Annotated in this window: 124 protein-coding genes (2 of these 124 cut by a window edge); 79 read left to right on the top strand and 45 right to left on the bottom strand. The window is 64.8% G+C overall.

The features are described from left to right. The 5 genes from FIV09_RS13930 to FIV09_RS13910 all read right to left on the bottom strand — a co-directional run. Nucleotides 1-1,047, bottom strand: partial view of a formate dehydrogenase subunit alpha gene (locus tag FIV09_RS13930; RefSeq protein ID WP_152450728.1) — the start only. Its footprint begins 1,929 nt before the window's first position; 1,047 of the gene's 2,976 nt are visible here — the first part of the coding sequence; it begins with the start codon at nt 1,045-1,047; the stop codon falls past the left edge of the window. Between the two features lie 98 nt (nt 1,048-1,145). After that, entirely contained in the window at nt 1,146-1,340 is a 195-nt protein-coding gene (locus tag FIV09_RS13925) for a twin-arginine translocation signal domain-containing protein (RefSeq protein ID WP_152450726.1), read from the bottom strand. Between the two features lie 124 nt (nt 1,341-1,464). Beyond that, nucleotides 1,465-2,076 (bottom strand): molecular chaperone, encoded by a 612-nt coding sequence (locus FIV09_RS13920; protein WP_152450724.1) that lies wholly within the window; start codon nt 2,074-2,076, stop codon nt 1,465-1,467. Next, entirely contained in the window at nt 2,073-2,804 is a 732-nt protein-coding gene (locus tag FIV09_RS13915) for a DUF3306 domain-containing protein (protein WP_152450723.1), read from the bottom strand. The genes FIV09_RS13920 and FIV09_RS13915 overlap by 4 nt, the downstream gene beginning before the upstream one ends. Continuing rightward, nucleotides 2,801-3,385, bottom strand: coding sequence for a DUF3305 domain-containing protein (locus FIV09_RS13910; protein ID WP_254702233.1), 585 nt, complete (start codon nt 3,383-3,385; stop codon nt 2,801-2,803). The genes FIV09_RS13915 and FIV09_RS13910 overlap by 4 nt, the downstream gene beginning before the upstream one ends. 143 nt (nt 3,386-3,528) lie before the next feature. Between FIV09_RS13910 and FIV09_RS13905 the strand changes: the two genes are divergently transcribed. Continuing rightward, nucleotides 3,529-5,493: a 4Fe-4S binding protein gene (locus FIV09_RS13905; protein ID WP_152452611.1), complete on the top strand. Its 1,965-nt coding sequence runs from the start codon at nt 3,529-3,531 to the stop codon at nt 5,491-5,493. Nucleotides 5,494-5,635: 142 nt separating this feature from the next. Here FIV09_RS13905 and FIV09_RS13900 read toward each other — a convergent pair whose 3' ends face one another. Beyond that, nucleotides 5,636-6,370 (bottom strand): hypothetical protein, encoded by a 735-nt coding sequence (locus FIV09_RS13900; protein ID WP_152450721.1) that lies wholly within the window; start codon nt 6,368-6,370, stop codon nt 5,636-5,638. Between the two features lie 88 nt (nt 6,371-6,458). Here FIV09_RS13900 and FIV09_RS13895 point away from each other — a divergent pair, with 88 nt between their 5' ends. The 6 genes from FIV09_RS13895 to FIV09_RS13870 all read left to right on the top strand — a co-directional run bounded on the left by FIV09_RS13895 (nt 6,459) and on the right by FIV09_RS13870 (nt 9,794). Next, nucleotides 6,459-6,647: a DUF6494 family protein gene (locus tag FIV09_RS13895; RefSeq protein ID WP_152450719.1), complete on the top strand. Its 189-nt coding sequence runs from the start codon at nt 6,459-6,461 to the stop codon at nt 6,645-6,647. Between the two features lie 8 nt (nt 6,648-6,655). Next, nucleotides 6,656-7,723: an Mrp/NBP35 family ATP-binding protein gene (locus FIV09_RS13890; RefSeq protein ID WP_152450717.1), complete on the top strand. Its 1,068-nt coding sequence runs from the start codon at nt 6,656-6,658 to the stop codon at nt 7,721-7,723. Next, nucleotides 7,716-8,435, top strand: coding sequence for a biotin/lipoate--protein ligase family protein (locus FIV09_RS13885; RefSeq protein WP_172976581.1), 720 nt, complete (start codon nt 7,716-7,718; stop codon nt 8,433-8,435). The genes FIV09_RS13890 and FIV09_RS13885 overlap by 8 nt, the downstream gene beginning before the upstream one ends. Further along, the gene (locus FIV09_RS13880) at nt 8,435-8,914 is read left to right on the top strand and encodes a DUF6505 family protein (protein WP_152450714.1); all 480 of its coding nucleotides are present in this window, start codon (nt 8,435-8,437) and stop codon (nt 8,912-8,914) included. The genes FIV09_RS13885 and FIV09_RS13880 overlap by 1 nt, the downstream gene beginning before the upstream one ends. 90 nt (nt 8,915-9,004) lie before the next feature. Then, nucleotides 9,005-9,202, top strand: coding sequence for a CsbD family protein (locus FIV09_RS13875; protein ID WP_152450713.1), 198 nt, complete (start codon nt 9,005-9,007; stop codon nt 9,200-9,202). 181 nt (nt 9,203-9,383) lie between these two features. After that, nucleotides 9,384-9,794, top strand: a complete 411-nt coding sequence (locus FIV09_RS13870; protein WP_152450711.1) for a cytochrome c — start codon at nt 9,384-9,386, stop codon at nt 9,792-9,794. 30 nt (nt 9,795-9,824) lie between these two features. On the opposite strand, the gene FIV09_RS13865 is transcribed toward FIV09_RS13870, so the two are convergent. The 4 genes from FIV09_RS13865 to parE form a co-directional block, all read right to left on the bottom strand. Continuing rightward, the gene (locus FIV09_RS13865) at nt 9,825-10,577 is read right to left on the bottom strand and encodes a hypothetical protein (RefSeq protein ID WP_371417707.1); all 753 of its coding nucleotides are present in this window, start codon (nt 10,575-10,577) and stop codon (nt 9,825-9,827) included. After that, nucleotides 10,549-11,247, bottom strand: coding sequence for a DUF1194 domain-containing protein (locus tag FIV09_RS13860; RefSeq protein WP_152450709.1), 699 nt, complete (start codon nt 11,245-11,247; stop codon nt 10,549-10,551). The genes FIV09_RS13865 and FIV09_RS13860 overlap by 29 nt, the downstream gene beginning before the upstream one ends. A gap of 285 nt (nt 11,248-11,532) precedes the next feature. Continuing rightward, nucleotides 11,533-12,027: a transposase gene (locus FIV09_RS13855; RefSeq protein ID WP_152450708.1), complete on the bottom strand. Its 495-nt coding sequence runs from the start codon at nt 12,025-12,027 to the stop codon at nt 11,533-11,535. 92 nt (nt 12,028-12,119) lie between these two features. After that, complete coding sequence (gene parE, locus FIV09_RS13850) at nt 12,120-14,078, bottom strand: DNA topoisomerase IV subunit B (protein WP_152450706.1); 1,959 nt, start codon at nt 14,076-14,078, stop codon at nt 12,120-12,122. A 118-nt stretch (nt 14,079-14,196) separates the two neighbouring features. Here parE and FIV09_RS13845 point away from each other — a divergent pair, with 118 nt between their 5' ends. After that, on the top strand, nt 14,197-15,105 hold the full coding sequence (locus FIV09_RS13845; protein ID WP_152450704.1) for a DMT family transporter: 909 nt from the start codon (nt 14,197-14,199) through the stop codon (nt 15,103-15,105). On the opposite strand, the gene FIV09_RS13840 is transcribed toward FIV09_RS13845, so the two are convergent. After that, nucleotides 15,056-15,868 (bottom strand): glycosyltransferase, encoded by an 813-nt coding sequence (locus FIV09_RS13840; protein WP_152450703.1) that lies wholly within the window; start codon nt 15,866-15,868, stop codon nt 15,056-15,058. The genes FIV09_RS13845 and FIV09_RS13840 overlap by 50 nt on opposite strands. A gap of 475 nt (nt 15,869-16,343) precedes the next feature. On the opposite strand from FIV09_RS13840, the gene rpsL reads away from it, so the two are divergent. The 14 genes from rpsL to rplP all read left to right on the top strand — a co-directional run bounded on the left by rpsL (nt 16,344) and on the right by rplP (nt 26,613). After that, nucleotides 16,344-16,715 (top strand): 30S ribosomal protein S12, encoded by a 372-nt coding sequence (rpsL, locus tag FIV09_RS13835; RefSeq protein ID WP_005621086.1) that lies wholly within the window; start codon nt 16,344-16,346, stop codon nt 16,713-16,715. Between the two features lie 12 nt (nt 16,716-16,727). Then, nucleotides 16,728-17,198, top strand: coding sequence for a 30S ribosomal protein S7 (gene rpsG / locus FIV09_RS13830; RefSeq protein WP_152450701.1), 471 nt, complete (start codon nt 16,728-16,730; stop codon nt 17,196-17,198). Between the two features lie 28 nt (nt 17,199-17,226). Continuing rightward, nucleotides 17,227-19,368 carry an elongation factor G gene (fusA, locus tag FIV09_RS13825; protein ID WP_152450700.1) on the top strand — a complete coding sequence of 714 codons (2,142 nt, stop codon included), beginning with the start codon at nt 17,227-17,229 and terminating at the stop codon, nt 19,366-19,368. A gap of 86 nt (nt 19,369-19,454) precedes the next feature. After that, nucleotides 19,455-20,630 (top strand): elongation factor Tu, encoded by a 1,176-nt coding sequence (gene tuf / locus FIV09_RS13820; RefSeq protein WP_152448454.1) that lies wholly within the window; start codon nt 19,455-19,457, stop codon nt 20,628-20,630. Nucleotides 20,631-20,823: 193 nt separating this feature from the next. Next, nucleotides 20,824-21,132: a 30S ribosomal protein S10 gene (gene rpsJ, locus FIV09_RS13815; protein ID WP_076450108.1), complete on the top strand. Its 309-nt coding sequence runs from the start codon at nt 20,824-20,826 to the stop codon at nt 21,130-21,132. A gap of 12 nt (nt 21,133-21,144) precedes the next feature. Next, nucleotides 21,145-22,002: a 50S ribosomal protein L3 gene (gene rplC, locus FIV09_RS13810; protein ID WP_152450699.1), complete on the top strand. Its 858-nt coding sequence runs from the start codon at nt 21,145-21,147 to the stop codon at nt 22,000-22,002. After that, on the top strand, nt 21,999-22,616 hold the full coding sequence (gene rplD, locus FIV09_RS13805; RefSeq protein WP_152450697.1) for a 50S ribosomal protein L4: 618 nt from the start codon (nt 21,999-22,001) through the stop codon (nt 22,614-22,616). Before rplC ends, rplD begins: the two co-directional genes overlap by 4 nt. After that, nucleotides 22,613-22,909: a 50S ribosomal protein L23 gene (locus FIV09_RS13800; protein ID WP_152450695.1), complete on the top strand. Its 297-nt coding sequence runs from the start codon at nt 22,613-22,615 to the stop codon at nt 22,907-22,909. Before rplD ends, FIV09_RS13800 begins: the two co-directional genes overlap by 4 nt. Nucleotides 22,910-23,084: 175 nt before the next feature. Then, entirely contained in the window at nt 23,085-23,594 is a 510-nt protein-coding gene (locus FIV09_RS13795; protein ID WP_152450693.1) for a hypothetical protein, read from the top strand. Between the two features lie 382 nt (nt 23,595-23,976). Next, nucleotides 23,977-24,819, top strand: coding sequence for a 50S ribosomal protein L2 (gene rplB / locus FIV09_RS13790; protein WP_152450691.1), 843 nt, complete (start codon nt 23,977-23,979; stop codon nt 24,817-24,819). Nucleotides 24,820-24,822: 3 nt separating this feature from the next. After that, the gene (gene rpsS / locus FIV09_RS13785; RefSeq protein WP_152450689.1) at nt 24,823-25,101 is read left to right on the top strand and encodes a 30S ribosomal protein S19; all 279 of its coding nucleotides are present in this window, start codon (nt 24,823-24,825) and stop codon (nt 25,099-25,101) included. A gap of 3 nt (nt 25,102-25,104) precedes the next feature. Continuing rightward, nucleotides 25,105-25,485, top strand: coding sequence for a 50S ribosomal protein L22 (gene rplV, locus FIV09_RS13780; protein WP_152450686.1), 381 nt, complete (start codon nt 25,105-25,107; stop codon nt 25,483-25,485). Next, entirely contained in the window at nt 25,485-26,186 is a 702-nt protein-coding gene (gene rpsC, locus FIV09_RS13775; protein WP_152450684.1) for a 30S ribosomal protein S3, read from the top strand. Before rplV ends, rpsC begins: the two co-directional genes overlap by 1 nt. Nucleotides 26,187-26,199: 13 nt before the next feature. Beyond that, complete coding sequence (gene rplP / locus FIV09_RS13770; RefSeq protein WP_152450682.1) at nt 26,200-26,613, top strand: 50S ribosomal protein L16; 414 nt, start codon at nt 26,200-26,202, stop codon at nt 26,611-26,613. Nucleotides 26,614-26,723: 110 nt separating this feature from the next. On the opposite strand, the gene FIV09_RS13765 is transcribed toward rplP, so the two are convergent. After that, complete coding sequence (locus FIV09_RS13765) at nt 26,724-27,443, bottom strand: hypothetical protein (protein ID WP_254702232.1); 720 nt, start codon at nt 27,441-27,443, stop codon at nt 26,724-26,726. 122 nt (nt 27,444-27,565) lie between these two features. Here FIV09_RS13765 and FIV09_RS13760 point away from each other — a divergent pair, with 122 nt between their 5' ends. The 21 genes from FIV09_RS13760 (at nt 27,566) to FIV09_RS13660 (ending at nt 41,732) form a co-directional block, all read left to right on the top strand. Then, nucleotides 27,566-28,186 (top strand): 2OG-Fe(II) oxygenase family protein, encoded by a 621-nt coding sequence (locus tag FIV09_RS13760; protein WP_152450680.1) that lies wholly within the window; start codon nt 27,566-27,568, stop codon nt 28,184-28,186. Between the two features lie 460 nt (nt 28,187-28,646). Then, the gene (gene rpmC / locus FIV09_RS13755) at nt 28,647-28,853 is read left to right on the top strand and encodes a 50S ribosomal protein L29 (RefSeq protein ID WP_152450678.1); all 207 of its coding nucleotides are present in this window, start codon (nt 28,647-28,649) and stop codon (nt 28,851-28,853) included. A 13-nt stretch (nt 28,854-28,866) separates the two neighbouring features. Beyond that, a complete protein-coding gene (gene rpsQ / locus FIV09_RS13750; protein ID WP_152450676.1) occupies nt 28,867-29,097 on the top strand; it encodes a 30S ribosomal protein S17 in 231 nt (76 codons plus the stop codon). A 76-nt stretch (nt 29,098-29,173) separates the two neighbouring features. After that, entirely contained in the window at nt 29,174-29,542 is a 369-nt protein-coding gene (rplN, locus tag FIV09_RS13745; protein WP_007427594.1) for a 50S ribosomal protein L14, read from the top strand. Further along, nucleotides 29,542-29,847 (top strand): 50S ribosomal protein L24, encoded by a 306-nt coding sequence (gene rplX, locus FIV09_RS13740; RefSeq protein ID WP_152450674.1) that lies wholly within the window; start codon nt 29,542-29,544, stop codon nt 29,845-29,847. The genes rplN and rplX overlap by 1 nt, the downstream gene beginning before the upstream one ends. Further along, nucleotides 29,847-30,407, top strand: coding sequence for a 50S ribosomal protein L5 (rplE, locus tag FIV09_RS13735; RefSeq protein WP_152450672.1), 561 nt, complete (start codon nt 29,847-29,849; stop codon nt 30,405-30,407). Before rplX ends, rplE begins: the two co-directional genes overlap by 1 nt. A gap of 13 nt (nt 30,408-30,420) precedes the next feature. Beyond that, nucleotides 30,421-30,726, top strand: a complete 306-nt coding sequence (gene rpsN / locus FIV09_RS13730; protein WP_152450670.1) for a 30S ribosomal protein S14 — start codon at nt 30,421-30,423, stop codon at nt 30,724-30,726. A 12-nt stretch (nt 30,727-30,738) separates the two neighbouring features. Further along, complete coding sequence (gene rpsH / locus FIV09_RS13725; protein ID WP_152450668.1) at nt 30,739-31,131, top strand: 30S ribosomal protein S8; 393 nt, start codon at nt 30,739-30,741, stop codon at nt 31,129-31,131. 13 nt (nt 31,132-31,144) lie between these two features. Beyond that, nucleotides 31,145-31,678, top strand: coding sequence for a 50S ribosomal protein L6 (gene rplF, locus FIV09_RS13720; protein ID WP_152450666.1), 534 nt, complete (start codon nt 31,145-31,147; stop codon nt 31,676-31,678). Between the two features lie 12 nt (nt 31,679-31,690). Next, nucleotides 31,691-32,050, top strand: a complete 360-nt coding sequence (rplR, locus tag FIV09_RS13715) for a 50S ribosomal protein L18 (RefSeq protein WP_152450664.1) — start codon at nt 31,691-31,693, stop codon at nt 32,048-32,050. 195 nt (nt 32,051-32,245) lie between these two features. Next, on the top strand, nt 32,246-32,824 hold the full coding sequence (gene rpsE, locus FIV09_RS13710; RefSeq protein WP_152450662.1) for a 30S ribosomal protein S5: 579 nt from the start codon (nt 32,246-32,248) through the stop codon (nt 32,822-32,824). 5 nt (nt 32,825-32,829) lie between these two features. Beyond that, nucleotides 32,830-33,018, top strand: a complete 189-nt coding sequence (gene rpmD, locus FIV09_RS13705) for a 50S ribosomal protein L30 (protein ID WP_152450660.1) — start codon at nt 32,830-32,832, stop codon at nt 33,016-33,018. Between the two features lie 434 nt (nt 33,019-33,452). Beyond that, nucleotides 33,453-33,920, top strand: coding sequence for a 50S ribosomal protein L15 (gene rplO, locus FIV09_RS13700; protein ID WP_152450658.1), 468 nt, complete (start codon nt 33,453-33,455; stop codon nt 33,918-33,920). Between the two features lie 106 nt (nt 33,921-34,026). Beyond that, complete coding sequence (secY, locus tag FIV09_RS13695; RefSeq protein WP_152450656.1) at nt 34,027-35,388, top strand: preprotein translocase subunit SecY; 1,362 nt, start codon at nt 34,027-34,029, stop codon at nt 35,386-35,388. After that, nucleotides 35,385-36,032 (top strand): adenylate kinase, encoded by a 648-nt coding sequence (locus FIV09_RS13690; protein ID WP_152450654.1) that lies wholly within the window; start codon nt 35,385-35,387, stop codon nt 36,030-36,032. Before secY ends, FIV09_RS13690 begins: the two co-directional genes overlap by 4 nt. A gap of 265 nt (nt 36,033-36,297) precedes the next feature. Beyond that, complete coding sequence (gene rpsM, locus FIV09_RS13685; protein WP_152450652.1) at nt 36,298-36,666, top strand: 30S ribosomal protein S13; 369 nt, start codon at nt 36,298-36,300, stop codon at nt 36,664-36,666. Nucleotides 36,667-36,681: 15 nt separating this feature from the next. Further along, nucleotides 36,682-37,074, top strand: a complete 393-nt coding sequence (rpsK, locus tag FIV09_RS13680; protein WP_066104130.1) for a 30S ribosomal protein S11 — start codon at nt 36,682-36,684, stop codon at nt 37,072-37,074. A 118-nt stretch (nt 37,075-37,192) separates the two neighbouring features. Next, nucleotides 37,193-38,209, top strand: coding sequence for a DNA-directed RNA polymerase subunit alpha (locus FIV09_RS13675; RefSeq protein ID WP_152450650.1), 1,017 nt, complete (start codon nt 37,193-37,195; stop codon nt 38,207-38,209). A 158-nt stretch (nt 38,210-38,367) separates the two neighbouring features. Continuing rightward, entirely contained in the window at nt 38,368-38,793 is a 426-nt protein-coding gene (gene rplQ, locus FIV09_RS13670; RefSeq protein ID WP_152450648.1) for a 50S ribosomal protein L17, read from the top strand. A 216-nt stretch (nt 38,794-39,009) separates the two neighbouring features. Beyond that, a complete protein-coding gene (locus FIV09_RS13665) occupies nt 39,010-40,407 on the top strand; it encodes a trypsin-like peptidase domain-containing protein (RefSeq protein ID WP_152450646.1) in 1,398 nt (465 codons plus the stop codon). Continuing rightward, on the top strand, nt 40,407-41,732 hold the full coding sequence (locus FIV09_RS13660) for a replication-associated recombination protein A (RefSeq protein WP_152450644.1): 1,326 nt from the start codon (nt 40,407-40,409) through the stop codon (nt 41,730-41,732). Before FIV09_RS13665 ends, FIV09_RS13660 begins: the two co-directional genes overlap by 1 nt. A 187-nt stretch (nt 41,733-41,919) precedes the next feature. On the opposite strand, the gene FIV09_RS13655 is transcribed toward FIV09_RS13660, so the two are convergent. Continuing rightward, nucleotides 41,920-42,876 (bottom strand): L-malyl-CoA/beta-methylmalyl-CoA lyase, encoded by a 957-nt coding sequence (locus tag FIV09_RS13655; protein WP_152450642.1) that lies wholly within the window; start codon nt 42,874-42,876, stop codon nt 41,920-41,922. A 241-nt stretch (nt 42,877-43,117) separates the two neighbouring features. Between FIV09_RS13655 and dgcN the strand changes: the two genes are divergently transcribed. From dgcN to FIV09_RS13640, 3 genes are all read left to right on the top strand, one after another. Continuing rightward, a complete protein-coding gene (dgcN, locus tag FIV09_RS13650) occupies nt 43,118-44,119 on the top strand; it encodes an N-acetyltransferase DgcN (RefSeq protein WP_152450640.1) in 1,002 nt (333 codons plus the stop codon). 51 nt (nt 44,120-44,170) lie between these two features. After that, complete coding sequence (gene dgcA / locus FIV09_RS13645; protein ID WP_152450638.1) at nt 44,171-45,136, top strand: N-acetyl-D-Glu racemase DgcA; 966 nt, start codon at nt 44,171-44,173, stop codon at nt 45,134-45,136. A gap of 97 nt (nt 45,137-45,233) precedes the next feature. Next, nucleotides 45,234-46,097, top strand: a complete 864-nt coding sequence (locus FIV09_RS13640; RefSeq protein WP_172975732.1) for a D-amino-acid transaminase — start codon at nt 45,234-45,236, stop codon at nt 46,095-46,097. A 51-nt stretch (nt 46,098-46,148) separates the two neighbouring features. On the opposite strand, the gene FIV09_RS13635 is transcribed toward FIV09_RS13640, so the two are convergent. From FIV09_RS13635 to FIV09_RS13625, 3 genes are read right to left on the bottom strand one after another with little or no spacing between them, the layout of a single operon-like run. Beyond that, the gene (locus FIV09_RS13635; RefSeq protein WP_152450636.1) at nt 46,149-46,553 is read right to left on the bottom strand and encodes a hypothetical protein; all 405 of its coding nucleotides are present in this window, start codon (nt 46,551-46,553) and stop codon (nt 46,149-46,151) included. Beyond that, on the bottom strand, nt 46,550-47,182 hold the full coding sequence (locus tag FIV09_RS13630; RefSeq protein WP_152450634.1) for a DUF5671 domain-containing protein: 633 nt from the start codon (nt 47,180-47,182) through the stop codon (nt 46,550-46,552). Before FIV09_RS13630 ends, FIV09_RS13635 begins: the two co-directional genes overlap by 4 nt. 7 nt (nt 47,183-47,189) lie before the next feature. Beyond that, entirely contained in the window at nt 47,190-47,504 is a 315-nt protein-coding gene (locus FIV09_RS13625) for a DUF1244 domain-containing protein (protein ID WP_152450632.1), read from the bottom strand. A 211-nt stretch (nt 47,505-47,715) separates the two neighbouring features. Here FIV09_RS13625 and pyk point away from each other — a divergent pair, with 211 nt between their 5' ends. The 4 genes from pyk (at nt 47,716) to rplT (ending at nt 50,156) form a co-directional block, all read left to right on the top strand. Beyond that, nucleotides 47,716-49,161 carry a pyruvate kinase gene (pyk, locus tag FIV09_RS13620; RefSeq protein ID WP_152450630.1) on the top strand — a complete coding sequence of 482 codons (1,446 nt, stop codon included), beginning with the start codon at nt 47,716-47,718 and terminating at the stop codon, nt 49,159-49,161. A gap of 22 nt (nt 49,162-49,183) precedes the next feature. Next, the gene (locus FIV09_RS13615; RefSeq protein ID WP_152450628.1) at nt 49,184-49,405 is read left to right on the top strand and encodes a hypothetical protein; all 222 of its coding nucleotides are present in this window, start codon (nt 49,184-49,186) and stop codon (nt 49,403-49,405) included. 148 nt (nt 49,406-49,553) lie between these two features. Further along, on the top strand, nt 49,554-49,754 hold the full coding sequence (gene rpmI / locus FIV09_RS13610) for a 50S ribosomal protein L35 (RefSeq protein WP_152450626.1): 201 nt from the start codon (nt 49,554-49,556) through the stop codon (nt 49,752-49,754). 36 nt (nt 49,755-49,790) lie between these two features. Continuing rightward, nucleotides 49,791-50,156, top strand: a complete 366-nt coding sequence (gene rplT / locus FIV09_RS13605) for a 50S ribosomal protein L20 (RefSeq protein ID WP_152450624.1) — start codon at nt 49,791-49,793, stop codon at nt 50,154-50,156. A gap of 117 nt (nt 50,157-50,273) precedes the next feature. On the opposite strand, the gene FIV09_RS13600 is transcribed toward rplT, so the two are convergent. Together FIV09_RS13600 and FIV09_RS13595 are read right to left on the bottom strand one after the other, a co-directional pair. Beyond that, complete coding sequence (locus tag FIV09_RS13600) at nt 50,274-50,948, bottom strand: SGNH/GDSL hydrolase family protein (protein WP_152450622.1); 675 nt, start codon at nt 50,946-50,948, stop codon at nt 50,274-50,276. A gap of 140 nt (nt 50,949-51,088) precedes the next feature. Continuing rightward, nucleotides 51,089-51,940: a DUF4394 domain-containing protein gene (locus tag FIV09_RS13595; protein WP_152450620.1), complete on the bottom strand. Its 852-nt coding sequence runs from the start codon at nt 51,938-51,940 to the stop codon at nt 51,089-51,091. Between the two features lie 197 nt (nt 51,941-52,137). Between FIV09_RS13595 and pheS the strand changes: the two genes are divergently transcribed. From pheS to FIV09_RS13565, 6 genes are all read left to right on the top strand, one after another. Next, nucleotides 52,138-53,211, top strand: a complete 1,074-nt coding sequence (gene pheS, locus FIV09_RS13590) for a phenylalanine--tRNA ligase subunit alpha (RefSeq protein ID WP_152450618.1) — start codon at nt 52,138-52,140, stop codon at nt 53,209-53,211. A gap of 395 nt (nt 53,212-53,606) precedes the next feature. Next, complete coding sequence (locus FIV09_RS13585; protein ID WP_152450616.1) at nt 53,607-53,885, top strand: YrhK family protein; 279 nt, start codon at nt 53,607-53,609, stop codon at nt 53,883-53,885. A gap of 77 nt (nt 53,886-53,962) precedes the next feature. Beyond that, nucleotides 53,963-56,359: a phenylalanine--tRNA ligase subunit beta gene (gene pheT, locus FIV09_RS13580; RefSeq protein WP_152450614.1), complete on the top strand. Its 2,397-nt coding sequence runs from the start codon at nt 53,963-53,965 to the stop codon at nt 56,357-56,359. 99 nt (nt 56,360-56,458) lie between these two features. Beyond that, nucleotides 56,459-56,908 (top strand): YtoQ family protein, encoded by a 450-nt coding sequence (locus FIV09_RS13575; protein ID WP_152450612.1) that lies wholly within the window; start codon nt 56,459-56,461, stop codon nt 56,906-56,908. 267 nt (nt 56,909-57,175) lie between these two features. Then, entirely contained in the window at nt 57,176-57,598 is a 423-nt protein-coding gene (gene mscL / locus FIV09_RS13570; RefSeq protein WP_152450610.1) for a large conductance mechanosensitive channel protein MscL, read from the top strand. Nucleotides 57,599-57,739: 141 nt separating this feature from the next. Further along, nucleotides 57,740-58,627: a cation diffusion facilitator family transporter gene (locus tag FIV09_RS13565; protein WP_152450608.1), complete on the top strand. Its 888-nt coding sequence runs from the start codon at nt 57,740-57,742 to the stop codon at nt 58,625-58,627. 231 nt (nt 58,628-58,858) lie between these two features. On the opposite strand, the gene FIV09_RS13560 is transcribed toward FIV09_RS13565, so the two are convergent. Together FIV09_RS13560 and ald are read right to left on the bottom strand one after the other, a co-directional pair. Then, complete coding sequence (locus tag FIV09_RS13560; RefSeq protein WP_152452603.1) at nt 58,859-59,215, bottom strand: YigZ family protein; 357 nt, start codon at nt 59,213-59,215, stop codon at nt 58,859-58,861. Between the two features lie 40 nt (nt 59,216-59,255). Then, a complete protein-coding gene (gene ald / locus FIV09_RS13555; protein ID WP_152450606.1) occupies nt 59,256-60,380 on the bottom strand; it encodes an alanine dehydrogenase in 1,125 nt (374 codons plus the stop codon). A gap of 134 nt (nt 60,381-60,514) precedes the next feature. On the opposite strand from ald, the gene FIV09_RS13550 reads away from it, so the two are divergent. The 3 genes from FIV09_RS13550 to FIV09_RS13540 all read left to right on the top strand — a co-directional run bounded on the left by FIV09_RS13550 (nt 60,515) and on the right by FIV09_RS13540 (nt 64,520). Beyond that, entirely contained in the window at nt 60,515-60,973 is a 459-nt protein-coding gene (locus FIV09_RS13550) for an Lrp/AsnC family transcriptional regulator (protein WP_152450604.1), read from the top strand. 175 nt (nt 60,974-61,148) lie between these two features. Further along, entirely contained in the window at nt 61,149-62,807 is a 1,659-nt protein-coding gene (locus FIV09_RS13545) for a BCCT family transporter (protein ID WP_254702231.1), read from the top strand. A gap of 120 nt (nt 62,808-62,927) precedes the next feature. Next, entirely contained in the window at nt 62,928-64,520 is a 1,593-nt protein-coding gene (locus FIV09_RS13540) for a GMC family oxidoreductase (protein ID WP_172975731.1), read from the top strand. 240 nt (nt 64,521-64,760) lie between these two features. On the opposite strand, the gene rpsU is transcribed toward FIV09_RS13540, so the two are convergent. Further along, nucleotides 64,761-64,967: a 30S ribosomal protein S21 gene (rpsU, locus tag FIV09_RS13535; protein ID WP_049641104.1), complete on the bottom strand. Its 207-nt coding sequence runs from the start codon at nt 64,965-64,967 to the stop codon at nt 64,761-64,763. A 113-nt stretch (nt 64,968-65,080) separates the two neighbouring features. On the opposite strand from rpsU, the gene FIV09_RS13530 reads away from it, so the two are divergent. Beyond that, nucleotides 65,081-65,779 (top strand): COQ9 family protein, encoded by a 699-nt coding sequence (locus tag FIV09_RS13530; RefSeq protein ID WP_152450601.1) that lies wholly within the window; start codon nt 65,081-65,083, stop codon nt 65,777-65,779. Here FIV09_RS13530 and FIV09_RS13525 read toward each other — a convergent pair. After that, nucleotides 65,770-66,105 carry a hypothetical protein gene (locus FIV09_RS13525; RefSeq protein WP_152450599.1) on the bottom strand — a complete coding sequence of 112 codons (336 nt, stop codon included), beginning with the start codon at nt 66,103-66,105 and terminating at the stop codon, nt 65,770-65,772. The two genes, FIV09_RS13530 and FIV09_RS13525, sit on opposite strands and share 10 nt — an antisense overlap. A 105-nt stretch (nt 66,106-66,210) precedes the next feature. Between FIV09_RS13525 and FIV09_RS13520 the strand changes: the two genes are divergently transcribed. The 3 genes from FIV09_RS13520 to FIV09_RS13510 are packed head-to-tail and all read left to right on the top strand — an operon-like array spanning nt 66,211 to nt 68,846. Further along, nucleotides 66,211-67,197: an NAD(P)H-quinone oxidoreductase gene (locus FIV09_RS13520; RefSeq protein ID WP_152450597.1), complete on the top strand. Its 987-nt coding sequence runs from the start codon at nt 66,211-66,213 to the stop codon at nt 67,195-67,197. 1 nt (nt 67,198) lies between these two features. Further along, nucleotides 67,199-67,870, top strand: a complete 672-nt coding sequence (locus FIV09_RS13515; RefSeq protein ID WP_152450595.1) for a TylF/MycF/NovP-related O-methyltransferase — start codon at nt 67,199-67,201, stop codon at nt 67,868-67,870. A gap of 1 nt (nt 67,871) precedes the next feature. Continuing rightward, nucleotides 67,872-68,846, top strand: coding sequence for a quinone oxidoreductase (locus tag FIV09_RS13510; RefSeq protein WP_152450593.1), 975 nt, complete (start codon nt 67,872-67,874; stop codon nt 68,844-68,846). A gap of 206 nt (nt 68,847-69,052) precedes the next feature. Here the strand turns inward: FIV09_RS13510 and purD are convergent, their stop codons facing one another. Next, the gene (gene purD, locus FIV09_RS13505) at nt 69,053-70,330 is read right to left on the bottom strand and encodes a phosphoribosylamine--glycine ligase (protein ID WP_152452597.1); all 1,278 of its coding nucleotides are present in this window, start codon (nt 70,328-70,330) and stop codon (nt 69,053-69,055) included. A gap of 76 nt (nt 70,331-70,406) precedes the next feature. On the opposite strand from purD, the gene xseA reads away from it, so the two are divergent. Continuing rightward, nucleotides 70,407-71,945, top strand: coding sequence for an exodeoxyribonuclease VII large subunit (xseA, locus tag FIV09_RS13500; RefSeq protein ID WP_152450591.1), 1,539 nt, complete (start codon nt 70,407-70,409; stop codon nt 71,943-71,945). Nucleotides 71,946-72,126: 181 nt separating this feature from the next. Here xseA and FIV09_RS13495 read toward each other — a convergent pair whose 3' ends face one another. The 7 genes from FIV09_RS13495 to FIV09_RS13465 all read right to left on the bottom strand — a co-directional run bounded on the left by FIV09_RS13495 (nt 72,127) and on the right by FIV09_RS13465 (nt 79,481). Then, complete coding sequence (locus tag FIV09_RS13495) at nt 72,127-74,325, bottom strand: 3-hydroxyacyl-CoA dehydrogenase NAD-binding domain-containing protein (protein WP_152450589.1); 2,199 nt, start codon at nt 74,323-74,325, stop codon at nt 72,127-72,129. 26 nt (nt 74,326-74,351) lie between these two features. Next, on the bottom strand, nt 74,352-75,563 hold the full coding sequence (locus tag FIV09_RS13490; RefSeq protein ID WP_152450587.1) for an acetyl-CoA C-acetyltransferase: 1,212 nt from the start codon (nt 75,561-75,563) through the stop codon (nt 74,352-74,354). Nucleotides 75,564-75,684: 121 nt separating this feature from the next. Beyond that, a complete protein-coding gene (locus FIV09_RS13485) occupies nt 75,685-76,323 on the bottom strand; it encodes a glutathione S-transferase family protein (protein WP_152450585.1) in 639 nt (212 codons plus the stop codon). Nucleotides 76,324-76,411: 88 nt separating this feature from the next. Then, entirely contained in the window at nt 76,412-76,624 is a 213-nt protein-coding gene (locus FIV09_RS13480) for a hypothetical protein (RefSeq protein ID WP_076449979.1), read from the bottom strand. 50 nt (nt 76,625-76,674) lie between these two features. Beyond that, the gene (locus tag FIV09_RS13475) at nt 76,675-78,456 is read right to left on the bottom strand and encodes an acyl-CoA dehydrogenase C-terminal domain-containing protein (protein ID WP_152450583.1); all 1,782 of its coding nucleotides are present in this window, start codon (nt 78,454-78,456) and stop codon (nt 76,675-76,677) included. Nucleotides 78,457-78,506: 50 nt separating this feature from the next. After that, nucleotides 78,507-78,911 carry a MerR family DNA-binding transcriptional regulator gene (locus tag FIV09_RS13470; RefSeq protein ID WP_152450581.1) on the bottom strand — a complete coding sequence of 135 codons (405 nt, stop codon included), beginning with the start codon at nt 78,909-78,911 and terminating at the stop codon, nt 78,507-78,509. A 198-nt stretch (nt 78,912-79,109) separates the two neighbouring features. Beyond that, on the bottom strand, nt 79,110-79,481 hold the full coding sequence (locus FIV09_RS13465; RefSeq protein WP_152450579.1) for a MerR family DNA-binding transcriptional regulator: 372 nt from the start codon (nt 79,479-79,481) through the stop codon (nt 79,110-79,112). A 244-nt stretch (nt 79,482-79,725) separates the two neighbouring features. On the opposite strand from FIV09_RS13465, the gene FIV09_RS13460 reads away from it, so the two are divergent. From FIV09_RS13460 to FIV09_RS13450, 3 genes are read left to right on the top strand one after another with little or no spacing between them, the layout of a single operon-like run. Further along, nucleotides 79,726-80,088: a PaaI family thioesterase gene (locus tag FIV09_RS13460; RefSeq protein WP_152452595.1), complete on the top strand. Its 363-nt coding sequence runs from the start codon at nt 79,726-79,728 to the stop codon at nt 80,086-80,088. Beyond that, a complete protein-coding gene (locus tag FIV09_RS13455; RefSeq protein WP_152450577.1) occupies nt 80,088-80,600 on the top strand; it encodes a PaaI family thioesterase in 513 nt (170 codons plus the stop codon). Before FIV09_RS13460 ends, FIV09_RS13455 begins: the two co-directional genes overlap by 1 nt. Beyond that, nucleotides 80,593-81,933, top strand: a complete 1,341-nt coding sequence (locus FIV09_RS13450; protein ID WP_152450575.1) for an MATE family efflux transporter — start codon at nt 80,593-80,595, stop codon at nt 81,931-81,933. Before FIV09_RS13455 ends, FIV09_RS13450 begins: the two co-directional genes overlap by 8 nt. Here FIV09_RS13450 and FIV09_RS13445 read toward each other — a convergent pair. The 3 genes from FIV09_RS13445 to FIV09_RS13435 are packed head-to-tail and all read right to left on the bottom strand — an operon-like array spanning nt 81,930 to nt 84,417. After that, on the bottom strand, nt 81,930-82,913 hold the full coding sequence (locus FIV09_RS13445) for a threonine/serine dehydratase (protein WP_152450573.1): 984 nt from the start codon (nt 82,911-82,913) through the stop codon (nt 81,930-81,932). The genes FIV09_RS13450 and FIV09_RS13445 overlap by 4 nt on opposite strands. After that, nucleotides 82,913-83,734 (bottom strand): alpha/beta fold hydrolase, encoded by an 822-nt coding sequence (locus FIV09_RS13440; protein WP_152450570.1) that lies wholly within the window; start codon nt 83,732-83,734, stop codon nt 82,913-82,915. Before FIV09_RS13440 ends, FIV09_RS13445 begins: the two co-directional genes overlap by 1 nt. Continuing rightward, nucleotides 83,734-84,417 carry a haloacid dehalogenase type II gene (locus tag FIV09_RS13435; RefSeq protein WP_152450568.1) on the bottom strand — a complete coding sequence of 228 codons (684 nt, stop codon included), beginning with the start codon at nt 84,415-84,417 and terminating at the stop codon, nt 83,734-83,736. The genes FIV09_RS13440 and FIV09_RS13435 overlap by 1 nt, the downstream gene beginning before the upstream one ends. A gap of 182 nt (nt 84,418-84,599) precedes the next feature. Between FIV09_RS13435 and FIV09_RS13430 the strand changes: the two genes are divergently transcribed. Beyond that, the gene (locus FIV09_RS13430; protein ID WP_152450566.1) at nt 84,600-85,082 is read left to right on the top strand and encodes a hypothetical protein; all 483 of its coding nucleotides are present in this window, start codon (nt 84,600-84,602) and stop codon (nt 85,080-85,082) included. 3 nt (nt 85,083-85,085) lie between these two features. Here FIV09_RS13430 and FIV09_RS13425 read toward each other — a convergent pair whose 3' ends face one another. Genes FIV09_RS13425 through FIV09_RS13415 form a run of 3 tightly spaced genes read right to left on the bottom strand, consistent with a single transcriptional unit; the run spans nt 85,086 to nt 87,812 of the window. Then, a complete protein-coding gene (locus FIV09_RS13425) occupies nt 85,086-85,820 on the bottom strand; it encodes a TadE/TadG family type IV pilus assembly protein (RefSeq protein ID WP_254702230.1) in 735 nt (244 codons plus the stop codon). 10 nt (nt 85,821-85,830) lie between these two features. Continuing rightward, on the bottom strand, nt 85,831-86,379 hold the full coding sequence (locus FIV09_RS13420) for a TadE/TadG family type IV pilus assembly protein (protein WP_152450562.1): 549 nt from the start codon (nt 86,377-86,379) through the stop codon (nt 85,831-85,833). Continuing rightward, entirely contained in the window at nt 86,376-87,812 is a 1,437-nt protein-coding gene (locus FIV09_RS13415) for a TadE/TadG family type IV pilus assembly protein (protein WP_152450561.1), read from the bottom strand. The genes FIV09_RS13420 and FIV09_RS13415 overlap by 4 nt, the downstream gene beginning before the upstream one ends. Nucleotides 87,813-88,154: 342 nt before the next feature. Between FIV09_RS13415 and FIV09_RS13410 the strand changes: the two genes are divergently transcribed. From FIV09_RS13410 to FIV09_RS13385, 6 genes are all read left to right on the top strand, one after another. Beyond that, nucleotides 88,155-89,591, top strand: a complete 1,437-nt coding sequence (locus FIV09_RS13410; RefSeq protein WP_152450559.1) for a Glu/Leu/Phe/Val dehydrogenase — start codon at nt 88,155-88,157, stop codon at nt 89,589-89,591. A 149-nt stretch (nt 89,592-89,740) separates the two neighbouring features. After that, nucleotides 89,741-90,037 (top strand): hypothetical protein, encoded by a 297-nt coding sequence (locus tag FIV09_RS13405; protein ID WP_152450557.1) that lies wholly within the window; start codon nt 89,741-89,743, stop codon nt 90,035-90,037. A 110-nt stretch (nt 90,038-90,147) separates the two neighbouring features. Continuing rightward, nucleotides 90,148-92,118 carry a DNA primase gene (gene dnaG, locus FIV09_RS13400; RefSeq protein WP_152450555.1) on the top strand — a complete coding sequence of 657 codons (1,971 nt, stop codon included), beginning with the start codon at nt 90,148-90,150 and terminating at the stop codon, nt 92,116-92,118. A 117-nt stretch (nt 92,119-92,235) separates the two neighbouring features. Continuing rightward, on the top strand, nt 92,236-94,245 hold the full coding sequence (rpoD, locus tag FIV09_RS13395; RefSeq protein WP_152450553.1) for an RNA polymerase sigma factor RpoD: 2,010 nt from the start codon (nt 92,236-92,238) through the stop codon (nt 94,243-94,245). Between the two features lie 9 nt (nt 94,246-94,254). After that, nucleotides 94,255-94,551: a hypothetical protein gene (locus FIV09_RS13390; protein ID WP_152450551.1), complete on the top strand. Its 297-nt coding sequence runs from the start codon at nt 94,255-94,257 to the stop codon at nt 94,549-94,551. 7 nt (nt 94,552-94,558) lie between these two features. After that, nucleotides 94,559-94,843 carry an HlyU family transcriptional regulator gene (locus FIV09_RS13385; protein WP_152450549.1) on the top strand — a complete coding sequence of 95 codons (285 nt, stop codon included), beginning with the start codon at nt 94,559-94,561 and terminating at the stop codon, nt 94,841-94,843. A 26-nt stretch (nt 94,844-94,869) separates the two neighbouring features. On the opposite strand, the gene FIV09_RS13380 is transcribed toward FIV09_RS13385, so the two are convergent. Next, nucleotides 94,870-95,424 carry a DedA family protein gene (locus FIV09_RS13380; protein ID WP_172975730.1) on the bottom strand — a complete coding sequence of 185 codons (555 nt, stop codon included), beginning with the start codon at nt 95,422-95,424 and terminating at the stop codon, nt 94,870-94,872. Nucleotides 95,425-95,494: 70 nt separating this feature from the next. After that, on the bottom strand, nt 95,495-96,169 hold the full coding sequence (locus FIV09_RS13375) for an SDR family oxidoreductase (protein WP_152450546.1): 675 nt from the start codon (nt 96,167-96,169) through the stop codon (nt 95,495-95,497). 177 nt (nt 96,170-96,346) lie between these two features. Here FIV09_RS13375 and FIV09_RS13370 point away from each other — a divergent pair, with 177 nt between their 5' ends. The 4 genes from FIV09_RS13370 (at nt 96,347) to ribD (ending at nt 98,795) form a co-directional block, all read left to right on the top strand. Further along, a complete protein-coding gene (locus FIV09_RS13370; RefSeq protein WP_152450544.1) occupies nt 96,347-96,601 on the top strand; it encodes a hypothetical protein in 255 nt (84 codons plus the stop codon). Between the two features lie 57 nt (nt 96,602-96,658). Beyond that, a complete protein-coding gene (locus FIV09_RS13365; protein ID WP_152450542.1) occupies nt 96,659-97,078 on the top strand; it encodes a secondary thiamine-phosphate synthase enzyme YjbQ in 420 nt (139 codons plus the stop codon). Nucleotides 97,079-97,233: 155 nt separating this feature from the next. Further along, nucleotides 97,234-97,701, top strand: coding sequence for a transcriptional regulator NrdR (nrdR, locus tag FIV09_RS13360; RefSeq protein WP_152450540.1), 468 nt, complete (start codon nt 97,234-97,236; stop codon nt 97,699-97,701). Nucleotides 97,702-97,721: 20 nt separating this feature from the next. Beyond that, nucleotides 97,722-98,795 carry a bifunctional diaminohydroxyphosphoribosylaminopyrimidine deaminase/5-amino-6-(5-phosphoribosylamino)uracil reductase RibD gene (ribD, locus tag FIV09_RS13355; protein ID WP_152452593.1) on the top strand — a complete coding sequence of 358 codons (1,074 nt, stop codon included), beginning with the start codon at nt 97,722-97,724 and terminating at the stop codon, nt 98,793-98,795. A 24-nt stretch (nt 98,796-98,819) separates the two neighbouring features. On the opposite strand, the gene FIV09_RS13350 is transcribed toward ribD, so the two are convergent. The 3 genes from FIV09_RS13350 to FIV09_RS13340 all read right to left on the bottom strand — a co-directional run bounded on the left by FIV09_RS13350 (nt 98,820) and on the right by FIV09_RS13340 (nt 103,412). Beyond that, entirely contained in the window at nt 98,820-100,853 is a 2,034-nt protein-coding gene (locus tag FIV09_RS13350; protein ID WP_152450538.1) for a capsular polysaccharide biosynthesis protein, read from the bottom strand. A gap of 5 nt (nt 100,854-100,858) precedes the next feature. Continuing rightward, on the bottom strand, nt 100,859-102,019 hold the full coding sequence (locus tag FIV09_RS13345; RefSeq protein ID WP_152450536.1) for a polysaccharide biosynthesis/export family protein: 1,161 nt from the start codon (nt 102,017-102,019) through the stop codon (nt 100,859-100,861). Nucleotides 102,020-102,119: 100 nt separating this feature from the next. After that, nucleotides 102,120-103,412 (bottom strand): capsule biosynthesis protein, encoded by a 1,293-nt coding sequence (locus FIV09_RS13340; protein WP_254702435.1) that lies wholly within the window; start codon nt 103,410-103,412, stop codon nt 102,120-102,122. A 140-nt stretch (nt 103,413-103,552) separates the two neighbouring features. Here FIV09_RS13340 and FIV09_RS13335 point away from each other — a divergent pair, with 140 nt between their 5' ends. Next, complete coding sequence (locus tag FIV09_RS13335; protein WP_152450534.1) at nt 103,553-104,140, top strand: riboflavin synthase; 588 nt, start codon at nt 103,553-103,555, stop codon at nt 104,138-104,140. Here the strand turns inward: FIV09_RS13335 and FIV09_RS13330 are convergent. The 4 genes from FIV09_RS13330 to FIV09_RS13315 form a co-directional block, all read right to left on the bottom strand. Beyond that, on the bottom strand, nt 104,110-105,294 hold the full coding sequence (locus tag FIV09_RS13330) for an MFS transporter (RefSeq protein ID WP_152450532.1): 1,185 nt from the start codon (nt 105,292-105,294) through the stop codon (nt 104,110-104,112). The genes FIV09_RS13335 and FIV09_RS13330 overlap by 31 nt on opposite strands. A gap of 168 nt (nt 105,295-105,462) precedes the next feature. Next, complete coding sequence (locus FIV09_RS13325; RefSeq protein ID WP_152450530.1) at nt 105,463-106,518, bottom strand: YeeE/YedE family protein; 1,056 nt, start codon at nt 106,516-106,518, stop codon at nt 105,463-105,465. A 125-nt stretch (nt 106,519-106,643) separates the two neighbouring features. Continuing rightward, a complete protein-coding gene (locus FIV09_RS13320) occupies nt 106,644-106,985 on the bottom strand; it encodes a helix-turn-helix transcriptional regulator (RefSeq protein ID WP_152450528.1) in 342 nt (113 codons plus the stop codon). Continuing rightward, on the bottom strand, nt 106,982-107,095 hold the end of the coding sequence (locus FIV09_RS13315; RefSeq protein ID WP_152452589.1) for a thioredoxin family protein. 267 nt of this gene lie beyond the right edge of the window; 114 of the gene's 381 nt are visible here — the last part of the coding sequence; its start codon lies beyond the right edge, outside the window — the gene reads right to left on this strand; the stop codon is at nt 106,982-106,984. Before FIV09_RS13315 ends, FIV09_RS13320 begins: the two co-directional genes overlap by 4 nt.

The raw sequence follows: 107,095 nt of genomic DNA, 5'->3' as shown, positions 1-107,095 counted from the left end.
GGGACGGTTGTTGGCCAGCGTGCGGGCCACCCGCTCGAGCTGGGAGCCCGGCGCGCCGGTGATCCGCTCGACTTCCTCGGGGTCGTACTTGGCAACCTCTTCCTTGATCTGGTCCATGCCCCAGACACGGGTGCGGATGAATTCCTCATCCTCCCACTTGTTCTCGAAGATGTGCCACAGGATGCCGTAGACCAGCGCCACGTCGGTACCGGGACGGAAACGGACATACTCGTCCGCATGGGCCGCGGTGCGGGTGAAGCGCGGATCGCAGACGATCATCGGCGCGTTGTTCTGCTCCTTGGCCTTCAGAAGGTGCAGGAGCGAGACCGGGTGCGCCTCGGCGGGGTTGCCGCCAATCACGAAGATCGCCTGGGAATTGTGGATGTCGTTGTAGGAGTTGGTCATGGCGCCGTAGCCCCATGTATTCGCAACGCCTGCAACGGTCGTGGAGTGACAGATCCGCGCCTGGTGATCGATGTTGTTCGTGCCCCAATAGGCCGCGAACTTGCGCATCAGGTAGGCTTGCTCGTTGTTGTGCTTCGCGGAGCCCAGCCAGTAGACCGAATCCGGGCCGCTTTCCTCGCGGATGCGGAGCATCTCGTCGCCGATCTCGTTGATCGCCTGTTCCCAGGAGATCTTGGTCCACTCGCCGTCGACCTTCTTCATCGGGTATTTCAGGCGACGCTCACCATGGGTGTGTTCGCGCACCGATGCACCCTTGGCGCAATGCGCACCGAGGTTGAACGGGCTGTCCCAGCCGGGCTCCTGGCCCGTCCAGACACCGTCCTGGACCTCGGCGACGACCGTGCAGCCGACTGAGCAGTGGGTGCAGACCGACTTCACCGTCTTCACGGCATCGTTCACCGCCTGCTGGGCAGAGGCCTGCGTGACCGATCCGGCTGTCGCGCTGATCGCCGCAAGGCCCCCGATGGCAAGACCAGAGCCGCGCAGGAAGCTGCGGCGGTCGACGGACTTGCCTGAAATTTCCGACAGAAGGCCGGTTCTCTGGGATCGGCGCGCGACCCCGCTTGTCTTTTTCCTGAGCATTGTTCCCTCCGCTATGTACCCGTGTCTTTATGACTTGCGGGCCAGGATCCGGCGTTCGGGCCGCGGCCCTGTCACCGGTTATCAATCAAAACCGTCCGTCAGAAACGGGCGCTGTCGAAATAGGCGCGGGTATGCGCCGTGTCCTGCATGCCGGATTTACCGGTTTCCGCGAGGTCCGCCGCTTCCGCTTCCGTGCCGCTGACCGCCACGGCCGCAAGGGCTGCGGGGGCTGAGGTTCCGGCAAGTTTCAGGAAGTCCCGACGGCCCTTGTCCGCCTTCTCGTCTTTCGACATCCCAGTGTCTCCCTTCTTCTGGTTGCGGGTCGCGTGCGACCCGAGCTGTGCGGTCCCGTCGATCTGCTCCCGGAACCGTTGGAGCGATGAGGCCCGGGCGCGGATGCGCCGGACCCGGGCCGGATCACTCCGGCGACAATCGGAACGCTTCGCGCTCGATTTCCATGAAGGCCCGACCGACCGAGCCCACGGCGGCGTAAAGCATCGCCGACTTCGCCGTTTCGAGATCGGCGAAGAAGTGCCCGGCCCAGGGGCCGATATGTCTGTTGAAGAACGTCTTCTGATCCTCGAGCCGCGCAGGCGCGCCGAAGCGTCCCACGATCAGCGCGCCCATGACCTCCATCAGCGACGCGATATTGTCCTCGGGCTCGAACACGTTCGGCGCCCGGGTAACACCACGGGCGCGCAGGTCCTGCCGCAGGGTGGCCAGCGGCTTTTCGTTGAGGAAACCGGTCAGGTAGTAGCTGGCATAGGGCAGAAGCTCACCCCGGCCGAGACCGATGAAAAGCGCGTTGAATTCGCGCTCCAGATCGCGTGGCTTCGATGTGGCGGCACATTCCGCAAGCCGCGTGACCGCCTGACCGAGATCGCTGTCATCGCCGGAAAGGCCCGCGACCTGCGCGAGCAGCAATTCATCGGGCGGGCCTGCCAGCAGCAGGCCGAGGAAATTGTAAAGGTCCGCGCGCAGGCGGTCCTCTTCGCTTACGATGCCGTCAGCCTTGGCAGCCTGTGTCATCCGGTCTCCTCGAATCGGAATCGCATCCGGCGCGGCCGGTGCGGACTTTCCTCAGTTGTATACGACGGTGTTTCGGAGGTCCCATGGGGAACGTCTGCGACTTTAGTCGTAGCCCGTTCGTTTTCCGCGGGAATTTCAGTGGTTTCTGCAGGTGCAGCATGGCCGGACGGTGGCGCGATGGCTGCCGGATCAGCCTGCGCGCCGACATCGGACATGGCGTCTGCTTCGGACACGGTGCCCGCTTCGGTGAGAGCAACCGCGTCGGGCGCGGTGCCGTCCTCCAAAGCCTCCGGGGGCTTGGCTGCAGCTTTTTGCTTCGCCTCTTCCTCGGCGGCGAGGGCCTCTACATGGGCCTTCATGCCCTTGCCGATCTGGTAGGCCGTCTTCACGCCCGGCATGTCGGTCGCGGCATTGGTGTAATCGTCGTCGTAATCGTTGAGCCCGTCGACACAGGCCAGGACCGGGTTCGACCGCCAGAGCTTGCGCATGGCGCGGCGGCGCAGGCGTTCGGGGATCTCGCGGCGCATGAAGCCCGCAATGCCGTCGCCCGGCACCAGATCGTCGGGATCGGGGAGGCCATATTCGGCGAGGATGTCTTCGTCGCTCTTCTCGGCGAGGTCCTGGGCCACGGCATCGGCGCGCGCCTCCTCCGCCCTGCGGGCGTCTTCGGCCGCTTCGGCTTCGACACGCGCCTTGCGGCGGGCCCAGAAGCTGCCCGGGCGGCTCACGTGTCGCCCCCGTGGCGGCGTTCGGTCGGTGCGCGGTAGATATCGGTGGGTTTCGCGATCCGCGGATCGCCCAGCGGCGTTTCGGCCTCGGGCCCTTCAGCGCGGCGCCGCTTGCGCTTCACGAACCGCTCCTCACGGTAATGCGCCTCGATCCAGCGTCCGGCCCAGCCGATCAGATCGTCGGGCAGGGCGACCTTCTCCACGAGCTCGTCGCCCGATTGCTCGAACAGAGCGGCCTCATGCGGCGATGCGGTGACGAGATGCACATACCAGGGAAACCCATCGCGTGCCGAGGGGCGCATGATGACATAGGCCGCCGGGACCGGTTCGCTGAGCGAGATCCGGTAAGCCTCCGCCTCGCCGCGATAGAGCGTGAGCGGAACGGTCGCGGCGTGGTATTCGATCCGGCCGCCATCCTCGCGCAGCACACGCCAATCGGCGGGCGGCGCGTTCGGCAGCAGGGCGCGCGGCTGCCAGATCTCGCGGACCCAGCGCGTGACGCCCGGACGCCGTTCGACAATCACCCCGACAGGGATGCTTGCCGCCTTGCGGTCGGTGAATGAAATCGAACTCTCTCCCATGGCCCTTGGCTATCGTTCTGTGAGCCTTGCCTTGTTTATACGGCATAAGCCCGCTATCGAAAATCACAATTTCCCCATCATGCGCAAGACAGGCCGGTTGCGTCCGCCTGGCGGGCGATGGGAAGCACGATCAAGGAGGGGATATCGTGAAACAGCTTCTGATCTGCGATTGCCTGGGGTCGCAATCCCTGAACCCCGAAAGCCTGCGCGCCGCGACAGGCCTCGAGGTCAGCCGCGTGCATCGCGCGCTGTGTCAAGATGACGCAGAGGCCGCCGCGAAGGCATTGGCCGGGGGCGACGTGCTGGTCGCCTGCCAACAGGAAAGCGCTTTTTTCGAAATGCTAGCCGAGGAGTTGTGCGTCGACGCGCCGGGCTTTGTTGACCTGCGGGACCGGGCAGGCTGGTCCGACGAGGGCGACCGGGCGGGGCCGAAACAGGCCGCACTTGCCGCCGAGGCGCTGATCGACATGCCGCCGCCGCGCAGCCGCGACGTCACCTCTGAAGGCACCTGCTTCATCCTGGGCTCGGGCGATGCGGCCTTCGAGACCGCGGCCTCGCTGGCCGATCAATTGGCGGTCACGGTTCTGCAGGGCGACGAGACCGCGCCGCCGCTCGACCGGCGCTTCGACGTGATCCGCGGCCGCGTCACCCGCGCGTCGGGCGCGCTTGGCGGCTTCACCGTGCGCATCGACGGGTTCCGGCAGCTCGTGCCCGGCGGTCGTGGCACGTTCAATTTCGGACCGGCGCGCGACGGGGCGACGGCAGAGTGCGATATCATCCTCGATCTGCGTGGCGAGACGCCGCTCTTTCCCGCACCGGAAAAGCGCGAGGGTTACCTGCGGGCCGATCCGGCGCGCCCCGTGGCGCTGGTCGAGGCCGCGGCGCAGGCGGCGCAGATGGTCGGCACCTTCGAAAAGCCGCTCTATATCCGGGCGGAGCCTGCGCTTTGCGCGCATTCGCGGGCGGGGCAGACGGGCTGTTCCAAATGCCTCGATATCTGTCCCACGGGCGCCATCAGCCCCGAGGGCGATCACGTCAGCATCGATCCGATGGTCTGCGCGGGCTGCGGCGCCTGTGCGGCTTTGTGTCCGTCGGGGGCGATCAGCTATGACGCACCGCCGGTCTCGGCGGTGTTTCGCAGGCTCGACGTTCTGGCGCGCACCTACCGCGAGGCGGGCGGCGCGGCCCCGCGCCTTCTGGTACATGATGCCGAGCATGGCGGCGAGATGATCCGCCTGGCCGCACGGTTCGGGCGGGGCCTGCCCGCCGATGTCATCCCCTTTGAAGCCGATGCCATCGCGCGGTTCGGTCATGCGGAGATGGTGGCCGCCCTCGCGGCCGGATTTGCGCGCGTCGACATTCTGTTGGCCCCGCGCACGGAGCGGGACACGCCCGAGGGCGAGGCGGCCCTGGCCAATGCGCTCTCCGGAACCGAGGCGGTGCGGATTCTGGACATCACCGATCCCGATGCGCTGCCCGAGGCCCTTTACGGCGGCGCGGCCGCAGCGCTGGCGGCACCCGCCCTGCCGCTCGGCACACGGCGGCAAGTCACGCGCGTGGCGGCCAAGACGCTGCAGCCCAAGGCCGAGATCATCGATCTGCCGGAAGGCGCGCCCTATGGCGCCGTGCTCGTCGATCAGGACGCCTGCACGCTGTGCCTGTCCTGCGTGTCGCTCTGCCCGTCGGGGGCCCTGGGTGACAATCCGGACAAGCCGCAGCTTCTGTTCCAGGAAGATGCCTGTCTGCAATGCGGGCTCTGTGCGAATATCTGCCCCGAGGACGCCATCGCCCTGCAACCGCGCATGAACGTCACCGATCATGCCTTCAGCCAGGTGGTTCTGAACGAGGAAGAGCCCTTTGCCTGCATCGAATGCGGCGCGCTTTTCGGGGTGAAATCCACCATCGACCGCATCACCGAAAAGCTTGCGGGCAACCACGCGATGTTCTCGAACCCGGATGCCGCGCGGATGATCCAGATGTGCGACGATTGTCGGGTCCGGGCGCAGTTTCATGCGCAGAACAATCCGTTCGCCATGGGCGAGCGGCCGCGGGTGCGCACGACCGACGATTACCTCGGCGAAAGCCCGTCGAAGCGGCGCGATCACTGATCGCGCGGCCTGCGGCGCGGGGGATCGCGGCCAAGGGGCCGCGCTGGAGGCCCTGCCTCCAGACCTCCGGAGGTATTTTTGGTCCGAACGTGAGGGGGTGTTTCGCGTCGGGCCGCCCCGTGGGACGCCAGGCCCGATCCCGTCAGCGTGACTGGACCGGCTCGCCGAGATCGGCGGGGGGAATATCCGCCACGAAGGCCAGGATATCGTCGAGCTCATCGAGCGTCATCTCGATGGGGGCGATGGGCGAGGGCCGCATCGGATCGAAGGGCAATGTCACCTCCTCGATCTGGGTGAAGGCAGGGTGGGGCGCCAGCGCGTAGAACCCCTCGAAGCGGCGGGACCAGTCGGGCAGGGTGCGCAGCATGCCGAAGGACGGGGTGGAGCCGATGGAATTCATGCGGTTGACCTCGCCCACGACGTGGCACCGTCCGCAGAGCGACAGCGACAGGCTGGCGCCGCTGTTCACATCGCCCGAATAGTTGAGCTTGGCCACGGCGACCGGGGCCTTCACTTCCGTCGAGAAGGGCGTTTCGCCATCGCGGCTGAAGGAGGCGACCGTGTCGCGCCCGATCTCGGAGCCCAGCCAATCCGCGAAGGCCTGCGCGTCCGGGTCGTCGCCCACGCGCAGGGCCCAGAGCCCGGTCGGGCCTTCGAAGACCGGGCGGCCGTCGCGCTCGAAGACCGCATCGGCACTGGCGGGATCGGCGCCGCGGGTGATGCGCGTCGCGGTCTTGAGCGCAAAGCGCGGCAGGAGGTAATCGAGCAGGCCGCTTTCCTCGAGCGCGGAGGGCGCCGCGAGAGTGAAGCGCTTGTCGGCCTCTGCCAGGGCCGGGCTTGCGGCCAAGGCTGCACACAGAACGGTGATGAGGCGCATCCGGCCCTCCCTGCCAGCGGTCTCGTGGCTTGCAAGGCTAGTGGGCCTATCCTAGAGAGGTCAACGCTTTGATTGGGGAGGCCAGGCGATGAACGAAGAACTGAACATGTCGATGCGGAAGTTCCTGAAGCAGGTGGGTGTCACCTCGCAGAAGGCCATCGAGGACGCGGTCGCCGCCAAGGGCGGGATCGAGGGAGAGAGCTTCGAGGCCCGCGTGACGCTGACGGTGGACGGGCTGGACCTCACCCATACCGTGACCGGCACAATCAAGGGATAATCACAAAAGTGGCTCTGACACGCGATGCGGTTCTGACCGCACTCAAAGGCATTTCCGATCCCGCGGGCGGCGACATCGTGGCGGCGAACCGGGTCAAGGCGCTGAATGTCGAGGATACGGGCGCGGTGCGCTTCGTGCTCGAGGTTCCGGGCGACAAGGGCGAGGCCTACGGGCCGGTGCGCGAGGCGGCGGAAGCGGCCGTTAAGGCGCTGGACGGGGCCGGGCAGGTCTCGGTCGTGATGACGGCCCATGCAGCTCCGAAGCCGCCGCCGGATCTCAAGCTGGGCGGCAAGCCCAAGCCCCAGGGCCCGCAGAAAGTGCCGGGCATCGACCGCATCCTCGCCGTGGCCTCGGGCAAGGGCGGCGTCGGCAAATCCACCGTGTCGTCGAACCTGGCCTGCGCTTTGGCCGCCGAAGGGCGCCGCGTCGGCCTTCTGGACGCGGATGTCTACGGGCCCTCGCAGCCGCGCATGCTGGGGGTCTCGGGCCGTCCGGCGAGCCCCGATGGCAAGACCATCCTGCCCTTGCGGAATTTCGGCGTCACAATGATGTCCATCGGCCTGATGATGAACGAAGGCCAGGCGGTTGTCTGGCGCGGGCCGATGCTGATGGGCGCGCTGCAGCAGATGATGAACCAGGTGCAATGGGGCGCGCTTGACGTGCTGATCGTCGATTTGCCGCCAGGCACGGGCGACGTGCAGATGACGCTGAGCCAGAAATTCGAGGTGGATGGCGCCATCGTCGTTTCGACCCCGCAGGACGTGGCGCTTCTCGACGCGCGCAAGGGGATCGACATGTTCACCCAGCTCAAGGTGCCGATTGTCGGCATGATCGAGAACATGTCGACGCATATCTGCTCCAATTGCGGACATGAGGAGCATATCTTCGGCCACGGCGGCGTCGCCAAGGAAGCCGAGAAACTGGGCGCGCCTTTGCTGGCCGAGATCCCGCTGCATCTCGACATCCGCACCGCCTCGGATGGGGGCGCGCCGATTGTCGTCTCGAAGCCGGATAGCCCGCAGGCGCATGCCTTCCGGGACGTGGCGCGCGACCTCGTCAAGAACGGGCATGCGTGACGGCATGAGCGGGGGCGCGCCGGATTTTCCGCCGCTTCTGACCGGCCGCGCCGTTGCGGGCGAGGCGCCGCGCGCGGCTGCGATCCGCGCGGCGCAGGAAGGTGCCGATCCGGGGCTCGTGCTCTACGATCCGCTCTCCGAAGATCTGCATGTGGCGATGGTCTTCGCCCCGGATCGCCCGCGTGCCGAGGCGGCAGTGGTTCTGCCGCTTTGCGGTGTTGCGTTGCAGAACGCGCTGGGATCGGTGGCGCCACCCGAAGTGGCGCTGCATCTGGGCTGGGAAGGGGCCGTCCATATCAATGGCGGTCAGGCGGGACGCATCGCGATGATCGCGCCGCCTTGCGCCGAAGACGACGTGCCGGACTGGATGGTGGTCACCATCGATCTGCATTTCGTGCCCCGCAGCGCCGATGGGGGTGAAACACCCGGCGAGACCAGCCTTTATGCCGAGGGCTGCGGCGATCTGACGCCCATGCCGCTTCTGGAAAGCTACGCGCGGCACCTGTTGCACTGGTTGCATGACTGGGAGACCGACGGCTTGTCCGCCCTGCACCGGGATTATTCCGGCCTTGTCTGGCAACTGGGCGAGGACGTGACGCTGGCCGGTCGATCGGGGCATTTCCTGGGTCTCGACGAGACGCTTGGCGCCCTTGTGAAACAGGACGGCACGACGCATCTTCTTCCCCTGTCCCTCATGATGGAGCAGCCCTGATGAACCTCGCCCGCGCGATCCATTTCGACGAAAGCGACACCCGCGTCTTTGCCAGCCCGGCGCGCACCGGCGAATGGTGCATCTCGGGCGGGTTCGAGTTCTCCAACTGGGGCGAGGGCGACCTCGAAGGCAAGGCGCGGCAGGCTTTCGCCAATGGCTGGCTCGGCCTTGAGACCTTCGGGCGCGTGACCTTCGTGGCCGTCACCCGGATCGAAGAGGCGGAGCGCGTGACACTTGTCGAGGGGCTCGCGCAGCATTTCGTGGCAATCTACGGCGCGCCGTCGCTGGAGGATGCCCGCTCCGTCGCGGAGGCGGAAATCGCCGAAATGGCTGAAATGTGCGCCGATTTCACGCCCAACACCATCCTGACCGTCAGCCGCGAGCTGACGGATGCGGGCGTGCGCGAAGCCTACCGCGTGATCGAACCGCAGGATGCCGAGCTCGAAGCCTTCGCCGTGCATGGCGACATGGATCATTAAGGTAAGTTCGAAACACATATTTCTATGTGTCTCCGGAACCGTGCCTGCGGCCGGCTCGTTGTGTGGATAGGCAACGCAAGGAGAGACGACATGAATATGGACGAACTCAAAGGCCGTTTCACCGAGATGAAGGGCCATATCCGCGAGCAATGGGGCGAGCTGACCGAAGACGAGGTCGCCGAGACCCGGGGCGAGCGCGAACAGCTGATCGGCAAGATCCAGGCCAAGTACGGCAAGACCCGTGAAGAAGCCGAGCGCGAATTCGACGAATTTGTCGCGAAGCTCTGATCGGCGGCGCAAGGCCCGAACATGCGAAAAGAGGCGGCCTACGGGTCGCCTTTTTGCTGTAGATCGTCCTTTTTCCATTCCGGGCAATCCGTGCCGGTTCCGGGTGGTTCCTTGACCGGGATCAACGACGCAGAGCCACCGGCATTGCAGGATGTGGGCATCTTCGCGAGCGAGGTTGCCCATGCGTGTCGTCTTCCGTCTCCCCCTTCTTCCGCTTTTTCTGGCCGTCTTGCCGTTCTCAGCCGCCGGGCAGGATGTCGGCGTGGGCAAATCCCTCTATGAGCGGCATTGCGCGACCTGCCATGGCCTTTCGGCCAAGGGCGACGGTCCGATGGCGCCCGCCCTTCTGATCCAGCCGACCGATCTGACGCTGCTGTCGTCCGGCGAGGATGGACGCTTTCCGCTGATGCGAGTGATCATGCGCATCGACGGGCGGGATCCGCTGGTCAGCCACGGCTCTCCCATGCCGGTCTACGGCGATTTCTTCGAAGGGGTGCAGTCGGTCGCGCTCAAGACCGGTGCGGGGCAGCCGGTGATGATGTCCGAGCCGGTCGCGGATCTGGTGACCTATCTGAAAAGCCTGCAGGAGTAAGAGGCCCGCGCGGCGCGGACGCGACGGCGATCATTCCGCGCGGCAGATATTCTCCGTCTCGGCCCCCGCCCAGGGAATGCGGATCTGCGGCGCGGTCAGCACGGTGTCGAGCCGCGAGATGTCCATCGCCCCCGCAATCATCCGGTGCAGCCGCGCGGTTCTGGGCGCCTCGGGGTCGAGCAGGCGACAGCAGACATATTCCTCCACGATGGAGCCCTGTTGCTCGTATCCGTAATCGAGGAAATCGCCCTGATCGGTCTCGAAGAGATAGGGATCGGCGGAGGCCGTATGCTCCAGCGCCGCACGCCATGGGGTGAAGCCCGTGCGGTCGCGGTTCTGCCATTGCCAGACATGCGTCATCTCATGTGCGAAGAGCATCGCGTCGAAGAGGTCGATCACCTCGGGCAATTCCGCAAGATAGTCGTCGCGGTAGAGATCCTCGCGGTAGAGCACGCGGTTGAAAAAGGCGGTGGCGCCGGGGGAGACGGTCACGCGTCCCGATCGCGGCGGGAAGATCCGCTCCTGGCAGGTCACGCGGGGCCGTGCCGGCCGGGTGTAGCTGTAGGAGCCCGCGAAATGCCCGTCATGGAAGCGCACGGCGCGTGTGTCGATGGCGTCCCCGTGGAGCGCGCGGGCGAACGCCGTCTCGTTTTCGGTCAGCGGACGTCCGCAGGCGGCAAGCAGGACGAGGGCGAGGATCAGGATCTGGCGCATGGCGGCACCGAAGCGCAAACCGGCGCGCGCGGCAAGCCCGTCAGGGGCCTGCATGTCGCGGCAGGGCATGGGTGCCGGAGATTTCGAGGATCAGCTTGCGTTTCACAGCCTCGGCAAAGCTCGCGCGGTTTTCGGCGGTGACGACGAAGGCCCCCATCCCGCCGATGATCTGGTTGGCATAGGCCGCCTCCAGCCCGCCATGGGCGCGGCCGGGATCATCGGGCCGCAGGATCGGCAGGGCGTTGATCGTCACACCCTCGGCCAGGACGCGGGCGCGGGCATCGGCGATGGATGGCCCGCCGTAATTGTTCACGCTGTCGCCCGAGAAATCGATGACGCGGCGCCAGCCCTCGATGTCGTTCGTCTCCATCAATTCGAGGCCCGCGAGAAGGGCTGCGCCGATGGCGTTGCGTCCGTAGGCCTGGCGCGGTTTCGACAGCAGTTCTGCGGCGAAGCGTTCGGCCTGATCGGCGGTCGCGATACGGGTCCAGGGGGCGACGACCGCCTGGTTCGCGGCCCATTCAACATATGTGACGGCGATGGAGCCGTAGGCCGTGTCGGCGATGGCGGCGAGCACGTCGGGATCGGTGATGGCCTGCGCGTAGCCTTCGCGTTGGAAGGCAATCTCGGAGGCGTCGATGGAGCCCGAGGCGTCGGCGAGGAGCACCAGTTCGAGATCGGTGTCCTGCGCTGCGGCGGGTGTGGCGAGGAGGGCGAGTATAAGGAGGAGGTGGCGCATGGCGTGAGGTTAGCAGCCGCTGCGCGCTTTGGGCTCACGTTTTGGTGGGTGAGAGGTTGGGCGGTTCGGTTTTGTGGGGATCGGTTTGTTTGGGTCTAGGGCCCCGGATCCGGTCCGGGGCAGTGAAGAAAGGCTGCCTAGGCAGAACGCGGGATCAAGGCTGGGTGTAAGAACGCGCAGTGGGGTTCATGCCCAGACCTTGCGACCTAAAGGCCTCAGCCTCACCAGCTTGCACGTTCAGCCGTAGGGTGGGTGAAAACCCACCGCCACGGGCCAAGGTCCTCGTCACAGACCCGGAAGCGGTAGACGCGCGCGGGCGATGTCGCGGTGGATGGAGGAGTAGGGCCAATCCCGGGCGACGCTTACCAGACCATGTTTGACCGGGTTGCAAAGCACGTATTGCAGATGCGCATGGAAATCCTCCGGATCGCGCAGACAATGTTCCCAATACCGCCGCTGCCAGAGACCGCGCTCTCCCTTGCGATGCTTGCTGGGCGAACGAGGGTGCGAAATGGAAAGGCTGCGGCTGAACCCTGCCTTGATCCTTCGCCAGCGGGTGGAAAAGTCGGCATCCCCTTCAGGCAGCGTCCAGATCGCATGGATATGGTCCGGCAGGACGACAATGGCGTCGGTCCGAAACGGTGTATCCGTGACGCAGCGTGCGTAGCACCGCCTAAGCTCCGCGACATGGTCCGTCAGAAGCGCACCGCCCCGATGCGCGAGATTGACCGTGAAGAAATATGAGGCGCCGGGCCTTTTGAGACGCAGATAATTCGACATATCCGGAGGGTTGCCGGAGGTCGGTTAGGTTTTGGTTAACGGGGTTGGGCGTTTGGTGGGTTTTCACCCACCCTACGGAATGGCGTTCTCACTCACACATCCAACTCCTCGACGAACCGCGCGTTCTCCTGGATGTACTGGAACCGCAGCTCGGGCTTCTTGCCCATAAGACGCTCCACGAGATCGCCGGTCTCGCCCGGTTCGTCCTCGTCGATGGTCACGCGGATGAGTTTCCGGGTCGCGGGATCCATCGTCGTCTCCTTGAGGTCCTTCGCGTCCATCTCGCCCAGACCCTTGAAGCGCTGCAGGTCGATCTTGCCCTTCCCGCCGAGGCCCTTCTCCATCCACATCTCTTTCTCGGCATCATCAGCCACGTAGACGCGCTTGGCCCCTTGGGTCAGGCGATAGAGCGGCGGGCAGGCGAGGTAGAGATGCCCGTTATCGATCAAGGGCCGCATCTGCGAGAAGAAAAACGTCATCAGGAGCGAGGCGATATGCGCGCCGTCCACGTCGGCGTCAGTCATGATGATGATCTTCTCGTAGCGCAGATCGTCGATGTTGAATTTCGACCCCAAACCGACACCCAAAGCCTCGCAGAGATCGGAAATCTCGGCGTTCGAGCCCAGCTTCGACGACGCAGCGCCCAGCACGTTCAGGATCTTGCCCTTGAGCGGCAAAAGCGCCTGCGTCTCGCGGAACCGTGCGCCCTTGGCCGAGCCGCCCGCGGAATCGCCCTCGACGATGAAGAGCTCCGTGCCCTCGCGGGTCTTCGAGGTGCAGTCCGTCAGCTTGCCCGGCAGGCGCAGCTTCTTCGTCGCGGATTTCCGCGCCGTCTCCTTCTCCTTGCGCCGCCGCATCCGTTCCTCGGCGCGCAGGACGAGGAAATCGAGGATCGCACCGGCGGACTTGGTGTCCGAGGCCAGCCAATTGTCGAAGTGATCGCGCACGGCGCCCTCGACGAGCTTCGCGGCCTCGACAGTAGCCAGCCGGTCCTTGGTCTGGCCCACGAATTCCGGCTCGCGGATGAAGCAGGACACGAGCGCGCAGCCCCCTGTCACCAGATCCTCGCGCGTGATGCTCGCGGCCTTCTTGTTGCCCGCAAGCTCGCCGTAGGCCCGGATGCCCTTCAGGATCGCGGCCCAGAAGCCCGCCTCATGGGTGCCGCCTTCGGGCGTGGGCACGGTGTTACAATAGCTTTGCAGGAAACCATCGCGCGAGGGCGTCCAGTTGATCGCCCATTCCACTTTACCCGGCTTGCCGAAGCGTTCCTGGAAGCTGACCGTGCCCGCGAAGGGGGCGCTTGCATAGGTGGCCGCACTGCCCAGCGTCTCTGTCAGGTAATCCGACAGGCCGCCCGGGAAGTGGAACGTGGCCTCCGTGGGCGTGTCGCCATCGTCGATGGCGGACTTCCAGCGGATCTCCACGCCGGAGAACAGATACGCCTTGGAGCGGACCATCTGAAAGAGCCGCGCGGGCTTGAGCTTGTGCGTGCCGAAGATCTCCGCATCGGCATGGAAGGTGATCGTGGTGCCGCGCCGGTTGGGCGCCTGGCCGATCTTCTCGACCGGGCCCTGCGGCAGACCGCGCGAGAAGCGCTGCTCGTAAAGTTCGCGGTTGCGAGCGACCTCGACCACCATCAGGTCGGACAGCGCGTTGACCACGGAGGCGCCAACCCCGTGCAGGCCGCCCGAGGTCTCGTAGGCCTTGCCCGAGAACTTGCCGCCCGCATGGAGCGTGCACAGGATCACCTCCAGCGCGGATTTGCCCGGAAATTTCGGATGCGGGTCGATCGGGATGCCGCGCCCGTTGTCGCGAATACGGCAGGACCCGTCCTCCAGCAGGTCCACCTCGATGCGGTTCGCATGACCCGCCACGGCCTCGTCCATCGAGTTGTCGAGGATTTCCGCCACCATGTGATGCAGCGCGCGCTCATCCGTGCCGCCGATATACATGCCGGGGCGTTTGCGAACGGGCTCCAGCCCCTCCAGCACCTCGATGGAGGAGGCGTCGTAATCGGTGGGCTCCTGCCCTGCGAGGAGGTCTTCGGCCATGCGCTGCTCGTCCCGGATTCTGTGGTTGGGTTAGCCGTGGATTAGACCATCTGGCAGGCCGGGGAGCAAGCGTCGCAATATCTGGCGGGGGACAATGCAGGGTGATAGCACCGGCAGGATGACCGATGACGCAGACAATCGTCGCGGGGCGGGGCTGATGATGGCCTCGATGGCCGCATTCACCATCAACGACGTCTTCGTAAAGGCGGCGTCGGCGGAGCTGTCGCTGGGGCAGATCCTGCTGTTGCGGGGCGTGATCGCGATTGCGGTTCTCTTCGGGCTCGCGCGGCACTTCCGGGCGTTCCGCCGAATCCCCGGCCGGGATGCGCGGTTGATCGCGCTGCGCTGCGCGGCCGAGATCGGTGCTGCGTACTTCTTTCTCACGGCGCTTCTGGCGCTGCCCATCGCAAATGTGACCGCGATCCTGCAATCGGTGCCGCTGACCGTGACGCTCTGCGCGGCGCTGTTTCTGGGCGAGGCGGTGGGCTGGCGGCGCTGGTCGGCGATTGTCGCGGGCTTCGTGGGCATGCTGCTCATCACACGGCCGGGGACCGGGGATTTCACCGCCGCCTCGGCCTACGTGCTGATTGCCGTCTGTTTCGTCACCCTGCGCGATCTCGTCACGCGGCGCATGTCGGTTGAGGTGCCGTCGCTTCTCGTCACGCTGTCGGCGGCGATCGCCGTGACGCTTTTCGCGGTTGGGCTGACAGCGGTGCAGGGCTGGGCGCCGGTGACCGCGCGGGCCTCTGGCATGGTCGTGGGCTCTGCGCTGTTTGTCACGGCGGGCTATTTCCTGTCCGTCGCGGCGATGCGGGTGGGTGATGTTGGCGCGGTTTCGCCGTTCCGCTACACCTCGCTGATCTGGGCGCTGGTGCTGGGCTGGGCGGTCTTCGGCGAATGGCCCGAGCCGCTGACCTTCCTTGGCGCCGCGATCATCGTGAGTGCGGGGGTCTTCACGTTAAGGCGCGGGCGCAGGGTCAGGGCCCGGAGCGAAACACAGCCCGCACGCGCTCCGCGTCCACGTTGAAGCGCGCCTTGATCGCGTCTTCGCCCGCCGCGTCGAGGCGGGGCAGGGGATGCGGCTTCACATGGTTCTTCTGCCGCGAGTCGTTGAAGCCGTTATGGCCGCGCAGATACATCTCGGGCGCGTTGAAGGTCACGGTCGGCATGTGCAGGTTGATCTTCTGGTGGCCGAAATTCATCACGCTCTGCCGCACGCCGCCTTGCACATAAAGCGCCTGCGCGACGCCCCAATAAGGATGAGTGACGGGCTCCGCACAGAGGCCACGCGCGTCGGCGCTGACCAGATAGCCACGGTTCCAGTCGAAGCCCACGAGCCGGTTGGCCGCACAAAGGGCCGCGCAATCCGTCGCCGCCTGCCGCAGCGACGCGACGAAATCCACCGCCACCGCGTCGTCGTCGTCATGGCGGAATTGCAGGCAGGGTTCCGCGATGTCGTGCCGCGCGGCGTTGATGGCATCCTGACAGACCTTGCGGTGTGGGCCGGGCGGACGCGCTTCGATCACCGCCTGCGGCACATCGGCGATCAGCGCGTCAAGCGTCGCGCGGGTCGCGTCCGGCAGGCTGTCGCCGGTCAATATTACGAAGGTGAAGTCGGGATCGGTCTGGGCGGCAATGGAGGGGAGGCAGATCGTCTCGAAGAGGCGCAGCCTTTCCTCGAGGCGGGCGGGCGCATAGAGATAGGCCATGCGCTCTGCGAGGTCGTCATGTTCGACCTGGAAGCCCCCCTCGGCGGGATAGGAGAAGCGGCAGAATCCGATCACCTGCATGTCGATTGTGCCTCGCGCGAAACCATGCTTTTCCGCGCTAGGCTGACATTGGGCGGCGATGCGGACAAGAGCCGTGCATGCTTGGCCGAAACACGCCCCGAATGTGTGCTCCCGCGGCTGTTGACAAGCTATCCGACTCCCCATATACGCCGCCCATCCTGACCGGACCCGCATCCATGCGCCCGGTCTGAACACACAGACGAGAAGCGGTCATGATCCGGGCCCAGTTGCCCCGATCCTCTGGTATCTCCCGCGTCGTTCCCGAGATGAGGGAACGAATGCGGCTTTTTGCGTCGGGCTATCGTGGCCCCGGCGGGGACCAGACCGGAGACGGCGGCGCGGCCATTCAGGCGCCCCGGAGGCCCTCTCAGAGAGACAGCAGGTATTCCCGCGGACGCGCGGGCATGCCGAACGATTGAACCGCGCCGGGCCCGGGCCTTGCGCACCCATATGTGAGCTATACGGGGAATCCGGAATGCCAACGATCCAGCAGCTGATCCGCAAGCCGCGGCAGCCCAAAGTCAAGCGCTCGAAGTCGATGCACCTCGAGCAGTGCCCCCAGAAGCGGGGCGTTTGCACGCGCGTCTACACCACCACACCGAAGAAGCCGAACTCGGCGATGCGGAAAGTGGCCAAGGTGCGTCTGACCAACGGCTTCGAAGTCATCAGCTACATTCCGGGCGAAAGCCACAACCTGCAGGAGCACTCGGTCGTGCTCATCCGCGGCGGTCGTGTGAAAGACCTTCCGGGTGTGCGCTACCACATCCTGCGCGGTGTGCTTGATACCCAGGGCGTCAAGGACCGTAAGCAGCGCCGTTCGAAGTATGGCGCCAAGCGTCCGAAGTAAGAGGATTACACCATGTCCCGTCGTCACTCTGCTGAAAAGCGCGAGATTCTGCCCGACGCCAAATTTGGCGATACGGTTCTGACCAAGTTCATGAACAACCTGATGGTGGACGGCAAGAAATCCGTCGCCGAGCGGATCGTCTACAACGCGCTCGATCGCGTCGAAGGCAAGATCAAGCGCGCGCCCATCGAGGTGTTCCACGAGGCGCTCGACAACATCAAGCCCGCCGTCGAGGTTCGCTCGCGCCGCGTCGGTGGTGCCACCTACCAGGTGCCCGTCGAAGTCCGCCCCGAGCGCCGCGAAGCGCTGGCGATCCGTTGGCTGATCACCGCATCGCGCGGCCGCAACGAGAACACCATGGAAGAGCGCCTTGCCGGTGAACTTCTGGACGCTGTTCAGTCCCGTGGCTCGGCCGTGAAGAAGCGCGAAGACACGCACAAGATGGCCGATGCCAACAAGGCATTCAGCCACTACCGCTGGTAATATCACTTTAGCCTGAGGACCATTCCCAATGGCACGCGAATATACTCTCGACCGCTACCGGAACTTCGGGATCATGGCGCATATCGATGCAGGCAAGACCACCTGCACCGAGCGCATCCTGTTCTACACCGGCAAGTCGCACAAGATCGGCGAAGTCCATGATGGCGCCGCCACCATGGACTGGATGGAGCAGGAGCAGGAGCGCGGGATCACCATCACCTCCGCTGCGACCACGACCTTCTGGTTCCGCACCGAGGATGGCGAGAACCCGACCGGCATTTACGGTGACACGCCGCAGGAAGCCAAGTTCCGCTTCAACATCATCGACACGCCCGGACACGTGGACTTCACCATCGAGGTCGAGCGTTCGCTCGCCGTGCTCGACGGTGCCGTTGCCGTTCTGGACGCGAACGCAGGCGTCGAGCCGCAGACCGAAACGGTGTGGCGTCAGGCCGACCGCTACAAGGTCCCGCGCATCGTCTTCGTCAACAAGATGGATAAGATCGGCGCGGACTTCTACAACTGCGTCCACATGATCAAGGACCGCACCGGTGCCATCCCCGCGCCGATCCAGCTGCCCATCGGGGCCGAGGATCAGCTCGAGGGCATCATCGACCTCGTGACCATGAAGGAATGGGTCTGGAAGGGCGAAGATCTCGGCGCATCCTGGGTCATCCAGGACATCCGCGACGACATGAAGGCGAAGGCCGAAGAGTATCGTGCCAACCTCGTCGAGCTTGCCGTCGAGATGGATGACGACGCGATGGAAGCGTACCTCGAAGGCGAAGAGCCCGATCTGCCGACCCTGCGGTCGCTGATCCGCAAGGGCACGCTGTCGATGTCCTTCGTTCCGGTGCTTGCAGGCTCCGCGTTCAAGAACAAGGGCGTGCAGCCCCTCCTGAACGCCGTGATCGACTACCTGCCGGGTCCGCTCGACGTGCCGCCCTACATGGGCTTCGCACCCGATGACGAGACCGAAACGCGCAACATCGAGCGTCGCCCCGGTGACGAGCAGCCCTTCGCGGGCCTCGCGTTCAAGATCATGAACGACCCGTTCGTCGGCTCGCTGACCTTCACCCGGATCTATTCGGGCTTGCTGGAGAAGGGCGGTTCCGTCTTCAACTCCACCAAGGGCAAGAAAGAGCGCATCGGCCGTATGATGATGATGCACTCGAACTCGCGCGAAGAGATCGATTGGGCCGGTTCCGGCGACATCATCGCCATCGCGGGCCTGAAGGACACGACCACGGGCGACACGCTCTGCGACAGCCAGAAGCAGGTTGTTCTGGAAACGATGACCTTCCCCGATCCGGTGATCGAGATCGCGGTCGAGCCCAAGACGAAGGCCGACCAGGAGAAGATGTCCGCCGGTCTGCAGCGCCTCGCCGCCGAAGATCCGTCCTTCAAGGTCGAAACCGATCTCGAATCGGGCCAGACCATCATGAAGGGCATGGGCGAACTTCACCTCGACATCCTCGTCGACCGCCTCAAGCGGGAGTTCAAGGTCGAGGCGAATATCGGTGCGCCGCAGGTGGCTTACCGCGAGACGATCTCGCAGCCGATCGAGCATACCTACACCCACAAGAAGCAGTCGGGTGGTTCGGGTCAGTTCGCGGAAGTGAAGCTCGAGATCTCCCCGACAGAGCCGGGCGAAGGTTACTCCTTCGAAAGCCGGATCGTCGGTGGCGCGGTGCCGAAGGAATACATCCCCGGTGTCGAAAAGGGCATCAAGTCGGTGATGGATTCCGGTCCGCTCGCAGGCTTCCCGGTGATCGACTTCAAGGTCGCTCTGGTCGACGGCAAGTTCCACGACGTGGACTCCTCGGTCCTCGCGTTCGAAATCGCGGCCCGCATGGGCATGCGTGAAGGTCTGCGCCGCGCCGGTGCAAAGCTTCTCGAGCCGATGATGAAGGTCGAGGTGGTGACGCCCGAGGATTACACCGGCAACGTGATCGGTGACCTCACGTCCCGTCGCGGTCAGGTGACCGGTCAGGAACCGCGCGGCAATGCCGTGGCGATCCACGCCATGGTGCCGCTGGCCAACATGTTCGGCTACATCAACAACCTGCGCTCGATGTCCTCGGGCCGCGCGCAGTTCACGATGCAGTTCGACCATTACGACCCGGTTCCGCAGAACATCTCTGACGAGATCCAGTCGAAATACGCATAAGCCGGGTGGCGGGGGAGACCCCGCCCTACCCATCACCGTAGGGTGGGCCATGGCCCACCATCCGCTAGAGAACAGGAGGCCATATCATGGCAAAGGAAAAGTTCGATCGCTCGAAGCCGCACTGCAACATCGGCACGATCGGTCACGTTGACCACGGCAAGACCACGCTGACGGCGGCGATCACCAAGTATTTCGGCGACTTCCAGGCGTATGACCAGATCGACGGCGCGCCCGAGGAGAAGGCCCGCGGCATCACGATCTCGACCGCACACGTGGAATACGAGACCGAGAACCGTCACTACGCACACGTCGACTGCCCCGGCCACGCCGACTACGTGAAGAACATGATCACGGGTGCGGCGCAGATGGACGGCGCGATCCTCGTTGTGAACGCGGCCGACGGCCCGATGCCCCAGACCCGCGAGCACATCCTGCTCGGCCGTCAGGTGGGCATCCCCGCCATGGTCGTCTTCCTCAACAAGGTCGACCAGGTCGATGACGAGGAGCTCCTCGAGCTCGTCGAGATGGAAGTTCGCGAGCTTCTGTCCGCCTACGATTTCCCGGGCGACGACATTCCGATCGTGGCAGGCTCGGCGCTCGCTGCGATGGAAGGCCGCGATCCCGAGATCGGCGAGAACAAGATCAAGGAACTGATGGCTGCCGTGGACGAGTACATCCCGCAGCCGCCGCGTGCGACCGACCAGCCGTTCCTGATGCCGATCGAGGACGTCTTCTCGATCTCCGGCCGCGGCACCGTCGTGACCGGCCGCGTCGAGCGTGGCGTGATCAACGTGGGCGACGAGATCGAGATCGTCGGCATCCGCGACACCAAGAAGACGACCTGCACGGGCGTCGAGATGTTCCGCAAGCTGCTCGACCGCGGTGAAGCGGGCGACAACATCGGCGCGCTGCTGCGCGGTGTCGACCGTGAGGGCGTCGAGCGTGGCCAGGTGCTCTGCAAGCCGGGCTCCGTGACCCCGCACACCGAGTTCGAAGCCGAGGTCTACATCCTGACCAAGGAAGAGGGCGGCCGCCACACGCCGTTCTTCGCGAACTACCGCCCGCAGTTCTACTTCCGCACGACGGACGTGACCGGCACCGTGACGCTGCCCGAGGGCACCGAGATGGTCATGCCCGGTGACAACCTGAAGTTCGGCGTCGAGCTGATCGCGCCGATCGCGATGGAAGACGGCCTCCGCTTCGCCATCCGCGAAGGCGGCCGGACCGTCGGCTCGGGCGTCGTCTCGAAGATCATCAAGTAATCGGCTCTTGGCGTCCCGTGCCTGCGCGCGGGACGTCGGATCACCGTTGAAAAAAATTGGATCAAAGTTCCTCTCGGACGCCGGATGATATCCGGACCGGGCCAGGGCGATGGTCCAGCTGGGGTTCGAAGAAGCGGCAGGGTGGTCCTGCCTCTTCCTCTCAACTCAAACGCGCCAAGATAAGGCCAGACTTATGCAAAGCCAGAACATTCGCATTCGGCTCAAGGCGTTCGATTACCGCGTGCTGGATGCCAGCACCCAGGAAATCGTCAACACCGCCAAGCGGACCGGCGCCGATGTGCGCGGTCCCATCCCGCTGCCGAACAAGATCGAGCGCTTCACCGTTCTGCGTGGTCCCCACGTGAACAAGAAGTCCCGTGACCAGTTCGAGATCCGCACCCACAAGCGGCTTCTCGACATCGTCGATCCCACCCCGCAGACCGTCGACGCGCTGATGAAGCTCGACCTCGCGGCCGGTGTGGACGTCGAGATCAAGGTTTAAGGAGGGCAGATCATGATGCGCTCTGGAGTGATCGCAAAGAAGGTCGGCATGACCCGGCTCTTCATGGAAGACGGCAAGCAGATTCCCGTCACCGTTCTGCAACTGGACAAGTTGCAGGTCGTGGCGCAGCGGACCGTCGAAAATCATGGCTATGCGGCTGTCCAACTCGGCAGCGGCACAGTCAAAGCCAAGAACGTCTCGAAGCCGATGCGCGGCCATTTCGCCGCCGCGAAGGTGGAGCCCAAGCGCAAGATCGCGGAATTCCGCGTGGCGCCCGAGAACCTCATCGAGGTCGGCGAAGAGATCACGGCGGACCATTACTTCGAAGGTCAGTTCGTGGACATCTCCGGCACCTCGATCGGTAAGGGTTTCGCCGGTGCGATGAAGCGTCACAACTTCGGTGGTCTGCGCGCTTCGCACGGTGTCTCGATTTCGCACCGTTCGCACGGCTCGACCGGCCAGTGTCAGGACCCCGGCAAGGTGTTCAAGGGCAAGAAGATGGCGGGCCACATGGGCGCCGTGCGCGTGACCACGCAGAACCTGCAGGTCGTCAAGACCGACGCCGACCGTGGCCTGATCATGGTCAAGGGCGCGGTTCCGGGCGCCAAGGGTGGCTGGGTCACCGTCAAGGACGCCGTCAAGAAGCCCACGCCGGAGAACATCATTCTCCCCGCGGCGCTGAAGTCGGCTGCCGACGAAGCCAAGCGTCTTGCCGAGGAAGCCGCCAAGGCCGCTGAAGAGGAGGCGAAAGCCGCCGAAGAAGCGCGTCTGGCAGAGGAAGCCGCTCAGCAGGAAGAGGCCCTGAAAGAGGCGGAAGCCGACATCGCGGCCGATGCCGAGGGCACCGAGAAGAAGGACGGTGAGGAATGAAACTCGACGTGATCAAACTCGACGGCGGCGCAGCCGGGTCGGTCGAGCTCGGTGACGAGGTCTTCGGCCTCGAACCCCGCGCCGACATCCTGCACCGCGTCGTCCGCTGGCAGCGCAACAAGGCGCAGCAGGGCACCCACTCCACGCTGGGTCGCTCGGAGGTCAGCTACTCGACCAAGAAGATCTATCGCCAGAAGGGCACCGGCGGCGCACGCCACGGCTCCCGCAAGGCGCCGATCTTCCGCTCGGGTGGCATCTACAAGGGCCCGACGCCCCGCAGCCACGCCCATGAGCTGCCCAAGAAGGTGCGCGCGCTTGGTCTGAAAATGGCCCTGTCGTCGAAGCTGAAGGACGGCTCGCTGGTCGTGATCGACACCGCGGATGCCGATGGCAAGACCAAGACGCTCGCCAAGATGGTCGCGGATCGCGGCTGGAAACGCGCGCTCGTCATCGACGGCGCCGAGGTGAACGAGAACTTCGCTCGTGCCGCGGCCAACATCGATGGCCTCGACGTGCTGCCGTCCATGGGCGCAAACGTCTATGACATCCTCAAGCGTGACACGCTGGTGCTCACCAAGGCGGGTGTCGAAGCACTGGAGGCTCGTCTGAAATGAGCGCGAATGCTGAACATTACGATGTGATCCGCAAGCCGATCATCACCGAGAAGTCCACGATGGCGTCTGAAAACAACGCCGTGGTCTTCGAAGTGGCCATCGACAGCTCCAAGCCGCAGATCAAGGATGCGGTCGAGGCGCTGTTCGGTGTGAAGGTCAAGGCCGTAAACACCTCGATCACCAAGGGCAAGACCAAGCGGTTCCGCGGTCGCCCCGGTCGTCGGTCGGACGTGAAGAAGGCCTACGTGACGCTCGAAGAGGGCAACACGATCGACGTGACCACCGGTCTCTGATCGGATCACGGGGCCGGACTTCGGCCTCGCAGAAAAATGGCGAAACCCCGGCTGCAGACGCGGTCGGGGTTTTTGCTTTTCACGCGAAGGTTCGCGCATGTGGGACGTTCGCCCATGGCAGTTCCCGTGCGACCTGCATAGGGTCCGGCTTGGCAGCCATCGAGAGTGAACCCGTATGAGACAACTGGCCCGATTCCTGGTGGCGCTTTTGTTCCTGGCGCTGGCCGCCTGTTCTGCGCCGCCGCCGGACGGGCAGGGCGGTCCGGAGGCGCTGGCGCGGGCGCTCGTGGCCCTTGGTCCGGAGGTCGATCCGGAGGAGGCCCGGCGCGCGGCAGAGATCGCCTATGCCTATCCTTTGCAGTTGAAGGAGGAGTGGCAGGTCACGGATCCGCCGCTCGTCCATAACTTCAAGGTGCTGGAGGGCATCCGTGAAAAGGGCCTCTGCAACGACTGGGCGCGCGCGATGCTGGAGCGCCTGCGGGAGGAGCAGTTCGAGACGCTGTCGCTGCATTGGTCGACATCGCCGCCCGAGGGCTTCCGGGTGATCCATCATTCCGCGGTGATCTCAGCGCGCGGCGGAACGCTCTATGACGGGATCGTGCTCGATCCCTGGCGGTGGGGCGGGGTGCTCTACTGGTCGGCGGATGAGGACGACCCGCGCTATGAATGGGGACCGCCGATCTGAAGGTCTGGGCATGGATTGGGCATTGGACGTTGTGGTGTGCGGCAGGGGCTTTCGGGCGCGCTGGAGGCCTTTGGATCGGGAATGGTGGGTTTTCACCTACCCCACGTGTCAGCCCGAGATACACCGCCCCGTAGGGTGGGTGAAAACCCACCATTCCCTACACCCTGCATCACCGCTTGACCCTCGGGACATCCTTCCTTAAACGCCACCCAACCGCACCGCCCCGGATTCGTCCGGGGCTTTGCGTTTGCTCGCAAGAGCCATACCACCGGGCACCTAAGGGGGCCTATATCCGAAGGAGGGCACCACGCCTTCCCTCATCACATAAGCGCGGTGCTCCCGATCGGGGAGAGCCGGGCTGCATATACGGAAGACAGAAAGCATGGCACTCAAGTCGTACAAGCCGACGACGCCGGGCCAGCGCGGGCTGGTGCTGATCGACCGTTCGGAGCTGTGGAAAGGACGTCCCGTCAAAGCCCTCACCGAGGGTCTGACGAAATCGGGCGGCCGTAACAACACCGGACGTATCACGGCACGACGCCGCGGTGGCGGGGCGAAACGCCTCTACCGGATCGTCGATTTCAAGCGGAACAAGTTCGACGTCGGCGCAACCGTCGCGCGCATCGAATACGATCCCAACCGGACCGCCTTCATCGCCCTCATCCAGTATGACGATGGCGAGCAGGCCTACATCCTGGCACCCCAGCGCCTCGCCATCGGCGACCGCGTGATCGCCAGCGCGAAGGCCGACATCAAGCCCGGTAACGCGATGCCCTTCTCGGGCATGCCGATCGGTACGATCGTCCACAACATCGAGCTGAAGCCCGGCAAAGGTGGTCAGATCGCACGCGCCGCAGGCACCTACGCCCAGTTCGTCGGCCGTGACGGTGGCTACGCGCAGATCCGCCTCTCCTCGGGTGAACTTCGCCTCGTGCGTCAGGAATGCCTGGCCACGGTCGGTGCGGTGTCGAACCCCGACAACTCGAACCAGAACCTCGGCAAGGCCGGCCGCGTGCGCCACATGGGCAAGCGTCCCTCGGTCCGCGGTGTGGTCATGAACCCGATCGACCACCCGCACGGTGGTGGTGAAGGCCGGACCTCGGGTGGTCGTCACCCCGTGACCCCGTGGGGCAAGCCCACCAAGGGCGCGCGCACCCGCAACACCAACAAGGCGTCGCAGAAGCTCATCCTGCGTTCGCGCCACGCTCGCAAGAAGAGGCGCTAAGTCATGACACGTTCCGTATGGAAAGGCCCCTTCGTGGATGCCTACGTCCTCAAGAAGGCCGAGGCGTCGCGCGAATCCGGGCGCAATGAAGTCATCAAGATCTGGTCGCGCCGCTCGACGATCCTGCCCCAGTTCGTGGGCCTGACGTTCGGCGTCTACAACGGTCGCAAGCACGTTCCCGTCAACGTGACCGAGGACATGATCGGCCAGAAGTTCGGGGAATACTCCCCCACCCGCACCTATTACGGGCATGCGGCGGACAAGAAAGCCAAGAGGAAGTAAGCCATGGGCAAGGATAAGAATCCCCGCCGCGTGGCGGACAATGAGGCGATGGCCAAGCTGCGCATGCTGCGCACCAGCCCGCAGAAGCTGAACCTCGTCGCTGCCATGATCCGCGGCAAGAAGGTCGAGAAGGCGCTGACCGATCTGACCTTCTCGAACAAGCGCGTCGCCATTGACGTGCGCAAATGCCTGCAATCGGCGATCGCCAATGCCGAGAACAACCACGGTCTCGATGTCGACGAACTCGTCGTCGCAGAAGCCTGGGTCGGCAAGAACCTCGTGATGAAGCGCGGGCGTCCCCGTGCCCGTGGTCGCTTCGGCCGCATCATGAAGCCGTTCTCGGAAATCACCATCAAGGTGCGTCAGATCGAGGAGCAAGTCTAATGGGTAACAAGACCAATCCGATCGGCATGCGCCTCCAGGTCAACCGCACCTGGGATAGCCGCTGGTACGCCGATACCAAGGACTATGGTGATCTCCTCCTGGAAGACATCGCAATGCGCGAGTTCATCCACGAAGAGTGCAAGCAGGCCGGCGTCGCCCGCATCATCATCGAGCGTCCGCACAAGAAGTGCCGTGTCACGATCCATGCCGCCCGTCCGGGTGTCATCATCGGCAAGAAGGGCGCGGATATCGAGGTGCTGCGCAAGAAGCTCGCGGGCATGACCGACAGCGAGTTGCACCTCAACATCGTGGAAGTGCGCAAGCCCGAGCTTGATGCGCGTCTCGTGGGCGAGAACATCGCTCAGCAGCTCGAGCGTCGTGTCTCGTTCCGTCGTGCCATGAAGCGCGCGGTGCAGAACGCGATGCGCATGGGCGCACTCGGCATCAAGGTGAACGTCGCGGGCCGCCTCGGCGGCGCCGAGATCGCCCGGACCGAGCATTACCACGAGGGCTCCGTTCCGCTGCACACCCTGCGCGCGGATATCGACCACGCCATCGTCGAGGCGCAAACGCCTTACGGCATCATCGGGATCAAGGTCTGGATCTTCAAAGGCGAGATCATGGAGCACGATCCCCAGGCACGTGACCGCAAGGCGCAGGAGCTGCAAGACGGCCCCGCACCCCGCGGCCCGCGTCGCTGAGGAGGTTTGACAGATGCTTCAACCGAAGAGAACGAAGTACCGCAAGCAGCAGAAGGGCCGGATCAAGGGCGTCGCCAAGGGCGGCTCTGATCTCAACTTCGGCACCTACGGTCTGAAATCGATCGAGCCTGAGCGCGTCACCGCGCGCCAGATCGAGGCTGCCCGCCGGGCCATGACGCGTCACATGAAGCGTCAGGGCCGGGTCTGGATCCGGATCTTCCCGGATACCCCGGTGACCTCGAAGCCCACCGAAGTGCGGATGGGTAAAGGTAAGGGCTCCGTCGATTTCTGGGCCTGCAAGGTCAAGCCGGGCCGCGTCATGTTCGAGATCGACGGCGTCGCCGAAGATATCGCGCGCGAAGCGCTGCGCCTTGCGTCGATGAAGCTGCCGGTCAAGACCCGCGTCGTGGTGCGCGAGGACTGGTAAGCGCCGGTCCTGCCGAGATGCTTTGAAAATCGAAGCGCCCCTGCCGATATGTCGGTGGGGGCGTTTTCCGTTCCGGGAGGCTTGCCGCGTGGGTGTTGCGGAGGCGTCGTCTAGCCGGGAAAGATCTGATCCATCCTCGTGCGGAACACATCCCAGGTCATCGTGGCGCTGTTGCCCGCATAGCCGTCATAATAGCTGCGTCCATTCGCGGTGGGCAGGCCCGCCCATATCTTCGCGAGATTGTGCATGAAGGCTTCGGTACTTGTCGCGCCGCGTCGCATGTCGGAAAACCCCGCCTCTTCCAGAAGTTGATCCGCCAGTCGGTCCTGCACAGACGCGGAAAATCGCGTCGCGGGGTCAATCCCGAGCTTGCGTACCAATCGGCGCAGGGTGGCGGGAATGAACTGATACCGACCGATTGCGTGCGGCTGCCCGGGCGTCCGGTCGATCCAGGCATATATCTCCGCGATGGTCATCTGTGTGGGTGGGTGTTTGGGCCGGATCCGGGCGCCGTGCTGCACGGCGTCGTAGCCCATCGGCCCGGCCTCCGCATCGGCGATCAGGTGGCGCAGATGCGTGGCGGCCGTGTCGCCAAAAGCGGCAAGCGGGGCCGCATGGATCACCTGCCGAAAGAGCGTCGTACCTTCGCGCCCCGCAAAGAGCGAGCTGGGATTGCGCGTGTCCGGCGCGGCGGCCCTGTCCACACCCTCGAAAAGTGGGGCCCGCGCGGCGAACAATCCGCCCGACAGGGCCAGGCTGCCGGCCGAGGCCACAGCGCCGATCAGCAGGAATACCATGGTCAGGAAAACGCGGAGATAAGCGGTGATCATGCGGTCCTTCCCGGAAGCGGCGACGCGGGAGAGCTACCAGCACGGAGTTGAGATTTCCTTTATTCCGGATCGCTCGGCGCAGGGGGACTCGCCTCGGCCGCGCGGCTGATCTAGAAGGCGCCATGGCCCAGATCAGATCGCTCTTCCCAACCCGTCTCTATCAAGCGCCCCTGTCCGCGCACGGCCCCGCCGTCGATGCCGCGGAAATGGAGGCGTCGTGCTATTCCATCGCCGAGGATGACGAGGCGGGGCAGGACTGGTGCGAGGCCAATGATTACCCGGGCTACACCTCCTATGCTTCGCTGACCGACCTGCCGTGGCGGTTTCCGATCTTTGCGGATGTGGTGAAGGCGCTCGACGCCCATGTCGCGGCCTTTGCGGAGGATCTGGGCTTTGATCTGGGCGACAAGGCCCTCGTGCTGGAGGATCTGTGGATCAACATCCTGCCCGAGGGCGGTTTTCATTCCAGCCATATCCACCCGCATTCGGTGATTTCCGGCACGACCTACGTGGCGATGCCCGAGGGGACCTCTGCGCTGAAGCTCGAGGATCCGCGCCTGCCGATGATGATGGCCGCACCGGTTCGGAAAAAAGACGTGCGCGAGGAGCTGAAGAGCTTCGTCTATGTCGCCCCCGCGGTGGGCGATGTGCTGCTTTGGGAAAGCTGGCTCAGGCACGAGGTGCCGATGAATGCCAGCGAGGACGAGCGGATTTCGGTGAGCTTCAATTACAAGTGGGAGTGAGCGCGGCGCGCGGTGGGTTTTCACCCACCCTACGGCTCCTCAGTCCTCCGCGCGCTTTGACGCGGTTTGTAAACGCGTCGAGAGGGTCTTCGATTGAGCAGTGCATCCCGAGCGCGGAGTCGAGGCTCCTTTGGCAACCGCCGCGCTCCAGCGCCTGCCTAGCCCCGGGTGCTGCCGATTTGGTAAAGCCTGGACTTGCGTTCGACAGGCGTGCGAATTTGGCAGGGGTAAGGTGCCTGCGTTCGGCGGGCGGGGCGCCATCCCACTGGGCAGGCGCTCAATCGTTTCGCGATGTGGCCCAACGAACGGTTTCCAATCGAAACAGCCTTGCCCAAATCAACCCTTGCGCCAAAGCCGCTTCCCTTGTATGCGGCGCACTCATCCACGGACTCCACCGGAATCAGGGTGACCCTGTACGCACAGGCAGGGGCTCTCCGGTGATGTTGAAGAAAGGGGCGACATGAACGCCAGCGACCTCCGTGACAAGACCCCGGACGAACTCCGGGACCAGCTTGTCCAGCTCAAGAAAGAGGCTTTCAACCTGCGCTTCCAGCAGGCGACCGGCCAGATGGAAAACACCGCGCGCATGAAGATCGTGCGTCGCGATGCCGCACGGGTCAAGACCGTGCTCAACGAGAAGGCCGCCGCTGCGGCCTCCGCAGAATAAGAGGGACGGACACATGCCCAAGCGTATCCTTACTGGCACCGTGACCTCGACGGCGAATGCCCAGACCGTGACGGTCTCGGTCGAGCGTCGCTTCAAGCACCCCGTGCTGCAGAAGACGATCCGGAAGTCGAAGAAGTACCGTGCTCACGACGAGGCGGAAAAATTCACGGTCGGCGACAGCGTGCGCATCATCGAATGCGCGCCCAAGTCGAAATCCAAACGCTGGGAAGTGATTGCCGAATAAGGCGGTCACAGACCCGGTTTTAGCGAAACCCTGGGGGAGCTAACGAGAACAGCCCCCAAAGGTCGGGAGAAACCACATGATCCAGATGCAGACCAATCTGGATGTCGCTGACAACTCCGGCGCACGCCGAGTTCAGTGCATCAAGGTCCTGGGTGGTTCCAAGCGTAAATACGCCTCCGTCGGCGACATCATTGTCGTCTCGGTGAAGGAAGCCATCCCGCGCGGCCGCGTGAAGAAAGGGGACGTCCGCAAGGCCGTCGTCGTGCGCACCGCCAAGGAAGTTCGTCGCGAAGATGGCACCGCCATCCGCTTCGACCGCAACGCCGCCGTCATCCTGAACAACGCGGGCGAGCCTGTCGGCACCCGTATCTTCGGGCCCGTCGTGCGCGAGCTGCGGGCGAAGAACTTCATGAAGATCATCTCGCTTGCTCCGGAGGTGCTGTAATGGCTGCGAAACTCCGCAAAGGTGACAAGGTCGTCGTGCTTGCCGGCAAGGACAAGGGCAAGGAAGGTGAAATCACCTCCGTCGACCCGAAATCCGGCAAGGCCGTTGTCGATGGCGTGAACATGGCCATCCGCCACGTGCGCCAGAGCCAGATGAACCAGGGCGGCCGCCAGCCCAAGGCGATGCCCGTCGATTTGTCGAACCTCGCCATCGTCGACAAGAACGGCAAGGCAACCCGCGTCGGCTTCCGTGAGGAAGACGGCAAGAAGGTCCGCTTCGCCAAGACCACGGGGGACGTGATCTGATGCTCGATACCGCGAATTACACCCCGCGCCTCCGCGCGCTCTTCGATGCCGAGATCAAGGCGAAGATGAAGGAAGAGTTCGGTTACACGAACGACCTCATGATCCCGCGTCTCGACAAGATCGTCCTGAACATAGGCTGTGGTGCCGAGGCTGTTCGTGACAGCAAGAAGGCGAAATCGGCTCAGGAAGACCTGACCAAGATCGCCGGTCAGCTGGCCGTCGTCACCAAGGCGAAGAAGTCCATCGCGGGCTTTCGCGTCCGTGAGGACATGCCGCTCGGTGCCAAGGTCACGCTGCGTCAGGCCAAGATGTACGAATTCCTGGATCGTCTCGTGACGATCGCAATGCCCCGCATCCGCGACTTCCGCGGCCTGAAGCCCAGCTTCGACGGTCGTGGCAACTTCGCCATGGGCATCAAGGAACACATCGTCTTCCCCGAAATCGATTTCGACAAGGTCGACGAGGTCTGGGGCATGGACATCAACATCACCACGACCGCGAAGACCGACGCGGAAGCCAAGGCGCTGTTGAAGCATTTCAACATGCCGTTCAACGCGTAAGGAGATTTGACCAATGGCTAAGAAATCCATGGTTGAACGCGAAAAGAAGCGCCAGCGCCTCGTGGCCAAGTATGCCGAGAAGCGCGCCGCGCTGAAAGAAATCGCGAACGACGAATCGAAGCCCATGGAAGAGCGTTTCAAGGCGCGGCTGAAGCTTGCTGAGCTTCCCCGCAACAGCTCGCCCACCCGGCTTCACAACCGCTGCCAGCTGACGGGGCGTCCGCACGCCTATTACCGCAAGCTGAAGATCAGCCGGATCATGCTCCGCGAGCTCGGCTCGCAGGGCCTGCTTCCCGGCATGGTCAAGTCGAGCTGGTAAGGAGGGCATGAGATGAACGATCCTATCGGCGATATGCTGACCCGCATCCGCAATGCGCAGATGCGTGGCAAGTCCACCGTCTCGACGCCTGCCTCCAAGCTGCGCGCCTGGGTCCTCGATGTCCTTTCGGACGAGGGCTATATCCGCGGCTACGAGACCGGCACCGATGCCAATGGCCACGGTACGCTCGAGATCAGCCTCAAGTACTACGAAGGCACGCCCGTCATCCGCGAATTGCAGCGGGTCTCGAAGCCGGGCCGTCGCGTGTACATGGGCGTCTCGGACATCCCGCAGGTCCGTCAGGGCCTCGGCGTTTCCATCGTCTCCACCCCCAAGGGTGTGATGTCGGATGCAAATGCACGCGCAGCCAATGTCGGCGGCGAAGTGCTTTGCACCGTATTCTAAGGAGGACCTGAGCATGTCTCGTATTGGTAAGGCACCGGTCGAACTGCCCTCGGGGGTCTCCGCGTCCCTGTCGGGTCAGACGATCGAAGTGAAGGGCCCCAAGGGCACGCAGAGCTTCACCGCGACGGATGACGTCACCATCACCATCGGCGACGATGCCGTGACGGTGACGCCGCGCGGCAAGTCCAAGCGTGCGCGTCAGCAGTGGGGGATGACCCGCACCATCGTGGCGAACCTCGTCCACGGTGTGCAGAACACCTTCAAGAAAGAGCTGGAAATCCAGGGCGTGGGTTACCGCGCGCAGGTTCAGGGCAATGTCCTGAAGCTGAACCTGGGCCTGTCTCACGACGTCAACTTCCCCATTCCGGACGGTGTGACCGTCACTGCGGCCAAACCCACGGAGATCACGGTCGAAGGCCACGATCTCCAGCAGGTCGGCCAGGTGGCAGCCAACATTCGCGACTGGCGGCGTCCCGAGCCCTACAAGGGCAAGGGCATCCGCTATAAGGGCGAATACATCTTCCAGAAGGAAGGCAAGAAGAAGTAAGGAACGCAGGAAATGGCAAACAGCAAAAGAGATCTGTTCCAGAAGCGCCGCCTGCGCGTCCGGAGCAAACTTCGCAAGTCGAATGCCGGGCGTGCGCGCCTCTCGGTGCATCGCTCGAACAAGAACATCAGCGTTCAGCTGATCGACGATGTGCAGGGCGTGACCCTGGCCTCGGCCTCCAGCCTCGAGAAGGATCTGGGCGTCGTCGGCAAGAACAACGTCGAGGCGGCCGCCAAGATCGGCACTGCCATTGCAGAGCGCGCCAAGAAGGCGGGCGTCGAGCAGGCCTATTTCGACCGCGGTGGTTTCCTCTACCACGGTCGCGTCAAGGCGCTGGCTGACGCAGCACGCGAAGCAGGTCTGAAGATCTGATCGGGGGGGTGGGTTTTCACCCACCCCACGATCGTCGCGCCTGTGTGTAGGGTGGGTGAAAACCCACCATCCACCGGGACACAATGATAGGCGAGGGGCGGCATCGCCCCTCCGATGATCCGGGCACCGGGCCGCGTTCCGGGCACTTGGATTGGATAGATTGGCGCCCATGCGCCGCAGGAAAGGATTTGCCACATGGCAGAACGTGACAACCGCCGGGGCAACCGTCGCGACCGCGACGAGACACCGGAATTCGCAGATCGCCTGGTTGCGATCAACCGCGTCTCCAAGACCGTGAAGGGCGGCAAGCGCTTCGGCTTTGCGGCACTCGTGGTCGTGGGCGACCAGAAGGGCCGCGTGGGCTTCGGCAAGGGTAAGGCCAAGGAGGTCCCCGAGGCCATCCGCAAGGCCACCGAGCAGGCCAAGCGCAACATGATGCGCGTGCCGCTGCGCGAAGGCCGCACCCTGCACCACGACATCGAGGGCCGTCACGGCGCCGGTAAAGTCGTGATGCGGACCGCACCGCAGGGTACCGGCATCATCGCCGGTGGTCCGATGCGTGCCGTCTTCGAAATGCTGGGTGTTCAGGACGTCGTCGCCAAGTCGAACGGCTCGCAGAACCCCTACAACATGATCCGTGCCACGCTCGAAGGTCTGACCCGGCTGTCCAGCCCCCGTCAGGTCGCACAGCGTCGCGGCAAGAAAGTGGCTGACATCCTGCCCAAGCGCGACGAAGCGCCGGCCGAGTCCAGCCAAGTGGCTGAGGAGGCCTGATCCCCATGGCAAAGACCATCGTCGTGAAGCAGATCGGCAGCCCGATCCGTCGCCCCGAGAAGCAGCGCCAGACGCTGATCGGCCTCGGGCTCAACAAGATGCACAAGACCCGCGAGCTGGAGGATACCCCCTCGGTCCGCGGCATGATCCGCAAGATCCCGCATCTCGTCGAGATCGTCGAAGAGCGCGGCTGATCCCGCCCTCGAACACATTCGAAACGCCCGCCCTCATCGGCGGGCGTTCTGCGTTTCGGCGGGCTGTCCGACGAGAAGGCGTTGGTTCGCGGCCCCGCGTCCAAACATGCAACACGCTGTCCGACAGGGCAGGGCTGGGCAGGGCAGGGCGCACGCGCGCGCACAGCAATTCCGGGTCGTCGGTAAAAAACATACCCGGAGCGTCATGGTCCGCCCGCGGTAACGTGCTCTCTATCACCTCGCCTATCAGGACTCACTCTGGCAAATGGGCGGCCCGCCGAACACATGGGGCAGTGTGACCCGACGGGGCCTTGATCCGCCGACTGCAACCTCCTATACGCCGCGGGTGGCCTCAGGCCGCAGAATCAAAATCAACCATGCCGCGTTCGGTCCATTTCGCTTCGGGGACCGTATCCGGCTTAAGGAGAAGCGAAATGAAACTGCATGAATTGCGCGATAACGAAGGCGCCACGAAACGCAAGAAGCGCGTGGGCCGTGGCCCGGGTTCCGGCCTCGGCAAGATGGGTGGCCGCGGTATCAAGGGTCAGAAGTCCCGCTCGGGTGTGGCCATCAATGGCTACGAGGGTGGCCAGATGCCGCTCTACCAGCGTCTTCCCAAGCGCGGCTTCAACAAGCCGAACCGCAAGTCCTTTGCTGTCGTGAACCTCGGCATGATCGAGAAGTTCATCGAGGCAGGCAAGCTCGACGCCTCCGCCACGATCGACGAGGACACGCTGGTCGCATCGGGCCTCGTGCGCCGCAAGCTTGACGGCATCCGTGTTCTCGCGAAGGGCGACATCTCCTCGAAGGTAACGCTGGACGTGACCGGTGCGTCGAAGTCCGCGGTCGCTGCGGTCGAAAAGGCCGGCGGCGCGCTCAAGACGGCTCAGGCGGCCGAATAAGGTTGTAGGCGGCCCGCGCGCCAACTACATCTTCCCAGAGTTTTCGACGCCGCCTCCAGCCGGACATGGCTCGGGGCGGCGTTCGTCTGAAAAGAGAGACCGCTTCATGGCATCTGCTGTCGAACAAATGGCTGCGAATACGAGCTGGTCCGCGCTCGCATCCGCCACCGATCTTCGCAAACGCATCTTCTACGCGCTGATGCTGCTCTGCATCTTTCGGCTCGGGACCTTCATCCCGGTTCCGGGGATCGACGGGCAGGCGCTGCGCGAATTCATGGAGGGCGCGCAATCCGGCATCGGCGGCATCCTGACCATGTTCACCGGTGGTGCGCTCGGACGGATGGGGATCTTCGCCCTCGGCATCATGCCCTATATCTCGGCCTCGATCATCGTGCAGCTTCTGGCCTCGATGGTGCCCGCGCTTGAGCAGATCAAGAAAGAGGGCGAGCAGGGCCGCAAGAAGATCAATCAATATACCCGCTACGGCACGGTCGTTCTGGCCACGTTCCAGGCTTACGGCCTGGCCGTGTCGCTCGAGGCGGGCGATCTGGTGACCAATCCGGGCCTTTATTTCCAGGCCTCCACGGTCATCACGCTGGTGGGCGGCACCATGTTCCTGATGTGGCTCGGTGAGCAGATCACCGCGCGCGGCATCGGCAACGGCATCTCGCTCATCATCTTCGTGGGCATCATCGCCGAGGTTCCGGCAGCGCTTGCGCAGTTCTTTGCCTCGGGCCGTTCGGGTGCGATCAGCCCCGCCGTCATCATCGGCGTGATCGTCATGGTCATCGCGGTCATCACCTTCGTGGTGTTCATGGAGCGCGCGCTCCGCAAGATCACGATCCAGTATCCGCGCCGCCAGGTCGGCATGAAGATGACCGAAGCGCAGAACAGCCACCTGCCGGTGAAGGTGAACCCCGCGGGCGTGATCCCGGCGATCTTCGCCTCCTCGCTGCTGCTGCTGCCGGTCACGATCTCGACCTTCTCGGGCAGCGAGACCGGGCCGATCATGTCGACGATCCTGGCCTATTTCGGACCGGGTCAGCCGCTCTACCTGCTGTTCTTCGCAGCGATGATCGTCTTCTTCGCGTATTTCTACACGTTCAACGTGTCGTTCAAACCCGATGACGTGGCCGACAACCTGAAGAACCAGAACGGCTTCGTGCCGGGCATCCGTCCGGGCAAGCGGACCGCGGAATACCTCGAATACGTGGTGAACCGGGTGCTGGTGCTGGGTGCGGCTTACCTCACATTCGTCTGCCTCCTGCCGGAGATCATCCGCAGCCAGTTCGCGATCCCGTTCTATTTCGGCGGCACGTCCGTGCTGATCGTCGTGAGCGTCACGATGGACACGATCCAGCAAGTGCAAAGCCACCTGCTTGCCCATCAATACGAAGGTCTCATCCAGAAATCGCAGCTGCGTGGTAAGGGTAAGGGCCGCAAGAACAGGGGGCCGCAGCGCCGATGAACATCATTCTTCTAGGACCGCCGGGCGCCGGCAAAGGCACGCAGGCCCGTCACCTGGTCGAAGCGCGGGGCATGACCCAGCTGTCGACCGGCGACATGCTGCGCGAAGCCAAGGACTCGGGCACCGAGATGGGCAAGATCGTCGCCGACGTCATGGCCAAGGGCCAGCTCGTCACCGACGAGATCGTGATCGGCCTGATCCGCGAAAAGCTCGAAGGCGAGAAGACCGAAGGCTTCATCTTCGACGGCTTCCCGCGCACGCTGGCCCAGGCCGACGCGCTTGCGGATCTGCTGAAGGAGCAGGGCGAAAGCCTCGATGCGGTGATCGAGATGCGCGTCGATGACAGCGCGCTCGTCCAGCGGATCACGGCACGCTCGACCTGCGGGAATTGCGGTGAGGTCTACAACGACGTCACGAAGCCGATCCCCGAGGACGGCGTCTGCACGAGCTGCGGTCAGAAGGCGGAGTTCAAGCGCCGCGCCGACGACAACGAGGACAGCCTCAAGCAGCGGCTTCTGGAATACTACAAGAAGACCTCGCCGCTGATCGGGTATTACTACGCGAAAGAGCAGCTTTCGGTTGTCGATGGTCTGGGCGAAATCGATGAGGTCCGGGCCGCAATCGCAGGTGTTCTCGACGCCTGATCGCGGGCAAGTGTCCGCGCTACGAGAAGGGGCCGGACGGGCCCCTTTTTGCTGCCTGCAGAAAGCCGGGCGCTCTGCCCTTGACCCACTGATCAATTCGCACTAACCACCGGCATCTCTGCTGAAGAGATTCGTTTCTGCACGCCCATTTTTCGGTCGTGCGACCACCTGATCGACCTTTGGCCCGCCTGCCGCGGCATACCGGGCCCGAAGTTGTGAAAAAAGGTTCTGGTGCTACGGAACCGCAACGAAAAGGAATATGGACTTGGCACGTATTGCCGGCGTCAACATCCCGACCAACAAGCGAGTGCCGATCGCACTCACCTACATCCACGGTATCGGCGACACTTCCGCAAAGGAAATCTGCGCCGCTGTCAACATCGACGAGACCCGTCGCGTCAACGAGCTGAGCGATGCCGAAGTCGTCGCCATGCGCGAGCATATCGACGCGAACTACACCGTCGAAGGCGACCTGCGCCGTGAGCGTCAGATCAACGTAAAGCGCCTGATGGACCTCGGCTGCTACCGTGGCCTGCGTCATCGTCGCAACCTCCCCGTTCGCGGTCAGCGGACCCACACCAATGCGCGCACGCGCAAAGGTCCGGCGAAAGCCATCGCCGGCAAAAAGAAGTAAGGGAGGGCACGAGCAATGGCACGAGATACCCGTCGCGGAGGCAAGAAGAAGGTCTCCAAGAACATCGCAGCTGGCGTCGCGCATGTGAATTCCAGCTTCAACAACACCAAGATCCTGATCTCGGATGTGCAGGGCAACGCGATCTCCTGGTCGTCTGCCGGCACGATGGGCTTCAAGGGTTCGCGCAAGTCGACGCCTTACGCCGCTCAGCTCGCCGCTGAGGATGCAGGCCGCAAGGCGCAGGAGCACGGCGTCAAGACCCTTGAGGTCGAGGTGCAGGGCCCCGGTTCCGGCCGCGAAAGCGCGCTGCGTGCTCTGGCTGCCGCAGGCTTCAACATCACGTCGATCCGTGACGTGACGCCCATCGCGCATAACGGATGCCGCCCGCCCAAGCGTCGCCGCGTCTGAGACTTGACTATTACGCCCGGGGTCGTGTCACGCGCACGGCCCCGGTCCGCCGTTTTACTTCACCTCGGGCGTCTTGGACCTTTCGGACATGGGGCCAGGACAGGAATGGAGGTCATACATGATCCATAAGAATTGGGCCGAGCTCATCAAGCCGACGCAGCTTGACGTCAAGCCGGGCAACGATCCGGCCAAGACGGCCACGCTCGTCGCCGAACCGCTGGAGCGGGGCTTCGGCCTCACGCTCGGCAACGCGCTTCGCCGTGTGCTGCTGTCCTCGCTTCAGGGCGCGGCTATCACCAGCGTCCAGATCGACAACGTCCTGCACGAGTTCTCCTCGGTTGCGGGCGTGCGCGAAGACGTCACAGATATCGTGCTGAACCTCAAGGCCGTCTCCCTGAAAATGGAAGTCGAGGGGCCGAAGCGCGTCTCGATCTCCAAGAAGGGCCCGGGCGTTGTCACCGCAGGCGACATCTCCGAGACCAACGGCATCGAGGTTCTGAACCGCGATCACGTGATCTGCCACCTCGACGACGGTGCAGATCTCTACATGGAGCTGACGGTCAATACCGGCAAGGGCTATGTTTCGGCAGACAAGAACAAGCCCGAAGATGCGCCCATCGGCCTCATCCCGATCGACGCGATCTACTCGCCCGTGAAGCGCGCCTCCTATGACGTGCAGCCCACGCGCGAAGGCCAGGTTCTGGACTACGACAAGCTGACGATGAAGATCGACACTGACGGCTCCGTCACGCCCGAGGACGCCATCGCTTATGCGGCGCGCATCCTGCAGGACCAGCTGTCCGTCTTCGTCAACTTCGACGAGCCGGAAAGCGCCCAGCGTCAGGACGACGACGATGGTCTCGAGTTCAATCCGCTTCTGCTGAAGAAGGTCGACGAGCTGGAACTGTCGGTCCGTTCGGCCAACTGCCTGAAGAATGACAACATCGTCTATATCGGCGATCTCATCCAGAAGACCGAAGCAGAGATGCTGCGCACGCCGAACTTCGGCCGCAAGTCGCTGAACGAGATCAAGGAAGTGCTCTCGGGCATGGGTCTGCACCTTGGCATGGATGTCGAGGATTGGCCGCCGGAGAACATCGAGGACCTCTCGAAGAAGATGGAAGACCAGTTCTGAGAACGGTCGCCGCGCGCATGATGCGCGCCTGCGAATTTGCCCGGGCGGCCCACCCGGCCGGGCAAAACGACCGGGCATAAGCCCCAAGGTGAGGGCCTGACACGCATCGGGTCCCGGACAAAGCAAAACCGCCCGTAGAGGGCAAAAGGAGAAAGACCATGCGTCACGCAAAAGGCTACCGCCGCCTGAACCGCACCCATGAGCACCGCAAGGCGCTCTTTGCGAACATGGCCGGCTCGCTCATCGAACATGAGCAGATCAAGACGACCCTGCCCAAGGCCAAGGAACTGCGCCCGGTGATCGAGAAGCTCGTCACCCTCGGCAAGCGCGGCGATCTGCACGCCCGCCGTCAGGCCGCATCGCAGCTCAAGCAGGACATCCACGTCGCCAAGCTGTTCGAAATCCTCGGCCCGCGCTACGCCGAGCGTCAGGGCGGCTATGTTCGCATCCTGAAGGCCGGTTTCCGCTACGGCGACATGGCGCCCATGGCGATCATCGAATTCGTGGACCGCGATCCCGAGGCGAAAGGTGCCGCCGACAAGGCGCGCGTCGCAGCTGAGGAAGCGGCGGCCGACGCGGAATAATCCGCGCGTCCAACCGAACTTAGAAAGCCCCGTCGGTTGGCCCGGCGGGGTTTTTTCTTGCCCGGCGCATTTCCTTTACTGACCGGCGAAGATCGCACGCGCGGCTCTGGCCTGTGCGACCGCCTCTCGCGATGCGATGCGCGCGACCCCCGCGCCTCGCTTGCAATCGCGCGGACGGGCGGACATATCCGGGATATTGCGAATGAAAGCCGTCTCATGCCTCTGCCCGGTCTCCATCGTCTCAGCCTGTGCCTGCTTGTCGGTCTTGTGATGGCCATGCCGGTCCGCGCCGAGGAGCGCGTGCCGCAAAGCGCCTCCGAGATCACCCTGTCCTTCGCGCCCCTGGTCCGCGAAGCGGCCCCCGCGGTCGTCAACATCTATGCAAGCCGCATCATTGAGCGCCGCTCGCCATTCGCGGACGATCCGTTCTTCGGCAACTTTTTCCGCGACTTCGCTCCCTCCCGTCCGCGCGTGCAGAACTCACTCGGATCGGGAGTGATCCTGTCGGCGGACGGGATCGTCGTGTCGAATTATCACGTGGTCGGCGAGGCGCAGGATATCCGCGTGGTGCTGAACGATCGCCGTGAATTTCGTGCGCGCGTCCTGCTCGGAGACGAGGAATCGGATCTCGCCATCCTGAAGCTCGAGGAGGCCACGGACATGCCGTTCCTGCCCTTGCGCAGCGGCGATCCCGTGGAAGTGGGCGAATTGGTGCTCGCCATCGGCAACCCGTTCGGTGTCGGGCAGACGGTGTCGTCTGGTATCGTCTCGGGGCTGGCGCGGTCGGGGACGGCCACGGGCAATGCGCGGGGCTATTTCATCCAGACCGACGCACCGATCAACCCCGGCAATTCCGGGGGCGCACTGATCGACACGCGCGGTCGCCTGATTGGGGTGAACACCTCGATCCTCAGCCGCTCCGGCGGGTCGAACGGCATCGGGTTCGCGATCCCCGCAGCGCTCGTGGCGCAATTCGTGCGCCAGGCGGAGGCGGGAGCCGATCGCTTCACGCGCCCCTGGGCCGGGCTGACGGGGCAGCCCGTGGATCAGGACCTCTCCGACAGTCTGGGGCGCAGCCGTCCGAGCGGTATCCTGATTGCGGATGTGCATCCGCTGTCGCCCTTCGCCGCAGCGGGGATCGAGGTCGGGGACGTGATCGAGGCCGCCGATGGCGCGCCGGTGAACACGCCCTCCGAGATGATCTACCACATGTCGGTGCGGGGCATCGGCGCCGAGATGCAGGTCCGTGTCATGCGCGGCGAGACCGTGCGCGATGTGCCGGTGACGCTGATCGCCGCGCCGGAAACGCCGCCACGGGACACGGTGTCGCTTGGCGAGATGAGCGTGCTGCCGGGGCTTGTCGTCTCGCGCATCAATCCCGCATTGGGCGAGGAGATGTCGCTTGATCCGCGCGCGGAGGGGATGATCGTCGTCGATCCTGGACCATGGGGGGCGCGGGCCGGGCTGCGCCGCGGCGATATCCTGCGGGCGATCAACGGGCGCGCGCCGGAGCGTCCGGCGGATGTGGCGCCGCTTCTGCAACGGGCAGCGCCGGGCATCCAGATAGATATTTTGCGCGGCACGCGCCGCCTTGCCGTGAGGTTCCGCGCCTGATGGCTGATCTTTTCGATAGTGCCACGGATGACGGCGAGCGCGACAACCAGGGCCGGGCACCGCGCCCGCTGGCCGACCGCATTCGCCCGCGCAATCTGTCGGAGGTGATCGGGCAGGGCCAGCTCCTCGGCCCGGACGGGCCTCTTCGCGTGATGCTCGATGCGGGCGCGCTTGGCTCCATCGTGTTCTGGGGGCCGCCGGGGGTCGGCAAGACCACGATTGCGCGGCTGCTGGCCCATGAAACGGATCTGGAATTCGTGCAGATCAGCGCGATCTTTTCGGGTGTTGCAGAGCTGAAGAAGGTGTTCGAGGCCGCCAAGCTGCGCCGCAGATCCGGGCAGGGCACGCTGCTTTTCGTCGACGAGATCCACCGCTTCAACAAGGCCCAGCAGGACAGCTTCCTGCCGCATATGGAGGATGGCACGATCCTCCTTGTCGGGGCGACCACGGAGAACCCGAGCTTCGAGCTCAATGCCGCTCTTCTCAGCCGGGCGCAGGTCATGGTGCTCGAGCGGCTTTCCGAGGCCGATCTCGCGGCGCTCATCGCGCGTGCCGAGGCGGAGCTGGATGCCGCCTTGCCGCTCGATCCGGAGGCTCGTGCGGCCCTGATCGAGATGGCCGATGGCGATGGCCGCGCGCTTCTGAACCTCGTGGAGCAGATCGCGGCCTGGCGCGTTGCGGCCCCGCTTGACCGCACCGCCTTGTCGCAGCGACTGATGCGGCGCGCGGCGCAATACGACAAATCCGGCGATGGGCATTACAACCTGATCTCCGCACTGCACAAATCGGTCCGCGGCTCCGACCCCGATGCGGCGCTCTACTGGTTCGCGCGCATGCTCGAAGGTGGTGAGGATCCGCGCTACCTCGCGCGGCGGATCACCCGCATGGCCGTGGAGGATATCGGCCTTGCCGATCCCGAGGCGCAGGCGCGTTGCCTCGAAGCGTGGCAGATCTTCGAACGGCTAGGCTCACCCGAAGGCGAGTTGGCGCTGGCGCAAGCGGTCACCTATATCGCCCTCGCACCGAAATCGAACGCGGGCTACGCGGCCTATAAAGCCGCGCGGCGGGCAGCAAAGAAGACAGGCTCTGCACCGCCGCCCAAACACATCCTGAACGCGCCCACGAAGCTGATGGAAGAGCAGGGATACGGCGCGGGCTATGCCTATGATCACGATCAGGAGGATGCGTTTTCGGGGCAGAACTACTTTCCCGACGGCATGGAGCGGCCGGATTTCTACCAACCGGTGGAGCGCGGCTTCGAGCGGGAGCTGAAAAAACGCACCCAGTATTTCAATCGCCTGCGGAAAGAACGCGGCGCCAAATAACCCCCCCACAGAGCGTCCCACTCCAACGCATCAAGCGCCACACCCTGTCACGTTCGGACCCAAAATACCTCCGGGGGTCGCTATTGTTGCGCCATTGGTCCGAGCGACAATGGCGACGAGGCAGAGCCCCCAACGGATCCGATGCCAAGGGCATCGGATCCCGTCTCAAAAAGAAACCAGACCAGGCTCAGAGCCCGATCATCTCCGCCTGGCGCACGATCACCTCTGCCTGCTTGATCGAGGCGATGTCGACCAGCCGCCCCTTGTAGACGGTCGCACCTTCGCCGCGGGCCTTGGCCTCTTCCATGGCCGACAGGATCTCGCGCGCCTCGCCCACGGCCTCATCGGACGGCGTGAAGACCTCGTTTGCGAGCGCCACCTGCTTGGGGTGGATGGCCCATTTCCCGACCATGCCCAGCGTGGCGGAGCGGCGTGCCTGGGCTCGGAAACCCTCGTCATCGGAGAAATCGCCGAAGGGGCCGTCGACGGGCAGGACGCCATGGGTGCGGCAGGCGGCGACGATGGCGGCCTGCGCCCAATGCCAGGGGTCGGACCAGTAATTCACGCCCTCGTGGTGCATGTAATACCATTTCTGGGTGCCGCCGATGCCCGTGGTGGCCATGCCCATGGAGGCCGCGAAATCGGCAGCCCCGAGGCTCATGGCCTCAAGGCGCGGTGTGGCGGCGGCGATTTCCTCGACATGGGAGATGCCGGCGGCCGATTCGATGATGACCTCGAAGGCGATCCGCTTCTTGCGGGCTTTCGCAGCCTCCACGGCGGTGACGAGCGCATCCACCGCGTAAAGATCGGCGGCATTGCCCACTTTGGGGATCATGATCTGGTCGAGCCGGTCCGAGGCCTGTTCCAGAAGGTCCACCACGTCGCGATACCAGTAGGGCGTATCGAGCCCGTTGATGCGTACCGACAGGGTCTTGTCGCCCCAATCCACGTCGCCGATGGCCTGAATGATATTGGCGCGCGCGCTGTCCTTGTCATCGGGCGAGACCGAATCCTCGAGGTCGAGATTGATGACATCGGCGGCGGAGGCGGCCATCTTCTCGAAGATCGCGGGGCGGGAGCCGGGCCCGAACAGCTGGCAGCGATTGGGGCGTGCGACGGGCGCGGGCTGGATGCGGAAGGACATGGAGAGCGAGCCTCCTTGGGCTAAGGAAATTTCAAAGTTGATCACTGGATCGGTATAAAATTGCTGCAACGCGCGCAAGGTTATTTTGCAGCTGCAGCATTCCCTGTGCCAATTGGTGAATTCTTCGTCAAATCCCCCGTGTTTCGCGACTTTCTTGCGGGGCGGGCGCATTTTCCGCCCAAGACGCGCAGGACATTCCGTCACATCCTGTTAGGTTCTGCCAAAATATCTGGAGGATGCGATGATCGAGACCCCATATCTGCTGTTTCTGGGCGACGCGCCTGACCCGCTGGCGGCCAAGGTGGCCCAGGGCATCAAGGATTGGCGACCGGAGAATTGCGTGGGCCAATTGCGTCTCGACGGGTGCAATGCCGATATGGGCCTCACCGACATGACGCTCGAAGAGGCCAAGGCGGCGGGCGCCAAGACGCTTGTGATCGGCGTGGCCAACCGGGGCGGCAAGATCTCGGCCAAGTGGAAAGAGGTGCTGCTTGCCGCCTTGGATCACGGCTTCGATATCGCCAGCGGTCTGCACAATCTGCTGCGCAAGGAGGCCGACCTTGCCGCAAAAGCCGCCGAGACCGGCCGCACTCTGCATGACGTGCGGATCCCGGAGGTGGAATATCCCATTGCGGACGGCAAAAAGCGCACCGGCAAGCGCGTGCTCGCCGTGGGCACGGATTGCTCCATCGGGAAGATGTACACGGCACTCGCGCTTGATCGCGAGATGAAGGAGCGGGGCATGAAATCCTCGTTCCGGGCCACCGGACAGACGGGCATCCTGATCACCGGCGAAGGCGTGCCGCTCGACGCGGTGATCGCGGATTTCATGGCCGGTGCCGTCGAGTGGCTGACACCCGACAACGATCCCGACCATTGGGACGTGATCGAGGGGCAGGGGAGCCTCTACCATGTCTCCTATTCCGGGGTGACCATGGCGCTGATCCATGGTGGCCAGCCCGATGCGCTGATCCTCTGCCACGAGCCGACGCGCACGCATATGCGTGGTCTGCCCGACTACAGCCTGCCCTCGCTCGAGGAACTGCGCGACCTTGCGCTGACGCTGGCCCGCGTGGCCAATCCCGACTGCGCGGTGGTGGGGATTTCGGTCAACACGAAGGCGCTCGGCGACGACGAGGCAAATGCGTATCTCACGGATCTCGAGGCGAAGTTGGGATTGCCGGCCGTCGATCCCTATCGTCACGGGGCGGGCAAGCTCGTCGATGCACTGGCGGCCCACTGAGGGGCGGCAGCTTTTCAAGCCCGGGCGGGCTTTCATCGCGGGAGAGACGACATGACCATCACCGTTACGCCGGATATCTTCAAGCTGGCCGAGGCCTTCACGATCAGCCGGGGCTCGCGCACCGAGGCCAAGGTGCTGACCGTGCGCATCACGCGCGACGGCGTCACGGGCTGGGGCGAATGCGTGCCTTATGCGCGTTACGACGAGACGCTCGACAGCGTGACCGCCCAGATCGAGGGGCTGCCCGAGGGCATCGACCGGACCGCCCTGCAGGATGCGCTGCCCGCCGGTGCCGCGCGGAACGCCGTCGATTGCGCGCTTTGGGACCTTGAGGCCAAAGCGGCAGGGTGCCGCGTCTGGGAACTGGCGGGTCTGCCCGCACCCAAGCCCGAGGTCACGGCCTTCACCCTGTCGCTCGACACTCCTGAAAAGATGGAGGCCGCGGCCCGCAAACACGCGCACCGCCCGCTTCTGAAGATCAAGCTCGGCACGCCCGAGGACATGCCCCGGCTCGAGGCCGTGCGGCGTGGCGCGCCCGAGGCGCGGATCATCATCGATGCCAATGAGGGCTGGTCGGCGGAGGTCTATGCCGATCTCGCGCCGCATCTCGTGAAGCTCGGCGTCAGCCTCGTGGAGCAGCCGCTGCCCGCAGGCGAGGATGACGCGCTTCTGGGCATCGACCGGCCTGTGCCGCTTTGCGCGGACGAAAGCTGTCACGATCGCGCCTCGCTGCCGGCACTCAAGGGCAAGTATGACGTGGCCAATATCAAGCTCGACAAGACCGGCGGGCTGACCGAGGCGCTGGCCCTGCGCGATCAGGCGCTGGCCGAAGGCTATGATGTCATGACGGGCTGCATGGTCGGCTCGTCGCTGGCCATGGCCCCGGCCACGCTGGTGGCGCAGGGCGCGCTTGTCACCGATCTCGACGGGCCGCTTCTGCTGGCCGAGGACCGGGAGGTGCCGCTTCTGTTCGACGCGGCGGGCGTGCACCCGCCCGAGCGCGGGCTTTGGGGCTAGGGGGCAGCGCACCCGCCATTCCGCATGACAGATCGTCCTATTGACGGCATGCGCGAAGCCGTGGAAACCATCGCGCGGATTTACAAGGAGCTCGATCATGACCCGCACCGTCTACGTCAACGGAGAGTACCTGCCCGAGCACGAGGCGAAGATCTCGATCTTCGACCGCGCCTTCCTGATGGCCGATGGCGTCTACGAAGTGACGAGCGTTCTCGACGGCAAGCTCATTGATTTCGAAGGCCATGCGAAGCGGCTGGAGCGGTCGCTGTCGGAGCTGGAGATGCGCAGCCCGGTCACCATGGACGCGCTTCTGGATATCCACCGCCAGCTTGTGACCCGGAACGAAATCCATGAGGGGCTGGTCTATTTGCAGATCACCCGCGGCGCGCCCGGGGATCGCGATTTCGTCTTTCCCGACCCCGAGACGACCGAGCCCACGATCGTGCTGTTCACCCAGAACAAGCCGGGACTGGCGGACAGCCCCGCCGCCAAGAAGGGCATGCGGGTCATCTCCATCGAGGATCAGCGCTGGGGCCGCCGCGACATCAAGACCGTGCAGCTTCTCTACCCGTCGATGGGCAAGATGATGGCCAAGAAGGCCGGTGCGGATGACGCCTGGATGGTCGAGGATGGCTTTGTGACCGAGGGCACCTCGAACAACGCCTATATTATCAAGGGCAACACCATCGTCACGCGCGCGCTGTCGAACGACATCCTGCATGGCATCACCCGCGCGGCCGTCCTGCGCTTTGCCGCCGAAGCGCAGATGAAGGTCGAGGAGCGGAACTACTCCATCGACGAGGCGAAGGAGGCCGACGAGGCGTTCATCACCTCCGCCTCGGCCTTCGTGATGCCGGTCGTGGAAATCGACGGCGTCAAGCTGGGTGACGGCACACCCGGTGCCCGCGCAGCCCGGTTGCGCGAGATCTACCTGGAAGAAAGCCGCAAGGCCGCGATCTGACCGGCGGCTCTTCCACCCGCTGCCAAGGCGAGGCACCGTGCCTCGCCTTTTTCATTGCGCGGGATCGAGGCTGATCTGCTGATAGAGACACCCGGTTTCGGGATCGAAACTGCCCGCACGGCGCGACAGGCGGGCGGCATCCTCGAAATCGGCGCAGAGGCGGTATTCCTCGCGATCCACCACCTCGTAGCGGTAGGGCGCGCCGGTATAGGGGTCTTCGCGGCGCGCGTCGTAATAGCAGGACGTGCTGGCGCTCAGATCCTCGGGCAGGACATTGCCTTCGGTCGTGGCCTTGCAGGTGACGACGGAGGTCAGGGCCAGCAGATCGTCGAAGCGGGCGGCGTCCCGCGCCTCCATCCGCCCGGCCTGCGGGCCGCCCACCTGCACCAGCGCCAGCGCGACAAGCCCGATGCCGAGGACGCTCACGCCCCAGACGGCGATGCGGTCGGGTCTCATGGCGCGGCCTCCTCGGACATGACGCCCCGGATGTACAGAAACACGAGCCCGGCGGCGACCGCGACCAACGCGGCCTTGGCGATGAAGCGCATCGTCAGATCGCCCGACAGAAACGCGTAGAGCACCGCGACCGCATCGCAGATCAGCGTGGCCGCGGCGAGAAACAGCAGCACATGGCCGAGCCAGGCGCGCGTGGCCGAGCGACCGCCCGCGGGATCGTTGCTGCGGTTCTGAACCATGCGTCGGTCGAGCAGGAGAAAGAGCGGCAGGAAGATCAGCAGGTTCGCAATGGACCAGCGCATCACGCCGTTGAAGCCCCTATAGGGCCGGTCGCCGGGATCGGGCAACCAGGCATCAATGAGGTTGAAGCCAAGGGCGACGCTGTAGCCGATGATCGCGGCCAGCGACAGGAACATCACGGCGTAAAGGAAGGCATCGCGCGCGCCCAGGACGGCACGGGGGCGCGGCACGGGCAGGGGCCCGTCGCCCTTCGCCCATTGCGCAAGAGCTGCCCGGGTTTCGCCCTCGGACCAGCCTGCTGCGATCAATTGCCGGGATATCGCCGCGTCGCTTTGCCCGGCGTGCAGCGCCTCGCGCACGAAGTCGTCCCGCCGGTCCTCCGGCCGCATGGCAGGCTCAGCCCTTCGAGCCGACGTTTTCCTCGAACGCCTTCTGGAACGCGGCCTGTTTCTCGCCCGAGGCGTCGGTCTGGTAGTTCGCTTTCCATTCGGACATGGGCATGCCGTAGAAGATCTCGCGCGCTTCTTCCTTGCCCATCTCGATGCCCTTTTCGTTGGCCGCTTCCTGATACCAGCGCGACAGGCAATTCCGGCAGAAGCCCGCAAGGTTCATCATGTCGATGTTCTGCACGTCCGTCCGGTCCTGCATCAGGTGCTGGCGCAGGCGGCGGAAGGCGGCGGCTTCGAGCTCGATCCGGGTCTGGTCGTCCATAATGTCCTCCTGAACTTTCATCGTAACGTCGTGTCTTTCAGTATCATGTGCAAGTGGCTCGGCATCCGGACACGGACCGGCGAAAGGGGCTTTGACATTCGGGTCCGGTCGCGGTTCAGGTTGAGCACACCGAAAATATGCGCCATAAGCGCGACAACTGGTAGCGGTAACGGCAGCCCTTCGGGTTGCGAGAAACGAACAGGATTCTGCGATGAGACGGATGCGAAATGTGAAGATCGTGGCCACTTTGGGCCCGGCCTCCTCGTCCTACGAGATGATCCGTGCGCTGCATGAGGCGGGCGCGGATGTCTTTCGCCTGAACATGAGCCACGGCACCCACGAAGAGATCGCCGAGCGTCATGCGATCATCCGGCAGGTGGAAAAGGACCTTTCATCGACCATCGGGATCCTCGCGGATCTGCAGGGCCCCAAGCTGCGCGTCGGCGCCTTCGCGAAGGGCGAAGAGGAGTTGGCCGAGGGCCAGAGCTTCCGCCTCGACCTCGACCCCGCCGAGGGGGACGCCACCCGCGTGAACCTGCCGCATGCCGAGATTTTCGAGGTGCTGGAGCCCGGCGCGTCGCTTTTGGTCAATGACGGCAAGATCCGCCTCAAGGTCGAAAAGTGCGGCGCGGATTTCGCCGATTGCACCGTGACCGTGGGCGGCACGATTTCGAACCGCAAGGGCGTGAACGTGCCCGACGTGGTGCTGCCGCTTGCTGCCCTGTCGGAGAAGGACCGCAAGGATCTGGCTTTCGTGGCAGATCTGGGCGTCGATTGGCTGGCGCTGTCCTTCGTGCAGCGTGCCGCCGACGTGGAAGAGGCGCGCGAGCTTGCAGGCGGGCGTGCCGCGATCCTGTCGAAAATCGAGAAACCCGCGGCGGTGAAGGCCTTCGACGAAATCCTTGCCGTGTCCGACGGCATCATGGTTGCCCGGGGCGATCTGGGTGTCGAATTGCCGGTGCAAAACGTGCCGCCCATTCAGAAGCGCCTGATCCGCAAGTGTCGCGCGGCGGCGAAGCCCGTGATCGTCGCCACGCAGATGCTGGAATCGATGATCGAAAGCCCGATGCCCACCCGTGCGGAGGTCTCGGACGTGGCCACCGCGATCTACGAAGGCTCAGACGCGATCATGCTCTCGGCGGAATCGGCGGCGGGGGATTACCCGATCGAAGCCGTGACCACGATGAACAACGTGGCCCAGGAGGTCGAAAGCGATCCGACCTATACCGACATCATCGAGGCGTCGCGGTCCTCCAACCAGGGCACCGTCGCCGATGGCATCGTGGCTGCCGCCCGTGAGATTGCCGAAAGCGCGCAGGTGAAGGCCATCTGCTGCTACACGCAATCGGGGACAACGGCGCTCCTGGTCGCGCGCGAGCGTCCGCGCGTTCCGATCCTGGCACTGTCTTCGTCGCCCAACACCGCGCGTCGGCTGGCGCTGAGCTGGGGCACCGAATGCGTCATCACCGGGCCGCTCGACCGGTTCAAGATGGCGGTGGTCAACGCGGCGAAGGCTGCGCGCTCGATGGAATATGCCACGCCGGAGGATCTGATCGTGGTCACTGCAGGTGTGCCGTTCAACACATCCGGGACCACGAACATCCTGCGCGTCGCACCCTGCGATGAGCGTTTGATCTACGCGACCGACCCCGAATAAGCTCTCCCGAAAGGGAGGGGACATGGCACCTGATATTGCGCTTGCGTTGGGGCTGTTTCTGGCAGCCCTGGCGATCACGTCCGCACTTGCGGCCTTCGCCGAAAAGCGGCGTCCGGTCATGGCGCTGATCCTCGGGATCGGGGCAGGCGGGGCGATCTATTTCGCCTGGCAAAACTCCGAAGACGGCTACCGGCTGGCCGATATCCCCATGGTCTTCTACGAGGTGATCGGCGCGCTGCGCTAGCCGCGCGCCACGCCTCGCAGAAAGCCATGCAGGCCGGGCTTGCAATCCCATGGAGCCTTGTCTAAAGGGGCGGCTCTGACGTCGCGCGTCCGGCCAAGTGGCATTGCCGAGTCGCGCGTTTTCGACGCTCAAGCAGATGGAGATGGAAATGCCCAAGATGAAGACGAAGTCGAGCGCCAAGAAGCGTTTCAAGGTCTCTGCCAGCGGTAAGGTTATCGCGGGCCAGGCCGGCAAGCGCCATGGCATGATCAAACGCACCAAGAAGTTCATCCGGGATGCACGCGGCACGACGACCCTGTCGGAGCCCGATGCAAAGATCATCAAGGGCTTCATGCCCTACGACCGCTGATCCCACCCGAGAGACACCAGAATTAGGAGCTAGATCATGGCGCGAGTCAAAGGTGGGACCGTTACCCACGCCCGTCACAAGAAGATCACCAAGGCAGCCAAAGGCTATTACGGCCGCCGCAAGAACACCTTCAAGGTCGCCACGCAGGCGGTCGACAAGGCCAACCAGTACGCCACGCGCGACCGCAAGAACCGCAAGCGGAACTTCCGCTCGCTGTGGATCCAGCGGATCAACGCCGCCGTGCGCGCGCATGACGAGGCGCTGAGCTATTCGCGCTTCATCAACGGCCTGGCACTGGCCGGGATCGAAGTGGACCGCAAGGTTCTGGCCGATCTCGCCGTGCACGAGCCCGAAGCCTTCGGCGCGATCGTCGAGCAGGCGAAGGGCGCGCTGGCCGCGTAACACGCGCAAGCCAAGCCAATCAGAAAAGACCCCGGATCGCAGGCGCGGCCGGGGTCTTTTTCTGTTCGGGCAATGTGCTGTCGTGCAGGCGCGCCCCTGACCTCTGGCGCTCCCTGCCTAGCGCGCCAGTGCAGGGTCCGCCGCGCGCAGGGCCTCCGCGATCAACCCGGCAATGCGGTCCGATCCCGCGGCCGAGGGGTGGATCCGGTCGCGCGCAAAAAGCGAGAGGTTCGAGAAGGGCACCACATCGCCCATATCGACAAAGACGATCCCGGTATCCCTGTCGGCCATGCGCGCGACGCGCGCCCCCATCAGGTCATAGATCTGCCCACAGGACGTGCCCGCGAAATTTGGCGAGGTGTAGTAATCCGCCCAGAGAACCCGAACGCCCCGCGCGCGCAGCCCGGACACCATGCGCGGTATCGCGCCGGACGCGCCATCGACCGAGACGAGTTGGTCGAGGATGGCGTTCGTCTCGGCCCCCGAACAGCCGACGCGCAGATCGTTTGCGCCGCCATTCATCACCACCCAGCGGGGCGACAGGTCGCGCACCTGCCGAGAGATATTGAGCGGCCCGCCACCGGTCGATCCGGTCACGCTGGCAAAGGGCAGGGACACATCGCCCACGGGCAGCGAGAGGCGGCGCGACAGCCCATCCGCGACCGAGCCGCCCTGGCTGCGGTTCCAGGCCATCACGGAATCGCCCGCGACGACGATCTGCGCATCATTGGGTACGCCGCGTCCGCATGCCGAGACGAGGGCGAGCAGCAGAAGCGCGATGAGAAGACGCATGGTGGCGGTCCTTTTACGAGGGTGCGGGCAGCTTATCGCGGCGGTGGTGCCTCGCAAGCCGCATCCGACAACGGGCATCGGGCAAAAAGAAGGGGCGGCTGAACACAGCCGCCCCATCATATTCACTTGGAAACGATGGCTTACATGCCCATCGACGCGGCAAAGCCGGTAAAGCCACCCATGCCGAGATCGCTCAGCAGGGTCGCAGCGCCCGTCTCGAGATCGATGGTGTAAAGGCCCGCCGTCTCGGCGCCTTCCATCTGCAGGATGGCGTAGGCTGCATTCTCGCCCTCGGAGGCCGAGATGATGTCGAAGCCGCCCATCGGGGCGAGGTCGACCGCTTCACCGTCGACCATGATCGCGCCGATCGTCTCGAGCGTGCCTGCATTGTTGGCGACGCTGACCAGCGCATCGGTTTCTGCGTCGAGCCCGTATTGGAAAGTCTCGGAGGCCGTCTCGCCGTTGATCGCGTTGGTATAGGCGTTGGCGAAGACCATCGGTGTGGTGTCCGCATTGTCGTCGCCCTCTGCATAGGCGAGGTCGGTCATGCGCACGACAGAGTTGGCGCGCTCGTCATTGTCGCCGAAGCCCACGGGGAAATAGACGAGGTTGTCGCCCGTGGTCGTCACCGCGCGCACGGCGTCGATGGCGTTGTTGAAGTCGAAGGCCACCATGGCGCCGTCGCCGATGGTCGCGTCCTCGCCGAAGCTCGCCTCGAGGTCGGTCAGCGCGCCCGATGTGGGATCCACGGTGTAGATGGCATCCGCCGTGATGCCGACGATGTCGCCGGTGACGGGACGGTACGCGATGGCGGAGAGGGCGGTGTCGAGCTCATAGGTCTGGGCTTCGCCCGGAGCTGCGATATCGGCCATGACGACCAGTGTGCCGCCGTCATTGGCGAGGGCATAGCCCGAATTGCCGGCATGGGCGGCGGCATTGGCCGCGCCTGCGGAGAGGGCAAGAATGGAGGTGGCTGCGAGAGTGCGGATCATCTGTCGTACTTCCGTGTTGTTGGGTCGACGGCATGGCTTGTCCGTGCCGTATGCCTCCATTCACGAAGGCCCGTGTCGGAAAGTTTCAAACGCTCTTCACAAGGATCTTCACGCAGGCGCGCGCGCTCCAGTTGCGCCCCTCGTGACCTGCCTGTAGCAAGGCGCTCGAAATCAGGGCCGAGCTGGGCGAGGACGACATGGACGATCTGCGCGACAAGTACATTCAGGCGATTGCCGGGGCGGGGGACGAAGCCGCGCTCGAGGCGCTGCGCGTCGAGGCGCTGGGCAAGAAGGGCGAGATCAGCCTGAAGATGCGCGAACTGGGCAAGATGACGCCCGAGGAGCGCCAGACCGCAGGGCCCGCGCTCAACGCGCTCAAGGACGAGATCAATTCGGCCCTGTCGGCAAAGCGCGAGGCGCTGGCGGATGCCGCCCTCGATGCGCGGCTGAAGGACGAATGGCTCGACGTGACCCTGCCGGGGCGGGGACGCCGCGCGGGCAGCATCCACCCGATCAGCCAAGTGATGGAGGAGGTCAGCGCGATCTTCGCCGATCTGGGCTTTGCCGTCGCCGAAGGTCCGCAGATCGACACCGACTGGTACAATTTCGACGCGCTGAACATTCCCGGCCACCACCCCGCGCGGGCCGAGATGGACACGTTCTACATGCACCGCGCCGAGGGCGACGACCGCCCGCCGCATGTACTGCGCACGCATACCTCGCCGGTGCAGATCCGGCACATGGAAAAGCACGGCGCGCCCTGCCGCATCATCGCGCCGGGTCGGGTCTACCGTGCCGATTATGACCAGACGCACACGCCGATGTTCCACCAGGTCGAGGGGCTGGCCATCGATCGCGATATCTCCATGGCGAACCTGAAATGGGTGCTGGAGGAGTTCTTCGCCGCCTTCTTCGAGGTGGACGGCATCAAGACCCGCTTCCGCGCCTCGCATTTCCCGTTCACGGAGCCGTCGGCCGAGGTCGACATCCAGTGCACCTGGGAAGACGGGCAGCTGAAGATCGGGCAGGGCGATGGCTGGATGGAAGTGCTGGGCTCCGGCATGGTGCATCCGAAGGTGCTGTCCGCCGCGGGCGTGGACCCGTCGGAATGGCAGGGCTTTGCCTTCGGCATGGGGATCGACCGGATCGCGATGCTGAAATACGGGATTCCGGATCTGCGTGCGTTCTTCGATTCAGACCTGCGTTGGCTGCGGCATTACGGCTTTGCAAGCCTGGACGTGCCGACGCTGCATGGGGGGCTGTCGCGGTAGTGCCGCGATGTTGTTGCGCAGCGTGACGCGCCGTTACGCTTTGCGTTCAAAGGTTTTTGCGCGTCGAGTTGAGTTCATCAAGGGCCCGGAACAAGGCTGCCTTTGGCAGCCGCCGGGCCAGCGGTCATGCCGGAGGCATGCGTCCCGCATGACCCGGCCCGACCGGTCTGGCGCTTTGGGGACGAAAGCGCGCGGATCGCATGGCGCGATGATCTGACGAGATAAAGCGCTTAGCACAATCGTGGTTGCGCCAGCCCGCCGGTCCGGCGCTGGCCCGGCGACGCCGCGCAGCTCCGTAGGGTGGGCGAAAGCCCACCACCCACCCTGACCCCTGAAGGCTGGACCTGAAGCCTCGCGCGCCTAGGCTCCAGGGTTCCCAAAACTGGAGACCCGCCATGCCGCTCTTCCACCACGAAAACCGCGACCGCAACGACCGCACCCGCGCGCTCTATGCGCTTTACGAGATCGCCCATACGGTCGTCGATTTCGCCGCTGCGATGCTCTTTCTCGTGGGCTCCATCCTGTTCTTCTGGGCCGAATACGAAACGCAGGCGATCTGGTGTTTCGTCTGGGGCTCGGTCTTCTTCGCGGTCAAGCCGACCCTGCGGCTGATCCGGGAAATCCACCTTCTGCGCATTGGCGCGACCGAGAAGCTGGCCCGCGCGCAGGACTAGCCCGCACCGGCCCCTTTCCCCCCGGCGGGCGATCCGCTAACACCCCGGCCAACACCGCACCAAAGGGCTCTGACGCGATGAAATTCACCCTCTCCTGGCTGAAAAGCCATCTCGACACGAATGCCTCCGTCGATGAGATCGCCGAGGCGCTGACCGATCTGGGCCTCGAGGTCGAAGGCGTGGAAAACCCCGCCGAGAAACTGCGCGACTTCACCATCGGTCGCGTCGTCGCCGCCGAGAAGCATCCCGATGCGGACAAGCTCAAGGTCTGCCGGGTCGAGACCGATGAGGGCGAGAAACAGATCATCTGCGGCGCGCCCAATGCCCGGACCGGCATCACCGTCGTCGTGGCCAAACCCGGCACCTACGTGCCCGGCATCGACACCACGATCCAGGTGGGCAAGATCCGCGGGATCGAGAGCCACGGCATGATGGCCTCCGAGCGCGAGATGGAGCTGTCGGACGAGCATTCCGGCATCATCGAACTGCCCTCGGGCGAGGTCGGCCAGAGCTTCGCCGATTGGCTGGCCGAGAACGATCCCGCCAAGGTCGATCCGGTGATCGAGATCGCCATCACGCCCAATCGCCCCGATGCGCTGGGCGTGCGCGGCATCGCGCGGGATCTCGCGGCCCGCGGGCTCGGCACGATGATCGCGCGGGACGCCGATCCGGTGCCGGGCGCCTTCCCGAGCCCGATCAACGTCACCATCGACGAGGATGCGCGCGAGGCCTGCCCGGTCTTCTATGGCCGCGTGATCCGGGGCGTGAAGAACGGACCCAGCCCCGACTGGCTCCAGGCGCAACTGAAGGCCATCGGCCTGCGTCCGATTTCGTTCCTCGTCGATGTGACCAACTTCTTCACCTTCGACCGCAACCGCCCGCTGCACGTCTTCGATGCAGGCAAGGTGCAGGGCGATCTGCGTGTGCATCTGTCGAAGGGCGGCGAGGAACTGCTCGCGCTCGATGAGAAGACCTACACGCTGGGTCCCGGCATGACCGTCATTTCCGACGACAACGGCGTCGAAAGCTTGGGCGGCATCATGGGCGGCGAGGCGTCGGGCGTGACCGAAGAGACGACGGATGTCTTCCTCGAGGCCGCGTTCTTCGATCCGGTGCGCACCGCCTATACGGGCCGCGCGCTGAAGATCAATTCCGATGCGCGTTACCGCTTCGAGCGGGGGATCGATCCGGCTTGGACGCCCGAGGGTATCGAGCACGCGACGCGGATGATCCTCGATCATGCGGGCGGTGAGGCCTCCGAAGTCGTGGTGGCCGGTGCGGTGCCGGACCATGCGCGCGCCTACCGGCTCGATACCGACCGCGTCGTCAGCCTTGTGGGCATGGAGATCGCGGCGGAGACGCAGCGCGCCAGGCTGGAAGCCCTGGGCTTCACGATGGAGGGCGACATGGCGCATGTGCCCTCCTGGCGGCCCGACGTGCAGGGCGAGGCGGATCTTGTCGAGGAGGTCGCGCGCGTGGCTTCGCTCACCAAGCTCGAGGGCAAGCCGCTCCTGCGCAGCACGCCCGGCGTGCCGCAGCCGATCCTGTCGCCCGCGCAGATCCGCGAACGGGCAGGGCGGCGCACGGCGGCAGCGCTCGGTTACAACGAATGTGTGACCTACAGTTTCATCGATCAGGCAGCGGCGACGCTGTTCGGCGGGGGCGATGATGCCACGATGCTCGCCAATCCGATCTCGTCAGAGATGAGCCATATGCGTCCGTCGCTTCTGCCGGGCCTGTTGCAGGCGGCGGCGCGCAATCAGGCGCGCGGCATGTCGGACCTGGCGCTTTTCGAGATGGGCCATGTCTTCGCGGGCGGCGAGCCTGGTGAACAGGCGCTGATGCTGGCGGGTCTTCTCGTGGGCAAGACCGGTCCGAAAGACGTTCATGGCGCATCGCGCGCGGTCGATCTTTACGATGCCAAAGCCGATGCGGAGGCCTGCCTTGCGGCAATGAACGCGCCTGCCAAGATGCAGATCCTGCGCGGCGCCTCCGAATGGTGGCATCCGGGGCGGCACGGAATGCTTTGCCTCGGACCGAAAAAAGTGCTCGGCGTTTTCGGGGAATTGCACCCTAAGGTGCTGCGCGCGCTTGATGTGAAGGGTCCCGCAGTGGCCTTCACGATCTGGCCCGCAGAGATCCCGATGCCGAAATCGCGCACGACGACTCGGCCTGCGCTGCATCTCAACGACCTGCAGCCGGTCGAGCGGGACTTTGCCTTCGTCGTGGATGCGGATGTGCAGGCGCTCGACCTGGTGAACGCAGCGGCAGGGGCCGACAAGGCGCTGATCGAAGAGGTGCGCGTCTTCGACGAATTCATCGGCGGCAGCCTGGGCGAGGGCAAGAAGAGCCTTGCGATCACCGTGCGCATGCAGCCGACGGACAAGACGCTGAAGGAAAAGGATATCGAGACGGTCGGTGCGAAGATCGTCGAGAAGGTTCAGAAAGCCACGGGCGGCACGCTTCGGGGCTGAGACTTGGCGCGCGGGCTGCGCCCACTAGGTTGACATCAAAGCGGGCGCTGCGGCGCCCGTTTCCATGCGAACGAAAAACATCAAAACGGGAGCGAGACTATGGGCCTCAACGTGTATCTGGCAGGCGAAATCCACACCGATTGGCGGGATCAGATCATCGAAGGCGCGCAGGGCCTCGACGTGACCTTTTCGGGCCCGGTGACCGATCACGCCGCCTCTGATGATTGCGGGGTGGAGATCCTGGGCGCGGAGGATCAGAAATTCTGGCATGATCGCAAGGGCGCGCTCGTCAACGGCATCCGCACCCGCAAGGATCTGCACGATGCGGATGTCGTCGTCGTGCGCTTCGGCGACAAGTACAAGCAGTGGAACGCGGCGTTTGATGCGGGCCAAGCGGCGGCGCTGGGCAAGTCCATGATCATCCTGCAGCCCGAAGAGCATGACCACGCGCTGAAAGAGGTGAACGCCGCAGCAGACGCTGTGGCGCGCACGCCCGAACAGGTGGTGCAGATCCTGCGCTACGTGCTGACCGACAAGTTGCCGGGCTGACCCCGCTACGCGCGGCCCCGGAGCATGTCCGGGGCCAACCCGCGTGCGAAATTGCGACAGCGCGCGACAATCGGCATGGAAACGCGCACTGGCCCAAACCTGCCTGACCCATTTCGTTTCAACGGGTTGCATCATGCTCCGTGTTTCAGAGCATCTGCATCTCCCCATATTTCTCAGACTTCCTGATTTTTTTCTCGCCCGCGGCAGGATGTCGCGCTATGAGCGGCGTCGCCTCCAGAATGTCGGGGCGCTACTGGGAAATGGGACATGATTAACGAATTCAAGGATTTTATCGCCAAGGGCAATGTCATGGACATGGCCGTCGGCATCATCATCGGTGCGGCCTTCACCGCCATCGTCACTTCGCTCGTGGGCGACCTGATCAACCCGATCATCGCGCTCTTTACCGGCGGGATCGACTTCTCGGGCTGGTTCTACACGCTCGACGGGTCCGAGCAATCCTCGCTCGAGGCGGCGCGTGAAGCCGGTGTGCCCGTCTTCGCGATCGGCTCGTTCCTGATGGCCGTGATCAACTTCCTGATCATCGCCTTCGTGGTCTTCATGCTGGTCAAGATGGTGAACCGCGTGAAAGCGGCAGCCGAGACGCCCGACGAGGTGGCCCCCGAGGTCGAGACCGGGCCGTCGGAGCTCGATATCCTGATCGAGATCCGCGACGCACTGAAGAAGTAATTGACGCCGATCCGGCCGCCCGCGCGCCCTTGCTGCGCGGGTGGCGCGCTTTGCCCCGCGTAACCCGACCGAAAGGTTGAGTGCGCGGGCTTCGTCTTTTAAGACCTGCGCGACTCCGGCGCAGGACAGGATCCAGTCCCCATGACGAAAACCGCCCGCATCGCCGCGATCTCGGTCCTCGTGGGAATCGTCGTACTTGCCGTGAAGACGCTGGCCTGGTGGGTGACCGGATCGGTGGCCCTTCTGTCGGACGCCCTGGAAAGCATCGTGAATGTTGCGACCGCACTGGCAGCACTGATCGCGGTGCGCATCGCGGATCGCCCGCCCGACGCAGATCATCCTTACGGACATCACAAGGCGGAACTGTTCTCGGCCATCATCGAGGGCGTGCTGATCATCCTCGCAGCGCTCTTCATCCTGCGTGAGGCTTGGGACGCCTTCTTCGATCCGCGCGAGATCGCGGCCCCCTGGACCGGCCTTGCGATCAACCTCGCGGCCAGCGTGCTGAACGGCATCTGGGCCTTCGTGCTGATCCGGCAGGGGCGCGCGCTGCGCTCACCGGCGCTGGCGGCGGACGGGCGGCATCTTCTGACCGATATCGTCTCTTCCATCGGGGTGGCGTTCGGGATCGCGGCGGCGACGCTGACGGGGTGGCTCTGGCTCGACCCGGCGCTTGCGGCCTTCGTGGCGCTGAACATCCTCTGGGCCGGATATCACGTCATCTCGGGCTCGGTCGGGGGGCTGATGGACAAGGCGGTGCCGGAAGAGCATCTGAACGCGCTGCGCGAGCTGATCTCGGAACATGCAGAGGGCGCGATCGAGGCCCATGACCTGCGGACCCGCCATGCCGGGCGGCACACCTTCATCGAGTTTCACCTGATCGTGCCGGGCGAGATGAGCGTGCATGACGCGCACCAGATCTGCGACCGGATCGAGGCGGCCCTGCGTCAGGTCGTGCCCGACTGCACCGTGAACATTCACGTGGAGCCCGAGCACAAGGCCAAGCATAGCGGGATCGTGGTGCTTTAGGCCTCGGGTTGTCCGTTGTGTCGGCGGCAGAAGCGAGGGGGCTGTCTGCCCCACCGCCATTTCGCTTGAGAAATGGCGCGCTTAGAAAGGCGAGGGGGCTGTCTGCCCCCTCGCGCTCCCCCGAGAGGTATTTCTGGTCCGGTCGTGACAGGGGCGGCGCATCCATTCGCGGCGTGGGACGCAGGGATGATGAGCGGGGCCGGGGCGAGACGGGTGCGCGGCAGGCGCGGATCAGCCGAGCGCGATGTGATCGAGATAGGTCTGGGTCGCGGTCTTCACATGGCGGAAGCGGTCGCCACCCAGATGCGTGCCGCCGAACCAGCGGGTGACGATGACCACATGGTTTTCGATGCCTGCGCCTTCGAGGCAGTTCAGGATGACCATGCCCGCGCCGCCTTCGCCATCATCCTGTTTCACCGGGCCGTCGGGCAGGAGGGCGGCCCAGGTATTATGCGTGGCCTTGGCGAATTTCTTGCGGCGCTTGAGCTCGGTCACCAGCGCCTCGGCTTCGGCGCGGCTGGCGGCAGGCCCGCCCGCGACCGCGTATTTCGATCCGCGATCGCTGAGCACGTTGGGAAGGATCGTCAGGCGGGGCATATCCCCCGCCTGAGCGATTTGGCGCGAGGCGTCAAGCGCCCTCCTTCAGGATCACCTGCGGTGATGTGACATCGATGCCGAGCGCGCGGCCCACGGCATAATAGGTCAATTTGCCGTCATGCACGTTGAGCCCGTTGAGGAGGTTCGGATCGTCCGCGCAGGCCTGCCGCCAGCCCTTGTCGGCCAGTGCCAGCATGTAGGGCATGGTCGCATTGCCAAGCGCCAGGGTCGAGGAGCGCGCAACGGCGCCGGGCATGTTGGCCACGCAGTAATGCATGATGCCGTCCACCTCGTAGATCGGGTCCTGGTGCGTGGTCGCCTTTGAGGTCTCGAAACAACCGCCCTGGTCGATGGCCACGTCCACCAGCGCGGCACCGGGCTTCATGCCCGAAAGCTGGTCGCGGCTGACGAGTTTCGGGGCGGCGGCCCCGGGGACCAGAACCGCGCCGATCACCATGTCGGCCTCGGCCACCAGCTCCGCCGTGGCGGCGCGGCTCGCATAGACGGTCTTGAACGTGCCGGTATAGACCTCGTCGAGATGGCGCAGGCGCGCGATCGAACGGTCGAGCACGGCCACATCGGCGCCCATGCCCGCGGCCACGCGCGCCGCGTTGGTGCCGACGATGCCGCCGCCGATCACGACGACGCGGGCGGGAAAGACGCCCGGCACGCCGCCCATCAGCACGCCGCGTCCGCCATTGGCCTTCTGCAGCGTCCAGGCGCCCATCTGAGGCGCAAGGCGACCCGCTACCTCGGACATCGGCGCGAGGAGCGGCAGGCCGCCCCGATCATCCGTGACCGTCTCATAGGCGATGCAGGTCGCCCCCGAGGCGATCAGGTCATGCGTCTGCTCCGGGTCGGGCGCGAGGTGCAGATAGGTGAAAAGGATCTGGCCTTTCCGCAGCATCTTGCGCTCGGAGGCCTGCGGCTCCTTCACCTTCACGATCATGTCCGCCTCGGCGAAGACGCTTTGCGCGTCGGGCAGGATGCGCGCGCCCTGTGCGGTGTAATCGTCGTCCGTAAAGCCCGCGCCGTCGCCCGCGCCCGCCTGGATCAGGACCTCGTGGCCATGCGCGACCGCTTCGGCGGCGGCTTCGGGCGTGATGCCGACGCGAAATTCCTGCGCCTTGATTTCCGTGGGACAACCGATCTTCATCTCATCCTCCTTGGTGCTTTTCCCGACTGTCGCGCGCTTTCCCGGAAATGTCTGCGTCGAATCTCTGGAAAAACCGGCGGGCTTACGCAATGATCCACCGCTGAAAGCCAATTGGGAGGGAGATTTTTCGAAAGATGTCCATCGATACGATAGATCGTCGCCTTCTCGGCATCCTCCAGAAGCGCGGGCGCATCTCGAATGCGGATCTGGCCGAGGAGGCGGGGCTGTCCCCTTCGGCATGTCACCGCCGCGTCGCGCGACTGGAGCAGGAGGGCATCGTGGACAAATACGTGGCCCTGCTCGATCCCCGAACCCTGGGCCTGCCTGCGACAATCTTCGTGGAGATCACCCTGTCGCGGCAATCGGACGACATCCTCGACAGTTTCGAGACGGCGGTGCGGCGGATCCCGAACGTGCTGGAATGCCATCTGATGGCCGGCACGGCGGATTACCTGCTGAAGGTGGTGGCCGAGGACACGGAGGATTTCGCCCGTATCCACCGCCGCTACCTGACCCGTCTGCCGGGCGTGGCGCAGATGCATTCCTCCTTCTCGCTGCGCACCGTCTCGCAGACCACGGCGATGCCGCTGTAAGTTTTTTCGGAACCCTGCAACCGCGCAGGCGTTTGAACAGCTAAGCCACAGTCAAAGTTGCCATCGCCGGGCGCGACGCCTCTCGCACCGCAGATCACGCGGGCAGGGCGCACAGCGTTTGAGCGAGCGGGCCGGATCAACCGGCCTTGGCCAACAGATACAGGGAGAGTGCGCAATGAGCGACCACATGGACAAGATGCGGCAGGAGCCGCTTTTGTTTTTCCCCAAGGTCAACAAGCGGGTATTTTCCGTCTCCGCCATACTGATCCTGGGCTTCATCATCTTCGGCGCGGCCTTCAACGAGACGGCGGGCGCGATTTTCTCCGCGATGCAAAGCTGGCTCGCGGGCAATCTGGGCTGGGCGATGATCGCGCTGGTCAACATCCTGCTGATCGCCGTCCTCTACCTGGCCTTCGGGCGCTTCGGCGACATCCGCCTCGGGCGCATGACCGAAGAGCCTGCCTATGACCTGTTCTCATGGGTTGCGATGCTGTTCTCGGCAGGTATCGGCATCGGCCTCATCTACTGGGGCGCGGCAGAGCCGATCTATCATTATTTAGCGCCGCCTTTCGGTGATCCCGAGACGGAGGAAGCAGCCAAGCAGGCAATGACCATCTCCTTCCTGCATTGGGGATTTCACGCTTGGGCCATCTACGCCATCGTCGCGTTGAGCCTTGCCTATTTCCACTTCCGCAAGGGCCTGCCGCTGACGATCCGCTCGGCGCTCTATCCGCTTCTGGGCGACAAGATCTTCGGGTTCTGGGGTGATGTTGTCGACATCCTTGCGGTCTTCGGCACGATGTTCGGCATCGTCACCTCGCTTGGGCTTGGCGCGATGCAGATCAATTCCGGCCTCGGCACGGTCTTCGGGATCGAGCAGAGCGTCACGGTGCAGATTCTCGTCATCGCCTTCATCACCGCGATGGCGACGATCTCGGTGGTGGCGGGTCTTGATGGCGGCATCAAGCGGCTGTCGTCGATCAACATCCTGCTGAGCCTTCTGTTTCTGGTCTTCATGGTAATCGTCGGGCCCACGCTCTTCATCTTCGACACATTCGTGCAGAGCTACGGCGCTTACGTGCGCGATCTCGTGTTCTGGGGCACCTGGTCGGAGGCCTGGACCGATGGCGGCACTTGGCAAAATGGCTGGACCATCTTCTACTGGGCCTGGTGGGTCAGTTGGGCGCCCTTCGTCGGCGTCTTCGTGGCGCGCATCAGCCGCGGGCGCACGATCCGGGAGTTCCTCGTGGGGGTCATGTTGATCCCGGCCTCGATCATGTTCTTCTGGTTCTGCGCCTTCGGCGGCACCGCGTTGTCGATCTCGCTTTCGGGCGATCCCGCGCTGGTCGAAGCCACACGCAACTCCTATGGCGACGCGATGTTCGTGCTCCTGGACTATTTCCCGATGGCCGAACTGACCTCGGGCTTCGCGATCGTCCTGATCGTGCTGTGGTTCGTCACCTCGTCGGACTCGGGCTCCTTCGTGATCGACATGCTGACCGCGGGCGGCGATCCCAACCCGCCCAAGGTGCAGCGGATCTTCTGGGCGATCTCCGAAGGTGCCGTGGCCTCGGTGCTCCTGCTGGCAGGCGGCCTGTCCGCTTTGCAAGCCGCGGCAGTCGTTGCGGGCTTTCCCTTCGCGATCATCGTCTTCCTGATCCTGATCGGACTCGTGAAGGCGCTGCGCTGGGATCCCCTGATCGTCTACCGGCACAACAAGCAGTACCGGAACGACGACGAGGCGGATCACGCCATGCCGAACGAATTGCCGGGTGAGCTTTACGGCGCGGATCCGACGCCTCCACCCTCGGCCCAGGCGGCACCCGCCGAGTAACGCCCAAGGCAAAAGCACCCTCTAGCGCCCCGTCTGGTCCACCGGGCGGGGCGTTTTTCTGTCTGCCTGCCTTGTTCGCCACGCGCCGATCCGGCACATCTCTATGCCGGGAGGATCGTTATGCGGATTGAAACGGATTACGTGGTCGTCGGGGCCGGGAGTGCGGGCTGTGTCGTGGCGCGCAGGCTGGCGGATGCAGGCCACCGGGTGACGCTTCTGGAAGCGGGCGGGCGCGACAATTATCACTGGGTGCATATCCCGATGGGATACCTTTATTGCATCGGCAATCCGCGCACCGACTGGATGTTCAAGACCCGGGAAGAGCCGGGCCTGAACGGCCGCGCGCTCCTCTATCCGCGGGGGCGCATCCTGGGCGGCTGCTCGGCGATCAACGGCATGCTCTATCTGCGCGGGCAGGCGGCCGATTATGACGGCTGGCGCCAGATGGGCCTTGCCGGCTGGGGCTGGGACGACGTGCTGCCCTATTTCAAACGCAGCGAGGATTACGTCGACGGCGAAAGCGAACATCACGGTGCAGGCGGGCCCTGGCGGATCGAGAACCAGCGCCTGTCCTGGACCGTGCTCGACGATTGGATGGAGGCCGCGGCCGAGGCAGGCATCCCGAAAGTGGCCGATTTCAACACCGGCAACAACGAGGGCGTCGGCTATTTCCGCGTGAGCCAGAAGCGCGGCTGGCGGGTCTCCATGGCCAAGGCCTTCCTGAAAGGCGCGCCCGAGGGGCGGCTCCGGGTGGAAACGGACGCGCAGGTCAAGCGGCTGGTGATCGAGGAGGGCCGCGCGACCGGCGTTGTCTTCGAGCAGAACGGCACAGACTGCACCGCGACGGCGCGGGCCGAGGTCATCCTATGCGCCGGTGCCATCGGCTCGCCGCATATCCTGCAACTCTCTGGGCTGGGGCCTGCGGCGCATCTGGCGGATCACGGCATCGACGTGCTGCGCGATATCCCGGCGATCGGTGGCAATCTGCAGGACCATCTGCAGATCCGCTGTTCCTGGCGGCTGACCGGCGCCAAGACGCTGAACACGCTGGCCAGCACGCTGCTGGGCAAGGCCCGGATCGGGCTGGAATACGCGCTGACCCGCTCGGGGCCGATGTCGATGGCGCCTTCGCAGTTGGGCGCATTTGCCAAGTCCCGACCGGATCTCGCAACGCCGGATCTGGAATATCACGTGCAACCCCTGTCGCTCGGAGCCTTCGGGGAGCCCTTGCACGATTTTCCCGCCATGACCGCGAGCGTCTGCAATCTCAGGCCCGAAAGCCGGGGCGCGGTGCGGCTGACCTCGCCGGATTTCCGCGCCTCTCCAGATATCGCGCCGAATTACCTCTCGACCGAGGGGGACCGCCGCGTGGCTGCCGACGCGATCCGGCTCACCCGCCGGATCATGGCGCAGCCTGCGCTTGCGCACTACGCGCCCGAGGAGATGAAACCGGGCACGGGCTTCGAGACCGACGCGGAGCTCGCGCGCGCGGCAGGCGATATCGGCACGACGATCTTCCACCCGGTGGGCACGGTACGCATGGGCAGCGATGACGCGGCCCCTGTGGATGGCGCGCTGCGGCTCCGCGGGATCGGCGGTTTGCGCGTCGTGGATGCGAGCGTGATGCCGACGATCACCTCGGGCAACACCAACGCGCCCACGGTGATGATCGCCGAGAAGGCCTCCGACATGATCCTCGAGCACGCACGCTGAGGACGTCGCACCGCGCCCCTGTCTCGACCGGACCATAAATACCTCCGGAGGTCTGGAGGCAGAGCCTCCAGCGGGTCGCCGCGGCACGCGGCGATCCGATCACGGGGTCCCACACGCGCAAACCCCTTTGCGGAGCACGGCGTGCCCAAATGCCAGGCCTCAAAAACGACAAACCCCCGACCGGTTTTACCGACGGGGGTCGTCTGAACCGGCAGCTTGCGCTGCCAAGTGTCCAAAAGCTTACATCATGCCTTCGCGCTGCGCCTTCTTGCGCGCCAGCTTGCGCGCACGGCGGATCGCTTCAGCCTTCTCGCGCGCTTTCTTCTCGGACGGTTTCTCGAAATGCTGCCGAAGCTTCATTTCACGGAACACGCCCTCGCGCTGCAGCTTCTTTTTCAGGGCACGAAGCGCCTGATCGACGTTGTTGTCGCGAACACTAACCTGCATGTGGTTGTCACCACCTTCCTAGATTGAGTTGCAATATTTGCAGGAGGTGGCCGTATAGCAAAGCGCTCCTATCTTGTCCATAGGACACCGAACCAGCCCCGGAGGCCCCGATCATGCAAGACAATCTGCAAGACGATCCGACCGAAAAACTGATCGACGCGGCATTGATGCATGTGCCGTTCGATGGCTGGACGGAGACCACCTTTCGCGCGGCGATTGCCGACGCCGATGTCTCGCCGACCGTTGCCAAGGCGCTCTTCCCGCGCGGCGCGGTCGATCTGGCGCTGGCCTTTCACCGCCGGGGCGACGCGCAAATGGTGGAAAAGCTGAAGGAAGCGGACCTGTCGAACATCCGCTTCCGCGACAGGGTGGCCTTTGCCGTGCGCACCCGGATCGAGGTTGCGGAGGATCGCGAGGCAGTGCGCCGGGGCACCACGCTCTTCTCGCTGCCGCCCTATGCGCCGGACGGGGCGCGCGCGATCTGGGGCACCGCGGATGCGATCTGGACCGCGCTTGGCGACAATTCCGACGATCTGAACTGGTATACGAAGCGCGCGACGCTCTCGGGTGTTTATTCGGCCACCGTGCTCTTCTGGCTGGGCGACGATTCGATCGACAACCAGGCGACCTGGGAATTCCTCGACCGGCGGATCAACGACGTGATGCAGATCGAGAAGGCCAAATCGGTCTTCCGCGACAATCCGCTTCTGTCGAAGCTGATGGCGGGGCCTGCGCAGCTGGCCTCCGCGATCAAGGCGCCGAAGCGTCGGGACGACGTGCCGGGCCAGCGCGAGAGCGACGCTCAGCTGTAAAGCGTCACCATCGTCACGAGGTGAAGAAGGGCCAATGCGCCCGCGATCTGCGCGGCCCGCGCCTTGAGGCCCAGTAGCGGCAGCGCGATCAGCGTCGCGAGGATCTGCAGCGGGAAAAGCGTATGGGCGATTTCAGCGGCCTTGTCGGGCCGTCCGAGCCCTGCGATCGAGGCGCAGACCAGCGTGGCGAGGATCGCCGCCAGGAGCCGCCGCGACGGGCTGTCCGGGCCAAGCGCACCGCGCATGTCCGGCACGCCGCGCCACAGGCCCCAAAGTGCCAGAAGGCCAATTGCGAGGTTCGCCGCGAAGGAAAGCATCATCATCATGCTTGCCGTTCTAGCGGATGCGCGGCCAAGGGCAATCGCCGGATGGGCGGCTTGTCTCCGGCGCGGGCAAAGGCCAAGGTCGGCCGACACCGACGGGAGATGACGATGACAGAGACGATGCGCGCGGTTGAGATCGCAAAGGCCGGCGGCCCAGAGGTCCTGACCCCGGTCACGCGGCCCCGGCCCGAGCCGGGCCATGGTCAGGTGCTTCTGAAGATCGCCTATGCCGGGGTGAACCGGCCCGATGCGTTGCAGCGTGCGGGCATGTATGACCCGCCGCCCGATGCGTCCGACCTGCCAGGACTCGAGGCCTCGGGCGAGGTCGTGGCGATGGGCCCGGGCGCCGAGGGCGTGGCCTTGGGCGATCAGGTCTGTGCGCTTCTGCCCGGCGGCGGATATGCCGAATATGCCGTGACGCAGGCCGCGCATTGCCTGCCCGTGCCTGAAGGGCTCGGGTTGAAGGAAGCGGCCTGCCTGCCGGAGACATATTTCACCGTCTGGTCGAACGTGTTCCAGCGCGGCAACCTCCAGGGCGGGGAACGCTTCCTCGTTCATGGCGGATCGTCCGGCATCGGCACCACGGCCATTCAGCTTGCCCGCCAGATGGGCGCGCGGGTCTTTGCCACCGCAGGCTCTGCCGACAAGTGCCAGGCCTGTCTCGATCTCGGGGCCGAGCGCGCGATCAATTATCGCGAAGAGGATTTCGTGCAAGTGCTGCGCGCGGAGGGCGGCGCGGATCTGATCCTCGACATGGTCGGCGGCGATTACATCCCGCGCAACATCAAGGCGCTCGCGGATGACGGTCGGCTTGTGCAGATCGCCTTTCTGGGAGGCCCCAAGGTCGAGATGAACTTCGCGCAGGTCATGACCCGGCGGCTGACGATCACGGGCTCGACCCTGCGCCCGCAATCGGATCTCGCCAAGGCGCGGATCGCAGAGGCGCTCAGCCGCGAGGTCTGGCCGCTTCTCGACGCAGGCCGGATCGGACCGGTGATGGATTCGGAGTTTCCGCTGGCGGAGGCCGTAGCGGCCCATGCGCGGATGGAGGGCTCGGGTCATATCGGGAAGATCGTCCTGAAGGTCGGCGGCTGACATGGGCGAGGAGGGGCCGCAGCGGAGCCCGCTCGATCTTCTGGTCGAGTGGTCCGTGCAGGACAGTTTCGAGACCTTCCGCGAGGCCATGTCGGGCGCGATGCTGTTTTCCGAAAAGCGGCAAATCCGGAAATATTGCCTCGCACAGGCCGTGGCGCGGCGTGGCGCGGACGGGCTTTTCGCCGAGTTCGGCGTCTGGCGCGGGCACGGCGTGAACCTCTTTGCCAAGCAATTGCCGGACGCCATCATCTGGGGCTTCGACAGTTTCGAGGGGCTGGAAGAGGACTGGACCGGTCACGCCAAGGGCGGGCAAGCGGGGCGCTTCACGCTGCGTGGTCAATTGCCGGAAGTGGCCGCCAATGTTCGGCTGGTGAAGGGCTGGGTGCAGGACACCGTGCCGGGCTGGCTTGCGGATCAGGGGAGCGCCCCGATCCTCTTCGCGCATCTCGATCTCGACACCTACACGCCCACGCGCTTCGTGCTGGAGGCGCTGCGTCCGCGGCTCGTGCGCGGGACCGTCTTGTTGTTCGACGAGCTTTACGGCTATCCGGGCTGGCGACATCACGAATGGAAAGCGCTGCAGGAGGTGCTACCTGACGGCGCATACAGGTTCCTGGCCTTTTCCGAACAGGCGGTCGGGATCGAAATTCTGAAAGACAAAGGGGAGACGTGACATGGCGCGGACAGTGATCATCGAGGAACATGGGGGCCCCGAGGTCTTCAAGGTCGTGGACCGCGAGGTGGGCGATCCCGGTCCGGGCGAGGTGCGGATCCGACACGAGGCGGCGGGCCTCAACTTCATCGATGTCTATCAGCGCACCGGGCTCTACCCGATGCAGCTGCCGCAGGCGCTGGGCATGGAAGCCGCAGGCGTGATCGAGGCGGTGGGCGAGGGTGTGACGCATCTGAAAGAGGGCGACCGCGCGGCCTATGCAGCACAGCCGCCGGGCGCCTATTGCGAAGCGCGCGTCATGCCCGCGGCACAGGTCTGCAAGCTGCCCGACGGCATCGATTTCGACACCGGTGCCGCGATGATGTTGCAGGGGCTGACCACGCAATACCTGTTTCATCGCACCACCCCGATTGCGAAAGGCGACACCGTGCTCTTTCACGCGGCGGCAGGCGGCGTGGGCCTCATCGCCTGCCAATGGGCCAAGTCCGAGGGCATCCGCCTGATCGGCACGGCGGGCACGGATGAAAAGTGCCAGCTTGCGCTCGATCACGGCGCGGATGCCTGCATCAATTACCGCGATGGCGACTGGGCGGCCAAGGTGCAGGAGCTGACGGACGGCAAGGGTGTGCATGTGGTCATGGATGCGGTGGGCGCCGACACGTTCGAAGGCTCTCTGAACTCGCTGCGCCCCTTGGGCATGATGATCTCCTTCGGCAATGCCTCGGGTCCGGTCCCGCCGTTCAATATCGGCGAGCTGGGCCCCAAGGGTTCGCTCAAGATCACACGCCCGACGCTCTTCACGCATATCGCCGATCACGCAACCTGCCAGGAGATGGCGGCCATGCTCTTCGACAAGGTGGAAAGCGGCGCGGTGAAGATCCGCATCGATCAACGCTTCGCGCTCGAGGATGTGGCGGATGCGCATCGGACGCTCGAGGCGCGAAAGACCACAGGCTCTACGATCCTGACCCTCTGATCCAGCGGTGCAAGGCCCCTTGGGGCCTTGCGCATGTCTGGCCCGCTGATCGTTCCGATCATCAGGCAGTTGGGGGCTTTTTGCCCCCAAACCCCTGCGCGTGTTTCCGGAAAGGTGAAGCGCAAGAGGGGGCGCTTTTGATGAAAAGCAGGGCGGGGCCTGAATGCGGGGTCCGCTAAAGCGTCGGAAGGACGCCGCGCCGCGCCTTAGCCGTCGCTGTCTGCAAGCGCGCGCCAGCCGATATCGCGGCGGCAGAACCCGTCTTCCCAATCGATCGCGTCGACAAGCGCATAGGCACGGTCCCGCGCCTCCGACAGGGTCGCGCCGCGGGCTGTCGCGTTCAGGACGCGGCCGCCTGATGCCACGGTTTTCCCGTCCTTCCTTGCGGTGCCCGCATGAAAGGTCATGTGGAAGCTGTCCTCGGGCAGGGCTTCGAGCCCGCCGATGGCCGTGCCTTTCGTGTAGGCGCCGGGATAGCCTTTCGCCGCGAGGACCACCGTCATCGCGTGATCGTCGGCCCAGGTCACATCGTGATCGGACAGGCGGCCCTCCGCACAGGCCTGCATGACATCGAGCGCCTGCGCGCCGAGCCGCATCATCAGGACCTGCGTTTCGGGATCGCCGAAGCGGACATTGTATTCGACCAATCGCGGCTGGCCGTCCGAGATCATCAGGCCGGCATATAGCACGCCATGATAGGGCGTGCCGCGACGGGCCATTTCCGCCACCGTGGGGCGGATGATCCGCTCAAGCGCGGCTTCGGTCACGTCGGGGGTCATGATCGGGGCCGGGGAATAGGCGCCCATCCCGCCCGTATTGGGGCCGGTATCGCCTTCGCCGACGCGCTTGTGGTCCTGCGCCGTGCCGATGGGCAGCACATCCGTGCCATCGACCAGCACGAAGAAGGAGGCTTCCTCGCCCTGCATGAATTCCTCGATCACGACTTCGGCGCCCGCCTCCCCAAAGGCCCCGCCGAACATGTCATCAAGGGCGGCTTCGGCCTCGGGCAGGGTCTCTGCAATCACCACCCCCTTGCCTGCGGCCAGGCCGTCCGCCTTGATCACGATGGGCAGGGTTTGCGCCTGAACGTAGGCACGCGCGGCGTCATGGTCGCTGAAATGCGCATAGGCGGCGGTTGGGGCTCCGCAGGAATCGCAGATGGCCTTGGTGAACGCTTTCGACGCCTCGAGTTCCGCTGCTGCCCGGCCTGGCCCGAAGACCGGAATGCGCGCCTCGCGCAGGGCATCCGCGACGCCCGCGGCCAGGGGCGCTTCGGGTCCGATGATCACGAGATCGATCGCGTTCTCGCCCGCAAATTCGCACACCGCGCCGCCATCCTCGATGTCGAGCGTGGCGCAGGTGGCGATCTCGGCGATTCCGGCATTGCCCGGCGCCACGATCAGCTTGTCGCATTTGGGGTTCTGCATCACGGCCCAGGCCAGCGCATGCTCGCGTCCGCCGCCGCCCAAGATAAGGATGTTCACGATCCGGCCCTTCCGATTGTCCCGCGCTGCCCCGCGTTCTAGGATCGTGCCGGGCAAGACACAAGCGAGGCAGGCGATGGATCTGATCGAGGGCGACGAGACCGGCAACACACCCGAATTCACCGTCTCGGAGATCTCGGGCGCGGTGAAGCGCGTCATCGAGGGCGAGTTCGGCCATGTGCGCATCCGGGGCGAGGTCGGGCGCGTCTCGCGGCCGCGCTCGGGGCATGTCTATCTCGATCTCAAGGACGACCGCTCGGTCATTTCGGGCGTGATGTGGAAAGGGGTCGCCGCGCGCCAGGACACCCAGCCCGAGGAAGGCATGGAGGTGATCGCCATCGGTCGTCTGACGACCTTCCCGGGCCAGTCGAAGTACCAGGTGGTGATCGAGGAGATCCGACCTGCAGGCATGGGCGCGCTGATGGCGATGCTGGAGAAGCGGCGCAAGATGCTCGCGGGCGAGGGGCTCTTCGACGAGGGGCGAAAGCAGCCCATTCCCTTCCTGCCCGAGGTGATCGGCGTTGTGACTTCGCCCTCGGGTGCCGTGATCCGCGACATCCTGCACCGGCTGCGCGACCGGTTTCCGCGCAAGGTGCTGATCTGGCCGGTGGCGGTGCAGGGCCAGGCCTGTGCGCCCGAGGTGGCGCGTGCGATCCAGGGCTTCAACGCGCTCACACCCGGCGGCGCGCTGCCCCGGCCCGATGTTCTGATCGTGGCGCGGGGCGGCGGCTCGGTCGAGGATCTGTGGGGCTTCAACGAGGAAGCGGTGGTGCGCGCGGCGGCGGCGTCCGACATCCCGCTCATTTCGGCCGTGGGGCACGAGACGGACACGACGCTCATCGATTTCGCCGCTGACCGGCGCGCGCCCACACCCACGGCGGCGGCCGAGATGGCGGTGCCGGTGCGGCGCGATCTTCTGGTCTGGTCGGACGAGATGCAGGCGCGCCTCAGCCGGGCGGTGAGTCAGCGGCTGGAACTCAGGGCGCAGCGTGTGGGCGATCTGGCCCGGGCTCTGCCGCGCCCCGAGACCCTTCTGGAGACGGCGCGCCAGCGGCTTGATACGGCCTCGGACCGGCTGCCTGCCGCGCTCATACGCGGGGTGCAGACGCGGCGCGTGACATTGTCCGAGACGGCTGGCGCGCTGCGCCCGTCGAGCCTGCGCGCGCGCAGTGCCGAGGCGCGGCGCATGCTGGAGAGCTGGGGCGCGCGGCTCGATCCGGCCTTGGCGCGCTTGACCACGACAAAGCGCGAGGCGCTGGGCCGCCGCACGGACCGGCTCAGGATCGATCCCATCGCGGCTCGCGTGTCGGAGGCGCGCACCCGCCTCGACGCGCTCACCGCCCAGCTTGAGACCACGCAAAAGACGCGCCTCAGGACGGAGCGCGACCGGCTCGACGCGGTGGCGCGGCTCAACGAGACGCTGAGCTACAAGGCGACGCTCGCGCGCGGCTACGCGGTTGTGCGCGGAGACGGCCAGGTGACGACGACCAAGGCCGCCGCAGAAGCCGCAAGCGGGCTCGAGATCGAGTTCCAGGACGGGACGCTGCGCCTTGGCGGCACGGCCCCGAAATCGAAACCAAAGGCGAAACCGCCCGAACAAGGCAGCCTCTTCTGATCCGCGTGACGTCCTTTGCCTCATAGCGGACCCCGCAGCCGGGGCCCGCGCCGCCCTCTCCATGGCAGGCGCTCCACTTGCGCTTCACCTTTCCGATAAAACGCAAAAAACAGCCCGGTGATCCAAGGGATCACCGGGCCAGACATGCGCAGCCAAAGGCTGCACATTCAGATCACGCGGTTTAGGCCGCCTCCGCCGCCGGGGCGAAGCGTCCGTAGAAGCTCTGGTTCTTCTCCGCCATCTCGCGCAGCAGCGCGGGGCAGGCAAAGCGATCACCGAAGGCTTCGGTCAGCTGATCGCAGCGCTCTGCCGCGTAAGGCGCGCCCAGGATGTCGAGCCAGGAGAGCGGGCCGCCCGACCAGGGCGCAAAGCCCCAGCCCAGGATCGCGCCCACATCGCCTTCGCGGATGTCCATCAGAACTCCGTCCTCCAGCGCACGCACCGCTTCCAGCGCCTGCGCGAAGAGAAGCCGGTGCTGCACATCGGCCAGCTCGGGCTGGTCTTCGACCACCGGGTACTTGGCGGCGAGGCCGTCCCAGAAGCCCTGGCGTTTGCCCTTCTCGTCATAGGCGTAGAAGCCCGCGTTTGCCTTTCGACCCAGACGCCCTTCGCCTTCCATCCAGAAGATGACCTCGTCCACCGCCTCATCGGGGTACTCGTCGCCCATGGCGGCCTTCGTCGCGCGTGCGATCTTGGCGCCGAGATCGATGGAGGTCTCGTCCACCAGCTGCAGCGGCCCCAAGGGCATCCCCACCATCTTCGCGGCATTCTCGATAAGCGCGGGTGCTACGCCCTCGGACACCATGCGGATGCCTTCGTTGATGTAGGGAATGATGCAGCGATTGGCGTAGAAGAAGCGCGCGTCGTTCACCACGATGGGCGTCTTGCGGATCTGGCGCACGTAATCGAGCGACTTGGCCACCGCGCGGTCGCCGGTTTCCTTGCCCTTGATGATCTCCACCAGCATCATCTTCTCGACGGGCGAGAAGAAGTGGATGCCGATGAACTGCTCAGGCCGCTTCGAGGCCTTCGCGAGGTCCGAGATCGGCAGGGTGGAGGTGTTGGTGGCAAAGATGCAGTCTTCCCCGATCACCGCTTCGACCTTCGCGGTCACTTCGGCCTTGATCTTCGGGTCCTCGAAGACGGCCTCGATGATCAGATCACAGCCCTCAAGGGCGGCGTAATCCGTGGTCGCATTGATCAAGCCCAGAACCTTTTCCTTCTTGGCCTCGTCGACCTTCTTCTTCTTGATGCCCTGATCGAGATAGGCCTCGGTATAGGCCTTGCCCTTGTCCGCGGCCTCCTGCTTCTGGTCGATCAGCACGACCTCGATCCCGGCCATGGCCGAGACGAGGGAAATGCCCGCACCCATCATGCCGGCACCCAAGACGCCCACTTTCTTCACCGACTGGTCGTCGACGCCCTCAGGCCGGACAGCCCCCTTCTCGAGCGCGCCCTTGTTGATGAAGAGCGACCGGATCATCGCGGACGACGACGGGTTCATCAGCACGTTGGTGAACCAGCGCGCCTCGATCTTGAGCGCGGTGTCGAAGGGCACGAGCGCGCCTTCATAGACCGCCGACAGCAGCGCCTTGGCCGCCGGATAGACGCCCTTGGTCTTGCCGTGCACCATCGCGGAGGCGCCGACGAAGGTCATGAAGCCCGCGGGATGATAGGGCGCGCCGCCGGGCATCTTGTAGCCCTTGGCGTCCCAGGGTTTCACGATATCCGCATCGCCCGCCTGCAGAACCCATTCCTTCGCCGCCGCGACCGGATCGGCCACGACTTCGTCCACGAGACCTGCGGCCTTGGCCTTCATCGGATCGGAAAGCTTGCCTTCCAGCAGGAAGGGCGAGGCCGCCATCGCGCCCATCTTGCGCACGAGGCGCGTGGTGCCGCCGGCGCCCGGGAAGATGCCGACCATGATCTCGGGCAGGCCGATCTTGGCCTTGGGATCGGGCGTAACGAAGATGCGGTGACACGCCAGCGGAAGCTCGAGCCCGATGCCAAGCGCGGTGCCGGGCAGGGCCGCCGCGATGGGCTTGCCACCCTTCTGGGTCTTGGGGTCCATGCCCGCCAGTTCGATCTTTCGCAGCGCCTTGTGCAGCGACATGATGCCGTTGAAGAGGCCCTCGGCGGCATTGTCCCCGGCCTCGGCCTTCATCGCGGCGATGACGTTCAGGTCCATGCCCGCGGCGAAGCTGTCCTTGCCGGAGGTGATGACGATGCCCTTCACGGCATCATCCGCGAGCGCGTCGTCGATCAGGCTTTCGAGATGCAGGGCGGCATCGATGGAAAGCACGTTCATGGTCTTGCCCGGGCAGTCCCAGGTGATGAGAGCGACGCCGTCGGCGCCTTTGTCCATCGTGAAATCGGTCATATCTCAGGTCTCCTGTCGGGCCGCGCTTACACGCGCTCGATGATCGTGGCCGCACCCATTCCGGATGCGATGCAAAGCGTGGCGAGGCCGGTTTCCTTGTCCGAACGCTCCAGCTCATCGAGCAGCGTGCCGATGATGATCGCGCCGGTGGCCCCCAGCGGGTGGCCCATGGCGATGGAGCCGCCGTTCACGTTCAGCTTGGAGTGGTCTACATCGAAGGCCTGCATGAAGCGCAGCACCACGGACGAGAACGCCTCGTTCACCTCGAAGAGGTCGATATCGCCAATCTCCATGCCGTGATCCTTGAGGATCTTCTCGGTCACCGGGACGGGACCCGTCAGCATGATGGTCGGATCGGTGCCGATCTTCGCGGTGGCGCGGATGCGCGCGCGGGGCTTCAGGCCGTGCTTCTCACCCCATTCCTTGGACGCGATCAGAACGCCCGCAGCCCCGTCCACGATGCCGGATGAATTGCCCGCGTGGTGGATGTGGTTGATCTTCTCGAGATGGGGGTACTTCAGGAGCGCCACCTTGTCGAAGCCCGGCATCATCTCGCCCATATCCTTGAACGATGCCTTGAGCCCGCCCAGCGACTGCATGTCGGTGCCGGGGCGCATGTATTCGTCATGGTCGAGGATCGGCAGGCCATTCTGGTCGCGCACGGTCACGATGGACTTGGCGAACCGGCCGTCTTCCCAAGCCGCCGCAGCACGTTTCTGGCTTTCGACCGCGAAGGCATCGGCATCGTCGCGCGAGAAGCCGTATTCGGTGGCGATGATATCGGCAGAAATGCCCTGCGGCACGAAATAGCTTTCCATCGCGATGGAGGGATCGACGGCGATGGCCGCCCCGTCCGAACCCATCGCCACGCGGCCCATCATCTCGACGCCGCCCGCGATATAGGCCTCGCCTGCGCCGCCACGGACCTGGTTTGCCGCGAGGTTCACCGCTTCCATGCCGGAGGCGCAGAAGCGGTTGATCGCAAGGCCCGGGATCGACTCGTCGAGATCCGACGCCAGAACGGCGGTGCGCGCCAGGCAGCCGCCCTGTTCGCCCACTTGCGTGACGTTGCCCCAGATCACGTCCTCGACCGCATGGCCTTCGAGGTTGTTGCGCTCCTTGAGGTTGTTCAGCACCTGCGCCGACAGGCGGGCAGAGGTCACCTCGTGCAGGGCGCCGTCCTTGCGGCCTTTGCCACGCGGTGTGCGGATCGCGTCATAGATATAAGCGTCGGTCATGGGTCGTCCTTTGACAAACTTTTTCGGATCTTGCCCCTGATGTGGAGGGGCAGGGGGGATGTCTTCAAGAGTGACGTGACGGCGGTTTACGTAAACGTCGCGACGTCAGGGGCGGATCGGATCACACCCGGTCGGCAGGGCTGCCGGGCATCAATTCATATGGCGACTTCCAGCCGGGCTGCTGCGACAGGCGCGTGAGCCAGGCGTCGATATTGGGCCAATCCTTGCGGTCGAAGCCGAAGGGTTCGGGGTAGTAGAGATAGCCGCAGCAGCTCAGATCGGCATTGGTGACGCCGTCGCCCACGATCCAGTCGCGCCCCGAAAGATGCGCATCGAGCGTCGCATAGGCGGCCTTGAGCCTGCCTTGCATGAAGTCGATCACCGGCTGCGGGCGCTTCTCCTCGGGCAGGAAGTTCATCAGGAACCGCGTCATGCCCGCCTGGGATGACAGCTTGTGATTGTCCCAGAACACCCAGCGCATGACCTCACGGGCCTGGTTTGGCGTCGCACCGCCGAACTTGCCGGTCTTTTCGGTCACATACATCTGGATCACGCCCGATTGGGTCAGCTTGACGTCGCCGTCCACCATCACGGGGGCCTCGCCCATCGGGTTCAGGTCGCGGCGGTAATCCTCGCTGCGGGTCGCGCCGCCGAAGAAATCGACGAAGACCGGCTCCCAGTCGAGGCCGGAAAGTTCGAGGGCGAGGGCCGCCTTGTAGGCATTGCCGCTCTCGCCGAAGCAGTGAAGCTGAATGGTCATGTCGCCGCTCCGTTCCGCGTCTTGGCGGTCCGCGCGGGGCTGTGATCGGGGGTCATGGTCATCATTCCTCCTCCCAAAGGTCAGATGGTCAGCGCTTGCGGGCGTCGAGCTCCGCATTGAAAAGGCGCAGCCGGTGGGGCAGCGCCTCGTCGTCGGTGATGCTGTCGAAATTCTCGAATAGGAAGCTCAGGGCTTCGCCTTCGTCGAGCCCCGCCTCGGAGGCGAACCGCTTCAGCCTGCGGTAGCCGTCCTCCGTCATGGCGACGGGGAAGCGGCGGGTCAGGCGGAAGCGTTTCGGCATCGGGTCCTCCGGGCAGGTGAATGCGGTGGGCGTTTCCGCCCACCGTCGCCTCAGAAGTTCGCCGCGTCCAGTTCCATGACCGTCTCGGCGCCGGATTCGATCCGGGCGAGGTGGGTCGCGGTCGCGGGCAGCTGGCGCGCCATGTAGTAGCGGCCCGTGGCGATCTTGGTCTTGTAGAAGGCCTCGTCGGAGGCGCCTTCCGCGAGCGCCGTCTTGGCCGCGAGACCCATGCGTGCCCACATCAGGCCAAGGCAGACATGGCCGAAGAGGTGCATGAAGTCATAGGAGCCCGACAGTGCGTTGTTGGGGTTCTTCATGCCGTTCTGCATGAAGTACATGCCCGCCTGCTGCAGGTCCTTCGACGCCTTCTTCAGGGGCTCGATGAAGTCCCGATCGAACGCCTCGTCCTGGCCCTTGTTTTCCTTGATGAAGTCCTTGACCATCTCGAAGAACGCCATGACGTGCTTGCCGCCATCCTGGCCCAGCTTCCGACCCACGAGGTCGAGCGACTGGATGCCGTTCGTGCCTTCGTAGATCATGGTGATGCGCGCGTCGCGGACGAACTGCTCAAGACCCCATTCCTTGGTGAAGCCCGAGCCGCCGAGCGTCTGCTGCGCCAGGACCGTGGTCTCGAAGCCCTTGTCGGTCAGGAAGCCCTTCAGCACCGGCGTCAGGAGCGAGATCAGGCCTTCGGCGGCGGCATCGTCGTTGCGATGCGCGCGGTCGATCAGCAAAGCGCCCCAAAAGGTGAAGGCGCGCGCGCCCTCGACGAAGCTTTTCTGGTGCAACAAGTTCCGGCGCACATCGGGGTGCACGATGATCGGATCGGCGGGCTTGTCGGGCGCCTCGACGCCGGTGACGGCACGGCCCTGCAGACGGTCCTGCGCGAAGGCGAGCGCGTTCTGGTAGGCCACGGCGCCCTGCGCGTAACCCTGCAGGCCCACGCCGAGACGCGCTTCGTTCATCATGGTGAACATCGCGCGCATGCCCTTGTGCATCTCACCGATCAAGAAGCCCTTCGCACCGTCATAGTTCATGACGCAGGTGGCGTTGCCGTGGATGCCCATCTTCTCTTCGAGGCCACCACAGGAAAGCGAATTGCGATCACCAAGGCTGCCATCCTCGTTCACCAGGAACTTCGGCACGATGAAGAGCGAGATGCCCTTCACGCCCTCGGGGCCGCCGGGGATCTTGGCCAGCACGAGGTGGATGATGTTGTCCGTCAGGTCATGCTCGCCCGCCGAGATCCAGATCTTCTGGCCGGTGATCGCGTAGCTGCCGTCGTCCTGCGGTTCCGCCTTGGTGCGGATGAGGCCCAGATCGGTGCCGCAATGGGGCTCGGTGAGGTTCATGGTGCCGGACCACGACCCTTCGACCATCTTCGGCAGATAGGTCGCCTTCTGCTCGTCCGAACCATGGGTGTGGATGGCGTTGTAGGCGCCGTGGCTCAGGCCCTGATACATGTTGAAGGCCATGTTCGAGGACACCCACATCTCGCCCACGGCGGAGTTGATGAGGTAGGGCATGCCCTGTCCGCCATATTCGGGGTCGCAATCGAGCCCGATCCAGCCGCCTTCGCGCATCTGGTCATAGGCGTCCTTGAAGCCCTTGGGCGTGCGCACGACGCCGTTTTCCAGCGTGCAGCCTTCCTCGTCGCCGACGCGGTTCAGGGGCGCGAGCACGTTCTCGGCAAGCTTGCCTGCTTCCTCGAGGATGGCCTGCAGCGTGTCGCGGTCGAGATCCTCGTAGCCGGGGATGCCGGCCTCGGAGGTCTTCAGGACCTCGTCGAGCACGAAGATCATGTCTTTGGTCGGAGCGGAATAGACAGGCATGAGATGTCTCCCTTGTCGGTAGTCTGTCGGTCTCTGGTCTGCCGAACGCGTTATTCGGCGGCTTTTTTCGACTGGCCCATGGAGGCCAGCATCTTTTCGCCCCAGCGCATCTGATCCTCGAGCTCGGCGATGGCCTCGTTCAGCTCGTCGCGCTGCGAGATCATGTCGTTCAGGCGGTCCTGCGCGATCTCGTAGGTGCGGGCGAGCTGGGTGCGCTGCTGATCGCCCATGTCGTAGAGGTCCAGAAGCTGGCGGATTTCCTCGAGGCTGAAGCCGAAGCGCTTGCCGCGCAGGATCAGCTTGAGCCGCGCGCGGTCGCGCCGGGTAAAGAGCCGTTTCTGCCCTTCACGGATCGGGTAGAGGAGTTCCTTGGCCTCGTAGAAGCGCAGTGTGCGGGGCGTCACATCGAACGCGTCACACATCTCGCGGATCGTCATGGTACGGTCTTCGGTCATGTCATCGTCAATCTCTGCCGGTTCGGATACGGCGGATTAAGGGTGGATGATCGATTCCTACAACAGTGCTTGACGTTGACGTAATGTGTACGTCACGTCACTTTTTGCCTGACGTAAGATCAGGCAATATTTACCTAGGGTCAGGGTAATTTTTGCAATCGGCTTCGGGGTGCGATCCGCGTGCCGCGCGGGGCTGTCTTAGCCCTTCAGCGCCGCTTCGGTATCGTCGCGCAGCCCCTTCAGCTCCGCCATGGCCTCATCGAGCTGCTCGCGCTGTTCGGCCAACTCGCCCAGCTGGCGGTCGGCCATCTCGATCCAGGTGCGCATCTGCGCCTCGGTGCCTTCCTTCTCGTAGATCAGCAGCCACTGGCGAATGTCTTCCAACTGGAAGCCGAATTTCCGCCCCCGCAGGATCAGCGTCATGCGCGCCACTTCCCGCGGGCCGTAGAACCGCGACCGGCCTTCGCGGTCGGGCGTGAGAAGCTCGATATATTCGTAATAGCGCAGCGTCCGCGGCGTGACGTCGAACTTGGCGCACATTTCTTTGAAAGTCAGACGGGTGTCGGCCATACGGATCTCCTCGCGCGCACTTTAGGGGAGGGGCGGGGGCCCTGCAAACCAGAACCCCGGGCGCAGACACGAAGATGTGCATCACGCCCCGTCCGAGACAGCAACGCGGGACAAGGGGCCTTGTTCCGGGCGGCGCGAACCCCGATAACGCAGGCAGAATGACCATTTTGAAAGGCCGGGCCCCGTGGTTGCAGACAAAGCGAAAATCGCCAGGCACTTCATCGCCAGCATCCCGCATGCGCAGATGCTCGGCATGGAGATCGAGGAAATCGACGACGGCTATGCCCGCATCATCATGCCTTACCACGCGCGGCTCGTAGGTGATCCGCAAACCGGCGTGATCCATGGCGGCGCGGTCTCGGCGCTGATGGATACCTGCGGCGGCGCCGCCGTGATGAGCCATCCCGCGGCCCCCGGCGGCACGGCCACGATCGATCTGCGCATCGATTACATGCGCGCGGCCAAGCCCGGCGACACGATCACCGCAGAGGCGCATTGCACCCATATCACCCGCAACGTGGCCTTCGTGCGCGCCACGGCCGTCGATGGCGATGCGGACAATCCCGTGGCCACCGCCACCGGCGCCTTCACCGTGGAGGGCAAGTGATGGCCGCGCGACGCCCCCCCGAACCTGTCCAGCAGATCAAGCAGCGCCGGGATGCCGCGCTGCACGCGCTTGCGGGCGGCGTGCCCTATATCCAGACGCTGGGCATCCGGTTCGACCGGCGTGGGGATGAGCTGACGGGCATCCTGCCCTTCAAGGACGATCTCATCGGCAATCCGTTCCTGCCCGCCATTCATGGCGGGGTCACGGCGGCCTTCCTCGAGATGACGGCGATCATCACGCTCAGTTATCAATGGCTGTGGGAGGATGTGGAATCGGGGGCCATCGAGGTCGAGGAGCTGGAGCGGGGCGAGCTGCCGCGCCTACCCAAGACCATCGATTTCACCGTGGATTACCTGCGCTCGGGCCTGCCGCGGGATGCCTATGCGCGGGCGCGCGTGACCCGCTCTGGGCGGCGCTATTCCTCGGTCATGGCGGAGGCGTGGCAGGACAACCGCGACAGGCCCATCGCCATGGCAACCGCACATTTCCTGATGCCCCGCCGCGATGGCTGAGGCCGCAGACGCGCCCGCGCCCCAAAGCATCACCCACGCCCGCGTCCTGAAGATTGCGGGTCCCATCGTTCTGTCGAACGCCACGATCCCCATCCTGGGAGCTGTCGACACGGGCGTCGTGGGGCAGCTCGGCGCAGCGGCCCCCATCGGCGCGGTGGGCCTCGGCGCGATTATCCTGCAGGCGATCTACTGGATCTTCGGCTTTCTGCGGATGGGCACGACGGGCCTTGCGGCGCAGGCGGCGGGGGCGGGCAATCGCGCCGAGGTGGCGGCCCTTCTGACGCGGGTTCTGATGATCGGCTTTGCCGCGGGCACGGTGATGATCCTCGCGCAATCGCTGCTTTTTGCGGGCGCGTTCCGCATCGCGCCTGCCTCCGCAGAGGTCGAGGCGCTGGCCCGCGATTATATGGGCCTGCGGATCTGGTCGGCGCCCGCCGCCATCGCGATCTACGGCATCACCGGCTGGTTGATCGCGGCGGAGCGGACCCGCGGGGTGCTCGTCCTTCAGGTCAGCATGAACCTTCTCAACATGGCGCTGACCGCCTGGCTGGTCCTCGGGCTCGACTTTGGCGTCAGGGGCGCGGCCCTCGGGACGGTGATCGCCGAGTGGACGGGTCTCGCCCTGGGCCTCTGGCTTTGCCGCGGCGCGTTCCGGGTGCCCGCCTGGCGCGACTGGGCGCGGGTCTTCGACGTGGTGAAGCTCAAGCGGATGGCGCAGGTCAATGGCGATATCCTGATCCGCTCGGCGCTCTTGCAATCGATCTTCGTCTCCTTCCTGTTTCTCGCCTCGGGCATGGGGGATGTGACGCTCGCGGCCAACCAGGTGCTGCTGCAATTTCTCTACATCACCGCCTATGCGCTCGACGGGTTCGCTTTCGCGGCCGAAGCGATGGTGGGGCAGGCCGCAGGCGCGGGCGCCGTGGCCACGCTGCGCCGCGCCTCGATCCTGTCGGCGCTCTGGGGGGCTGTGGCCACGCTGGCGCTCGCCGCCTGTTTCGCGCTGGGCGGGGCCGCGCTGATCGATCTGATGGCCGAGGCGCCCGAGGTCGTGGCCGAGGCCCGTCGCTATCTGCCCTGGATGGTGATCGCGCCGGTGCTGGGCCTTGCCTCATACATGTACGACGGGATCTATATCGGGGCGACGCGCACCGCCGACATGCGCAACCTGATGGCCATTTCGGCGGCGGGCTATTTCGCCTGTGCGGCGCTCCTGATCCCGGCTTACGGCAATCACGGGCTCTGGGCCGCGCTGATGGCGTCCTTCGTGTTCCGGGGGCTGACGATGGCGCTCCGCTATCCGGCGCTGGAGCGCGCGGTGGCCAGGGGCGCTTAACCCGCCACCGTTTCGAGCGCGCAGGTAAACACGGCAGGGTCGACGTTCCCGCCCGAGATCGTGACGATCACCGCATCGCCTTCAAGCTGCCCCGGGTGATACAGCGCCGCCGCCAGCGCCACGGCTCCGCCCGGTTCGGCGACGAGTTTCAGCCGCAGGAAGGCTGCCGCCATGGCGCGCAGCGCGTCGTTCTCCGACACCACGATCCCCGGCCCGCAGAGCCGTTGCATGATCGGAAAGGTGATCTCACCGGGCATGGGCGTGACGATGGCATCGCAGAGCCCGCCCGCGCTGGAGGCGTTCTGCTCCCGCTGGCCGGAGATCAGCGAACGGGTCACGTCGTCGAAGCCCTCGGGCTCCACGGGGCGCACGCGCAAGTCCGGCGCTTCGGCTTCCAGCGCCAGTGCGATGCCGGATGTGAAGCCACCGCCGCCGCAGCAGACCAGCACATCCGCCGCGTCGATGCCGAGCGCCCGCGCATCCTCGGCAATCTCGAGCCCGGTCGTGCCCTGGCCCGCGATCACCTCGGGCTCGTCGAAGGGGCGGATCAGCGTCAGGCCGCGGTCTGCGGCGATGGCCTCGCCGATGGCGTTCCGATCCTCGGTTGCGCGATCGTACAGCACCACTTCGGCGCCAAGCGCCCGGGTATTCGCGATCTTGAGCTGCGGCGCGTCGGCGGGCATCACGATCACCGCCGGCGCGCCATGCGACCGCGCGGCAAGTGCGACGCCCTGCGCATGGTTGCCCGAGGAATAGGCGATGACGCCCGCGGCGCGGTCCTCCGCGGCGAGGGCGGACAGAGCGGCCCAGGCGCCGCGGAACTTGAAACTGCCCGTATGCTGCAGGCATTCCGGTTTGACGAAGACGCGGCGCCCTGCGATCTCGTCCAGAAACGCCGACGACAGGAGCGGCGTGCGTCTCGCATGGCCTTCTAGGCGCCGGGCCGCGGCGCGGATGCGCGCGATATCCACGCGGGCCATCAGCGCATCGTCCCGAGCCAGCGATTGAGCGCATCGAGCGACTCCGCCTCGTCGAGAAACGGGATATGCCCCCGATCCGGCACGGTCACGGCGATCATGTCGGGCCGCCGTCTTTGCATCTCCGCGAAGGTCTCCGCGGCCAGAAGGTTCGACCCGGCCCCGCGTATCGCGCAAAGCGGCAGGCCCGCCAGCGCATCGAAGAGCGGCCAGAGGTCGGGCGCGGGCTGCGCGCCGCTTTCGAGCACCGCCTCGCGCAGCTTCGGATCATAGGGAATGGTCAGCCCGTCCGGGCCTTCGCGGAACAGCACGCGCACCTCGTTGTCCCAGCGCTCCTGCGGCACGTTGGCAAAGCCTGCCAGCCTTTGACCGATGACCTTGGCGGCCTCGTCATAGGTCTTCCAGACCGGGTTGCGGCCCAGATAGTCGCTGATCGTCTGCAGCCCCTCTGCCGCAATCTCCGGCCCGATATCGTTGAGCGCGACGCCCAGAAGCCGCTCCTTCGCGGTCGCCGCCAGCATCATCGCGATCAGCCCGCCGCGCGACGTGCCGAGAATGGCCGCCCGCGAGATGCCGAGATGGTCCAGAAGCTCCAGCGCATCGCGCCCTTCGACGGGGATCGTGTAGGTGGCGGGATCGCCCCAATCGGATTTGCCGCGCCCGCGGTAATCGAGCCGGATCAGACGCTCGCCCGCGAGATGCGGGGCAACGTAGTCGAAATCATGCACGTCCCGCGTGAGCCCCGCGAGGCAGAGAAGCGGCAGGCCCTCGCTTTCATCGGTGTAATGCAGCGACAATCCATCAGAGGTGGTGAAGGTGGGCATCAGCTTGCAAGCTCCGGCAGGGTGGTCAGATCGGTCAGGACATGATGCGGCCTGGCAGGCAGGCGGTCCACCGGTTCGCCCTTGCGGTTCACCCAGGCGGTGTTGAAGCCGTAGCCTGCAGCCCCCGCCGCGTCCCAGCCATTCGACGAGACGAACAGCACCTCGTCCCGGGCGCAGCCGAAGCGCGCCTCGACCATGTCATAGACCTTCGAGGCGGGCTTGAAGATGCCCACATCCTCGACCGACAGGACCGCGTCGAGATATTCGCCGATGCCCGCGCTGTCCACGGCGCCTTCGAGCATGTCCGGGCTGCCGTTGGACAGGATCGCGCAGGTCTTGCCCGCGGCTTTCAGGCGGGCGAGCATCATCGGTACCTCGCGGAACGGTGCCAGTTCCCAGTAAAGCGCCAGAAGCCGTTCGCGCAGTTCGGGATCGCCGTCGAGGCCCCGCCGCTCCATCGCCCAGTCGAGCCCGTCGCAGGTGACCTGCCAGAAGGTGCAATGATCCCCGGTGATGGCCCGCAGCCATGTATATTGAAGCTGCTTCTGCCGCCAATCCTCGGCCAGATCGGTCCAGACCGCGGCCAGCGCATCGCGGCCCGGCTCCTCGGCGGCGGTGCGGGCGGCGGCGGCCACGTCGAACAGCGTGCCGTAGGCGTCAAAGATGCAGGTGGTGATGGCCATGTCGCGTCCTTTCCTTCGGCGTCCCGCAAGGCGGCACGTCCCCCATGCGCCGCCCGGTCGGGTGCGCGGTCTGTGCGCGACGTTGCCACGCAGGCGCGGAGAGGGAAAGGGCGCGCTGTTTCCATTGGTCCGGCAAAGCTCTATTGGCAGGCCGACACGGCTTGGCACAAGGAAGCGCATACATGTCCGATCAGGTTCTCGCCCGGCTTTCAGCCTCCCCCTTTCGGCGTTGGTTCGGCATTGTCAGCCTGGTGTTTCTGGGCGGTTTGCTGCTTTACGTGACGGTCGCGACGCCGCCTGCACCGGTCTGGCAGCTTCTGCTGATCGCGCTCGGGGCCGGGGCAATGATGCTGGCCCATGCGATGTACCGGGCCACTGCGCTGAGCCTGACGCTGACGCGGGATGCGCTGGTCGACAGCGAAGGGACGGAGATTGCGAAGATCTCGGAGATCCGCAGCGTCGAGCGGGGCGCCTTCGCGATGAAGCCGTCCAATGGCTTCGTGCTGAACATGCACCGGCCGCAAGCGAGACGCTGGCGGCCGGGTCTTTACTGGTCTTTGGGAACGCGGGTCGCGGTGGGCGGTGTGACGCCCGGCCATCAGGCAAAGCCGATGGCCGATGCGATCGCGATCCTTCTGGCCGAGCGGGGCCGGGACGAGGCGTAAAGCTTACGCCTTGCCCTTGCCTTTCTTGGACTTGCCGTTGCCCTGGTTTTCCTTGCCGTCGGCATTGTCCTGGCATTCATCGGCAGCCGCGCCTTCATCTGCGTTCTCGGCGTTGTTGTTGCAGAGCGACCCGCCGGGGGCGTCCTGGTCGCCATTGCCCCAACCATTGTTCTGGTTGAAGGTCTTGCCGGCGAATAGGATCTGCGGCGCGAAACGCGGACGAGTGAAGGAGTAGGTTTCGATCTCGAAATCGGACAGGCCCACATTGGCAGCTGGCGCGTAATCTTCCCACGTCTCGACCAGGATGACCTGATCCCCGTTCGACATGATCGGGAGGCGATGCTCCATGCCGTTGAGATCGTTGTTCTTGAGCGCGGGATAGCCGCCCCGTGCTTCCGACCAGAGCAGCTCGTAGCCGCCGCCGCCCTTGTTGTTGTACTCGACGACCGAGATCCGGAGGTCCATCTCAGCCGCGCTCGAGCGGGTAAGGCTCTGTGCAAGCGCGTAGGAGGAGTCGATATAGGTGTTGTCGAGCGGCTCCGTCTCACGCGAGATCGCGTCGCCAATCGTGTAATTGGCCTTCTGGTTGACGGATTGCTGGCGCGACACGTCGAACCAGACCCAGGTGACGAAGAACAACATCATCATGGCCGGAAGAACAATCGCGGCTTCGACGGAGATGGAGCCCGTATCCTCGCGGCGGAACCGGGACAGGGTTTGTTTGATTGCATTCAACATTGTCATGTCCTCACAGCGGTTCCTGCACGAAGGCAGATGACGAGACGATCGCGGAATAGCCGTCGGTATCCGTCACGATTGCTTCGGAGAAGTACGACGTCGGCGCGACAGGTTCGAATTTGTAGCAGGCGCGCAGGAACATGAGCTGGTTGTCGCGGCCATATTCGAAGTCGACGACAGGCATGACGGCCGTTCCGTTCTCCGTCACCTCGACGCATTGCACGTCGGAGGGCGGATTGGTCCAGTCGCGCATGTCCAACGATACCATCTCGAGTTGCAGCGTGTTCATGCAATTGGGCAGGATCTCCGCGCGTTCGCAGACCGAGGTCTTGAGGGACGTGTGATCGTAAAGCGTCCCTGTCCCGAGGCGCACGTCCCGGACGGTTTCGTCAAGCGCGCGTTCCAGGGCCGTGTGCCGCGCGGTCAGCGCCGACAATTCCAGGCCGGATATGATCACGCCGACAAAGATCGGTACCGTGAGGGCGAAGGGGACGACCTGTGTCGCACCGTCTTCGGACTGCCAGAAGTGGCGGGCGGAATTCAGAAGAGAACGCATCATTGTGTGAGCCTCAGCTGGTTGATCGCACGAGCGATTGAGTGGAAGGCTTCTTCGATCTCGACCCCCTCGACGTCAAAGAAATGGGCGGGTGAGGATGCGCAGTTCTGCATCACGGAGCTGCCGTGTTCGCTGGTCTCGAAGCCCACGGTCCAGATCACGATGTCCTTGGCCTTGGCGGCATCGCAGATATCGTCGAGCAACTCGTCGCCAAGCCCGGCATTGTATTTCTGGTAGTAGAAGTTGGACCATTTGCGCGACGACACATGGCGCTGCAGGTAGTACCACAGGTTGTTGCGCGCCCAGACCGACCGGTCATTCGAGCTGTCATAGGCCCAGTTCGAGATCCGGTAGGATTTGTCGTGCTGGCCGTCGGTCATGAGGACCACGGTCTTCAGCGTGTCCGCGCGTCCGTAATCGAACGGTCGACCGGCGAAGCTCGCGTTGCCCTTGCCCTTCGCGATGACGTTGTTGTTCACCGCACGGGTCGACGGATCGAGCAGGGCTGTGCCCCACTTCATCCCGAGGAAGATCGAGGTTCCGGCCCTGGGCTCCAGCTTGGCGATCTGGTTCTTCAGCGACGCCTCGTTCGAGGTGAAGGGCTGAATGCGCTCGTAGCTGTATTGCGGACAGATCGTGTCGATGACCTCGTTCCAGCCGTAGAAGTTCCACTGGAAGTGCTGCATCTGCTCATAGGTCCGCGACGTATCGAGCGCGACCGAGTCGAATTGCGAGTTGGGAAATTCAAGGCAGTGCGAATAGCCGTGTTCCCAATCAACATTCAACGTGTCGGTGATGAGCGGGCCCGCATTGACCTGTTCCGAATAGGGCACCAGCGAGATCGAGACGAGGCCTTCATTGTCCTCGCCAAGCACGGTTTCGACGAAGGTGTTGGCGGCACTGCGCAGCTGCGACATCTTCTGGCCATCGCCCATCGACCCCGAGATATCGAGAACGAGCGAGATTTCGACGTTCTGGATGTATTCCTCGGCGGTCGAGACACCGTCGACCTTCATGCTCTCGATCCCAAGGAACTTGGTGAAGTTCGAGGGCGTGGTTTCTTCGGCGGTGCCGGTCACGGTCCGGTAGTTGATCCCGCCGCCGATATTCACCGATGTCAGCGCGTCGGGGATCAGCATCTTGTCGAAGTAATCGCGAACCACCGCCTCGGAATCGAGCTGCTGGTCGAGGTCGGCCGCAGCGAGCACCGCGCGGTCGAGCGTGTTCTGGATTTTGGTGCGCTTCAATTCGGCATGCATGAGGTCGATGCCGACGCCACCCATCGTGATGAAGGCGAGGGAGCCGAAGATCGCCATGATGGACATGTTGCCATCTTCAGCGCGCAGGAAACGCCCGATCGCGGTCGAGGTTTCCCCGGTCGCGATGCGCAGCCCCGACAGGACGCGGGTCGCTCCTCTATCGTTGGTTTTGCACATTCCGTACCTTTCTGCCCAAGTTTTGGGTCGTTCAGTCACTTGGTTTTTTGTTGCAGGACGCACTTTGTCCCTTGAGCGATTTTTCTCCGACCAAAGGGGCCGTTTTATGGCTTTGCGCCGGGTTGATTGAGGCGGTTCACCAAGATCTGTCGACAATCGCGCAAGCGGCGGTCGCACCGTTTCCGGACCGGAAATCCAGCGCCGCAATTCCGCCTTTTTGCTGAAATCGCAGGCAGAATGTGGACGGGGCGCCCGGCAGGGCTAAGGTGTTTTCATAACTCGGGGAATCGGGCGCGGATGCGGCGGACCCCGGCCTGTTTTACGATGTGAAGGACGGATTTGATGGTATCTCACGCACAGTCGGAGCCCACCTTTCGCGAAAGCGTGGACCATATGTACAACCGTGCAGCCGATCTGATGGAGTTAAGCCCCGGATTGCGCGAGAAGATACGCGTTTGCAACTCGACCTATACCGTGCGCTTCGGGGTGCGCCTCCGGGGCGAGATCAAGACTTTCGTGGGCTACCGCTCGGTGCATTCCGAACATATGGAGCCCGTGAAGGGCGGCATCCGCTTCGACATGTCGGTCAGCCAGGACGAGGTCGAGGCGCTGGCGTCGCTGATGACGTTCAAATGCGCGCTGGTGGAGGCGCCCTTCGGCGGCTCCAAGGGTGGGCTCTGCGTCGATCCGCGCGAATATGACGAGCGCGAGATGGAGATGATCACCCGCCGCTTCGCCTATGAGCTTATCAAGCGCGACCTCATCAACCCGTCGCAGAATGTGCCCGCGCCCGACATGGGCACGTCGGAGCGCGAGATGGCCTGGATGGCCGACCAATATGCGCGCATGGCCACGACCGATATCAATTCGCGCGCCTGCGTCACCGGCAAGCCGCTTAATGCGGGCGGCATTCACGGCCGGGTGGAAGCGACGGGCCGGGGCGTGCAATACGCCCTGCGCGAATTCTTCCGCCACGATGAGGACAAGCGCCGCGCGGGGCTCGAAGGCGATCTCGATTGCAAGCGCATCGTCATCCAGGGGCTGGGCAATGTGGGCTATCACGCTGCGAAGTTCCTGGCGCAGGAGGATGGCGCGCGGATCGTGGGCGTGGTGGAACGCGACGGGGCGATCTGGAACGAGACCGGCATCGCCGTCGATCACCTCCGCGAGCACATGACGGAGACGGGCGGCGTGAAGGATTACCCCCACGCGACCTTCGTGGAAGTCGGTGCGAAGGTGCTGGAAGAGGAATGCGATATCCTGATCCCCGCCGCGCTCGAGGGGGTCATCAACCTCGACAACGTGGACCGGATCAAGGCCAAGCTCATCATCGAGGCGGCCAACGGGCCGATCACCTCGGGGGCCGACGACAAGCTGCGCGAGCGTGGCGTCGTGGTGATCCCGGATCTTTATGCCAATGCGGGCGGCGTGACCGTGTCCTATTTCGAATGGGTCAAGAACCTGAGCCATATCCGCTTCGGACGCCTGCAGCGCCGCCTCGATGAGCGACGTCACGAACTGGTCGTGGGCGAGCTGGAGCGGCTGTCCGAGGCGCTGGGCGACAAGTGGTCCGTCTCCGAAAGCTTCAAGGAGAAGTACATCCACGGCGCGACGGAGCTGGAACTGGTGCTGTCGGGCCTCGATGACACCATGCGCGAGGCCTACCAATCCATGCGCAAGCCCTGGATCGAGCGGGACGATGTGACCGACCTGCGCACCGCGGCCTACATGGTGGCGATCGAACGAGTGGCGGGGGCCTACCGCGCCAAGGGGCTCTAAGGGAGGGCACGCCCAGGGCGGCCCCTGCGCCATCGATGCCGCGGCATGTCGGCGGGATAACGCATATGAGACGTGACACCCGCCGCGCGCTTGCCTAGGTCTGGCACGAGACGGCGGACAATCCACGACAGACGACAACGGAGACCCTGATGAAATATCTCACCCTTGCGACCCTATGCCTCGGGCTGGCAGGCCCCGCGCTTGCGCAATCGGGCGGCGACGAATGCGGCCTTCAGGCCGATATTGTCATGCGCGTGGTCGAGGCACGCCAGGACGGGGCCGAGGCCAACGCGGCGCTGAACACCGTTGCGGGCTCGCTGTCCGGGGAGGCCGAGAAATACATGCAGGTGGTGCCCGCCATTGCCGAATGGGTCTATTCGCTGCCCGCCGACCAGCTTGGCGCAGAGGTCGGGGAAAGCTGGCGCGCGCAATGCGCAAAGATGTGATCCGAACCTGCGCATCATACCCGTCTGGATAATCCGTTGGCCCGGCGCGCGTTGCGAGACGCAGGCCGGGCCTTCTGGACTCTGGGCACCGGGAGGCCGATATTCGGGGCATGAGTCTGCCCCCAGGTTTCCTCGACGAATTGCGCACCCGCACGTCCCTTGTTCAGGTCGTGGGCCGCAAGGTCATGTGGGACAAGCACAAGTCGAACCAGGCCAAGGGCGACATGTGGGCGCCGTGTCCCTTCCACCAGGAAAAATCCGCCTCCTTCCACGTCGATGACCGCAAGGGCTTCTTCTATTGCTTCGGCTGTCAGGCGAAGGGGGATGCGATAACCTTCGTGAAGGACAGCGAGAATGTGGGCTTCATGGAGGCGGTCGAGATCCTCGCCACCGAGGCCGGGATGCAGATGCCCGCGCGGGATCCACGCGCGCAGGAAAAGGCCGATCGGCGCACGGAATTGGCGCGCGTCATGGAAGATGCGGTGCGCTTCTACCGGATGCAGCTCAAGACCGGGGCCGCCGCGGCAGCGCGGGATTATCTGGCGGGCCGGGCCCTCGATGCCGCGGCGCTGGAACGGTTCGAGATCGGGTTTGCGCCGGAGGGGTGGCAGACGCTCTGGGATCATCTGACGGGCAAGGGCATCGCGCCCGACCTGATCCTGGGGGCGGGCCTTGCCAAGCCCTCAAACAAGGGCGGGAAGCCCTATGACGTCTTCCGCAACCGCATCCTGTTTCCCATCCGCGACGGGCGTGGGCGCGCCATCGCCTTCGGCGGGCGGGCGATGGATCCCGAAGACAAGGCCAAGTATCTCAACTCGCCGGAGACGGATCTCTTCGACAAGGGCCGCAACCTCTACAACCTGGCGCCTGCGCGCGAGGCCGCAGGCAAGGGCCAGCCCCTGATCGTGGCCGAGGGCTACATGGACGTGATAGCGCTCAGCCGGGCGGGCTTCGAGGCGTCGGTTGCGCCCTTGGGCACCGCCGTGACCGAGACGCAGCTGCAGCTTCTGTGGCGCGTGTCGGACGAGCCGATCATCGCGCTCGATGGGGACAAGGCGGGACTGCGCGCGGCCCACAGGGTGATCGATCTGGCGCTGCCGCTTTTGGAAGCGGGCAAGAGCCTGCGCTTTGCGCTGATGCCCGAGGGACAGGACCCCGACGATCTTCTGCGCGCGGACGGCCCCGAGGCGGTCGCACGTGTGCTGGAGCAGGCGCTGCCGATGGTGCAGCTTTTGTGGCGGCGCGAAACCGAGGGCCGCGTCTTCGACAGCCCCGAGCGCAAGGCCGCGCTCGATCGCGCGCTGCGCGAGAAGATCGCGCAGATCCAGGACCCGTCGCTGCGGCACCATTATGGGGCCGAGATCAAGGAATTGCGCTACCAGCTTTTCCGCCCTCAGCGGGCGTCATCGCCGCAGGGTGGTGGCGGCGGGGCGGGGCGCGTCTGGCGTGCGAAGGGCGCGCCTGAGCCGCCATCGGCGGCAACCAAGGCGTCGCTTCTGGTCGCCGCGGGCCCCGAGGGCGAGCGCCGTATCCGCGAAGCCGTGATCCTGGCCACGCTCATTTCCTCGCCCGCGATCATCGAGGAGTTCGATGCTGCACTGGAAGTGCTTGATTTCGCGGATGCCGATCACGCGGCCCTCTGCGCGGCGCTTCTGCGCGCGGAGCCCCAAAGCCGGGAGGCCGCGCGCGACGCGGCGGCGGCGGCAATCGGGGGGGCGGCTCTTGAAACCATGTTGGCGGCACGCCATGTCGCGATCACACCATGTCTGCGCAAGCCAGAGGATCTGGAGCTTGCACGGCTGACCGTGGCCGAGGAGCTTGCCAAGCTCGACGCGGCGCGGGGCCTTGCCGCCGAAATCGCCGAGGCCGTCGAAGAGGCGCAGGAGACCGGCAGCGAGACGCGCACCTGGCGTTTGGGCCAGGCCGCGGCGGTCCGAGCACAGGCCGAACGCGCGGTGCAGGAGGACGACACAGATTACGAGACGGGCGCCAATGGTGCCCTGATCGACCGGGCCGAGCGGAAATCTTTCGCGGAGCTTCTCGACAACATCACGTTCGCAAAAGGCCGCAATAGCGGCTAATGCGCACAAACCGAAGAAAGAATGCGGTGGGACGGGTGTGCGAATCAGTTGTTCGCGCTATTGATTCGGATTAGCGAATCGCCCAGACCGGGTCCCGCCCTCGATATGGAGCACTGAATGGCCGCCAAAGACAACGACGACGCCAAGCAGGACAGCCCGGACGACGACGTCTCCTTCGACATGAGCCAGGCCGCGGTCAAGAAGATGATCGCGGAGGCCCGTGAACGCGGCTACATCACATACGATCAGCTGAACGAGGTTCTGCCGCAGGACCAGGTGTCCTCGGACCAGATCGAAGACGTGATGTCGATGCTTTCCGAAATGGGCATCCAGGTCACCGAACATGACGAGGAAGCCGAGGAGGAAGAGGAGCAGAAGGGCTCGACCGAGGTGGTCGATGCCTCGAAATCCCGCGGCGATGTGGCGGTCTCCTCCGGCGGCAGCGAGAAGCTGGACCGCACCGACGATCCGGTGCGCATGTACCTGCGGGAGATGGGCTCCGTCGAGCTGCTGAGCCGCGAGGGCGAAATCGCCATCGCCAAGCGGATCGAGGCCGGCCGCAACACCATGATCGCGGGGCTCTGCGAAAGCCCGCTCACATTCCAGGCCATCACGATCTGGCGCGAGGAACTCCTCTCAGAGGACATTCTTCTGCGCGACGTGATCGACCTCGAGACGACCTTCTCGGGCCAGATGGGCGACGACGAGGATGGCGTGGCCGAGCCGGTGGTCGACCCGACCGTCGCCGCCGCGGCACCTGCGGCCAAGACCGAGAAGAAGGACGAGCCCGAGCTTGACGCGGACGGCAACCCGATCCGCAGCAATGACGACGACGAGGATGATGACGAGCAGGCGAACATGTCGCTTGCCGCGATGGAGGCGGCGCTGAAGCCCCGCGTCCTCGAAACGCTCGACCGGATCGCGCAGGATTACGAACAGCTTGCGGCGATGCAGGACAACCGGATCTCGGCCACCCTGAACGAGGACAATTCGTTCTCCGAAGGCGACGAGACCATGTATCAGAAGCTGCGCTCCGAGATCGTCGAACTGGTCAACGAGCTGCACCTGCACAACAACCGCATCGAGGCGCTGATCGACCAGCTTTACGGCATCAACCGCCGGATCATGTCGATCGACAGCTCCATGGTGAAGCTGGCGGACCACGCGCGGATCAACCGCCGCGAGTTCATCGACGAATATCGCGGCTACGAGCTCGATCCCAACTGGCTCGAGCGGATGGGCGAGAAGCAAGGCCGCGGCTGGCAGACCTTCATCGAGAAATCGACCGACAAGGTCGAAGAGTTGCGCTCCGACATGGCGCAGGTCGGCCAGTATGTCGGTCTCGACATCTCGGAATTCCGCCGCATCGTGCAGCAGGTCCAGAAGGGCGAGAAGGAAGCCCGGCAGGCCAAGAAGGAAATGGTCGAGGCGAACCTGCGTCTCGTGATTTCCATCGCGAAGAAGTACACCAATCGCGGCCTGCAATTCCTGGATCTCATCCAGGAGGGCAATATCGGCCTGATGAAGGCCGTCGACAAGTTCGAGTATCGCCGCGGCTACAAGTTCTCGACCTATGCGACCTGGTGGATCCGTCAGGCGATCACCCGCTCCATCGCGGATCAGGCGCGCACCATCCGTATCCCGGTGCACATGATCGAGACGATCAACAAGCTGGTGCGCACGGGCCGCCAGATGCTGCACGAGATCGGTCGCGAACCGACGCCCGAAGAGCTGGCCGAGAAGCTGCAGATGCCGCTCGAGAAGGTTCGCAAGGTGATGAAGATCGCCAAGGAGCCGATCAGCCTCGAGACGCCCATCGGCGACGAGGAAGACAGCCAGCTTGGCGATTTCATCGAGGACAAGAATGCGGTTCTGCCACTCGATGCGGCCATTCAGGACAACCTGAAGGAAACCACGACGCGGGTCCTGTCCTCGCTTACCCCGCGCGAGGAGCGCGTTCTGCGCATGCGCTTCGGCATCGGCATGAACACCGATCACACGCTCGAAGAGGTGGGTCAGCAGTTCAGCGTGACGCGCGAACGTATCCGCCAGATCGAGGCGAAGGCGCTGCGCAAGCTCAAGCATCCGTCACGGTCGCGCAAGTTGCGGTCGTTCCTGGATCAGTAGGGCAGGCCGGTGCTGCGTCTCGTCTCCGCTTTGGTGGCCTTTGCAGGGCCTGCCTTGGCCGACGGGCATGACAGGCCGGTGCGGTACGAGCATGTGTGCTCAGCGGATGGTGCTGCGCTGACCCTTGAAAACGGTCAGCGCATCTATCTGGGCAAATCCTGCGATACCTTCGTGCCCGGGCATGGCACGGGAAATTGGTGGTACGCGGCCAGCGGGTTCTGGGTGTCAGCCCCGGATTTCGGAATGAAGTTCAACGGGCAGGACGCGCCCTGTCCGTCCCTGCCATATTGCCAGCCGCCGGAGTGAGTAGGCCATGTCGTTTCTGAAACGTCTCTTCGGTGGTGGAAATGGTGGCGCAGCCAGGGGTTCCGCCGTCGAACCGGTCGAGCATGGCGGCTTCCGCATCATCGTCGATCCGATCCCGGAAGATGGTCAGTACCGCGTCGCGGCGACCATCGAAGGGGAGGTGGATGGCGAGACCAAGACACATCGCATGATCCGTGCCGATGTGATCCGCGACCACGACGAGGCCGTCGCCGCATCCTTGCGCAAGGCAAAGCAGATGATCGACGAGCAGGACGCGCGGCTTTTCGGCTGACGCTCACGGTTGCTGTCGGTTTGCGCTCACCGTGGCTGTCGCAATCGCCAGAGCACTCGCGCCGCCACAAGGATGAGCAGCGCAGCCATGCCGATAAGCAGCGTCTCCAACCGCAGGAATGGGCCCAGCAGGCGGGACAAAACCGCGCCTGCACCAAATCCGACAGCCAGCATGACACCCGCCCAGACAAGGGCCGCACATGCCGTGACGATGAAATAGACGGTCGGTCGCAACGGCGTTGCGGTGGCCAGCATCACGGGCGCAATCGTGCGCGCACCGGGGATGAACCGAAAAATCGCGGCCAGAAGCAAAGGCCGGGAGAGCAGCCGACCCGTCAGACGGGCGGCCATGGGATGCGAAAGCGCGCGCAATACGTAGGGATGTTCTCGGAAGAACCGCGCGAGTGTGTAGACCAGAAAGTCGGTGGTGTAGGCGCCTGCGGCAATCGCGAGGTAGGTGCTGACAGGATCGAGAAGGCCGCTCTGCGCCAGGATCGCTCCGCTGATCGCAGCCGCATCCCCTTCGAGCGCGCATCCGATATAGACGGCAAACACACCGTATTGAGCGATATAGGCGTCCATGATCCCCCCGGTCCTGTGATGTGACATAGACCGGGGGCATTGTCGTGCCAAACGGCTGTGGTGCCGGGCCTCAGTTCGTGGGCATCACGAAGACCTCGCGCACCGTCGCACGCGGATCGGCATTGAGGGCGAAGACTGCCGAACGGGCGATGTCTTCGGGCTTGAGCTTGTCGGGCTTGGGGCTGTCGAAGAACTCGGTGTCGACCATGCCCGGCGCGATGATGGTGCAGCGGCCGCCGAACTCGCGCATTTCCTCGGCAAGGTTGCCGCCATAACCATGCACAAACCACTTAGAGGCGCCGTAGACGGAGCCCGGGATATGGATGCGGCCCGCCGCGGAGCCGGTCAGCAGCAGGTGCCCCTTGCTTTCCTTCAGGAAGGGCATCGTCGCCTTCACGGTCCAGAGCACACCGATGATGTTGATCTGAACCATCTTCTCCCATTCCTCGGGATCGCCCGCTTCGGTGCCCGCCGCGGACAGGCCTGTGCCTGCATTGGCAAAGGCCGCGTCGATGCGCCCGAACGTGTGGTTGAGGGTTTTCAGCGCCTCCATCTGGCTGTCCAGCGAGGTTACGTCACCGGGCAATGCGATGGCCTTGTCACCAAGCTCGTCCGAGAGGGCGTTCAGCTTGTCCTCGGAGCGCGCGAAAAGGCCGACATTCCAGCCTGCCTCGACCGCGGCGCGCGCGGTCGCTGCACCGATGCCGGAAGATGCGCCGGTGATGAAAAGTGTCTTGTCGCTCATGGGGAATTCCTTTCGTGCCGTCATAGCATGTTGCGGTCCCAACGCATGAGATCGGCTTCGGTTGCGCGGAGGGCGGAACTGGCATGAGCGACGCGGCGTCGGCGGCACCTTCAAAAAAAATTTTTGAACTTTTTCCGAGGTATGCCGTTGTTCTCGCAACGACGAAAGGAAAGATGAATGAAACGCACAGCTTTCGCATTGTCCTTTGCAATGATCGGCACGGTGTCCGCCGTGGCCGCCGCAGACCTTTACGAAGACGCCCCTGAGGAGGTCATCGAAATCTCTGTCAGCGCTGGTGAATTGGCCGAATGCCAGGAGACGCTGGCCCAGGTGGCCGCACGCCCCGCACGCCACGATAACGGCACGCCGATCTTGTTCGATTGGGGCCAGAGTGATCTTCCGCAGGTCCGCTGCGTGGTCGGGGAAGCCTGACAATCGCGACCGGTCATGGCACGGTCTGTGCGAACATCGCATCAAGAAAGACCGGCCATGGACACGGAATTCACGGTAGAGACCCGCGGTCAGGGTCTTTACGAATTTACCAAAGATATCGCGGCTTGGGTGGCCGCATCGGATCGGGACACAGGGCTGCTCACGCTTTTTGTCCGCCACACGTCAGCCAGTCTGCTCATTCAGGAAAACGCCGACCCGGAGGTGCAAACCGATCTGGCGGCGTTTTTCGCGCGGCTGGTGCCACCGACTACCGATCCCTCCATGTCCTATCTCACACACACCTATGAGGGGCCGGACGACATGCCTGCGCATATCAAGGCGGCCATGCTTCCGGTGTCTCTGAGCATCCCGGTCAGCGCCGGGCGTCCGGTTCTGGGCACATGGCAGGGTATCTACCTGTTCGAGCATCGAGATGCGCCGCATACCCGCCGGATCTCCGCGCATCTGTCGCCGTAAGTCACAGAACCTGAACGCACTGAGCCGATTATGGCCCCCCGTATCTTGCGGCGGAAATTCCCCTCTACCCAAGGTCTGCGCAAGCTCCTATAGTGGCTGTGGATAAGTGGGGGCCAACCCCATCCTGAGCAGGTCAGACACGAGGGGGACGGCTCATGCGCTGCCCGTTTTGCGGAAATGTAGACACCCAAGTGAAGGATTCGCGGCCCGCGGAGGACCACGTCTCCATCCGCAGGCGACGCTTCTGCCCGGCTTGCGGCGGGCGCTTCACCACTTATGAGCGCGTGCAGCTCCGCGACCTCGTGGTCATCAAGACCAACGGACGGCGCGAGGATTTCGACCGCGACAAGCTCGAGAGGTCCATCCGGATCGCGATGCAGAAACGCCCGGTGGAGCCCGAACGCATCGATCAGATGATCTCGGGTATCGTGCGGCGGCTCGAAAGCATGGGCGAGACCGACATACCCTCCAAGCAGATCGGCGAGATCGTCATGGAGGCCCTGGCCCGGATCGACACGGTGGGCTTCGTGCGCTTTGCCAGCGTCTACAAGAATTTCCAGGAGGCTGACGATTTCGACAAGTTCGTCAGCGAATTGCGCCCCGCGGCCCAGCCCGACAAGTGACGGATATCGACCGCGCCCATATGGCCCACGCCCTGATGCTCGGGGCGCGGAATATGGGCCAGACCTGGCCGAACCCCGCTGTGGGCTGCGTGATTGTCAAGGACGGGCGCGTGGTCGGGCGTGGCTCCACCCAGCCGGGCGGCCGCCCGCATGCGGAAACCGAGGCGCTGAGCATGGCCGGTGCCGCCGCGCGTGGCGCCACGGCCTATGTCACGCTTGAACCTTGCGCCCATCACGGTCTGACGCCGCCCTGCACCGATGCGCTGATCGCTGCGGGGATCGCGCGCGTGGTGGCGCCGTTTTCCGACAGCGATCCGCGCGTCTCGGGCAAGGGGTTCGAGATGCTGCGCGCCGCCGGGATCGCCGTCGAGACGGGCGTCATGGCCGAGGAGGCCGCGCGCGATCATGTGGGCTTTCTCAAGCGTGTGCGGATCGGACGGCCGCACCTGACGCTGAAGCTTGCCACCTCGCTCGATGGGCGCATTGCCACGGCCACGGGCGAAAGCCAGTGGATCACGGGCCCCGCAGCACGGGCCTTTGTCCATGCGGCCCGCGCGAAATCCGATGCGGTGATGGTGGGGGCGGGCACCGCGCGGGCCGATGATCCGTCGCTGACCGCGCGCGGAATGGGGGTAAAGCGGCAGCCCGTGCGCGTCGTCGTCTCGCGCCTGATCGATCTGCCGCTCATGGGCAACCTGGCGCGGACCGCACGCGACGTGCCGGTCTGGATCTGCCATGGGCCGGACGCGCCTGCGGAGACGCGGGCCGCTTGGCAGGGTTTGGGCGCGAGACTTCTGCCCTGTGCGCTCGCCGGGCGGCAGCTCGACCCCGCATCGGTGCTGGACGCGCTCGGGCAGACAGGCCTGACCCGGGTCTTCTGCGAAGGGGGCGGGGCGCTTGCGGCCACGCTGATGCAGGCCGATCTCGTGGACGAATTCATGGGGTTCACCGCAGGTCTTGCCCTCGGGGCCGAGGGTCGGCCCGGCATCGGGGCGTTGGGCATCGACCGCCTGGTCGAAGCGCGCCGCTTCACTTTGGCGGAGACGCGCGATGTGGGCGGCGACATCCTGCATCGCTGGGTGCGCGCGGACTGATCGGCTGCGCGGACGTGGCGTATCCTACCGCCAGAGATGCGCGCGGCTTGCCAGCATTCCCTGCAGTTTCGACAGGGTGCGATTGAACGGGCCCGGCATCGGGACCTCGCCCTTGGCGAGCCGTTCGGCCACCACTTCGGGCGGGCAAGGGCGGCCCGTCACCGGATCGCGGTAGCGCGGATAGGCGATGAGCGTGGCATGGACGAGGCTTTCGCGGCTGACGCCCTGCATCCCCCGCCGTCGCGCGGGCACCCGGCCCAGATCGCGGGTCAGGCCCCAGCCCGCGTAGAAGGGCGTGCCGAGAACCGTCACCTCGCAGCGGCGCAGGAGCGCTTCGAACCCGGTCAGCGAGGTCATCGTCCAGACCGCATCCACGCGGTCCAAAAGCGGGCCCATCGGAGCGGTGCCGAGCGTGACATCGGCCCATCTTTCGGGGGCGTCGACAGCGCCCTGACGCAGGCCTGCCTGCACATCGGGATGGGGTTTCCAGATCAGCACGGCATCGGGGTTTTCGGCACGCGCATGGGCCAGAAGTCCCTCATTCGTCGCGATCTCCCCCGCGCCCTTGAGGATGGAGGCGTCATCCTCGACCTGACCGGGCACCAGGATGCGGCGGCCCGCAGGCAGGTCCGGCAAAGTGCCCGAGAGGTTGTATTTGGAGAGCCCCGCCTCTGTGAGCTGCTTGATGAGACGGCGGGCGCGCTCGATCGCATCGGGCGGCAGGGACGGGCTCTCGGCGATCAGCGTCTCCAGCCGCGACGGCTGCGTCGGGTCGTAATAGATGCCCAGATCATCAAGGGTGAGCGACAGGGGCGGGATCAGCTCCGCACCGAGCCCGCGCGAGCGCAGGAAGCCGTCCTCGACGCGGACCGCGTCCTCGTCCGGGCGACCCTTGCTGGCCCAGACCATCTGACGGCGGCCCTTCGCGGCGGCGATGCTTTGCGCTTTTACGGCATCGTCTTCGAAGATCACCCGGTGCTCTTTGCCGAAAAAGCCCTGCAGCGGCTGACGCTTCCAGAGCCGCATGCCGCGCGCGACCCAACCTGCGCGGTCCTCGCGCCAGGCGCGGGTCTCGGCCTCGAAGGCGGCGAGCACGTCCTCGATCTCGCAGAGGCGGTCGCGGAACGGGTCGTACCATTTCGGGTACAGGATCATCGCGGCGGCAAAGAGCTGGGCGCGGGACAGGCGCCGCCGCCGCCGATCGAGTGGAAAGCGGTCGTCCGTCAGGCCCCATCCCGCATAGAAGGGCTGCCCGAAAAGGCAGGGGCGGTGCCCGGCAAGGATCGCTTCAAACCCCAACTGCGAGGAGGCGGTGTAGACCGCGATGGCCCCGTCGAGAAGCAGCCAGGGCGAGATCGGCGCGTCATGCCGTTCCGTACCGGGGCCCAGATCCGCCTCGGTGAAATGCCCCGGCCTGTGGCCCGCGCGCGTTTCGGGATGGCTGCGCACGAGAATGCGCGCGCCGGGATGCTCTTCGCGCGCATGATAGAGCATCTCCCGGAAACGATTGCGATCCGCACCCGAGGCCCGGACGGAGGCGTCCTCATGGGTCTGGTCGATGACCAGCACGTAGCCCGGATCAGGGGCGGAGAGGTCGGTGCGGGTCGCGGCGTATTTCGTCAGATGCGCAGCCTGCATGCGGGCCATCGCCGCCTTGGCCCGGGCCAGAAGGGCGGCATCGTCGAGGGGATGGGTGGCCAGCAGCGTCTCGAGGTCCGAGGGGCGCGCAGGGTCGAAATGCACGCCCTTCGTGTCGATGAGCAGGCCTGCGGGCGGCTCCCCGTCGCGGCCGGGATGGAGGGAGCGCAGGAAGGCATCCTCGATCCGGATGAGGGGCGCGTCCGTGCGCGCGGCCATGGCTTCGCCCCGGGGGGCCAGGGGGGACATCCCCCAGACGCCCACCGCGTCGCCCTCGCGCGGTTGGCCGATCGCGACCTTGTAGCCTGACAGGGCGAGAATGCGGGTGATCCGCGCGTCAAAGCGCAACTTGCGGGTATAGACGTGCAAACGCCGGGGCATTTCGGCCCCGGCGTTCGGGTCCGGCTCGGTGCCGGACATATGGCTCAGAGCCCGCCGGTGGCGATCGTGTCCACGGACGTCGCAAGATCGCCAAGCGCGGTCACCGATCCCAGCGATCCGGTCAGCGCCGCGATGGTCTTGTCCCATTGCACGAAGGGCGCTTCGGTCACGTAGAGCGTGTCCTGATCGCGCACGACGAAGTCGCGGGCGGTGAACATACCGTTGGGCTGCGTCAGGTCGAGCACGTAGACCATCCGCTGCGCGCCGATCAGATCGTTGCGGCCCAGCACCTGGTTGGCGATCTCCGCAGGTTCATTGCGGAAGATGAACACGCCCGTCGGATCGGAGGTGGTGGCCACGAGGCCGCCCACGGTAGCCAGCGCCTCGACCGCGGACAGAGTCTGCGTCTCGAAGGGCACGCGGGCCTGACCGCCAAGCGCTCCGAGCGCCGTGAAGGAGCGGGTGTCCTCCTGGATCAGGATCTTGTCGCCCGCGCGCAGGGCGATATCCATGTTCGGGTTCTCGTAAAGGTCCTGGAACCATATCTTGCCGGTCTGCCCGCCGCGCTGCACGGAGACCTGCGCGATTTCGGGCGGGATCGACACGCCGCCCGCCTGGGCCAGCATGGCCGACAGGGTCCGCGTGGGCCGCTCGATTGCAAAGACGCCGGAGGTGCCCGAGGCTGATACGACCGTCACGGTCGACCCGTCGCCCGCGATGCGGCGCACCTGCACCTGCGGATCGGGGGTCTGATCGGCAAGGCGGTCGGTGATGATCCGCCGGATCGACTCGGGCGTGTTGCCCGCCGCGCGGACGCGTCCGGCATAGGGCACGAAGATGAAGCCCTGACCGTCGACCTGCACTTCCTCGAGCGCGGTGGCATTCGCCCCTTCGCCCGCCAGAAGGCCGTCATCGACGTTCTCCCAGATCGTCAGGCCCAGGATGTCGCCGGGCGAGATGATGTCGGAGCCCAGAACGCCCGCATTCTTGAAGCTTTCGGAAAAGCCGAAGGACGGGACAAGCGCGGTCGCGCGGGTCACGCGGTCATTCACGGCCACGACGAAGGCATCGCCCTCGCGCTGTACCGATCCGGCATAGATTTCGTTTTTGTTGGGTCCAACGCGCGGAAGGCCGCAAGACGCCAGAATGGTCGTCGCGGCCAGAAGTGCGACGCCACGCGCCCACCGGGATGTAACGGCTGCCACTGCTCGGTCTCCTCGACCTGTTTTTGTCTGCCTCAGTCTTATTATTGCGAGCAGGCTACCGAGATGTGGTGCGAAAAGAAAGAGATGTGTGATTCCCGCCTCAGGTCACCGCCCGCAACTGTTGCCGCGGGGCCGCGGTGCCGTGACGCAGCGCGTCATAGGGATCGTCGGGCGCGAGCATCATGTCGACGACCTGACGCATGAGCTGGCGGCGGCCTCGGGCGGAGTAGAAGCCGCCCGGAAGCTGGCTCGTTTCCAGCAGGTAGCGGCGGTAATCCTTGTAGGCACGGTTGTCGGGCCGCGTGGGCTGCACGAAGAATTCGGGCAGGGGTTGGGTCGAGACGAATTCGGGCTTGGCATAGACGGCGTCGCCGAAGACCTTCAGCGGAATGCCCCGCCAGAGCACCTGCTGGGCGGCGGTGGAATTGACCGTCACCGCCGTGCGTGCATCGTTGAGAAGCTGCGCGAGCTTGCCGCCGCGGACGTAATGCACCCGGTCGGAAATTCCGTGTTCACGGGCCAGCGCCCGGATCGTGCGGCGCACGGGCACGCGGCCATCCTCCAGCGGATGGGCCTTGAAGACGAGGTGATGATGCCCGGGCGCGCCCTTGGCGAAGCCTTCGATCACCAATTTCAGGAAATCCGGCATAGACTCGAAGGGTGAGTGCCGCTGAAAGCTGGAATCGTGTTCGAGTTGCAGCAGCGCCAGATGATAGGGAAAGCCGCCATAGCGGATGCGCGCCGTCTCGATCACGCGTTCGAGCCAGGAAAAGGGCATCAGCAGCAGGCGCCGCAGGTAGAGCAGGAATTCCTTGGTCACGGGCACCGACCGGTGCGGTTTGAAGTTCCGGTAATCGCCGTTCCGGAACATCACAAACCAATGGTAAAGCGCGCCATAGAAGATGTGCTGGCGCATATCGCCCCAATGGGCAGGCGGCAGGGGCGCCTCCATGTCCGAGAGAGCGAGGGCCGCCTGCATGTCGCTCACGGACATCTGCATCAGGCGCGAATGCCCGTTCGAGCCGCCGCGCTCATAGGTGACCCAATAGGGCCGCATATAGCCTTCCTCGAAGACATGCACGGTCAGGCCCTGGGCGCGGGCTTCCGCGACCGCCTCGGCGTGGATCTGGCGCACATCGCCGTAAAGCACGATGTCGGTGACGCGTTTTTCGGCCACCAGGGTGCGGAAGGTCTCGGGCCAGTCCTCGATCCGGCCGCGAAAGGGCAGGTAGGTCCGGGGGTGGAACCAGAAGGCCCGGTCGCCCGCGTTGAACCCCACCCGCCAGACCTCCGCGCCGGTCTTGCGCAGCATCTTGCCCAGCCGGTTGAAGAAGGGCCCGTGCGGCCCCTGAAGGAACAGGAAGACCCGTTGCTGTCCGGTTGCGTTCATCATGTCGACGGACTATTCCCCAAGGCGATCTTCAGGCGACGTTACTCTGCTACCGCGGCGAAAATAAGGCTTTCCGTGCGGGACGGCATCGACCGGTGCATGACCCGCGCAATACCCATTCATCTGACCACAGGACCATCCCCATGTTCACCGGATTGATTACCGATATCGGCGAAGTGCGCAGCCTGGAGCAGCGCGGCGACCTGCGCGCCCGGATCGCCACCGGCTATGACACGCAAACGATCGAGATCGGCGCGTCCATCGCCTGCGACGGCGTCTGCCTCACGGCGATTGCCGTCGGCACGGATTGGTTCGACGTGGAAATCAGCGCCGAGTCGGTCTCCAAGACCAATATCGGTGCCTGGTCGGTTGGCTTCCGCGTGAACCTCGAACGCGCGCTCCGCGTGGGAGACGAGCTAGGCGGGCACATCGTGTCGGGCCATATCGACGGCGTCGCGAAGGTGGTGCGCATGGAGGAGGATGGCGACAGCACGCGCGTGACCTTCCGCGCGCCGGATGCGCTGGCGAAGTTCATCGCGCCCAAAGGGTCAGTCGCGCTCAATGGCACATCGCTGACGGTGAACGACGTGGACGGCTCGGAGTTCTGGGTGAATTTCATCCCGCATACGAAGCAGGCGACGACCTGGGGCGACACGCAGGTGGGCGATCTGATCAACCTCGAGATCGATACCCTGGCCCGTTACGTCGCACGGCTGGCCGAGGCGTCCTGACGCGAATGCGCGCGGCGGCGGGCATGGATCACATGCGCCGCAAAGCCCGCCACATAGCAGGCGGTCAGGGCCAGGATCGCCGGTTTCGCGCCGCCGAGGCTGAGCAGCGCCAAGAGCACGGGCGTACCCGTCAGATTGCCGAGATTGCCGGTCTGCGCGATGGCACCGTTGGCCATGGCGCGGTCCTCGGGCGCGGCGTTCAGCTCCGGCACGGCGGCAAAGCCTGCCGCCTGCACGAGACCAAGGCATAGGAACAGCACGATCACGGCCCAGGCCGCCCCGCCTGAGGCGAGGATGCCGAACGTGGCCAGCGCCGACAGCGCAAAGCCCGCAATCGAGACGGTCACCGCCGAGAAGCGCGACAGCAGCGCGACGCCGAGGCTGAGCGACGACGCGATTGCGGCCAATGGCAGGATCGCGGGCAACCAACCCGGCGGATCGGGCGACAGTTGCGGCAGAAGCGTCAGGATCGACACGAAGGTGAAGGTGTAGAAGATCCAGCCCCAGCCCGGCGCCGAGAGGTAGGGATCGCGGTAGAGGTCGAGATGCTGGCGCAGCGGGCCGCGCGCCGGGCCGGGGGCGATCTCGGGGTGCGTCATGCGGGCAGGTTTCGGTAGCATCACCATCAGGATCAGCGCCATGCCGATGGCATAGGCCGCATGGGCCCAAAGGAGCCCCGCGAGCCCGTGCGCCGCGATCAGGTCCGGCCCGATCCAGGCGAGTGCGGCGAATGCGACGCTGAAGAACGTGCTCCACAAGGTCATCGCGGCGGGGCGGAGATGGGGGCTCGCGATCTCGGCGATGAGCGTGGGCGCGGCCACGACGAGCACGAGATGTGACAATCCCTCGATGGTGCGGGCCCCGAGGAAGATCGGCAGCGGCGGGAGCAGCGCCTGTATCGCGGACATGGCCGCGCCCAGCACGAGGCCGCCCACCAGCGCACGCTTGGGCCCGATCCGCCCCACGAGCCGTCCCCCCGAAAGGCCGAAGACGAGGCCCAGAAGGCTCAAGAGCGAGACGGCGAATCCCAGGGCGGCGCCCGCGCCGGTATAGACCTCGGCCAACGCATCGAAGCCCACGGCGAGCTTTGCATATTGCGCCGACGCCCCGAGCCCCGCGGCCCAGATGGCAAGGATGACGATGATCGGGGGCATGTTGGCTCCGCTGGGATGGGGACTTGATGTCAGAGCGGAGGACGCTTGAAAAGCCGCGGTCTTCGGGGGGCCGGGCTTGCAGAAAATGAGATCATTTTCTGTGGGCCGGGATGATCGCCGGAAGATCGGCGCGATGATTCAAAAAATTTGAAATTTTTTGGGCCGGGCTCAGACGGCGAGGCGGAAGCCGGTGATGAGTTGGCGCAACCCCACGGCCGCACCGGCAAAGATCGCGGCAAAGGTCACGGGGGCGCTGAAGGCCAGGACCGAGAAGGCCGAAATCCCTTGCCCCACGGTGCAGCCCATCGCGATCACGGCACCTGCGCCCATGATGCCCGCGCCGATGATCTGGCGGCGCAATTCGCGCGGATCCTCGCAGGCTTCCCAGCGGAAATGCGACAGGCGCAAGGAGCCCAGAAGCGCGCCGAACCACACACCCGCGACGGAGCCCACGGCAAAGGTGATCGGCATGCCGCTCGCGGTCATCCACCACAGGATCGACTCGCCCAAGGGGCCTGCAAAGGAATGCGACACGACCGGTGTCGCGCCGAATTCCGCATCCGCAATCCAGCTTGTTCCGGCCCAGGCGCCGACAATGGCGGCGCCGACCACAAGCGCCCAGAAGATCTGGCCGGGTTTGGCCCGCAGGGCCGGGGAGGCGAGGGCGCCCACCAGGATCGCCGCACCGAGGGCGAGCCCGATGAGCGTCGCGGAAAGCCCGGACAGGCGCGCCAACCAATCGGCAATGCCGGGCGGGGTGCCTTGCGCAAGGGTCTGCGGAAAGATCGTCACGCGCAGTTCGGCAAGCGGGCCGCCGAGAACGACATAGGTCGACACGCCCATGACGAGAACGATGACGAAGGCCCTGAGATCCCCGCCGCCGAGCCGGGCAATCGCGCCGTAGCCGCAATTGCCTGCAAGGGCCATGCCGTAGCCGAACATGAGCCCGCCCACGACCGACGCCCAGGGGTTCCAGGCGGCCAGCATATAGGCGGTGTCACCGCGGGCGATGAACCCGCTGCCCGCAAGCGCGAATGTGCCAAGGACCGAAAAACCGATTGCGATGGCCCACATCCTCAGGCGCAGGGTCGAGCCGCCGTAGAGCGCGTCCTCGATCGCGCCCAGCGTGCAGAAGCGTCCGATCCGCGCAGCGAGGCCCAGCATCGTGCCCGTGACAAGCCCGATCAGGGCGACAGCCCAATGCGGCCCGATCAATTCCAGCATGGTCGAACCCTCCCCGTTCGCTCATACGTCCCTGACAAAGGCAGGCTACACGAGACTTTCGTAAGCGCAAAGCATGGGGCGCATCGCCGCATGCGGCATGGCGCGTCGATGATCCGGCCCTGTGATCAGGCGGGATCATCCTTGCAAAAGAGCTCGTAGACGCATTCGAGCATCTTGCGCGGCTTGTCATCGGCCAGGCGGTAATAGATCGCCTTGCCCTCGCGGCGCGGCACCACCAACCCCTCGAGCCGGAGGCGCGAGAGTTGCTGGCTGACGGCGGCCTGGCGGGCGGCCAGAAGTTCCTCGAGCTCGGTCACGGTTTTCTCGCCCGAGACGAGATGGCACAGGATCATCAGGCGGCCTTCATGGCTGATGGCCTTCAGAAATGACGCGGCCGTTGTGGCCTTGCTGACCATCGCGTCGATTTCGGCCTCGTCCATGTCGGGCGAAAGAACTGGCAGGCTCATTTTCGGATCTCCAGCGCGCTGGTTTTGAATTCAGTATGATCGGCCAGCATCTGCGACAGAACTGGCCAGAAGAAATGCTCGCCCGGATAGCCTTCGAGGCGGGCCACTTC

The sequence above is a fragment of the Roseivivax sp. THAF197b genome, from assembly GCF_009363255.1.
GTDB lineage: Bacteria > Pseudomonadota > Alphaproteobacteria > Rhodobacterales > Rhodobacteraceae > Roseivivax.
The sequence above is the reverse complement of the archived record's forward strand: the minus strand, read 5'-3'. Positions and strand labels throughout refer to the sequence as shown.

What these genes read in the sequence shown, in the direction of transcription:
- FIV09_RS13925 (WP_152450726.1), bottom strand. Translation starts at nt 1,340, where the DNA reads ATGTCGAAAGACGAGAAGGCGGACAAGGGCCGTCGGGACTTCCTGAAA.
- FIV09_RS13920 (WP_152450724.1), bottom strand. Translation starts at nt 2,076, where the DNA reads ATGACACAGGCTGCCAAGGCTGACGGCATCGTAAGCGAAGAGGACCGC.
- FIV09_RS13910 (WP_254702233.1), bottom strand. Translation starts at nt 3,385, where the DNA reads ATGGGAGAGAGTTCGATTTCATTCACCGACCGCAAGGCGGCAAGCATC.
- FIV09_RS13900 (WP_152450721.1), bottom strand. Translation starts at nt 6,370, where the DNA reads ATGCGCCTCATCACCGTTCTGTGTGCAGCCTTGGCCGCAAGCCCGGCC.
- FIV09_RS13895 (WP_152450719.1), top strand. Translation starts at nt 6,459, where the DNA reads ATGAACGAAGAACTGAACATGTCGATGCGGAAGTTCCTGAAGCAGGTG.
- FIV09_RS13885 (WP_172976581.1), top strand. Translation starts at nt 7,716, where the DNA reads ATGCGTGACGGCATGAGCGGGGGCGCGCCGGATTTTCCGCCGCTTCTG.
- FIV09_RS13880 (WP_152450714.1), top strand. Translation starts at nt 8,435, where the DNA reads ATGAACCTCGCCCGCGCGATCCATTTCGACGAAAGCGACACCCGCGTC.
- FIV09_RS13875 (WP_152450713.1), top strand. Translation starts at nt 9,005, where the DNA reads ATGAATATGGACGAACTCAAAGGCCGTTTCACCGAGATGAAGGGCCAT.
- FIV09_RS13870 (WP_152450711.1), top strand. Translation starts at nt 9,384, where the DNA reads ATGCGTGTCGTCTTCCGTCTCCCCCTTCTTCCGCTTTTTCTGGCCGTC.
- FIV09_RS13865 (WP_371417707.1), bottom strand. Translation starts at nt 10,577, where the DNA reads ATGCCCTGCCGCGACATGCAGGCCCCTGACGGGCTTGCCGCGCGCGCC.
- FIV09_RS13860 (WP_152450709.1), bottom strand. Translation starts at nt 11,247, where the DNA reads ATGCGCCACCTCCTCCTTATACTCGCCCTCCTCGCCACACCCGCCGCA.
- FIV09_RS13855 (WP_152450708.1), bottom strand. Translation starts at nt 12,027, where the DNA reads ATGTCGAATTATCTGCGTCTCAAAAGGCCCGGCGCCTCATATTTCTTC.
- parE (WP_152450706.1), bottom strand. Translation starts at nt 14,078, where the DNA reads ATGGCCGAAGACCTCCTCGCAGGGCAGGAGCCCACCGATTACGACGCC.
- FIV09_RS13845 (WP_152450704.1), top strand. Translation starts at nt 14,197, where the DNA reads ATGACCGATGACGCAGACAATCGTCGCGGGGCGGGGCTGATGATGGCC.
- FIV09_RS13840 (WP_152450703.1), bottom strand. Translation starts at nt 15,868, where the DNA reads ATGCAGGTGATCGGATTCTGCCGCTTCTCCTATCCCGCCGAGGGGGGC.
- rpsL (WP_005621086.1), top strand. Translation starts at nt 16,344, where the DNA reads ATGCCAACGATCCAGCAGCTGATCCGCAAGCCGCGGCAGCCCAAAGTC.
- rpsG (WP_152450701.1), top strand. Translation starts at nt 16,728, where the DNA reads ATGTCCCGTCGTCACTCTGCTGAAAAGCGCGAGATTCTGCCCGACGCC.
- fusA (WP_152450700.1), top strand. Translation starts at nt 17,227, where the DNA reads ATGGCACGCGAATATACTCTCGACCGCTACCGGAACTTCGGGATCATG.
- tuf (WP_152448454.1), top strand. Translation starts at nt 19,455, where the DNA reads ATGGCAAAGGAAAAGTTCGATCGCTCGAAGCCGCACTGCAACATCGGC.
- rpsJ (WP_076450108.1), top strand. Translation starts at nt 20,824, where the DNA reads ATGCAAAGCCAGAACATTCGCATTCGGCTCAAGGCGTTCGATTACCGC.
- rplC (WP_152450699.1), top strand. Translation starts at nt 21,145, where the DNA reads ATGATGCGCTCTGGAGTGATCGCAAAGAAGGTCGGCATGACCCGGCTC.
- rplD (WP_152450697.1), top strand. Translation starts at nt 21,999, where the DNA reads ATGAAACTCGACGTGATCAAACTCGACGGCGGCGCAGCCGGGTCGGTC.
- FIV09_RS13800 (WP_152450695.1), top strand. Translation starts at nt 22,613, where the DNA reads ATGAGCGCGAATGCTGAACATTACGATGTGATCCGCAAGCCGATCATC.
- FIV09_RS13795 (WP_152450693.1), top strand. Translation starts at nt 23,085, where the DNA reads ATGAGACAACTGGCCCGATTCCTGGTGGCGCTTTTGTTCCTGGCGCTG.
- rplB (WP_152450691.1), top strand. Translation starts at nt 23,977, where the DNA reads ATGGCACTCAAGTCGTACAAGCCGACGACGCCGGGCCAGCGCGGGCTG.
- rpsS (WP_152450689.1), top strand. Translation starts at nt 24,823, where the DNA reads ATGACACGTTCCGTATGGAAAGGCCCCTTCGTGGATGCCTACGTCCTC.
- rplV (WP_152450686.1), top strand. Translation starts at nt 25,105, where the DNA reads ATGGGCAAGGATAAGAATCCCCGCCGCGTGGCGGACAATGAGGCGATG.
- rpsC (WP_152450684.1), top strand. Translation starts at nt 25,485, where the DNA reads ATGGGTAACAAGACCAATCCGATCGGCATGCGCCTCCAGGTCAACCGC.
- rplP (WP_152450682.1), top strand. Translation starts at nt 26,200, where the DNA reads ATGCTTCAACCGAAGAGAACGAAGTACCGCAAGCAGCAGAAGGGCCGG.
- FIV09_RS13765 (WP_254702232.1), bottom strand. Translation starts at nt 27,443, where the DNA reads ATGATCACCGCTTATCTCCGCGTTTTCCTGACCATGGTATTCCTGCTG.
- FIV09_RS13760 (WP_152450680.1), top strand. Translation starts at nt 27,566, where the DNA reads ATGGCCCAGATCAGATCGCTCTTCCCAACCCGTCTCTATCAAGCGCCC.
- rpmC (WP_152450678.1), top strand. Translation starts at nt 28,647, where the DNA reads ATGAACGCCAGCGACCTCCGTGACAAGACCCCGGACGAACTCCGGGAC.
- rpsQ (WP_152450676.1), top strand. Translation starts at nt 28,867, where the DNA reads ATGCCCAAGCGTATCCTTACTGGCACCGTGACCTCGACGGCGAATGCC.
- rplN (WP_007427594.1), top strand. Translation starts at nt 29,174, where the DNA reads ATGATCCAGATGCAGACCAATCTGGATGTCGCTGACAACTCCGGCGCA.
- rplX (WP_152450674.1), top strand. Translation starts at nt 29,542, where the DNA reads ATGGCTGCGAAACTCCGCAAAGGTGACAAGGTCGTCGTGCTTGCCGGC.
- rplE (WP_152450672.1), top strand. Translation starts at nt 29,847, where the DNA reads ATGCTCGATACCGCGAATTACACCCCGCGCCTCCGCGCGCTCTTCGAT.
- rpsN (WP_152450670.1), top strand. Translation starts at nt 30,421, where the DNA reads ATGGCTAAGAAATCCATGGTTGAACGCGAAAAGAAGCGCCAGCGCCTC.
- rpsH (WP_152450668.1), top strand. Translation starts at nt 30,739, where the DNA reads ATGAACGATCCTATCGGCGATATGCTGACCCGCATCCGCAATGCGCAG.
- rplF (WP_152450666.1), top strand. Translation starts at nt 31,145, where the DNA reads ATGTCTCGTATTGGTAAGGCACCGGTCGAACTGCCCTCGGGGGTCTCC.
- rplR (WP_152450664.1), top strand. Translation starts at nt 31,691, where the DNA reads ATGGCAAACAGCAAAAGAGATCTGTTCCAGAAGCGCCGCCTGCGCGTC.
- rpsE (WP_152450662.1), top strand. Translation starts at nt 32,246, where the DNA reads ATGGCAGAACGTGACAACCGCCGGGGCAACCGTCGCGACCGCGACGAG.
- rpmD (WP_152450660.1), top strand. Translation starts at nt 32,830, where the DNA reads ATGGCAAAGACCATCGTCGTGAAGCAGATCGGCAGCCCGATCCGTCGC.
- rplO (WP_152450658.1), top strand. Translation starts at nt 33,453, where the DNA reads ATGAAACTGCATGAATTGCGCGATAACGAAGGCGCCACGAAACGCAAG.
- secY (WP_152450656.1), top strand. Translation starts at nt 34,027, where the DNA reads ATGGCATCTGCTGTCGAACAAATGGCTGCGAATACGAGCTGGTCCGCG.
- FIV09_RS13690 (WP_152450654.1), top strand. Translation starts at nt 35,385, where the DNA reads ATGAACATCATTCTTCTAGGACCGCCGGGCGCCGGCAAAGGCACGCAG.
- rpsK (WP_066104130.1), top strand. Translation starts at nt 36,682, where the DNA reads ATGGCACGAGATACCCGTCGCGGAGGCAAGAAGAAGGTCTCCAAGAAC.
- FIV09_RS13675 (WP_152450650.1), top strand. Translation starts at nt 37,193, where the DNA reads ATGATCCATAAGAATTGGGCCGAGCTCATCAAGCCGACGCAGCTTGAC.
- rplQ (WP_152450648.1), top strand. Translation starts at nt 38,368, where the DNA reads ATGCGTCACGCAAAAGGCTACCGCCGCCTGAACCGCACCCATGAGCAC.
- FIV09_RS13665 (WP_152450646.1), top strand. Translation starts at nt 39,010, where the DNA reads ATGCCTCTGCCCGGTCTCCATCGTCTCAGCCTGTGCCTGCTTGTCGGT.
- FIV09_RS13660 (WP_152450644.1), top strand. Translation starts at nt 40,407, where the DNA reads ATGGCTGATCTTTTCGATAGTGCCACGGATGACGGCGAGCGCGACAAC.
- FIV09_RS13655 (WP_152450642.1), bottom strand. Translation starts at nt 42,876, where the DNA reads ATGTCCTTCCGCATCCAGCCCGCGCCCGTCGCACGCCCCAATCGCTGC.
- dgcN (WP_152450640.1), top strand. Translation starts at nt 43,118, where the DNA reads ATGATCGAGACCCCATATCTGCTGTTTCTGGGCGACGCGCCTGACCCG.
- dgcA (WP_152450638.1), top strand. Translation starts at nt 44,171, where the DNA reads ATGACCATCACCGTTACGCCGGATATCTTCAAGCTGGCCGAGGCCTTC.
- FIV09_RS13640 (WP_172975732.1), top strand. Translation starts at nt 45,234, where the DNA reads ATGACCCGCACCGTCTACGTCAACGGAGAGTACCTGCCCGAGCACGAG.
- FIV09_RS13635 (WP_152450636.1), bottom strand. Translation starts at nt 46,553, where the DNA reads ATGAGACCCGACCGCATCGCCGTCTGGGGCGTGAGCGTCCTCGGCATC.
- FIV09_RS13630 (WP_152450634.1), bottom strand. Translation starts at nt 47,182, where the DNA reads ATGCGGCCGGAGGACCGGCGGGACGACTTCGTGCGCGAGGCGCTGCAC.
- FIV09_RS13625 (WP_152450632.1), bottom strand. Translation starts at nt 47,504, where the DNA reads ATGGACGACCAGACCCGGATCGAGCTCGAAGCCGCCGCCTTCCGCCGC.
- pyk (WP_152450630.1), top strand. Translation starts at nt 47,716, where the DNA reads ATGAGACGGATGCGAAATGTGAAGATCGTGGCCACTTTGGGCCCGGCC.
- FIV09_RS13615 (WP_152450628.1), top strand. Translation starts at nt 49,184, where the DNA reads ATGGCACCTGATATTGCGCTTGCGTTGGGGCTGTTTCTGGCAGCCCTG.
- rpmI (WP_152450626.1), top strand. Translation starts at nt 49,554, where the DNA reads ATGCCCAAGATGAAGACGAAGTCGAGCGCCAAGAAGCGTTTCAAGGTC.
- rplT (WP_152450624.1), top strand. Translation starts at nt 49,791, where the DNA reads ATGGCGCGAGTCAAAGGTGGGACCGTTACCCACGCCCGTCACAAGAAG.
- FIV09_RS13600 (WP_152450622.1), bottom strand. Translation starts at nt 50,948, where the DNA reads ATGCGTCTTCTCATCGCGCTTCTGCTGCTCGCCCTCGTCTCGGCATGC.
- FIV09_RS13595 (WP_152450620.1), bottom strand. Translation starts at nt 51,940, where the DNA reads ATGATCCGCACTCTCGCAGCCACCTCCATTCTTGCCCTCTCCGCAGGC.
- pheS (WP_152450618.1), top strand. Translation starts at nt 52,138, where the DNA reads ATGGACGATCTGCGCGACAAGTACATTCAGGCGATTGCCGGGGCGGGG.
- FIV09_RS13585 (WP_152450616.1), top strand. Translation starts at nt 53,607, where the DNA reads ATGCCGCTCTTCCACCACGAAAACCGCGACCGCAACGACCGCACCCGC.
- pheT (WP_152450614.1), top strand. Translation starts at nt 53,963, where the DNA reads ATGAAATTCACCCTCTCCTGGCTGAAAAGCCATCTCGACACGAATGCC.
- FIV09_RS13575 (WP_152450612.1), top strand. Translation starts at nt 56,459, where the DNA reads ATGGGCCTCAACGTGTATCTGGCAGGCGAAATCCACACCGATTGGCGG.
- mscL (WP_152450610.1), top strand. Translation starts at nt 57,176, where the DNA reads ATGATTAACGAATTCAAGGATTTTATCGCCAAGGGCAATGTCATGGAC.
- FIV09_RS13565 (WP_152450608.1), top strand. Translation starts at nt 57,740, where the DNA reads ATGACGAAAACCGCCCGCATCGCCGCGATCTCGGTCCTCGTGGGAATC.
- ald (WP_152450606.1), bottom strand. Translation starts at nt 60,380, where the DNA reads ATGAAGATCGGTTGTCCCACGGAAATCAAGGCGCAGGAATTTCGCGTC.
- FIV09_RS13550 (WP_152450604.1), top strand. Translation starts at nt 60,515, where the DNA reads ATGTCCATCGATACGATAGATCGTCGCCTTCTCGGCATCCTCCAGAAG.
- FIV09_RS13545 (WP_254702231.1), top strand. Translation starts at nt 61,149, where the DNA reads ATGAGCGACCACATGGACAAGATGCGGCAGGAGCCGCTTTTGTTTTTC.
- FIV09_RS13540 (WP_172975731.1), top strand. Translation starts at nt 62,928, where the DNA reads ATGCGGATTGAAACGGATTACGTGGTCGTCGGGGCCGGGAGTGCGGGC.
- rpsU (WP_049641104.1), bottom strand. Translation starts at nt 64,967, where the DNA reads ATGCAGGTTAGTGTTCGCGACAACAACGTCGATCAGGCGCTTCGTGCC.
- FIV09_RS13530 (WP_152450601.1), top strand. Translation starts at nt 65,081, where the DNA reads ATGCAAGACAATCTGCAAGACGATCCGACCGAAAAACTGATCGACGCG.
- FIV09_RS13525 (WP_152450599.1), bottom strand. Translation starts at nt 66,105, where the DNA reads ATGATGATGATGCTTTCCTTCGCGGCGAACCTCGCAATTGGCCTTCTG.
- FIV09_RS13520 (WP_152450597.1), top strand. Translation starts at nt 66,211, where the DNA reads ATGACAGAGACGATGCGCGCGGTTGAGATCGCAAAGGCCGGCGGCCCA.
- FIV09_RS13515 (WP_152450595.1), top strand. Translation starts at nt 67,199, where the DNA reads ATGGGCGAGGAGGGGCCGCAGCGGAGCCCGCTCGATCTTCTGGTCGAG.
- FIV09_RS13510 (WP_152450593.1), top strand. Translation starts at nt 67,872, where the DNA reads ATGGCGCGGACAGTGATCATCGAGGAACATGGGGGCCCCGAGGTCTTC.
- xseA (WP_152450591.1), top strand. Translation starts at nt 70,407, where the DNA reads ATGGATCTGATCGAGGGCGACGAGACCGGCAACACACCCGAATTCACC.
- FIV09_RS13495 (WP_152450589.1), bottom strand. Translation starts at nt 74,325, where the DNA reads ATGACCGATTTCACGATGGACAAAGGCGCCGACGGCGTCGCTCTCATC.
- FIV09_RS13490 (WP_152450587.1), bottom strand. Translation starts at nt 75,563, where the DNA reads ATGACCGACGCTTATATCTATGACGCGATCCGCACACCGCGTGGCAAA.
- FIV09_RS13485 (WP_152450585.1), bottom strand. Translation starts at nt 76,323, where the DNA reads ATGACCATTCAGCTTCACTGCTTCGGCGAGAGCGGCAATGCCTACAAG.
- FIV09_RS13480 (WP_076449979.1), bottom strand. Translation starts at nt 76,624, where the DNA reads ATGCCGAAACGCTTCCGCCTGACCCGCCGCTTCCCCGTCGCCATGACG.
- FIV09_RS13475 (WP_152450583.1), bottom strand. Translation starts at nt 78,456, where the DNA reads ATGCCTGTCTATTCCGCTCCGACCAAAGACATGATCTTCGTGCTCGAC.
- FIV09_RS13470 (WP_152450581.1), bottom strand. Translation starts at nt 78,911, where the DNA reads ATGACCGAAGACCGTACCATGACGATCCGCGAGATGTGTGACGCGTTC.
- FIV09_RS13465 (WP_152450579.1), bottom strand. Translation starts at nt 79,481, where the DNA reads ATGGCCGACACCCGTCTGACTTTCAAAGAAATGTGCGCCAAGTTCGAC.
- FIV09_RS13460 (WP_152452595.1), top strand. Translation starts at nt 79,726, where the DNA reads ATGCTCGGCATGGAGATCGAGGAAATCGACGACGGCTATGCCCGCATC.
- FIV09_RS13455 (WP_152450577.1), top strand. Translation starts at nt 80,088, where the DNA reads ATGGCCGCGCGACGCCCCCCCGAACCTGTCCAGCAGATCAAGCAGCGC.
- FIV09_RS13450 (WP_152450575.1), top strand. Translation starts at nt 80,593, where the DNA reads ATGGCTGAGGCCGCAGACGCGCCCGCGCCCCAAAGCATCACCCACGCC.
- FIV09_RS13445 (WP_152450573.1), bottom strand. Translation starts at nt 82,913, where the DNA reads ATGGCCCGCGTGGATATCGCGCGCATCCGCGCCGCGGCCCGGCGCCTA.
- FIV09_RS13440 (WP_152450570.1), bottom strand. Translation starts at nt 83,734, where the DNA reads ATGCCCACCTTCACCACCTCTGATGGATTGTCGCTGCATTACACCGAT.
- FIV09_RS13435 (WP_152450568.1), bottom strand. Translation starts at nt 84,417, where the DNA reads ATGGCCATCACCACCTGCATCTTTGACGCCTACGGCACGCTGTTCGAC.
- FIV09_RS13430 (WP_152450566.1), top strand. Translation starts at nt 84,600, where the DNA reads ATGTCCGATCAGGTTCTCGCCCGGCTTTCAGCCTCCCCCTTTCGGCGT.
- FIV09_RS13425 (WP_254702230.1), bottom strand. Translation starts at nt 85,820, where the DNA reads ATGTTGAATGCAATCAAACAAACCCTGTCCCGGTTCCGCCGCGAGGAT.
- FIV09_RS13420 (WP_152450562.1), bottom strand. Translation starts at nt 86,379, where the DNA reads ATGATGCGTTCTCTTCTGAATTCCGCCCGCCACTTCTGGCAGTCCGAA.
- FIV09_RS13415 (WP_152450561.1), bottom strand. Translation starts at nt 87,812, where the DNA reads ATGTGCAAAACCAACGATAGAGGAGCGACCCGCGTCCTGTCGGGGCTG.
- FIV09_RS13410 (WP_152450559.1), top strand. Translation starts at nt 88,155, where the DNA reads ATGGTATCTCACGCACAGTCGGAGCCCACCTTTCGCGAAAGCGTGGAC.
- FIV09_RS13405 (WP_152450557.1), top strand. Translation starts at nt 89,741, where the DNA reads ATGAAATATCTCACCCTTGCGACCCTATGCCTCGGGCTGGCAGGCCCC.
- dnaG (WP_152450555.1), top strand. Translation starts at nt 90,148, where the DNA reads ATGAGTCTGCCCCCAGGTTTCCTCGACGAATTGCGCACCCGCACGTCC.
- rpoD (WP_152450553.1), top strand. Translation starts at nt 92,236, where the DNA reads ATGGCCGCCAAAGACAACGACGACGCCAAGCAGGACAGCCCGGACGAC.
- FIV09_RS13385 (WP_152450549.1), top strand. Translation starts at nt 94,559, where the DNA reads ATGTCGTTTCTGAAACGTCTCTTCGGTGGTGGAAATGGTGGCGCAGCC.
- FIV09_RS13380 (WP_172975730.1), bottom strand. Translation starts at nt 95,424, where the DNA reads ATGGACGCCTATATCGCTCAATACGGTGTGTTTGCCGTCTATATCGGA.
- FIV09_RS13375 (WP_152450546.1), bottom strand. Translation starts at nt 96,169, where the DNA reads ATGAGCGACAAGACACTTTTCATCACCGGCGCATCTTCCGGCATCGGT.
- FIV09_RS13370 (WP_152450544.1), top strand. Translation starts at nt 96,347, where the DNA reads ATGAAACGCACAGCTTTCGCATTGTCCTTTGCAATGATCGGCACGGTG.
- FIV09_RS13365 (WP_152450542.1), top strand. Translation starts at nt 96,659, where the DNA reads ATGGACACGGAATTCACGGTAGAGACCCGCGGTCAGGGTCTTTACGAA.
- nrdR (WP_152450540.1), top strand. Translation starts at nt 97,234, where the DNA reads ATGCGCTGCCCGTTTTGCGGAAATGTAGACACCCAAGTGAAGGATTCG.
- ribD (WP_152452593.1), top strand. Translation starts at nt 97,722, where the DNA reads ATGGCCCACGCCCTGATGCTCGGGGCGCGGAATATGGGCCAGACCTGG.
- FIV09_RS13350 (WP_152450538.1), bottom strand. Translation starts at nt 100,853, where the DNA reads ATGTCCGGCACCGAGCCGGACCCGAACGCCGGGGCCGAAATGCCCCGG.
- FIV09_RS13340 (WP_254702435.1), bottom strand. Translation starts at nt 103,412, where the DNA reads ATGATGAACGCAACCGGACAGCAACGGGTCTTCCTGTTCCTTCAGGGG.
- FIV09_RS13335 (WP_152450534.1), top strand. Translation starts at nt 103,553, where the DNA reads ATGTTCACCGGATTGATTACCGATATCGGCGAAGTGCGCAGCCTGGAG.
- FIV09_RS13330 (WP_152450532.1), bottom strand. Translation starts at nt 105,294, where the DNA reads ATGCCCCCGATCATCGTCATCCTTGCCATCTGGGCCGCGGGGCTCGGG.
- FIV09_RS13325 (WP_152450530.1), bottom strand. Translation starts at nt 106,518, where the DNA reads ATGCTGGAATTGATCGGGCCGCATTGGGCTGTCGCCCTGATCGGGCTT.
- FIV09_RS13320 (WP_152450528.1), bottom strand. Translation starts at nt 106,985, where the DNA reads ATGAGCCTGCCAGTTCTTTCGCCCGACATGGACGAGGCCGAAATCGAC.